Below are 115343 nucleotides of genomic sequence, written 5' to 3' on the forward strand. Positions count from 1 at the left end.
GCCTGCGGCCCGGGCGTCGGCGAAGGCAGACTGGCTGTCTGTCGAGGCGGCGCCCGGGCCGCAGGCGAGCTGACACTGCGGCCCCAACATATGGATTCTAAAGGACGGGGTGATGTCCAGAAGGCTCGCGGTGCGTGCCGCGCGGCTTGGCAAGGCGGCCAGCCTTCCCTGTGCCACGCAACACGCACCGCGAGCCTTCTGGACATCATGCCGCCTACGTTGAATAGATCAGAGCATCCCTGACCCCATAGGCTCTTGCGGCTGCGATGAGCGCAGGGGTGAATGCGGAGATGTTCGCCGACGCGGTCCATGGGCGGCAAGGCAGCGGCTTCATGACTTCGTAAAACAGTGCAAATAGGTGACGTAAGGCGCTGAACCAGCGATTTGGCTTGACGCCACGACGGGCAGGCGGTAAACAGCAACGCACAACTGTCCGCCAAATGAGCGGGCAGTGGGTGGGCATCTTTTGCACGATTCTTTTCGTCCACATAGAGCCGACTGCCCTGCGCGGTCGGCTTTGTGTCTTACCTGAGCCTGGGGCGGGTCGCAGGGGGGTGTGTGAACTTGAACATAAGTGGAAATGGCCTGGCCGGTCTGAAGGTCATGGTGATCGACGATTCCAAAACCATCCGTCGTACGGCGGAGACCTTGCTGAAGAAAGAAGGTTGCGACGTACTCACGGCGGTCGATGGTTTCGAAGCGCTGGCCAAAATCTCAGACCAGAAGCCAGCCATCATCTTCGTGGACATCATGATGCCGCGCCTCGATGGTTATCAGACCTGCGCGCTCATCAAGAACAACCCACAATTCCGGTCCACGCCGGTGATCATGCTTAGTTCGAAAGACGGCCTGTTCGACAAGGCGCGTGGTCGCATCGTGGGCGCCGAACAATATCTGACCAAGCCGTTCACCCGAGACGAGCTGCTTGGTGCCATCCATCGTCATGTCAGCACGGTGTAAGACCGGCGACTACAGGGTCTGAGGGGGGCCTGTGGCCAATATTCTCATCATCGACGACTCGCCGACGGACGTGCGCGTGTTCACCACGCTGCTCGAACGTGCGGGACACAAGGTCGATTCCGTCGGCAATGCCGAAGAGGGCATCGAGCGCGTGCGCGCCGAGTTGCCTTCCTTGGTCATCATGGACGTGATCATGCCCGGCATGAACGGTTTCCAGGCCACGCGTACGCTTACGCGCGACCCGGTCACCAAGGATGTGCCGATCGTGATGATCACCACCAAGTCGATGGAGACCGACCGCGTATGGGGTCTTCGCCAGGGTGCCCGCGCCTTCATCACCAAGCCGGTGAACGAGAAGGAATTGCTGGCATGCATCAACGATCTGCTGCCCAATGCGGCTTGAGGCGACGATGAATCAGGCGATCGCCCTCACTCCGTTTGAAATCCTGGCCCGCTACGAGCGCCTGTCGCTGGTGCACGCCTCCGACACGCCGGAAAAGCTGGAGGCCCCGGGCCTGTGGCGCGGCATCGGCTATCGCGTGGGCAGCCGCCTGTTCGTCAGCGGCATCGACGAGATCAGCGAGTTGCTGGCCGTGCCGGTACTCACGTCCGTGCCCGGCACGCAGTCGTGGCTGCTTGGCGTGGCCAACGTGCGCGGCAACCTGGTGCCGGTGATCGACCTGGGCCGCTTCCTGTTCGGCGAGCGCACCCTCCATTCGGAGCGCAGCCGCCTGCTGGTGGTGCGCCAGGGTGCGGGCAACGTCGCCTTGCTGGTGGACGAAGTCTTCGGCCAGCGCACCGTGGACGCGGAGCAGCGCAGTTCGGCAGAACGTGAAGACGACCCGCGCCTGGCGCGGTTCGTCGAAGATCGTGTGGGAGAACCTCGGCTGGCAATATTCAGCATGGGACGTTTGGTGCGTGCACCGGACTTCCGTCAGGCCGCCGCCTGACGCGATAGCCGGAGTAGAGGTAGGACCGGTGCCGGGTGCGGCCGGGTGAGCGGTTTTCGGGGGCAACGTCCCAACCAGCGCCGGTATCTCCGGCGTGGTGTACACGGGTGAGGTGAACGAACATGAGCACTACAGGGGGCGTCGGCAAGGAACGGGGCTATACCGGCCTCATCGTCTTGCTGTTGGTCGCGATCGGTTTTGCGGCGCTGGATTTCTTCATGCTCAACGCGAAGAACAGCGAAGACCGCCAAGCCATTGCGCTGACGACACAGATCCAGGTGCTGTCGCAGCAGACGGCGAAATATGCCCTGGAGGCGTCCGACGGTAATGTGGACTCCTTCAAGGAACTGGAAACCAACCGCAACGCCATCGATTCGGCGGTGCAGCGGTTGAACAAGGGCGACACCAAGAGCGGCATGCAGGCGTATGCCGACAACAGCGCCACACCCGCCGGCCGCGCGGTGACCGCGCTGAGCAACGCGTGGAAGCAGCTGGACGCCGACATCGGCAAGATCCTCTCCAACAAGGCCCTGGTGCTCGACTCCGCCCAGCGCGCCGGCACCCTGGCGCGCGAACTGCCCCTGCTCAACTCGAGCATGGAGCAGGTGGTGAACATCCTGCAGCAGCGCGGCGGCAGCGCCGAGCAGACCTACACCTCCGCCCGTCAGATGCTGCTGGCCGACCGCATGATCCGCCGAGTGCAGGAAGTGCTGCAGGGTGGCGATGCCTCCCAGCCGGCGGCCGACGGTCTGGCTCGCGACGGTCAGCTCTACGGCAGCGTGCTCAAGGGTCTGCTCGAAGGCAACACCGAAGTCGGCGTGCGCTCCATGGGCGACGCCAACGCACGCAAGATCCTCACCGAGATGCAGTCCAAGTGGGGCGAGGTGCAGGACCCGGTCAGCAAGCTGGTCAGCGCGGCGGGCAACCTCACCGACGTGAAGCGCGCCGGCAACCAGGCCTCGCTGGATTCGCAGAACGTGCTGCTGCGCGCGAACGAACTCGCCGACCAGATCGGCAAACTGCCGTTGCGTCGCTTGTTCCCGAACGTGTGGTGGGGCGTGCTCGGCGCGATCGGTGCGGTGGCCTTCGCCCTCGTGCTCGTCGTGACCCTCGTGCGCGACCAGCGCCGCCGCTTCCAGGACTCCACCGAACTCAACCAGCGTAACCAGGAGGCCATCATGCGCCTGCTGGACGAAATGGGTTCGCTCGCCGAAGGTGACCTGACGGTCAAGACCACGGTGACGGAAGACATCACCGGCGCCATCGCCGACTCGGTGAACTACGCCATCGACGAGCTGCGCACCCTGGTGACTACCATCAACGAGACCTCCGAGCAGGTGTCGTCGTCCGCCCAGGAAACGCAGACCACCGCGCGCCACCTGGCCGACGCGGCGCAGAGCCAGGCGGCCCGCATCAGCACGGCGACCTCGGCGATCAACCAGATCGCCAGCTCGATGGATAACGTGTCCAAGGATTCCGCCGAATCGGCCGACGTGGCCGAGCGCTCGGTGAAAATCGCTTCGCACGGCGCCGAAGTGGTGCGCGAGACGATCTCGGGCATGGACTCCATCCGCGACCAGATCCAGGAAACGTCCAAGCGCATCAAGCGCCTGGGTGAGTCGTCGCAAGAGATCGGCTCCATCGTGGAACTGATCAACGACATTGCCGAGCAGACCAACATCCTCGCCTTGAACGCGGCCATCCAGGCGGCCTCGGCCGGTGAGGCAGGCCGCGGTTTCGCGGTGGTGGCGGACGAAGTGCAGCGACTCGCCGAACGTTCGGCGAGCGCGACCAAGCGAATCGAAACGCTGGTGCAGGCGATTCAGTCCGACACCAACGAAGCGGTGAACTCGATGGAGCAGACCACCGCGGAAGTGGTGGCCGGTGCCCGCAAGGCGGAAGACGCCGGCAGCGCGCTGGGCGACATCGAGCGCGTGTCGCATGACTTGTCCGCGCTGATTCAAAACATCTCCACCGCGGCGCGTCAGCAGTCGGTGGCGGCGACGGACATCTCGCAGTCGATGAACGCGATTCAGGAAATCACTTCGCAGACCTCGCAGGGCGCGAGCCAGACGGCCGACTCGATCGGTTACCTGGCGCAGCTGGCCAGCGATCTGCGTCGTTCAGTAGCGCACTTCAAGCTGCCCGGTTAAGAGAGTCGGGCAGCTTGTTGAAACAACGATGTGAACCTGCTCGATGCCATCTCGATGCCATGGGGCGGGTTCAATGACAGGGGGGCAACCTCGACGGTTGCGTGACGCACGTTGCGTGGCCGCTGAGATAGGCGCATGAGACTTCAAGACCACATCGATTTCACCACCCTGCAGTGGGTCAAGCCCGAGCTCGACGAGACTCTGGCGATGGCCCGCGAGGCGCTGGAGTCCTACGTCGACAACCCGGGCAACCGCGCGGTCATGCGCAAGTGCGCCGACAGCCTGCATCAAGTGCAGGGCACCCTGCGCATGGTCGAGCTGTATGGGGCCGCGCTGGTCGCCGAGGAGATGGAAACACTCGCCATCTCCCTGCTCGAGGACCACGTCGCCCAGCGCGAGGATGCCTATGCCGCGATGATGCGCGGCCTGATGCAGCTGCCCGATTACCTGGAGCGTCTGTCCAGCGGGCATCGCGACGTGCCGGTGGTGTTGCTGCCGCTGCTCAACGACTTGCGCGCCAGTCGCGGCCAGCAGGCGCTGCACGAATCCGCGCTGTTCTCGCCCAATCTCGAAGTCGTGCTGCCCGACAACGCGCCGGCCGCGATGAACGCGGACGAGGCCGAGCGTCAGCATGGCCAGATCGCCGAGCTGCGTCTGCGCTTCCAGCAACAACTGTTGGCATGGTTCCGTGGCCAGTCGCCGGAACAGCAGCTTGCCGCCATGGGGCAGACCCTCGACGGCATCGCCGCGCGCTGCCATAGCGTGCCCGGCCGCCGTTTGTGGTGGATCGCCGCCGGTGTGCTGGAAGGCCTGCAGCAGGGTGTATTGAAGAGTCAGGCGGGCGAAGTGCGCCAGCTGATCGGCAAGGTCGATCGCAGCATCCGCCACCTGATCGAACACGGCGAATCCAGCATGCGTGGCGGCGACGCCGACGAACTGGCGCGCAAGCTGCTCTACGTGGTCGCACAGTCCAAGCAGCGTAGCCCGCGCATGGTGCAACTGGGCCAGACCTACGGCCTCGATGCGCTACTGCCCGGTGCCGGCGAACTGGAGCATGCACGCGGCTCCATGTCCGGCCACAACCGCGCCTTGCTCGACTCCGTGTCGAAGGCGCTCAAGGACGATCTGCTGCGCGTGAAAGAAGCGCTGGATCTGTTCCTGCGCCAGAGCGACTCCGATCCGGCGCAGCTCACCCAACAAACGGAAGTGCTGGAGCGCGTCGGCGACACGCTCGGCATGCTGGCGCTCGGCGTGCCGCGCCGCGTGGTCAACGAACAGCGCCGCGTGCTGGACGAAGTCGCCAATCGCATGCGCGCGCCCGACGAAGATCTGCTGCTCGACGTGGCCGGTGCGCTGCTCTACGTCGAAGCCTCGCTGGACGATCACATCGAAAGCCTGGGTGCCGACGAGGGCTACGTCAGCGAAGCGCCCGCCAGCATGATGCCGCGTAGCGAGGCCCGCCACATCCTCGCCACGCTGATGCAGGAGGCGACCGCCAACACCGGCAAGGTGAAGGACGCCATCGTCGCCTTCGTCGAATCCGGCTGGCAGCACCAGGAGCTGATCGACGCCCCCGGCCACATGGACGAAGTGGCCGGCGCACTGCGCATGCTCACCGCACCGCGTCCCGCCGAGCTGGCCGAAGGCATCGGCCGTTTCATCGGCAACGAACTGCTCAGCGACCGCCGCGTGCCGACCAGCTCGCAGATGGATCACCTGGCCGATGCGCTGGCCGCGCTGGAGTACTACCTGGAAGCCGCACGCGAACATCGCGGCGGGCTGGAACATATCCTCGACGTCGCCGAGCACAGCCTCAATACGCTCGGCTACTGGCCGCCACCGCCAGCGCGCACCGTGCTGGCGAGCGATGAAGCCGCCGCGCCCGCGCCGGCCGCCGCCCCGTTCATGGCCCACGAGTTCGCCGGTGAGCTGGAACTCACGGACACCGTCAGCCTAGCCGCCGGCCCCGACCTGAGCAGCCTGGTGGTCGGCGAAAGCGTTACGCCGACGCCGTTCGCGCACGATCTGGGCGGGCTGCGCCTGGTCAGCACCGAGCACGTCACGCCGCAGACCAGCAGCGACGAAGGCGACTGGATCGAAGTCGAAGAGGAGATCGTCGAGCAAGTGCCGGTCAGCGGTGCCTCTGGTGCCGATGCGGGCTTCGAGCTCAGTGCGGAAGGTATCGACGACGACATCCGCGAGATCTTCCTCGAAGAAATGCAGGAAGAGATCGACAACCTGCGCACCGCCCAGCAAGCGTGGCTGGCCGATCCGCAGCAGATCGCGGCGCTGACCCCGATTCGCCGCTCCTTCCACACGCTCAAGGGCTCCGGCCGCCTGGTGGGCGCCTCGATGCTGGGTGAGTACGCGTGGAAGATCGAGAACATGCTTAACCGCGTGCTCGATCAATCCATCGCGCCGAACGAGAACGTGCAGGCGCTGATCGGTCAAGCCATCGAAGCGCTGCCGCCGTTGCGCGCCGCGCTGATGGGCGAGGGCATGCCCAGCGTGCCGCTGGCCGCCATCATGGAAACGGCCGATCGCCTGTCGGCCGGCCAAGAGAACGCCAGCATCGCCGATCACGCGCCGGCCGCGACCGAAACCGTACGTCGTATCGTGAAGCGCCGCGTGCCGCGTCTGGACGCCGCCGTCGACGCGATCCCCGCCGCCAGCCTGGCCTCGATCGAGACCTCGCCGGCACCGGTCGTGGCGCCCGTGCTCGAAACGATCGCCGAACCGGTGATGCCGCCGGTGGACCCGGTGCTGCTGGAAATCCTGCGCAGCGAAGTCGCCCAATACCTGCAGACCATCCGTCACGCGATCAACCGCGTGCATGGCGAACTGCGCGTGGACGACGGCCTGCTGCGCGCCGTGCATACCCTGCACGGCGCCATCGCCATGGTCGATATTGCGTTGCTGACCCAGCTGCTGTCGCCGCTGGAAAGCCTGCTCAAGCGTCTGCGCGCGGCGGGCGAGCCGCTCTCCGTGGAGGGCGTGAGCCTGCTCGGCAAGAGCGCCGATGCGGTCGACCACATCATGACCCAGTTCGACGTCGAGCATCCGGTGCTGCCGGATCTCGATGCATTGATCCAGCGCATCGTCGAGCTGCGCGACGGCCAGCCCGAGCCGCAAGTAGCGCACGTGGTGTTCGAAGCTTACGCCGACGACCTGTCGCACGCCGAGGCCGTGGCGGACCAAGGCGCGCTGGCCGCGGCACTCGATGCCGCCATGCCCGTGGCTGTCGCCGACCACGCACCGGCCGACCACGCACCCGCCGAACCGGCCGCCGCCGCGTCCTCGCACAGCGAGGTCCCTGCGGACGAATTCACGGCGGAACTGATGGCCGTGCTAGGCGAGTTCGACGCGGAGGCCGGCGTGCCGGACACGCTCGATGTCGACCACGAAGCCTTGCAAGATTCCGTGGCCGCCACACCTGCCGCACCCGCCCCACAAGAGAGCGAGGACGACTTCGCTGCGCTATACGCCGATCTGCTCGACGAGCCGGTTGAATCGGTCGAGCCGGTCGTCGAGCACGAGGCGCCAGCGGTTGAAACCGCAGAGCCTGAAGTTGCAGAGCCCGACGTCGTAGAGCCCGACGTCGTAGAGCTTGAAGTTGCAGAGCCCGAGGTCGCGGCGCTTGAAGTCGCTGCGCCCGAAGTTGCACTGCCAGAAATCGCAGCACCCGAAATCGCAGCGCCTCAAATCGCAGAGCCCGAAGTTGCAGAGCTTGAAATCGCTTCGCCCGAAGTCGCAGAGCCCGAAATCGCTGAGCTTGAAATCGCAGAGCCCGAAGTCGCAGAGCCCGAAGTCGCAGAGCCCGAAATCGCAGAGCATCGCGAAGACGCCACGCCGTTCGTCACAGCGCCTCACGATGCGGATGCATTCATCGAATTCGCAGCTTTCGAAGCACCGCTGGCGCCGCTCGACACCGAGACGCTGCACCACGTCGAAACGCCAGCGGACGTGCCTGCACCGGTAGCACACGAACTGCATGCCGCGCCGGTCGAAGAAGCCCCTGCGCACTCCGCGCCGGTTGAATCTGCGCCGGTGGAATCCGAACACGTGGCGACCGATTTGGCCGAGCACGAGCCCGAACCGGCGCACAGCGAGTACGCGGCCACCTGGACCAACAGCACGATCGATCCCGATCTGCTGGAAATCTTCATCGAAGAAGCGCGCGAGATTCTCGATCACTCCGACAGCGCCCTGGCGCAATGGCGTGCCGAGCCGACCGAACTCGAACACATGGCGAGCGTGCAGCGCGATCTGCACACGCTCAAGGGCGGTGCGCGTATCGCCGGCATGGTGCCGGTGGGCGATCTCACCCACGCCATCGAAACCCTGCTGGAAAGCCCGGTGGGCCGCGACCCGGCACGCGTCGGCGATTTGATCGGCGCGCTGGAATCCGGCTTCGACCAACTCCACGTGCTGGTGCAGCGCGTATCGCAAGGCCGCGGCATCGAATACCCGCAGGCCATGATCGACCGCTTCCTCGGCATGGCCGGCGAAACGAGGGGCACCGAAGGGCAGCACGCACCGGCCGCCCTGGCCGAGCCGATCGATCTGCCCGAACTGCTGCCGGAAGAGGGCCAGCAGGACGACACGCGCGCGCCGCAGGAACAGATCCGCGTTCGCGCCGAACTGCTCGACACGCTCGTCAACCATGCCGGCGAGGTAGCGATCTACCGTTCGCGCCTCGAACAGCAGGTGGCGGGCTACCGCTTCAACCTGGTCGAGCTGGACACGACCGTGCAGCGTCTGCGCAGCCAGCTGCGCATGATGGAAATCGAAACCGAAGCGCAGATCATCGCGCGCTTCCAGCGCGAGCATCGCGAAGCCGGCTTGTCGGTGTTCGACCCGCTCGAGCTGGACCGTTACTCGCAGCTGCAGCAGTACTCGCGTGCCCTGGCCGAGTCGGTGTCCGACCTTGTGTCGATTCAGAGCATGCTGGACGACCTGACGCGCCAGGCGGAAACCCTGCTGCTCCAGCAGTCGCGCGTCAGCTCCGAACTGCAAGACGGCTTGCTGCGCACGCGCATGCTGCCGTTCGACACCATGGTGCCCAACCTTCGCCGCACCTTGCGCCAGGCCGCGCAAGAGCAGGGCAAGGGTGCCCAGTTGTTCGTGGAAGGCGCCCACGGCGAAATGGACCGCAACCTGCTCGACCGCATCAAGGCGCCGTTCGAGCACATGCTGCGCAATGCAGTGGCCCACGGCATCGAGTCGCCGGAAGAACGCCGCCTGGCGGGCAAGCCGGAAGAAGGCTCGGTGCGCATCCGCGTGGCGCGCGAAGCCACCGAGGTGGTGGTGCGCGTCACCGACGACGGCCGTGGCCTGGACCGCGAGGCCGTGCGCAAGCGCGGCATCGAGCGTGGCCTGATTCGTGCCGACGCCAGGCCTAGCGACGACCAGCTGCTTGCCCTGATCACCCAGCCCGGCTTCTCCACCGCCAGCAGCATCACCCAGCTGGCCGGCCGCGGTGTAGGCATGGACGTGGTCGCCAACGAGATCAAGCAGCTCGGCGGCTCGCTCGCTATCGAATCGCAACAAGGCCAAGGCACCACGTTTGTGCTGCGCCTGCCGTTCACGCTCGCCGTGACCCAGGCCATCCTGGTGCGCATCGGCGAAGCGACCTTCGCTATCCCAATGACCTCGGTGCAGGGCGTGGCGCGCATCAGCCCGTCCGAACTCGCCGAGCGCCTGGCCGACCCGGAGCCCTCGTTCCAATACGGTGGCGAGCAGTACGGCATTCACGACCTGGCCGAATTGCTTGGCATCCAGCCGGGCCATCCAGGCGACGAACAGCTACCGCTGTTGCTGACCCGTGCCGGCGACCTGCGTGCCGCGATTCGCATCGACGCCGTGATCGGCTCGCGCGAAATCGTGGTGAAGTCGGTCGGCCCGCAGATCAGCTCGGTGCCGGGCATCCTCGGCGCCACCATCATGGGTGATGGCTCGGTGCTGATCATTCTCGATCTCGCCCCGCTGGTGCGTCACGGCATCGTGCGCCGCCAGGAGCGCCTCGCCGAAGGCCTCAGCGCCGTGCAGGCGCCGGTGGTGGAAGAAGTGCGCGTACGGCCGCTGGTCATGGTGGTCGACGACTCCATCACCATGCGCAAAGTCACCGGCCGCGTGCTGGAGCGCCACGAGTACGAAGTCAGCACCGCGAAGGACGGCGTGGATGCGGTGGAGAAACTCCACGATCGCGTGCCGGACCTGATGCTGCTCGACATCGAGATGCCTCGCATGGACGGTTTCGAACTCGCCACGCACATGAAGGCGGACCCGCGCCTGCGCGGCGTGCCGATCATCATGATCACCTCGCGTACCGGCGACAAACACCGCCAGCGCGCGTTCGACATCGGCGTGGATCGCTACCTGGGCAAGCCGTATCAGGAAGCCGAACTGCTGATGCAGATCAGCGAGGTGCTGGAACAACGCGCCATGCAAGATCAGACCACGGAGTCGGCCCATGGCTGAATCGGCACCGGCAGTCGCACTGCTGTTTGATGATGCGGAGCTGGGTGCCCACTTGCGCGAAGCCTTGCGCGAGCGCGGAGCACGGATCGTCCACGAAGGCACGCTTGCCACGCTGAGCCGCGACGTGCTGCTCGGCGCCGGTGCGCAAGTCGTCGTAGTGAACCTGGACGACGATGCCGACGATGCCATGGATCACCTGTACGAGGTGATCGACGGCAACCACCCGCGCGTGGTGTTCAACGACGCGCAGGCCAGCCGCAAACTCGGCGGCTGGGACCGCGCCCGCTGGGCACGTCACCTCGCCGTGAAAGTGCTCGCCGAGGGCGACATCGACCCGCCGCGCCCACTCAACGCACCAACCTTCGCTCCCCCCGAACCCGCAGCCGTAGGAGCGCACTCTGTGCGCGAAAACCCTGCGGAGCAGGGTTCGGTTGTGCCCGATCTCCCTCAGAACGACATCAACGCACCAACCGCCTCCACGCCACCTGTAGGAGCGCACCCTGTGCGCGAAAACCCTACGGAGCAAGATTCCCTAACGGTTGATCGCCCACAAGGTGGGCTCCTACCCACAGAGCCCGAGCCCACACCCCCATCCGAAGCTCTGCTGGCATCAGCCCACGACCACGCCATCGAAGAATCCGAAACCCTCGCGGCCGAACTGGAAGCCCTGCTTGCCGCCGCCGAAGGTGCGCCCGCCGACGACGAATTCGGCGGCGGTCTGAACTACGCCATCGGCGAGACCCCGCCGGCACTGCACGACGGCCATTTCGGTCCCGACAACCTCATGACGCAGGGACCGGCGCCGATACCGCCGGTGCCGGCCAGCGGCGACCCACGCCCAGCTTTTCAGCTCGACCACATGGCGCTGACGCCGCTGGACGAAGAGTTCCTGTCGCAGGTGGACATCCCCATCACCGTAGAAAAAGTGCCGGCCGCGCAAGCGCTGCACAGCGGCTGGGCGCTGGTCGACGACGACGACGCGCCGACGGCGGAGACTCACCCGGTCGAGAAGAACTTCGGCATCGAGAAAGTGAGCGCGGCAGACTACCTCGCGCCGGAAGGCGGCAGCCAGGAGGAGTCGATCATCCACGCTGGCATGAGCCTGGAGCTGGTCTCGATGGAGGAAGCCATCGCGCCGCAAAATTTCGAACACGGCCATGAAATGCAGCTCGGCGAACTGGAGTCCGCGCTCGGGCGCGTGCTGCTGCTCGGCGCCGCCAACGACAGCACCGATTCGGTCTGCGCCTTTCTGGCCGCGTTGCCGGCCAACCTGCGCATGACCGTCTTGCACACCCAGCACCAGGGCACCACCACGGTCGAAGCACTGGCCGAACGTTTGGCCGCCCATTCGGCGCTGCCCGTGCGCATCGCCAATCACGGCATGCGCGCCCGCACCGGCGAAGTACTGCTGGTGCCCGCCAGCCGGCAAGTGCGCCTGCTGCGCGATGGCAGCGTCGAATCCGAAGCGATCGAACCGTCGTCGTTCCAGAACCCGTCCATCGACGCCAGCTTCACCGCCGCCGCCAACGTCTTCGGCCGCGACGCTGTGGCCATTGTCTTCGCCGGCAATGCCACCGACGCGGTGGCAGGCGCACAGGCTGTGCATGACCGCGGCGGCAGGGTGTGGGTGGAACACGCTGAAGGCGATCACTACGCCGACATGGTGCATGGCGTCGAGGCTGAGCGCTTAGACGGTTTTTCAGGCACGCCAATCGAATTGGCGGCACGTTTGGTTGAGGAATTCAGGGTGGAGGCACAGCGATGAGCGAGCAACCGTTACCGCGCGAAATTCGCTGCGTACTCGTGCCAGTAGGCAACCTGCGCCTGCTGCTACCCAACGCCACCGTGGCCGAAGTCATCACCCAGCCCACACCTGAGCCAGTGGAAAACGCACCGGCTTGGTTACTCGGCCGCATCGCCTGGCGCGGCTGGCGCGTGCCGCTCGTGTCCTTCACCAAACTCGCCGGCGCGGAAGAGGGCGATGCCGCACTCAGCGTCCGCGTCGCCGTACTCAAGGCCCTCACCGGCCATCCCAAACTCCCGTTCGTCGCCGTGGTCACGCAGGGCTTCCCCCGCCTCACCACCCTCAACGCCGAACTCATCATCCCCACCCACGACGGCACGCCGCTGCCGCCGGGCGTCAAAGCCGAAGTGCTGGTGCGCGATGACGTGGCGGTGATTCCGGATTTGGAAGGGATTGAGGAGCAGTTGGTGGAGTTGCTCGATCTCGCGAGCTAAACGTCACGGCGCATCCGCAACGTTGTCGTAGGTTGGGGTGAGCGTAAGCAAACCCCAGCGTTCATCACGCTGCGAGCGAAATCGCCGTGAGCTACGAAGCCGGCGAAGACTGCAACAAGCATCTCGGAAAAGCGGGGGGGTAGTTAGTTTTGCTTAACTATCCTCGCCCCGCTTTCCCGTGGTTATATTTTTAGGATAAGGCGTTTATGGATATGCGGTTGATACGCTTCGCGGCATTATTCTTGATTGGGGTGGTGTTTTCATTTGTGGCGTTGGGGGTGCGTGCTGGGCATGCGCCCATCATTTTCTACAATGTACCCAATTGGTACAGCGGCGGATGGGATCAAATTAGGTACAAAACACCTTATGACGCATTTGCTATTGAGTGGAATATCCATGCGCCCTACTGTGCTAATGGAAATTTAGCTTGGAGGCTAACCGATGTTCGGGTATTTCATGCCGAAGGATATGAGGATGGTGCCTTGTATGACGCAGGCATGGATACTTATAACTATGATTCCTGTAGCTTTTTTGGGCATTCGTCATCTGTGGCAGATGCTAGGAGGTTTGCCAACTGTGGCAATCCCAATAGCAGCACCTACTCTCCGGACGAATATCCCGGCAGTCGATGCCCGGATTTAGCCATTGATCCCAATAAAGGACGAGGGTTTCCCGATTGCCCGTGTAAGCTTAAGGGTGACCCGGTCAACCCATCGACCGGCAATAAATTCGAGGTCGACGAGGTTTATCGGGGTGTTGGTAGCTTCCCTGTCGACTTCAAGCTGGCCTACAACAACGCCTACGCAAACTCCCCCGTGCTGGCGCCCAATCAGCTCTTCTTTGGTGCGCGCCGCAATCACAGCTATCAGATGAGCATTACGCTGGCGAGCAACAGCGTTCTTACCTCGGCGTATGTGCTGCGCCCGGATGGCAAACTGTATGGCTTCGACAGGCAGGGCAACAACTGGGTCGGCGATCCGGATGTTTCGGACCGGCTGGCGGCGACCTACGATACGACTGGCGCCGTCACCAGCTGGGTGTACACCACCGCGGACGGACAACAGGAGCAATACAACGCCGCAGGGCGACTGGCGTCGATTCAGCGCCGCGATGGCCAGGCGCAAGTCCTGACCTATGACGCGAACGGCCGGCTCTCATCGATCGCCGATCCGCAGGGCCGAAGCCTCCTGTTCTTCTACGACGCGAACGGGCGCGCCCAGCGCCTGCAAGACCCCAGCGGCGGAAGCTATCAGTTCGCCTATGACGCCAGCGGCAACCTGACGGACATCACCTTCCCCGATACGCACGTCAAGCACTTCATTTACGGCGAGAACGACGGCACCACCAACCTGGCCGGCCCGTACGACCAGACCGGCGTCGTGGATGAGGCCAACACGCGCATCGGTACGACGCGCTATGCCAGGTCAGGCGCCGTGACGGCGACGTTGGGGCCGAACGGTGTGGATACCACCAGCTTTAGCTATGCCATCAATGCCGCCGCTTCGGGGGATACCTACACGGTCACCGATGCGCTTGGCGCGGCCGAGACCACCTCGGTCATCTACATGTACGGCATCAGTAAGCCGGTGGCCGTGAGTAAGACGTGTGCCGGCTGCCAAACCCAAACCACGTCGTATGCCTACGATGCCAATGGTCGGCTTTCCTCGACGACCGATGCGAATGGGCGCGTCACCGCCACGACCTTCGATGCCAATGGCTTGTTGACGCACGCCGTGGAGGCGCAGGGAACAACCGAACAGCGCACCAGCGATACCGTTTGGGATACGTCGCTGCGACTGCCTTTGCAGCGGGACACGAAGGACGCCCAAGGCGTAGTCATGGCCCGGACGGGTTGGGTCTACAACGCCAACGGCCAGCCGCTCGCCCGTTGCGACATCGATCCAGCGCTGGCCGGCAGCTACGCCTGCGCCGCCACCGGCACGGTTCCCACCGGCGTCCGCCGCTGGACGTACACCTATTGCGCCGCCATCGACAGTACCCAGTGCCCGCTGGTCGGCCTGCTGCTGAGCACCACCGGCCCACGCACCGACCTCGCCAGCACGACGAGCTACAGCTACTACCTCAGCTCCGACGAATCCGGTTGCGGCATCACCGGCGGGGCCTGCCACCGCGCGGGCGATCTCTACCAAGTCACCGACGCCCTCGGCCACGTGACCACGCTGGTGGCGTACGACAAGAGCGGCCGGGTGGTGCGCCAGAAAGACAGCAACGGCGTTCTCACCGACCTGACCTATCACTCGCGTGGCTGGCTGCTCACCCGCACCGTACGCGCCAACGCCGACGGTTCCACCTCGGCGAACGATGCGGTGACGCAGATCGGCTACACACCGTACGGCGCGGTCGCCTCGATCACCGACCCTGACGGCGTGATCGTCAGCACCACCTACGACGCGGCGCATCGCCTGACCCGCCTCACTGATGCTCTTGGCAACTACGTGCAGTACACGCTGGACGCCGCCGGCAACAAGACGGCCGAGCAGGTGTATGACAGCGGCGGCACCCTGCGTAAGAGCCTGTCGCGCAGCTACAACACCCTGGGTCAACTCACCGGCCTCACCGACGGCCTGAGCCACACCGTCTTCAACGCCAGCTTCACCGACAGCTACGACGCCAACGGCAACCTGGTGCACAGCGCCGACGCGCTGGGCATCCAGCGCAAGCAAGGCTACGACGGTCTCAACCGCCTGGTCAGCACGCTGGACAACTACAACGGCACCGACAGCGCCACCCAGAACACCCAGAGCGTGTTCGCCTACGACGCGCGCGACCAGCTGCTGGGCGTGGGTGATCCGGACGGCCTCAACACCACCTACGACTACGACGGCCTGAGCAACCCCAAGGCCGTGCACAGCCCGGATACCGGCACCACGGCGTACGTGGTCGATGCCGCCGGCAACCGCGCGCAGCAGACCGACGCCAAGGGCAATGTCAGCACGTCCAGCTACGACGCGCTCAACCGCCGCCTCGCCACCACCTACACCGACCCCACGCTCAACGTCAGCTACACCTACGACGAGGCCAACAGTGTCACCGGGTGCAGCAGTTCGTCTCCGGTCGGCCGCCTGACGCGGGTGACCGAGAACGCCGTGACCACCGTGTTCTGCTACGACGCGCGCGGCAATGTCATTCAGAAGCGCCAGGTGCAGTCCACGCAGACCGACGTGACCCAGTACAGCTACACCCTGGGGGATCGCCTGAGCAGCGTCATCGCGCCGAGCACCACCACCACGCAGTACACGCGCGATGGCGCCGGGCGGGTCACCACCGTGACGGTCACCCCGCCAGGCACGGCGGCCGGCACGGCCGTCAGCGGCATCACCTATCTGCCGTTCGGTCCGATCGCCAGCTACACCCTGGGCAACGGCCAGACCGTCACGCGCAGCTACGACGCCAACTACGCGCTGACCGACGTCGTCAGCCCGGCGCTCAACCTGCACTTCGCCCGCGACGCGATGGGTAACCCCACCGCGTTGGGTAATGCCCCTGGCGCCAACCCCGCCACCGAGAGCTACAGCTACGACCCGTTGTACCGCCTCACCGGCGTCAACAACGCCAGTGGTGCCGCGATCGAGGCGTACACCTACAGCAAGACCGGGGATCGGTTGAGCAAGACCGCCAGCGGCTTGGCCACCGGCACGTACGGCTACCAGAGCGGCACGCACTGGCTGACCAGTATCGGTAGTGGTGCGCGCAGCTATGACGCCAATGGCAACACCACCGGCAGTGCGGCGGGTGGCGACACCTGGGGCTATGGCTACAACGGCCGCAACCGGATGACGGTGGTGCAGCGCAATGGGCAGACCGTCGCTACCTACAGCTACAACGCGCTGGGGCAGCGCATCGGCAAGAGCGTGACGTTCCCGCAGGTGGTCAGTCAGCGGTTTGCGTATGACGAGAGTAGCCAGCTGATTGGCGAGTACGGCACCACCAATCGCGACTACATCTGGTTGGGTGATCTGCCGGTGGCGGTGGTCGACACCGCAGGCACCACCAGCACGGTGAGTTATGTGCATGCGGATGGGCTCAATACGCCGCGTGCGATCACGGATGCGACGGGTGCCGCCATCTGGCAGTGGAGCTACCAGGGCAATCCGTTTGGCGAGCAGCAACCGACAAGCAGCAGCGGCTACGTCTTCAATCCACGTTTCCCGGGGCAGTACTTCGACGTCGAATCTGGGCTGTTGAATTGGGGCTTCAGGAGCTACGAAGCGGCGGCTGGTCGTTCACCACAGAGCGACCCAACCGGGCTCGGCGGTGGGCTGAGCACCTACGCGTACGTTGCAAATACCCCTCTGAATGGCATAGACCCCCTTGGACTCGCTTGCAACGTTAGAGGATGCTGGAACACTCCACAGGAGACGGCGTTTGCGGCTGCCGGAGACTATCGCTCCTATTACCGAGCGGCATGTGCTGGTCACGATCCATACGCCTGCCGAGCCGGCGAAGTGGCTGCGAACGCGAATGTGCCCGGCATTAGAGGTCCATTGACGCACATCACAAATTACAAGCTAGAGCGCTCGATTCGTGAACATTTACCCCCTATGCCGTGCGACCTTTCCCAAGCCCTTGTTGACGAAGCGATGGATGGGATTCGACAGGATCTTGCAATAGCACGGGTGGATAGCCTTAGAAGGGCAACCGAGGACAATCCGCTGATGGTGAAGAAAGGGCTTATTAGCCGCTTTCACCATCGCGTTTTTGCAAGACACGGCGCTTCCGAAGACGTTTTCGGGGGAGATACATGGGACAAAATTCACGGGGCGGCAATCTCCGAGTTCTTCGGCGACCGGTACGAATGGTGCGACGCGCCTGCATGCACACAATAAGGAGCCTTAAGATGAAGAAAATATTCGTAGGCTACGCCTTGCTCATAGCGACGGCTTGTTCCGCAGCTGAAAACCACCATCTGGAAGGTGCATCAAGCAATTTTTGCGTGCCTGCTGGAAGCACCATTGCCGACGTGCCATGGGTGCCCGAGGACAAGCCTGGTACCCCGGAAGGCTTCGCATTTGCGGGGTGTTGGAGAGCTTCCGGCCACGCCGAGGTTGGCTGTGAAATGCCTAAATCGGTCCTTGATGGAAGCGTCCAGCCAAGATCGACGTTCAGATCGGAAAAGTGGCGTGATCTGGGAAAGGGGACGCTTTATAAGATGGTCGCTTTATCTCCTCATGCGGAGATAAAGGCTGTCGCCAACGGCACGATGGTCGTTGTGCAAGATCAAAAGCTATGGCGCGATTGGTACATTTGGACCAAAGCAAAACCTCTGAAGGACAAAGACGCCCCCCGCCTGGAAGACGATGATGTTGTGTTGGTAGGGTGTCACAGCGACAAGGTCGCCACGACTAGCGTTGCAAATATGCGAGAGACCGTGATGTGCGAACGATACGTGCTGGCTGCGGATTACGTCTTGGAGTACTCGTTCGAATCTGACAAACGAATACCGTTGGACGTGAAAGCCCTTGATGCGGCCGTCATGTCCACGCTTGATCATTGGCGTTGCAAGCGGTCTCGCTAACTACAAGGGCTACTCACCCGCCGTTACGCCGTTGTCTGCCAGCCTGGCAACTGAGAAAGGGGCCAGAGACATTTTCTACGCAGAAAGGGCCAGAGACATTTTCTGGCCTAGAGCGAGTTCGCAGATAAATGTCTCTGACCCCTTATTTAGCTCCGTGCAGGGACGCATTGCCCCTCGTCACGAAGGTCCCGCCAAACACCGCCGAAGCGAATCGACTAGCAACCCATTCGCATGGGGACGTTCGCCGTAGCTGCGAGCGTGCTCATCCTTATTTCCCACAAGGCGCCATGTGGGCGCTCGCCTGCGCTTAAACATCTCCGACTTTCAAATTTTGACTGGGCAAGCGATGAACCAGCTTAGGGATCGTATGAGCAATAAGTTCAAGACTGGGCCGGCTCAGCATGTGGATTCTCTTTACCGTGCGGTCGTAGGGGGCATGGCCATTCTGACGCTCTGCGTTGTCGGGCTATGGCCATGGCAAGTCGCTCGGGCCTCATCCAACCCTGAGGTCGATCAATGGATGGCGACCTGCGTTGGCTATTACGCGGGCACAACAAAAGAGATTTACCAAAACAGCGAATATTGGCCGTTCGTGCGATGCCAGGTGGATACGAATACGCACGCCGTGGAAGGTGTCGTGACGTGCGGCCCACCGAACTGGACGTGCGCGCCGGGGCGGCAGCGGGTCGACGCGACTTGGAGTTTCGAGGGAGACGCGCCACCGAGCAATCCTTGCACGGCGTCCAACGCGGGGAATGGGTGCGCAATCGGCTATTACGTATTGGCTTTGAGCAATAACGCGGATAGCGGCGACTGCCACTGCCATGAGGGGCGTGTTGCGACGGCGCATCCCATCGAAGTGGGGTCGGGCAACATGTCCGAGCACGCTCTCGACTTCGCCGATGGCAATGGACGTTTGCGCTTCGAGCGCTACTACAACAGCAACCCGCGCAATCCGAATAACGGCAGCCTCGGGTGGAAAGACGGGTACACCGCCAGACATATCTACTCGATTGACCAAGGTACTAAGACTGCCGTGCCACGGCCCGGTGTGGCAGCTGCTACCGTATCGTCCGCTGCCTATGCGTCCGCCGCTGCTGCCTGTGTCAGCGGGGTAGCCGATCTCGCCTCGGGCTTCGGCGGGGCTTCCGGGAACCCCGCGTTTGCTGGCATGACTGGCACGTACGTGGGCAACGGACAGTGCCAACTCTCCAACGGCACCGTCATTCCGGTGTTCAACACGAATGGTGCATTGGCGTATTCATCGCCTGTCACGGATGCCAGTGCGGGCTTCTCTGCGTTTCGCCCGGACGGAAGCAGCTATTTCTTCAGCTGCTTCAACGGCACTTGTACGGCGATTGGGCAGAGTCAAGTGTCGTTGATGGTCAGCAGCAGTGGCTACACGCTCACGGTCGAAAACGGAGATATCGAAACGTACGATCTCAACGGAGCCCTGGTGAGCATCGTCAGTCGGGACGGGTATACGCAAAGGCTTACCTACACCAGAAGCGGAGTCCTCTACTCGCTCAATTCCGTGATTGACAGCTTCGGGCGCACGCTCACGTTCGGCTACAACACCAACAGCCTGCTAAGCCAGCTCACACTGCCCGACGGAAAGACCGTGCAATACGGCTACGACACGAGCGGCCATCTCACCGGGGTGACCTACGCGGACGGCAGGACAATCGGCTACCAGTACAGCAACACAAATTTCCCACAGGCGCTGACCGCCTGGGTCGACGAAAGCAACGCCACGTACGCCACGTGGAGCTACGACACCACCACCGGCATGGCGATCACCAGTGCGCTGGCCGGCAACGTCGACACCAGCACGCTGAGCTACAACGGCAACGCGACTACACTGACCGATAACCTCGGTACGCAGCGCATCTACAACTACCAGAGCGTCGCTGGCGGCACGCGCTTAGTATCGGTCAGCGGTCCTGTGTGTCGTGATTGCATGGGTCAGAGCATGACCTACGACGCCAACGGCTTTCTGAAGTCGTCACAGGACTGGAATGGCGTGACGACCCATTACACCTATGACGCTAAGGGGCTGCTGCAACAGCGTGTCGACGGCGTTGGCAATGCGGCTCAACGCACTACAAACATCACCTGGAATGCCGCCCTGCGCGTACCGCTGACACGCACCGTCAACGATGCCAGTAGCCAGCTAGTGGCCAGTTCCGGCTGGGTCTACAACAGTGCGGGTCAGACACTGGCTCGCTGTGAGATCGATACGTCGGTAGCTAGCGGCTACACCTGCGCCGCCACGGGTACGACGCCGGCCGGCGTGCGCCGCTGGACCTACACCTACTGCACCGCCGTCGACAGCACTCAATGCCCGATCATCGGCTTGCTGCTCAGCGTCACCGGTCCGCGCACCGATCTGGCCCAAACAGCCACCTACAGCTACTACCTGACCAGCAGTGCGGTGAGTTGCGGCACGCCCGGCGCAGCCTGCTACCAAGCCGGCGACCTGCACACCGTCACCGACGCGCTCGGCCACGTCACCACCATCGCTTCCTACGATGGCGCCGGGCGCATCACTCGTACTACCGATGCCAACGGCGTCAACACCGATCTCACCTACACGCCACGCGGCTGGCTGGCCTCGCGCAGCGTCGGTGGCGCCACCACGAACTTCACCTATACGCCCTACGGCGCGGTGGCTTCGATCACCGATCCCGACAACGTCACCACCAGCACCACCTACGATGCCGCGCACCGCCTGACCCGCGTCTCCGATGCCCTGGGCAACTACGTGCAGTACACGCTCGACGCCGCCGGCAACAAGACCGCCGCGCAGGTGTATGACAGCGGCGGCACCCTGCGTAAGAGCCTGTCGCGCAGCTACAACACCCTGGGCCAACTCACCGGTCTCACCGACGGCCTGAGCCACACCGTCTTCAACGCCAGCTTCACCGACAGCTACGACGCCAACGGCAACCTGGTCCACAGCGCCGACGCGCTGGGCATCCAGCGCAAGCAAGGCTACGACGGCCTCAACCGGCTGATCAGCACGCTGGACAACTACAACGGCACCGACAGCGCCACCCAGAACACCCAGAGCGTGTTCGCCTACGACGCGCGCGACCAGCTGCTGGGCGTGGGTGATCCGGACGGCCTCAACACCACCTACGACTACGACGGCCTGAGCAACCCCAAGGCCGTGCACAGCCCGGATACCGGCACCACGGCGTACGTGGTCGATGCCGCCGGCAACCGCGCGCAGCAGACCGACGCCAAGGGCAATGTCAGCACGTCCAGCTACGACGCGCTCAACCGCCGCCTCGCCACCACCTACACCGACCCCACGCTCAACGTCAGTTACAGCTACGACGAGGCCAACAGTGTCACCGGGTGCAGCAGTTCGTCTCCGCTCGGCCGCCTGACCCGAGTGATCGAGAACGCCGTGACCACCGTGTTCTGCTACGACGCGCGTGGCAATGTCATCCAGAAGCGCCAAGTGCAGTCCACACAGACCGACGTGACCCAGTACAGCTACACCTTGGGAGATCGCCTGAGCAGCGTCATTGCGCCGAGCACGACCGCCACGCAGTACACGCGGGATGGCGCCGGGCGGATCACCACCGTGACGGTCACCCCGCCAGGCACGGCGGCCGGCACGGTGGTCAGCGGCATCACCTATCTCCCGTTCGGCCCCATTGCCAGCTACACCCTGGGCAACGGCCAGACCGTCACGCGCAGCTACGACGCCAACTACGCGCTGACCGACGTCGTGAGTCCCGCGCTCAATCTGCACTTCGCCCGCGATGCGATGGGTAACCCGACGGCGCTGGGCAATGCCCCTGGCGCCAATCCTGCCATCGAGAGCTACAGCTACGATCCGCTGTACCGGCTCACCGGTGTCAACAACGCCAGTGGTGCCGCGATCGAGGCGTACACCTACAGCAAGACCGGCGACCGCCTGAGCAAGACCGCCAGCGGCTTGGCCACCGGCAGCTACGGCTACCAGAGCGGCACCCACTGGCTCACCAGCATCGGCAGCAGTGCGCGCACCTATGACGCCAACGGCAACACCACCGGCAGCGCAACGGGGGGCGACACCTATGGCTATGGCTACAACGGCCGCAACCGGATGACGGTGGTGCAACGCAACGGTCAGACCGTGGCCACCTACAGCTACAACGCGCTGGGGCAGCGCATCGCTAAGACCGTGACGTTCCCGCAGGCGGTTAGTCAGCGCTTTGCGTATGACGAAGCCAGCCGGCTGATCGGGGAGTACGGCACGGTCAATCGCGACTACATCTGGTTGGATGATCTGCCGGTGGCGGTGGTCGACACCACAGGCATCACCAGCACGGTGAGCTATGTGCATGCCGATGGGCTGAATACGCCACGGGCCATTACGGATGCGACGGGGGCCGCCATCTGGCAGTGGGCTTATCAAGGCAACCCGTTTGGTGAACAGCAGCCCACGTCAAGCACCGGCTACACCTTCAATCTGCGGTTCCCGGGGCAGTACTTCGATGCGGAAAGCGGGTTGCTGCACAACGGCTACCGCGACTACGAAGCGGCACGCGGCGGCTATGGACAGGCCGACCCGATGGGGCCTGCGGGAGGTCCCAACCCCTACAGCTACGTAAGCAACAGTCCCTTGAACCGATTCGATGCACTCGGCCTTGCAGATGTCTATATATGGAAGTACCGCGGCAGCGTCGGCGAAGACAAGGGATGGGGTCATGCATCGCTGGACGCGGACGGAGGCAGGGTTCATATAAGTTGGTGGCCGCAAGCAGACGGGCGCGATTTTCTTATCCCTGGCATACCGATCTATGAGGTGCCAGCAAATACAGACCAAACATTAGCCCGCGACAGAGAGCTTGAAGATCATAAGCCGGATATGGTCATTCATTTGGACAATCTTGATGAGGCCGCCATCGCCAGTTGGTGGGCCGACTTCAAGAAGACGCACAAATGGAAGACTCTCTCTCAAAACTGTTCTACTACAGTCGCGCAGGCCTTGCGTGCTGGCGGTGCGGACAAGCATGTCATCGGATACCCCAAGCCCATGGTTTGGAATCCTGAAGATGTTGTTCGGTATGCAACTGCGATACAGCAGGCAGGACAAGGGCAGGTTTACTACACCCCTGGTACCCCCGGAATTCACGAGTGGTGATGATTTATGTCAATCGCGCCCCATAACGAAGGAATGAAAATCTCATGAGATACGCCACTTTTGTGATCATGGCTCTCTCTCTCGCAGGATGTGGAAGCCATTCAACCATGACGGCAGACAATGCATCGCAAAAGCAAGATGCTGTGGGCAGTTGTACCGAGATGAAGACCGAACAAGCAAACGAGATCCTTGCAAAGGTCAAGAATCTCCAGCTTGGCGATACTCGGGAGAGTGTAATCAGTTCCCTGGGCCGTCCCTCGTTGGAGTTGAATGACAAAGCCAAGGAGTCGGATCGCGTCATTGGTTACACGCTTAGCTACTTCCTGAAGAAGTGTGGCTCGACGTCGACGTCAGACGAGAACGATCGAATAGTCAGGCTTTCCTTTGGCGTGGACGGCAGGCTTCGCCTGATTGAGGGAATCAATATTCCCTCCGTAGAGACAAGATCTATCGCGCCATAGCATTGAGGGTGGAAATCGGGGTCAGGTTCACTTCCTGAGCGAGATAAATGAGCCTGGTCCCGTTGTGTCCCGTGACCAACACGCAGTATCCCGATACGCCGGCTTGCTAAAAATCGCATCATCCACCGCGTTGCCGAGCCTGTGAACCGACCAATCGCAAGAAGCCTAGGGGGGGCTGAAATGGAACTCCTTCGGAGCACGTGGTTCGTGCTCTTCATCTTTGTGCGCAGCGTCTTCTCCGCGTCAGTCACCAGCGGCCCTCGCGCTCGGATGCGAGCCAGTCTGCTGGCTGTGATGGTCCTCTTGGCCCTGTGCGTGCCTACGAGTAAGACATGGGCTGATCAAGCGTGGTCAACCGGTGTGCCCACGAATGGTTACGCTTGGAATCCACCTTTCTTTCCAAGTGTTGGTGGTGCCATCGCCTTAAATGCTGCCCAGGCATATAGGGATTTTCCCTGGGCTTGTGCGGGCAACTACCCCAAGCTGGCTCTCGTATCTTCCTCGGTGGTGTCTGGAGGTGTCGTCCAACATTATTATGGGGTGAGCGGTGATGGTAACTGTTTAAGAGGTATTAGCGGGTTAGTCTGCAATACCGGTTACCACCTGGATTTAGCCAACGAGGCTTGCGTATCCGCCGGCTACTACGTTGCCAAGGGCCCCTTGCCCACCCAGGGTGGTTGCCAGTGCAGCGGCAATGCAAAGACGGGCATTGTGGCTACGGGCGAGCCCATTCTCCCTGGCAGTGGTGATGAGTATCAGGCAGAAGCGGATTACGAGTCGGGAAATGGGCTTCTGAAGTTGGTTCGCAGCTATAACAGCGTCGACCCTACCAATAGCGACTTGGGTCCAGGCTGGCGCCATAACTTCACGGGGCGACGCATCGTTCCCATTGAAAGTGCGCTGCCAGTGCCGCCTGCGCAGGTTCAATACGTCTCAAATATCTATAGCAACCCCAGTGATGCTTGTGTGCAAGGGTTGGGTCAAATAGCGGCGAGCGACCCGACTTTGTCTGGCGTCTCGGTCAGCGGATATAACGCAAGCACCAACGCATGTCAGCTCTCTAATGGTCAATCTGTCGCGGTCTACAGCGCAGATCCCAATGCTGCGTGGCAGACCGGTGTGTCGATAGTTACCAAAGGGGTTGCTGTACAACGGCCTGACGGCAGCCTTTATGCGTTCAACTGTACGGCCGGCGTATGCACCACGAACAGCGATGTGCCCATCAAGCTGACCGCCTCATCAACCGGTTACGTGCTGACTGCCGAGGATGATTCGGTCGAGACCTACGATATCAATGGGGTGCCGCAATCCATCACCTACCGTGGTGGTTATGCGCAGACACTGAATTACAGCAACGGTCTGCTGGCTACTGTGACGGACAGCTATGGTCGGAGCTTGTCTTTCACTTACAGTGGCGGGAGTAATCCGCTGTTGCAGAGCGTAACAACACCAGACGGGATCATTCAGTACAGCTACGACAATCTTTATAACCTGGCTAAAGTTACTTATCCGACAAGTCCGGCTACCTATAAGCAATATCAATACACCGATGCAAATCATCCAAGCGCTTTGACAGGCGTCATCGATGAAAACTTGCAAAAGTTTGCGGCTATCGCGTATGACGCAACGAGCGGCTTCGCCACGGCAAGCGCATTTGGAGGGCTCGCCTCCGCTGGCGGACTTGGTGTTTCGGCAGCATCTGTCAACTACCAGGACCCTGCTAACCCCATTGTCACTGATGCCTTGGGGACAGTTCGTACTTATCATTTTGTCACGGTCAACGGGCGGCAGAAGATCAGTACGATTAGTGGTCCCGTGTGTCGAGACTGTGGTGCTGAAGCTAGCACTACCTATGATTCGGTCGGCTACTTGCAGGGCAGTACAGACTGGAACGGTGTTACCACTGCCTATGCGTACGATGATGCGCGGGGGTTAGAGACCCAGCGCGTCGATGCCAGAGGGACCTCGGCCCAACGAACGGTTGATACGATCTGGGACACGAGGTTTCGCCTACCAGATCAGCGCCGTGTGACGGGCGCAGCGGGAGGCTCGGTCGCATTGATTCAATGGGTTTACTCCTCGATGGGCCAAACCCTGGCCCGTTGCGAAATCGACCCCGCGCTGGCCAGCAGCTACACCTGTGCCCCCACGGGTGTAGTCCCGGCGGGCGTCCGCCGCTGGACCTACACCTACTGCACCGCCGTCGACAGCACCCAGTGCCCGATCATTGGCCTGCTGCTCAGCGTCACCGGTCCGCGCACCGACCTGACCCAAACGGCCACTTACAGCTACTACCTGAGCAGCAGTGCGGTGAGTTGCGGTACGCCTGGTGCGGCCTGCTACCAAGCAGGCGACCTGCACACTGTCACCGACGCGCTGGGTCACGTCACCACCATCGCCTCCTACGATGGCGCCGGGCGCATCACCCGCCTCACCGACACCAACTGCGTCAACACCGACCTGACCTACACGCCGCGCGGCTGGCTGGCCTCGCGCAGCGTCGGTGGCGCCATCATGCGCTTCACCTATACGCCCTACGGCGCGGTAGCCTCGATCACCGATCCCGACAACGTCACCGTCAGCACCACCTACGACGCGGCGCATCGCTTGACTCGCGTCACCGATGCCCTGGGCAACTACATCCAGTACACGCTCGATGCCGCCGGCAACAAAACCGCCGAGCAGGTGTATGACAGCAGCGGCACCCTGCGTAAGAGCCTGTCGCGCACCTACAACACGCTGGGCCAACTCACCGGCCTCACCGACGGCCTGAGCCACACCGTCTTCAACGCCAGCTTCACCGACAGCTACGACGCCAACGGCAACCTGGTCCACACCGCCGATGCGCTGGGCATCCAACGCAAGCAGGGCTACGACGGTCTCAACCGGCTGGTCAGCACGCTGGACAACTACAGCGGCACCGACAGCGCCACCCAGAACACCCAGAGCGTGTTCGCCTACGACGCGCGCGACCAGCTGCTGGGCGTGGGCGATCCGGATGGCCTCAACACCACCTACGATTACGACGGTCTGAGCAACCCCAAGGCCGTGCACAGCCCGGACACCGGCACCACGGCGTACGTCGTCGATGCCGTCGGCAACCGCACGCAGCAGACCGACGCCAAGGGCAATGTCAGCACGTCCAGCTACGACGCGCTCAACCGCCGCCTCGCCACCACCTACACCGACCCCACGCTCAACGTCAGCTACACCTACGACGAGGCCAACAGCGTCACTGGGTGCAGCAGTTCGTCTCCGGTCGGCCGCCTGACCCGAGTGATCGAGAACGCCGTGACCACCGTGTTCTGCTACGACGCGCGTGGCAACGTCATCCAGAAGCGCCAAGCGCAGGCCACACAGACCGACGTGACCCAGTACAGCTACACCTTGGGCGATCGTCTCGGCAGCGTGATCGCGCCGAGCACGACCGCCACGCAGTACACGCGCGATGGCGCCGGGCGAATCACCACCGTGACAGTCACCCCGCCGGGTACCTCGGCCGGCACGGCCGTCAGCGGCATCACCTATCTCCCGTTCGGTCCGATTGCGAGCTACACCCTGGGCAACGGCCAGACCGTCACCCGCAGCTACGACGCCAACTACGTGCTGACTGACGTCACCAGCCCGGCGCTCAATCTGCACTTCGCTAGGGATGCGATGGGCAACCCGACGGCGTTGGGCAGTGCCCCCGGCGCCAACCCCGCCACCGAGAGCTACGGCTACGACCCGTTGTACCGCCTCACCGGCGTCAACAACGCCAGTGGCGCCGCGATCGAGGCGTACACCTACAGCAAGACCGGGGATCGGTTGAGCAAGACCGCCAGCGGCTTGGCCACCGGCACGTACGGCTACCAGAGCGGCACGCACTGGCTCACCAGCATCGGCACCAGTGCGCGCAGCTACGATGCCAACGGCAACACCACCGGCAGCGCGGCGGGTGGCGATACCTGGGGCTACGGCTACAACGGCCGCAACCGGATGACGGTGGTGCAGCGCAACGGGCAGACCGTCGCCAGCTACAGCTACAACGCGCTGGGGCAGCGCATCGCCAAGAGCGTGACGTTCCCGCAGGCGGTCAGTCAGCGGTTTGCGTACGACGAGAGCAGTCAGCTGATTGGCGAATACGGGTCGGCTAGTCGCGACTACATCTGGCTCGATAACGTGCCAGTGGCGGTGGTCGACACCACAGGCACCACCAGCACGGTGAGTTATGTGCATGCGGATGGGCTCAATACGCCGCGTGCGATCACGGATGCTACCGGTGCTGTGATCTGGCAGTGGGCCTATCAGGGCAATCCGTTTGGGGAGCAGCAGCCGACGTCCAGCAACGGCTACACCTTCAATCTGCGCTTCCCGGGGCAGTACTACGACCTGGAAAGCGGACAGTACTACAACCAGCAGCGTGACTATGATCCGTTCACGGGGCGGTATCGGCAGAGCGATCCGATCGGGCAACGGGGTGGTCGGAACACCTATGCCTATGTTGACTCTGATCCGCTCGGTGGCGTTGACCCCCTTGGTCTAAGGAAAGTTATTCTTTTCGGACCTAATGATTCGATACTTCTGCAGCGAGCCAAAGAATACAAAGACGACCCTGGAAAGTGCTTGGTCTATTCTCACGGGAATCCGAGTTTCATCTATGACTCCAGGGATGGCACAACAAAGAAGTTGGGTGATGCCAAGGAAATTGTTGATCTTCTGAAGTCAGAGGGGTGCACCGGTGATATGCCCGTCGTTCTTTACTCTTGTCGAACAGGAATGGGTGATAACACCATTGCAGAAGATATAAGCAAAACCAAAGCATTTCCGAGTGTCACGGCACCTACTAGCTACACGTGGTACAACCAAGCTCCGGCATCTAATGGTCCAACCCAGATCTTCGGGAAAAAGTTCGATGGTTCAGGAAAGGCGGAGATGGATACAAGTGATCCAGGAACAATGAGGACCTTTCCATGATAATTTTGCGAGCACGCAACGCGGTTTGGTACGGAATAACTTTAAGTCTATTTTCTTGTCTTTTGTTTGGTTGCACTGTGTCCGCCTCTCAAGTTGAGGTGGCGCCTACGCCTGGAGAGCGCTTCTTTATCAGCCAGACTGAACTTCCCATCGTTGAAGAGCGGGCTGCGCGAGGTGATGTTAAATCTATTAATCAACTGGTTGACTATTACATGCTCTACCGAGGGGATGATCAGCAAGGGATTTCGTGGCTTGAGCGTCTTGGTGATGCCGGAGATGTGAAGGCAAGAAAGGATGTCATGACCTACTATCACAGACATCCTTCAGAGGGCAATGCGAGACACGTAAAAGAGCTTATTTCACGTTGGGGTCTTTGAGGGGAAAAAGGGGTCAGAGACATTTTCTAGAGAAAGGGGTCAGAGACATTTTCTATGCAGAAAGGGCCAGAGACATTTTCTGGCCTGGATCGAGTTCGCAGATAAATGTCTCTGACCCCTTATTTACTGCCTTATTTACTGACCCCTTATTTGGATGATGGTCGACTTGCATCCGCCCCACTGTGGAAGCAAGAAAAGATGTACCAGGGCAGGATCTCTAAGCTCGTGACAGATATCAGGAGCTTTGAAAACGAATTGGCGAAATGTCGCGCACAGCACGGCGAGGATTAGGTGGTGCGGTCTATTGATATCAAGAAAATTAAAGAGGCCACCAACAGGATTCTTGATCAGCTGTTGGCTGATGGCATAGAGACGATCCCGCTGAGCAATCAAATGTACTTGGCTGTTTCTAGTACAGAAAAATACGATATGGATAACGTGCCGGAACAACTCGTTGTCGGAGACCTATTCGACGACCTGGAGTTCAGTGAGTCCATACTTCAAAGCGACGAACGTGCAGCGGTGTATTCCTTGACGGAAATTTCGCCTCTGCTCGCGTATGTAGGCGAAGTGGTGGCTAACTGACCTCCAGGTCATAAGGTTCGGTAGAAGCGGTGACGACTATGCCTCTGCGGACATTTGCGAGAGATGTAGAGCGAGTTGTATTGGTTGCAGAAGCGGTGTCCGGCGGCCATGACAAAGCGGTCGAGGGGCTATCAACCACTCGCCATATTTGACGGCAAAGCCCCGCTGCAGCTGATCGCCGACGGTCGCGCCGGCGCTGTGATCGGTCAGAAAAGGAGTCAGAGACATTTTCTGACATGCGGCGATGTGATGTGCTGGCAGCCAGTCGATGAGCAAAGATCAATGTCTCTGACCCCTTATTTCGCTGGGGTTGAGCTAGGAGCCGGGGTAACGGCTGGTACGGGTACAGTTATGGAAAGCAGTTTGACTTCCTGCGGGTGTGGCAACCAATGAAGAACGCATATCGCATTATCAAGTTTGTGTTCGCCGCGAACGCCATGGCCTTTTTAGGAATGCTCATTGCTTTCCTAATCGTTCTATTTCTTCAAGGTCATGGTGCGGCGGAAAGGGTGTGGACTGGTCCGTACTTCTATTTACTTTGCTGGCCACTATCGTTGTTCATCTGCGTCAAGTTTCTGAAAACATGAGCAACTAAATCGTGGTCAGGTTCACCCTCTGTGCGGGATAAGTGAACCTGGCCCGTTTTGCATGGCAACCATGTTGGGGTTTGCTGATGCTCACCACCAACCTACGTCGCATAGAAGAGCTTCGAGGCGAGGTTGGCCCTCGCTCAAAACAACCCGTCAAATTTTGAAGCCCATCGTTGCCTGCACAGCCTGCTTCCACCCCGCGTAAAGCTCTTCGCGGCGGGTCTCGGGCATAGCGGGTTCGAAGCGGCGATCAACTGCCCAATGGCGCGCGATGTCTTCGCGGCTGGACCAGAAGCCCGTCGCAAGGCCGGCCAGATAAGCAGCACCCAACGCCGTGGTCTCGGCCACCTTCGGTCGCAGCACGGGCACGTTGAGAATGTCGCTCTGAAACTGCCCCAGGAAACCGTTTGCGATGGCCCCGCCGTCGGCGCGCAACTCCTTCAGCGTCAAGCCGGCATCGCTTTCCATGGCGGCGAGCACATCGCGCGTTTGGTATGCCATCGATTCCACCGCGGCGCGAATGAAATGTTCCTTGCTGGTGCCGCGCGAAAGGCCGAACACGGCGCCGCGCACATCGCTGCGCCAGTACGGTGCGCCGAGTCCGACGAAAGCGGGCACTACGTAGACGCCTTCGTTGGATTGGGCGCGCTCTGCGTATTCCTCGGAGTCGCTCGCCCTGCCCAGCATGCGCAGGCCGTCACGCAACCATTGGATGACGGAGCCGGCTACGAAGATGGAGCCTTCCAGCGCGTACTCCACCTTGCCGTCCACGCCCCAGGCGATGGTGGTGAGCAGGCCGTTGTTGGAGGCGACCGCCTTATCGCCGGTGTTCATCAGCATGAAGCAGCCGGTGCCATAGGTGTTCTTCGCCATGCCGGGCTCGAAGCAGGCTTGGCCGAACAAGGCCGCCTGTTGGTCACCGGCCACACCGGCGATCGGCACTTCATGGCCGAAGAAATGCTGGCCCAGGGTGTTGCCGTAGATCTCGCTGCATGAGCGCACCTCGGGCAGCATGGCGCGCGGCACGTCGAGCATTTGCAGCAGATCATCATCCCAGCGACGCTCGTGGATGTTGTACATCAAGGTGCGCGAGGCATTGGTGTAATCCGTGACATGTGCCTTGCCGCCAGTGAGGTTCCATATCAGCCAGGTGTCGATGGTGCCGAACAGAAGTTCGCCGCGCTTGGCGCGCTCGCGTGCACCTTCGACGCGATCGAGGATCCATTTCACCTTGGTGCCGGAGAAATACGCATCGATCAGCAGGCCGGTCTTTGCACGCACCATCTTGTCGTAACCGGCTGCGATGAGTTCATCACAAATCTCGCGCGTTTGGCGCGATTGCCACACGATCGCGTTATAGATCGGCTGGCCGGTCGCTTTGTCCCACACCACCGCGGTCTCGCGCTGATTGGTGATGCCGATGCCGGCGATCGCGCGCGCATCGACTTGTGCGTTGTTCATCACCTCGGTAATGGTGGTGAGTACGCTGGTCATGATCTCGCGCGGGTTGTGCTCCACCCAGCCCGGTTGCGGAAAGATCTGCCCGAACTCGCGCTGCGCGGTGCCGACAATGCTGCCGGCACGATCGAACAGGATCGCACGCGAGCTGGTCGTGCCCTGGTCGATAGCCAGGATGTATGTCTTGTCCATGAAACAACTCCTGTTCAAACAGTTGGGTCAGCTACCACGCGCTTCGGCGCATCGACCGGTTGCGATTGCAGCGCACGGTTGCGTGCAGGCAAGAACGGATACACCAACCATTGATAGGCAGCAGCACCGATCACGCCACCGATCAGCGGACCGACGATGGGTATCCACCAGTAGTTGTCCGGTGCCGGCAACGCGGAAGAACCCCAGCCAGCGAAATAAGCGAACAGGCGCGGCCCGAAGTCGCGCGCGGGATTGATGGCCCAGGCTTCGAGATAACCCATGGATGCGCCGATGGTGGCCACCAGCAAACCAATCATCAGCGCGCCCGAATTGGCGCCCGGCGCCATTTCGTTGTGCTGCTCGGTGATGGCGAAGATGCCCAATAGCAGGAACGCGGTGAGCACGACCTGGTCGAGCAGCGCATGCATCGGCGTAATCGCCAAGCCGGGATGGGTGAAGAACACGCCCGCCGCGCCGCCGGCTTCGCGGGTGAGCTGATGCACTTGGTTGTAGTGATCAATCACCGGCGAAAACAGCAGGTATACGACGGCCGCACCGAGGAACGCACCTATCACTTGCGCGATGCAGTAGGGAATCACCTTCTTCCACGGAAACCCACGAAACAGCGCCAACGACAGCGTGACGGCCGGATTGGCGTGTGTACCGGAGACCGATCCAGTCACGTAGATGGCAAGGGTCACCGCCAGGCCCCAGGCGATGCACACGCCCCAATACGCATTCGCGTAAGGACTTGGGTCATACAACACGTACATGCACGCGACCGAGTCGCCCAAGGCGAGGATGATGAAGGTGGCGAGCGCTTCTGAAATCAGCTCGCCGATATCTTGCCGGCTCATGGCTGTGTCTCCGGCAGCTGTGTATCCGGGATTCGCACGGCGATGAACTGGCGGACTGCGTGGTACGACATGGTTCTCCTCCCTCGGTGACGATGTTGGCGTTGCTCTTGCTTTGCTCTCTCAGGCAGGAGCGCTTTCAAGCGGTGAGGCGCGGCGTGGCGGCGCGTCGGCGAGATAAGCGGTCAAGCGATCCACTTGTTCTGGCTGGAGTCGCAAGCCGAGCTTGCTACGACGCCAAAGGATGTCGGTGGCATCCACCGCCCATTCCAGTGCACGCAGGTAATCCACTTCGGCCTGATACAGATCCGCACCGAAATGTTCGCCCAGGTCTCGCAGCGAATGAGCTTGTCCAAGAATGCGTGTGGTGCGGCTGCCGTAGCTGTGCACCAAGCGCCACGCCATCGTCTCGGGCAACCACGGGTGCGCTGCTTGCAACTCCCGCTGCAAGGCGCTCATGTCCCGCCGTTCGCCACCAGGTAGCGGATGGTCTTTGGATGTCCATGCCTCCGATGCATCCGGAAACACCGGCGCAAGACGATCCATCGCTTCCTCCGCCAGCTTGCGGTAGGTGGTCAGCTTGCCGCCGAAGACGTTGAGTAGCGGCGCGGCATGCTCATCGAGTTCGAGCAGGTAATCGCGCGTGACTTCCGAAGCGTTGCCGGCTTCATCGTCCAGCAGCGGGCGTACGCCGCTATAGCTCCACACCACGTCGGTCGGTGCAATGCTGCGCTTGAAGTAGCGATTCGCCGCGTCGCACAGATAGCGCGTTTCTTCGTCGCTGATGTGTGGCGCGGACGGATCATCGTGGTAGTCCAGGTCGGTCGTGCCGATCAAGGTGAAGTCGTGTTCGTAGGGAATCGCAAACACGATACGGCGATCAGGTTGCTGGAAGATGTACGCGTAGGGATGCTCGAACAGCCGCGGCACCACGATATGGCTGCCCTTGACCAGGCGCAGCGCATGATCGTGCGCTACCTTGGCAACCTCATCGAGGAACTGCACTGCCCACGGACCGGTGGCGTTGACCAGGGCCTTGGCGCGGATGGTCGACAGCTCGCCACGCGCCGATTCCAGTTGCGCGGTCCAGCCATCCGCATCGCGGCTCGCACTCACACAACGCGTGTGCGTGAAGATCGTCGCGCCGCGCTCCATCGCATCCATCGCATTGAGCACCACCAGGCGCGCATCCTGCACCCAGGCATCGGAGTAGACGAAGCCGATATGAAACTCGTCGCGCAGGGGGAGTCCCGATTTGTGCCGTTTCAAGGAGACACGCCGCGACTTCGGCAAGGTACGCCGGCCGCGCCCGAGGTTGTCGTAGAGAAACAAGCCCAATCGGATCATCCAGGCCGGTCGCAGATGCGACTGGTGCGGCAGCACGAAACGCAGCGGCCAGATGATGTGAGGCGCGGCGTGCAGCAACACTTCGCGCTCGGCCAGGGCCTTGCCCACCAGGGCGAATTCGTACTGCTCCAGATAACGCAGGCCGCCGTGGATCAGCTTGGTACTGGCGCTGGAGGTATGCGCGGCCAGGTCGTCACGCTCGCACAGGCACACCGACAAGCCCCGTCCGGCGGCGTCCCGCGCAATGCCGACGCCGTTGATGCCGCCGCCGACTACCAGTAAATCGAACTGCTCAGTCATCGCTCATCCCGTGGACTGGCTCTTCGAAATCGCGGTCAGGTTCACTTTCTGTGCGGGATAAGTGAGCCGGGCCCCGTTTCGTGCGTTTCGTGCAAACTGGCGACCGGCATTTCGCTGAACCTGGCGCTGTTGTGCTCTGCGGCGTTGATTCATCGGAGGTGGTCAATGGATTTACGGATGAAGTCTCGGCGCTTGCCAGCGGCGTATGTCGTTTGGGCTTTATGCGCCATGCTGAGCGGATCTCCAATCATTGCCAATGCAGCGGATGTATGGCTTGCCGCGGTCGATCCGGTGGTGCGCGAGGCTCGCCAATGGGACTCGGGGGGCGGACTATATGGATCTGTTCCAGCTCGACGCGCCTTGGCCTACTGTGGCCAAGCGGACCCGCGTTTTCAAGATCGGACCGGGTTTCGCCGCGCAAGGGCGCAAGGAGGACCTGAAGAGGCTCTTCGCCGATCGAGGCCGAGCTTCAGGGCGCGCTTCGATGGGAGCGAACAGCTGCGTGGCAGGCCCGCGCTGATTCCTCCGCTGCGTTAGCTATGACACTCGGTTGTTGCGGGGATCGCCGGAACGCGTTCGCGCGGGTGTCTGTCAATTCGGAGCAGGCGAACGACTTTGAACTGTAGGAGCCCACCCTGTGGGCGAATGCACTTTCTGACACCGCCGTAAAATGGCGTTCGCGCACACGGTGCGCCCCTATAGTGGCGAGGACATGCTCATGATCTCGAACATTTTCACCGATCTTCCCGACGCAAGCGCCGAGGAGCGCATCACCGAATTGCTCTCCCGTCCGGGCATCAGGATCGAGCAGATCGTCTCGCTTGGTCAGGCCAGCCCGCCGGGGTTCTGGTACGACCAGCCGCAGGGCGAATGGGTGATGGTGGTGAAGGGTGGGGCGAGGTTGAGGTTCGAGGACGAGCCCGTTGCGCTTCACCTTCGAGCGGGTGACTTCGTGGATATTCCGCCGCACCGCCGGCATCGTGTGGAGTGGATCGACCCCTCTCAGCCCACGGTGTGGCTTGCGGTGCACTACAGCGCATAAAGGCTAGTTTCTTGCGAAGTTGCGCCCCCCATCGCTCTCTCCGGAAGAGAGAGGGATGGGTGATGCTCTCAATCAATCTAGATTTTCAGGGCTTTTCCAGCCGCATCGAGAGATGCACCGACTCGGTCCACTTGATGCTTCCGGTATTCTTGCCCACCGGAGAGATCTCGCCCGTATAGTCCCAGTGGTCGCGCTGAGGCGATGTGACCAGGCCGAGATAATGCAGTGACGGATCCTTCTTGATAGCGTCGTACAACTGCTGATCCAACTTGATTTCCATGTCGCGGCTCATCTTGTCCGAGTCATTGGGGTCGCCGTGTGCATCGACCTCTGGGCGTGAACCCAGCGTGGGCAGCATGTCCAAATCCAGTTTGAACTCGCGCTGGCCGGGCTCTCCGTCGATCTTGTCCAACAAGGAAGCTTGCGCCAACTCCTCACTTTGCACGACGGCGCCATTGCTCATGGTGGCGGCAACCGGGGCTTTACCGGCGAGCTTGGCATGCAAGCGGATCGACACTTCATCGCCCGCTCCGAGTCGAGACCGTTTGATGGAAACTTCTGGATACTCGGTGATCGAACCGCTGAAGGCCGACTCTTCATGGCTTTTGACAATGCCATTGCCGTCCGGATCGTCGAGATCCATGTGCCCCTTTTCGGTCGCCGTGGCATGGATGTGCGGACTTGCCGGATCCACCACGTTGAATTGCATGCTGCCGTCGGCAAGATCGGGGGCGATGGTAACGAGCTCCGAGAAGCTGCCTTCGGCCGTCAGCTCAACGTCCTTGGAAAGTTTCATCTTGGAGGCAGTGGTTCCGGAATCGTCCTGGCTGACGTGCCTGACGAATTTGAATTCCCCCACCAGGCGCATTTTCTTCTCGGCCGGTTGCTCCTGACTGGTGGATGCAACTGTGCCGCCTTGCTCGGTCTTGCTGCTGCAGCCAGCCAACGCGATGGACAATGCCAGAAGACCCGCCGTGCCCAGCGCGGCGACTTGTAATGGCTTCATAGAATGATCATTCCCTGCAGCAAGAAAACGAACGCGCACTTCAACCTCTCCATAGTTGGCTGGAGCCGCGCATTCTAGCCAAGTGAATACTGGGAAGGCATGCCGTATGCCCCAGTACTTTCAGCACATTCCAGCGCATAGGCGCGATCAGAAATTCGCGTCGAACCATGCCTCTCGGGCAATTTGTGAAGGATTGAAAAGCATCCGTATTGGAAATCAAACTGCTGGACGGCTTGTCCGTCAGGTCGGCGAAGACAGGCTCTTAAGCACTCTCCAACCTGAAATAAGCAACCTGCTCTCCCAGCCGATTCGCCTGTTCCAACATATCGCGGCTGGCGGCGGCGGCTTCTTCCACCAGTGCCGCGTTCTGCTGGGTGACGTTGTCCATCTGGGTCACCGCATGGCTCACTTGATCGATGCCGCTGGATTGTTCCTGGCTGGCGGCGGCGATGTCCGCCACGATGTCGGTGACCTTTTGCACGCTGCCGACGATCTGCGCCAGCGTTTTGCCGGAGCGGTCCACCAGTTCGGTGCCGGTGCGTACTTTCTCCACGCTGTCGCCGATCAGCGCCTTGATCTCTTTCGCCGCCGTCGCCGAACGCTGCGCGAGGTTGCGTACTTCGGTGGCGACTACCGCGAAGCCACGGCCTTGTTCGCCCGCGCGCGCTGCTTCCACCGCTGCGTTCAAGGCCAGCAGATTGGTCTGGAAGGCGATCTCATCGATCACGCCGATGATGTCTTCGATCTTGCGGCTGGCGTTACTGATTTCATCCATCGCCACCACCGCCTGCGAAACCACCTCGCCGCCTTTCTCCGCATGCGTGCGCGCGTCGCGCGCCAGCAGATTGGCTTTGTCGGCGTTCTCGGCGTTCTGTTTCACGGTGGAGGTCATTTCCTCCATCGACGCGGCGGTTTCTTCCAGGCTTGATGCCTGTTCTTGCGTGCGCTGGCTGAGGTCGTCATTGCCTTGCGACAGCTGTTGCGCGGAACGGCTGACGGAGCCGGACGCCGCGCGGATTTCCGTCACGATATCCGACAGTCTCGCCGTCATGCCGGCCAGCGTTGCCAACACCGAACGGTCGCCATCGCTATGTGTCAGGCGCAGGGCGAGATCGCCATCGGCCACGCGCGCCACCAGCTCGCGCAGATCCGCCGGTTCGGCGCCCAGCTCACGGGCCACGCTGCGCAAGATAAAAAACGCGCCCAAGCCCAGCGACAGCAAGACCGCCAAGCCGAACAGGGCATTGATCGCGAGGCCGCTGCGAATGCCGGCGCGTGAATCCTGCAAATGGGTCTCCACGTCATGATGCGCGGCCTTCAATTCGGCGGCGACCAGATCGTCCAGGTTCTTTTGCGCGGCCTGCATCGTCGCCAGTGAAGCGGGGACATCACCTTGCTGCTTGCCGAGCATGGTCTTGGCGGCGGAAAGCGCGGCCTGGTGATAGTTCTGGTAGGCCGCGCGCAATTTGTCCACGGCGGCATGTTTGCCGGACAAGGACGCGAGCGGCGCCAGCGTATGCTCGGCGTTTTCGGCAATCGCCGCGACGTCATCGAGTCGCGACGCATCGCCTTCGGCCGCCGCGCCCTGCACGGTCTGCGTGGTCTGCGCGGCCAGGTTCTGGAAGCGCGAGACGCCTTCCAGGTAGGGGTAATCGACCGACTCCAGCGCGGTCATCTGCGATGACGTCGCCGCGCCCTTATAGAAGCTGGCGGTCCACCCGGCGGCGAACAAGACCAGGGTGATGGTGGGCAACATCAAAATTCGTGTCTTGAACTTCATCGATCCATCCGGACAGGCATCAAACCAAGCGCGCGACCCGAAGGTCGCGCGCTTATCGGTTACGGCAAGGTAAGCACCACTTTCACCGTGGCATCGACGGCGGAGGCATCGATGTAGCCCACGGCGGTGTTGCCCGAGGCGACCGCTTTCTTCACCTCGGCATCGCTGCTCGCTTCCTTCGGCGGCAGGGCCTTGCCGCTGAAGATCAGGCGCGACCACACCGCCTTCACCTGGCTGGCCGATTTGTCCGCGAGCTTCTGATAGAACTGCTCGCGCACCGCGCTGGATTCCGGCTGGTCGAACAGCTTGGCGCTGCCGCCGCCCGGAAACGCGGTGGATTTGCCCAGATACAGGTCGGCGACCTGGTCCTTGCTCATCTTCGCCGCATCGCTCTTGGCCGAAACGATCACCGCCACGCCAGCGAAAGCGGGTGCAACCGCAAGGGTGAGGGCCGTCACGGCGACCCACTTCATCATCGTGCGAATCATGGCGCCTCCTCAGTACACGAAATCGACCACGGCGGAATACACGTTCACCGCGTGACCGTTATAGCTGGGCGAGACGTTGCCGAAATTGCCGCCATTGGCGGAGGGCAGTACGTGATCGATCTGCGCCTTGATGTCGATGTTCTTGTATACGTCCCAGCGCACGCCCGCCGAGGTGGTGTGCTGCGAAGACGAGCCGGTCAGTGCGGCTACGCCCGCCGACAACGGCAGCAGCGGCCCGATCGGCGGCACGTTGTAGTTGTTGCGTTGGCTGGGCTTGTTGTAGCCGGCATAGGTCACATACGGCGTCCACGTGCCGAAGTGATAACCGAGGGTGCCGTACCAGCCCTTGTCGCGGCCCAGGAAGCTGGACGAACGCAGCGAACCGTATTCCGCGGTGGCGAGAATATTGTGCGCATCGTAGGTGCCGCCGAAGCTGGTGAAGGTGGTGCGCTTGTTGTGCGCCACCAGCGATTGCGAGATCGAGGCGAAGCCGGCGAACTGCAGACCGGCGAGTAGCGGATTGACGGCCGGCGAGTTGTAATCCACATGCGCCGTGCTGGCACCGCCGCGGAAATGGAAATCGCCGATGTCATACGTGACATAGCCGCCGTACAACTGATTCACGCGCAGACGCGCGGCAGCCTGCGTGCTGTTCGGCAGATCGGAGGTGGCATGGCCGCCCAGCACCTGCACCGACAACGTGCCCGGACCTAGCGCATGCGTCCAGGTGACGTCGGCGCCGTCGAAATAATCGAGCGCCGCCAAGTCATACACTTCCAGCGGAGCGCGCAGCCACGGGTTGGAATAACCCACATAGCGATAATCGGAGACCAGATAAGCCGGCCAGCCCAGGCGGCCGACGCGCAAGCTCACGCCATCCACCGGCTTGTAACGCACGAAGGCCCACTCCAGTTTCGGCCGGAAATCGCCCTTGGCATTCTGCTGCGCCAGCCCTTGCACGGTGGCGCTGAGCTGATCATTGAGGCTGAGGTCGAACTGCGCGCCAAGACGCGAATCGACGCGCCCGGAGCCCGAGGTAGTGGCGCCCTTCAACTGGCCTGGATTGTGGAAGGTGAGGTCATCAGTATTGGTTTGCACGTAGCCGGCCGTACCGAAGCCGGAGAAGCGATAGCTGATGCCGTCATCGGCGAACGCGGCCTGCGAGATGGCCAGCGCGAGAAGAGCAGGTGCCACAAGGCCCCGCCGAACACGAAAACGCATGCGTAAAATCCTTCAAACTACACGGAGCCAGTTCCGTGTTGGACTTATCGGCAAGCGTTTTGAAATCTTAAATTGACGTGAAGAAGTGGCTGGGCGCGGAAAGTGGGTAGTTAGTTGCGCTTAATTAGCTCCGTCCGCTTTTCGCCATGCATTCCGCCGCATGTCGGCCACCCGTTACGGCGCTACAGTGTAACCTATGGTTGGCATGATGTGATCTATGGATTACATTTCGCCCATGGTCGAGATACTGCAAAGCGAAACGTTTCGCCGTTGGTATAGCGGGTTGAAGGATCAACAGGCAGCGATGCGGATCAACGCTCGCATCCGTCGCCTTTCGCTCGGCAACCCGGGCGATGTGAAACTGGTAGGCAAGGGCGTCAGCGAGCTGCGTATCGACTACGGCCCCGGGTATCGGGTGTCCTCATGCAGCGCGGCCCGGTCGTAGTTGTGCTGCTGGCAGGTGGCGATAAGCGTACACAGTCGGCAGACATTGATCGCGCGCTGACGATTGCCGCCGAGTGGAAGGAGGATTGATCATGGCAGAGAAGTTCACTCGATGGGACGCCGCCGACCAGCTGGTCACCGCGGCTGATCAGGCGGCCTATTTGGATGCATGCCTGGAAGAAGATCCGGGCGACGGCAGCTTGGTGCGTGCCGCGCTTGGCGACATTGCGCGCGCCCGTGGCATGAGCCAGTTGGCCCGTGACACCGGAATCTCGCGCGAGGGCCTCTACCGTGCGCTGTCGGCCGAAGGCAATCCAGAATTCACCACCATCATGCGCGTGATTCGTGCGCTGGGTCTGACGCTGCACGCGGCCTAACAGCGACCGGCGGGAATACCTCAGAGTTAGGTTCACTTTCTGCGCAGAATAAGTGAGCCTAGCCCCCTAGCTGCCCACAAGACACCAGGACCTGAGCATGACTGAAGAACCAAGGCCGCCACTGCCGCCATTCGACGCCGAGACCGCGGTGCGTAAAGTGCGCATGGCGGAGGACGCGTGGAACACGCGTAATCCCGAACGGGTGTCGCTCGCGTACACGGCCGATAGCGTTTGGCGCAACCGCGCCGAATTCCTGTCTGGTCGCGATGCCATCGTCCAGTTCCTCACCCGCAAGTGGCATCGGGAGCTGGACTATCGGTTGATCAAAGAGCTGTGGGCATTCCATGGCAATCGGATCGCCGTCCGTTTCGCCTACGAGTGGCGTGACGATTCAGGCCAATGGTTTCGCTCGTACGGCAACGAGAACTGGGCGTTCGACGCGCATGGATTCATGCAGCAGCGCATCGCAAGCATCAACGACTTGCCCATTCGCGAGAACGAGCGGAAGTATCACTGGCCGCTGGGGCGGCGCCCTGACGATCATCCAGGGCTTTCCGAGCTTGGTTTGTGATCGGGTGCATTTCTGAGTAGTGCCAAATCTCAGCTAGGCGCTGCTGTGTCTCCTCCCCTTGCTTGTCCCACGGGGACTCCTTTCGGTCGCAAGTGAGGTCGGGAGGGAGGCTCGCGAAAACCCCACCCGAAGCGCTTTCTCAAGTACCCACCCCTCCCCAGCCCTCCCCTGCAAGCAGAGGAGGGAGCCTAGAGCTCGCGTAGCTCAGATTCGACGTCAATCAGGTGTGTTTGGGCACGCCCTATTCACGCACCATCGCCCAGCATGCGCGAGGTCACCTTGTCGATACCCGCATGCGCAACAACCTAGCCGCGACTCGGCATCGTGTCGGTGGCGGGCATTCATGGGGGCCATGTGTGATGCTCAAGCTCTTGGCCGTGGTTCGTGGTTTCGTTTGCGCCTGTGGCTTCGTATGGCTGTGGGCGTGGGTGGTGACCTCTGTGCGTCCGCTGGATGCGCGTTTGGGGCTGGACCTTCCGGTCTGGTTGCAGGTGCCCGGCCTTCTCCTCGCCATCGTCGGCGCCGTCATCGATTTATGGTGCGTCGGCGCGTTTGCACTGGTCGGGCAGGGTACGCCTGCGCCCTTCGATGCGCCGCGGGAATTCGTAGGGGTTGGTCTCTACCGCTACGTGCGCAATCCGATGTATCTGGGGGCCATCGCCGTTATTTCCGGTGCCGGACTGATGCTGCGTTCCCCTTCGGCGGTGGCCGTGGCCGGCTTATTCGCCCTGCTTGCGCACGCGTTCGCGCTGCTCCACGAGGAGCCGGCGCTGGAGCGGCGCTTTGGCGAGAGCTACCGGCGCTACAAGGCATCCGTCAATCGCTGGCTGCCACGCCGCCCGCGGCGCGCTGTTTAATCCGGCTAAATCGGTCAGGCATTCCGACGCAAGACACAAGAAGACCACACCTAAGTACGGATGCGTGTTTGCACGCGGTATAAGACGGCATCCGGGCCTGAAGCGTAGACTGATCAACGAGCCAAAGGCGCCACCACTTCACGTGGCCGTGTCGTCGGCGCTTGTAAAGGTGGGCAGCGATGATCAGATCCTCCATTGAGGACACGCTGAGCGAAGGCTCTTATCTGCAATACGTCTGCCGGCGGCAGCGACCGGCGATACGCACGCTGTTGCTCGCCGGCACCGTCGCGCTGGCGCTGACCATGTTGCTGGGCGACACCACCAGCCCCGCGATCACGCCGCTTTGGATACGCAGCGTGCCGCTGGCGGTGTTGGTCGTACTGACGTGGGTGGTGTGGCGAACCGAGAATGACATCACCTTGCAGCTCGCCACGCTGGGCCACGTCGTGGTGTTGCTGGCGGGCCTGTTGTTCGACAACGCCTCGCGTCCGCATGGGCTCCTCAACGCGGCGCCCGCGGTGATCATCGTGGCGATCGCCTCCTCCATGCTGTGGATGCGCACGACGTATTTCATCATCGGCGGCGTGATCAATGTCACGGCGATGGCCATGGTGCTCGGGCACAGCCAGACGCCTGCGTGGATCCGCCCCGGTCTCATGTTCTACATGGCTTTGTCGATCGGTACTGGCGCCGTGCTGTATCTGGTCAACAGCCGGTTGCACTGGCACAACTTCGAATTGGAACTGCGGCTCAACCGCAGCGCCACCGTCGACGAGCTCACCGGCCTGGCCAACCGGCGCCGCGTATTGCAGTTGGCGCGTCGCCTGTTTGCGCGCTGCCGTGTCGACCAGCAGCCTTTCAGCGTGCTCTACATCGACGCCGACCGCTTCAAGGAAATCAACGATCGCCACGGTCACGACCGCGGCGACCAGGTGCTGCGCCATCTTGCCGGCATCATCGAACGTACCGTGCGCCCTGCCGACCTGGTCGGCCGCCTTGGCGGCGAGGAATTCATTGCCGTGCTGCCTGGCGTGGGGTTGGCCGAGGCTGCCGCCATCGCCGAACGCATACGCAGTGCAACCGTTGCGTCACCGCTGCAGGAACTACCCGTCACCGTCAGCATCGGCGTTGCGACCAGCCACGATTATGAGGATTTCCGAATGGTCCTCAACGCTGCTGATGCCTGCGTGTTGCAGGCCAAGCGCAAAGGCCGCAATCGGGTGCAATTGCCGGAGGAGTGAAAGTCGAGAGAGACAAAGCAGAGGGTAGCGGACGCTTCTCACTTGCCGCACGCCTTGCTCCGTGAAAGCATGCCGCCGTTACACTTCGGCCAACTCCGTGTGGTCGGATGTAGCAGCTCAGAAATCAACCATGCCAAAGGCGGATCCACGTGCCATACGTCAACGTTCAAATTACCAAGGGCGCCACACGCGAGCAGAAGGCTCTGATCGTGAAGGACGTTACGGATTCCTTGGTTCGGGTGCTCGGCAAGAAGCCGGAGCACACGCATGTCGTCATCCAGGAGATCGAAGAGCAGGACTGGGGTTACGCCGGTCTGCTTACGGATGATTGGAAGAAACAAACTCAAGCGTAGGTCTGCGAAGCCAAACCAGTGATTCGCCCCGGGCCAGGTCGTACGACCTGGTTGGTTGCCTCGGTTGTCGACACCAGGCATGCCGCCTTCTCCCTAAGTCACGAAAGTTATGCCCTTACTCTTTTCCTACGGCACCCTGCAGCAAGAAGAAGTCCAGTTATCCACTTTTGGAAGGCTCCTGTGTGGCGAACAAGACGATCTCGTCGGGTTCGAGCAATCCATGTTGCTTATCGAAGATCCCGATGTCGTGGCAACGAGCGGCAAGACACATCATCCGATCGTGAAGTTCAACGGAAGGGCGACCAGTCGCGTCCAGGGCACCGTGTTCGAGATCACCGATGCGGAACTCGCCAGGGCGGATGAGTACGAAGTCGAAGCCTATAAACGTGTACTCGCGAAGCTCGCCTCAGACAGGTCGGCGTGGGTGTACGTCGACGCGCGTTTTGCGCTTGCGGGCTCGTAGCCTCTCGGGTAAAAAATTCAGCGTGCTCCAGGCCGAGGGGTAGTGGCCGTGCAAGAAAAAAGCCGCCGGGTTCACCGGCGGCTTCTCCTTTCTTGGGAACCTCGAAGCCATCGCTTAGAAGTCGTATGACACCGCCATGCGGGCGTAACGCGGCGATTCGAAGTACACACCCCGGTTGTAGGTGTTGGACACGGTGTACTGCGAGCTTTCGTACGTTGCCTCGTTCTGTACCGCCTTGCGCTCGTTCAGTACGTTGAACACAGCGAGGCTGAAGGCCAGCTTGTGGTCCGCAAACGCCGGACGGTATTCCACATTGAGGTCCAGCTTCTTGGTCCACGACATGCGGCCGTTGCTGCCGATCGGGCTGATCTTGCCAGCGCAGGAGTGGTAGGACGAACCATAGCTGGACGGGTCGGCTTCGTTCGCACCGAAGTAGCCCATGCAAGCCTTTGGCGCACCCGAGACAACGCGCAGTGCACCCGACACCATCCATTCCGGCGAGACCTGGTAGCTGCCGCTGGCCTTGATCTGGTGCGTGCGGTCATTCGACAGCACGCCGTTGCTGCCCACCATCAGCGCGGCGAAGTCCCAATCCTGCGTCTTGGAGATGTCGTCCTGGCCGATGGTCGAAAGCACCTGGCCTTCGGTGTTGCCGTAACTGCGCGAGAACGTGTAGTCCACGCGACCCTGCCATTTGCCATCGAAGGGGTGCTCCAGGAACAGGTCGAGCGCGTAGTACTTACGCTTGGCACCTTTCTGGTCGAAGCCGAAGTCCTTCATGCTCATTTGCACCGAGGTGTAGCCACCGCCGGTGACGTTGGACAACAGGAAGGTGTTGGTGCGGCCCGGGTTGAACAGCAAGCAGCTGGACGGGAAGTTGACCTTGGCCGGATCGATGCCCATGGCCTGCGCCTTGGCACCGACTGAATTGAAGTCGCAGACGTCGTCGATGGCGGACTCCAGCTTGCGCACCGTCACTTTGGCGCCGGTGACCCACTGCGGACCCAGAGTCTTGCTGAAACCAAGGATGGCCTCGTCCTGGTATTCCGCCTTCAGGCCTTTCGCTGCCACCGTCTTGGGGTCCGGAACTTTGCCGGTCTCGCCGTCGCCCGACACCGGGCCCGGGCCGAACGGCTTCAAGCCGGTCGGCGAGCCGGTCGCGTCGATACCCGTGTAAGTGAAGTACTCGTTCGTATAGGTCGACGGAGAGGCGCCGCGGATCGCCACGCTATTGGGAAGCGCAAGGAAATAGCGGCCTAGATTGCCGAATACCTTGAGCGTGGAGTCGCCGTACACGTCCCAGCTGAAGCCCAGACGCGGCGCCCACTGGTTCTTGTTCGTGACATAGGCCTGACCGGCGCTGTTGAGGTTGGTGAACTTGTCGTCGCGGATACCCAGGCTGAGCAGCAGGTGATCGTTAACCTGCCAGCGGTCTTCCAGGTACTGCGCTTTCTGGTCCACCTGCATGCTGGTGGAAGTGCTGAAGATCAACTTGGACACGTAGTAGCCGCGACCGCCTGGGGCGCCCACGCCGTTGGTCGGGTCCAGCGGCACGTCCGGCCTGCCGGCATGGCCGTAGTACCACGCATAGCCCGGGCCACCCATGGCCTGGCCTTCGTGGTGCGCGATGAAGTGCATGTTGTCGATGCCGGCGGTCAGCTGGTGACTGCCCAGCTTGTATTCGACGTCCAGGCGCAGGCCATGCGTGCGGTCGTGCGCATCCGGCGAGGTGATCGAATAGGTGCTGACACCGTCTCTGATCGGCGTGCCGCCGGTGATCAACGGGTCCTGTCGATTCACACTGCCGAGATACGGCAGCGTCGTGCTCAAACCCGGAGTCACCGAGTAATCCACCGCATGGTTCTGGCCGTAGGTGGCCGACACCGTCAGGTCATCCGTGATGTAGCCCGTGTACTTGGCGATGTAGATATCGCTGCCGGTCTTATGGCTGGTGTCATAGCCTGAGACCGCGCCTTGCGTATCGGTGGCGTAGTTGTAGGCGTAGCGCACACCGCTGTAATGGGTCTTGTTCGAGATCGTGGTCAGCTCAAGGATGTTGGAATCGGTGATGTTCCAGTCCAGCTTGGCGTAGTACTTGGGTCTCGAATACTTGTATTCGGTATTGGCTACGTTGCTCGCGTCGACTGCCGCGGTGGACTTGCCTTCCTGGCGGTCGGCTTCCGCAGCGATGAACATAAACAGCCTGTCCTTGATCAGCGGACCGCCGACGTAGGCGCTGTAAGTGGTGTTCCAGCTGGTGTTGTCCTTGCGCCTGCGGTAAATCGTGCCGGGCAAGGTCGGATCGGTATAGCTGTACCCCGTGGGCAGGGTCTGTGACGGGTAGTAGATGTTCTCGGGATCGCTGGCCAGAAACCGCGGCGCCCAAGTCATCTGTCCGCCGAAATGCCATTCGTTGCTGCCGCGCTTGCCGACCTGGCTGATCACGCCACCGTCGGAACGGCCGTACATGGCGCTATAGCCACCGGTGTAGACCTCCTGCTGGTCGATGACGCCGTAGGGCAGGCCAATACCGCCGAGGTTCTTCAGCGGGTCGCTCGCATTGAAGCCGTTGATGTAATAGGCGTTCTCGGCCACCGACGAACCACCGAACGAGACCACCGACGACCCCGTCCCCTGGCCGCTGAAATAACCGCTGCCGCTGACCACGCCGGGAGCGAGCAGGGCGATGGCCTCGGCGCTGCGCGCCAGCGGTAGCCTGGCTAGCTGTTGGGCGGTGACCACCATGCGCGAGTCCACCTGGGACACGTCGATCGCCGGCAATGAGCTTGCCGTTACGGTCACGGCCGAGAGCGACGAGGCATTGGCAGCGGCGGCAAAACTGACTTCCGTACCCGCGTTGACGGTCAGGCCGACATCCTTGCGGATGTCGACTGTCGCACCGTTCTTCTGCAGGGTGACGGTATAGCTGCCTAGCGGCAGGTTGGTGATGCGATAGCGGCCGGTAGCGTCGACCGGCACTTGGCGCGTCAGGCCAGTGGGGCCTGCGACGGTCACGGTGTCGCCCGGCTCGGCCTGGCCGAAGATCGAACCCGTGGTGGACTGTGCGTAGGCGGTGGTGCCGGTCAAGCTCATCATCAGGGCGAGCACGAGACTAGAGCGCCGCGGCAGTTGGCCGCGACTTATCAGACGAAAATTCATTGAATCCCCCATCAGCCCATGGTTTGGGCCGCACTAAGCCATGCCGCCGGCACTAGGTCCGGCTGGCGCATAACCATCAAGAAATCTCGCCGATGTCCCATTCCCGTCCCACCGGGAATTCCTCCGACGAGCGCTAGGTCGTTTTCGCGGCAGCCCTCCCCTGAAGGCTTGGGTCAGTTAGTCCCTTACTAACCGGACCCAGCCAAGAAAACGAAACTAAACGTAAGAGAGCGATCGCGGCTCTGTCAACTAAAAGTTAAATTACTATTGAAACTATTCTGGCGCGGGGGGGCGTTGCCGAAATGAAAGCTCCAAACGTGGGGAAATCTCAGCCTCCGACCCGTTAACCTGGGCTTGGATATGGACAAGGAAACGTCATGCAGCGATTCGCTCGATGGCCCCGCATTTTTTGCACACTCTTGATACAAGTCGGGCTGCTCATCAGTCCGATCGGTAAGGCTGCCAGCAACACGGCATCGGCACCCGTGATGTTGGCGAATGTCTATCACGAGGGTGTCGAACTCGATGAGTATTGGGTCAGCGAAAAATATGATGGTGTGCGCGGCTACTGGGACGGCGAGAAGCTTCTTACGCGCAGCGGCGCGACGATCCATCCGCCTGCGTGGTTTACCGCGCACTGGCCTAAGACACCGATGGATGGTGAGCTTTGGGCCGGGCGCGGGAAGTTCGAGGTCGCATCAGCCACCATTCGCCAGGAGCCCGCTGACGATACGGCGTGGCGGCGTATTCGCTTTATGGTGTTCGATCTGCCGGCGCATCCCGGGACATTCGACGAACGCATTCCGGCGCTCAATCTGCTGATGACTCAGCTGGACGTTCCATGGGTGCAAGCGGTGAAGCAATACAAGGTTGCCGACGATGCCGCGCTGAAGGCGCAACTCAATCGAGTGATTAAAAACGGCGGTGAAGGCTTGATATTGCATCGCGGGGCATCGTTGTACCGCGCCATCCGCAGCGACGATTTGCTGAAATTCAAACCGTATGAAGACACCGAGGCTCGCGTTGTTGCGCATTTGCCCGGCAAGGGAAAGTACACCGGCATGATGGGCGCGCTGTTGGTGGAGATGCCTGATGGAACGCGGTTCCGTCTTGGCACCGGATTTACCGATGAACAGCGTCGTCATCCGCCGGCAGTTGGGAGCCAGGTGACCTATCGGTATCGCGGAACGACATCGACCGGTAAGCCGCGTTTTGCGAGTTTCTTGCGGGTTCGAGAGTAAGTGTCTCCCGGCAGAGCCGGGGGCATTAGAAATGCGAGCCGCTCGAGGCGAATGAATAGTCAGTAGGTGGGTGGCTAGATGTCGCCATGCAGAGCTTGCAGCGCCGCCAATGCAGCAAGGCCCGCCGTTTCTGTGCGCAGGATGCGCGGACCCAGGCGCAGGCCTTCGAAGCCGGCGGCGCTGAGCGCTGCGGTGTCTCGCTCGCCCAGGCCGCCCTCGGGGCCGACGACCAAGATGCCGGCGGCGGCGTCAAAACGCAGATGGCGTGCCTGCACGGTGCCCTCTGGCAACAGAGCCAGTCGTAGTGCACCGTTGCTGTCCAGTCCACGCAGCCACGATTCCAGTGGTTGCGCCGGTGTCACTTCAGGCACGCGAGCGCGTCCGCTTTGTTCGCAAGCGCTGGCAGCGACGGCGCGCCAGTGCGCAAGACGTTTCTCGGCGCGACTCGCATCGAGTTTCACTTCGGAGCGTTCGGTGAGCAGGGGCACGATGCGGGCGACGCTTAGCTCGGTGGCCTTCTGCACGATCAGGTCCATCTTTTCGCCGCGGGCGACGCCCTGGGCGAGCGTAAGGCGCAGGGGCGATTCGTTATCGACCGGCTGGGCGGATTGCACGTGCACGCTCACCTCGCGCTTGCCCACGGCGGTAAGGGTGGCTGGGTAGTCGTGGCCGTCGCCGTTGAACAGGGTCAATTCGTCGCCCACGACCATGCGCAGCACGCGTGCAACGTGCTCGCCGGCCTGGCTCGGCAGGTTCAGTTCCGTGCCGGAGGCGAGTGGTTGATCAACGTAGATACGGATGATGCGCATGGCGGTTCAGCGGCTCTGCAAAAACGTTCAGGAAAGGCAGTGAGGATAGCCGAGGCGGTGGCGAAGCTGAATTTTTGCGAGATGTCCGGGCGCTGGCCGTTGCCGGGATGGCGCATCAGGCGCAGCATGATGAATGCCTGCCCCCACGGCATCTCATGAGGTTCGATGTCATGTTCAAGCCAGTCATTGTTGCCACCACATTGATGGTGGCGCTCGGTAGCGCCAGCGCTTTTGCACAGAGCACGCCGACCGATGCACGCACGCACGCGGTCGAAGGCCTGGAGACCAGTTCTTATACGCCCGCGCCCGGTAACGCCAAGGTCGACAACAAGTCAGCCGTCAAGGCGGATGACCGCAACTGCCTTCGCGAGACGGGCAGCATGATCAAGGCGAAGAAAGGGAAGTGTTTGCCGGTCGCTGGGCGGGTTTACTCCAAGGACGATTTGGATCGTACCGGTGAGCGGAATCTTGGGCCGGCGCTGGAGAAGCTTGATCCGAGTATTTCTACGCGCGGGCATTGAGAGCGGAGCGTTGTCGCAAGAGCTTTACCCCTCCCCAGCCCTCCCCTGCAAGCAAGGGAGGGAGCAGGTCGTCGCTAGCTCTTAGCTCCTCCCCTTGCTTGCAGGGGGAGGCTGGGAGGGGGTAAGCCCTTGCGACACCCTTCACGCTCTCATGAGTCTCAGTCAGCCACAGCACGCTCGATACCGGCGATAGCAACATCCACCAGCAGATCGATCTCTTGCTCCGTGACCACATAGGGCGGCATGAAGTAGATGACGTTACCCAGCGGCCGCAGCACCGCGCCGTTTTCCAGGCCATGCAGGTAGACGCGCAATCCGCGACGCTCTTCGGCGGCAAAGGGTTGGCGTGTGGTTTTGTCGCGCACCAGTTCCACCGCAGCGATCATGCCGGTCTGTCGCACGTCGGCGACATGCGGATGATCGCGTAGGGGCGCGAGCCGTGTCGCGAGGTGAGCCGCAAGTTTGCGGTTGCGTTCCAGCACCGGTTCTTCGCGGAAGATCTGCAAGGTGGCCAGGGCGGCGCGGCAGGCCAGCGGGTTGCCGGTGTAGCTGTGTGAATGCAGAAAGGCCTTGCCCGCGTTGTATTCGGCGTAGAACGCCTCGTAGACGGATGCGGTGGTGAGCACCGCCGACAAGGGCAGGAAGCCGCCGGTGAGTCCTTTCGACAGGCACATGAAGTCGGGCGAGACGTTGGCCTGTTCGCAAGCGAACAGCGTGCCGGTGCGGCCAAACCCCACGGCGATCTCGTCGGCGATGAAATGCACCTGGTACTCGTCGCATAACGCACGCAGGCCGGTGAGGTAGGCCGGGTGGAACATGCGCATGCCGCCGGCGCATTGCACCAACGGTTCCACGATCACCGCGCAGGTTTCGTGGGCGTGGCGTTCCAGCAGTGCACGCAGTTCGCCCAATCGACGTTGCGCGCAGGCTTCGGGGCTTTCGCCGGGCTCGGCTTCGTAGGTGTCGGGGCAGGGCGCGAGAATGGGAGTGAGCAGCAGCGGCGCATAGGTTTTGCGGTAGAGCGCGACATCGCTCACCGAGAGCGCGCCCAGGGTTTCGCCGTGGTAGCTACCGGTGAGTGCGATGAAGCGGGTCTTTTCGCCGTGGCCCTGGTTGAGCCAGTAGTGGAAGCTCATCTTCAGCGCCACTTCGATGGCCGCTGAGCCGTTGTCGGCCAGGAAGACACGGTCCAGCCCAGCCGGCGTGACCTGCACCAGTTGCTCGGCCAGTTCGATGGCCGGCTCGTGGGTGAAGCCGGCGAAGATCACATGCTCCAGCGTGTCCAGCTGCTGCTTCAGCGCGGCGCCGATGCGCGGATTGGCATGGCCGAACAGGTTGGTCCACCACGAGCTGATGCCGTCCAGGTAGCGGCGGCCATCGGCGTCGATCAGCCAGGCGCCTTCGCCACGCACGATGGGCAACATCGGCACCGTGCCGGCGTGGTCGTGCATCTGGGTGCAGGGGTGCCACAGGTGGCGTAGATCGCGCGCGGCGAGGGCGCGGTTGCGGCTTTCGTTGGGGGTCATCCGGTTATGATCGTTGTTTGGCGCCTGGCTGCTCAAGCCCGTCCATCCCTTAAGGAGTCCCCCCGTTTGAACCGGTCGCGCGCCGTATTGGCCTTTGTCGCCCTGCTGTTGCTTGCCGCCTTGCTGGTCGCATTTCTACCGGCGCGCTGGGTCAAGCCGCAGCTGGAAGCGCGGCTGCACGGCCTGCGGCTGGAAGGGGTAAGCGGGACCTTGTGGCAGGGCCATGCCGACAAGTTGTTGGCCGTCCACGGCGACGATCTGGGCCGGCTGGACTGGCAGCTTTCGCGGCGCGCCTTGCTGGGCGACACCCAGCTTGGCCTGGCACTGGTCGGGCCGGCGGGGCATTTCAGCGGGCAGATGCGGAAACTCGACGCGCAGCGTGTGGAGTGGAGTCAGCTGCATGTCGAAAGCGACCTGGTTGCGCTCACTGAACGCTTCTTGCCACAGGGCACCCGCCTGCGCGGCACGTTGGCGATCGACGGCGGCCGTGCGGTGCTGCAGGGCCGCTGGCCGGTGGAACTCGACGCCCAGGCGCATTGGAATGGCGCGCAACTGCTGGGTCAGGATCGCACGCTTGATTTCGGTAACCTGCAGTTGCAGGCGAGCGGCGAGGGCGGTGTGGTCCAAGGCAGCTTGCAGGACGACGGGAACGGACCGCTGCAGCTCGCCGGCCAGTTCGACCTTAGCCCGCTGGGCTGGCACTACGACATCAAGGCCAAACCCCGCCAGCCCGATCCCGCCCTGAGCCAATGGCTTGCCGGTTTCGGTCCCATGGGCGCGGACGGCACCATGCATCTAAAACGCAGGGGCGGCATCGCTGCCGGCTCGTCTAAAGAACGTCCCTCCAAAGAACATCCCTCCAAAGAGCATCCATGATGGGGAATCCATGAGTTCGCTGAATCTTTCAGTGGCTTTGCATGCGGCACGCGAAGCGGCGGAAGCCGCCGGTGAAGTGATCCGTCATTACTGGCGGCGCGGTGTCGAGGTGGAGCTGAAAAGCGACGCCACGCCTGTCACGGTCGCCGATCGCGAGGCCGAGCTGGCGATTCGCAAGGTGCTGCATGAGGCGCTGCCCGAGGCGGCGATCTTCGGCGAAGAGTTCGGCCACGATGGCGGCACGCAGAACTTGCTGTGGCTGGTCGATCCGCTCGACGGCACCAAGAGCTTCGTGCGGCGTACGCCGTTCTTCTCCACCCAGATCGCCCTGATGCACAACGGCGAGTTGGTGCTGGGCGTGTCGAGCGCGCCGGTCTACGGCGAAACCCTGTGGGCCAGCGCCGGTGGCGGCACTTGGTTCGAGGGCGAGCGCATGCATGTGGCGGCTACCGAGGCGATGGCGCAGGCGTCGATCTCCACCGGCAACATCAAATCGCTTACCCGCGATGCTCGTTGGGACGAACTGGGCGCCCTGATTCGCGACAGCAACCGCATCCGCGGCTATGGCGACTTCTGTCATTACCACCTGCTGGCGCGCGGTGGTCTGGATCTGGTGATCGAGTCGGACGTCAACATTCTCGACGTGGCGGCCCTGGCTGTGATCGTGCGCGAGGCGGGCGGCGTGTTCACCGATTTGGACGGCCAGCCGCTCACCTTGGACTCCCAAAGCGTACTGGCTGGCGCACCCGCGCTACATGCCCAGGCTCTGGCCCGCTTGCGCGCTAGAATGGCGTGATGCGCAAACCACCGATCATCCATGCCACCCGCGACGTGCACGACAGCCATTTCCTGCGTGTCGAGCAGCTCGATCTGGAGTTCTCCAACGGCGAACGCCGCACCTACGAACGCTTGAAAGGCGGCGGCTTGGGCGCGGTGATCATCGTACCCATGCTGGACCACGAAACCGTACTGCTGGTGCGCGAGTACGGTGCGGGTGTGGGCCGCTACGAACTGAGTCTGCCCAAAGGGCGGCTGGATCAGGACGAAACGGCCGAGCAGGGCGCGGATCGCGAATTGAAGGAAGAGATCGGCTACGGCGCGCGCCAGTTGAAGATCCTGCATAACCTGTCGCTGTCGCCTTCGTACATGACGCATATGGCGCATGTGGTGCTGGCGCAGGATCTCTATCCCGAGCGCCTGGAAGGCGATGAGCCGGAAGAGTTGGAAGTAGTGCCTTGGAAGCTGGCCGATCTGCACGAGCTGATCGCCCGCGACGACGTGACTGAAGGGCGTTCCATCGCCGCCTTGTTCATGGCTCGCGAATACCTTGCCGGCCGCTTCAAGCCGGCATGAGCGACTTGCCTATCTCGCCGCTGCTGCAACAGATCAGCGCCATGGCGCGCGAAGCGGCCGAGGCGATTCTTGAGGTTTATAGCCAGGACTTCGACGTGCAGCGCAAGGCGGACCACTCGCCGGTGACGGCGGCCGACCTCGCTGCACAGCGCGTCATCGTGGCTGGCCTGGCGCAGCTCGACGAGTCGCTGCCTGTGCTTTCCGAAGAGTCGCGCGTCGCGCCCTGGGCGCAGCGCCGGGAATGGTCGCGTTACTGGCTGGTCGATCCGCTCGATGGCACACGCGAATTCATCAAGCGCAACGGCGAGTTCAGCGTCAATATCGCGCTGATCGACCGGCACGAACCCGTGCTTGGCGTGGTGCTGGCGCCGGTCACCGGCGACTTGTACGCCGCCGAACGCGGTGCCGGCGCATGGCTTCAGGCAGGCGCATCGGCTGTCTGGGCGCGCATCGCCACGCGGCCGCTCGCCAACCCGCCGGTGGTGGCGGGCAGCCGCTCGCACGGCAGCTATGGCGCCGCCTTGCTGCAAGAGCTATTGGGCGACGGCTATCTCGAATCACCGCTGGGTTCCTCGCTCAAGTTCTGCCTGCTGGCGCGCGGCGACGCGGATATTTATCTGCGTCGTGGTGCCACCAGCGAATGGGATACCGCCGCGGCGCAATGCGTACTCGAAGCCGCGGGTGGTGCGGTGCTCGATCTTGCTGGCCGACCTTTGCGCTACAACCGCCACGATTCGCTGATCAATCCCGAATTCCTCGCCGTAGGCGACATGGACATCGATTGGGCAGCGCGCTTGCAGGCGGCCGAGATAGAACCTCATGACTGACATCACCAAACATAGCCTCGACGATCTGCTTGCCATCATGACCCGCTTGCGCGATCCGCAGCGTGGTTGCCCGTGGGATGTGCAGCAGGATTTCGCCACCATCGCGCCGTACACCATCGAGGAAGCCTACGAAGTGGCCGACGCGATCGACCGCAAGGATTGGCACGACCTGCGTGACGAGTTGGGCGATCTGCTGCTGCAGGTGGTGTTCCATGCGCAGATGGCGAAGGAGGCGGGTTTGTTCGACTTCGCCGATGTGGCGCACGCCATCAGCGACAAGATGATCCGTCGCCACCCGCATGTGTTCGGCGACGTGAGCTATGACGATGTCGAAGCGCAGAAAGAAGCGTGGGAAGCCATCAAAGCCGAAGAGCATGCCGCCAAAGGCGAGCAGCGTGACGACAGCGCGCTGGCCGGCGTTTCACGCGGCCTGCCGGAGTGGAAGCGTGCATTGAAGCTGCAGCAACGCGCGGCCAAAGTCGGTTTCGACTGGCCCGATGCGCAACCGGTGTTGGACAAGCTCGCTGAGGAAGTCGAAGAAGTTCGCGTCGAATTCGCCACGGGCGCCGATCCGGCGCGTTTGCAGGACGAAATTGGCGATGTGTTGTTCGTGGTGGTGAACCTGGCGAGGCATGCGGGCGTGGATTTCTCGCAGGCATTGCGTCATGCGAATGCGAAGTTCGAACGGCGCTTCCGTGAGATGGAGGCTATCGCGGCTGGCGAGGGCACACCCTTGCCCGAGCGGAGCCTGGATGACCAGGAAGCGCTGTGGCAACAAGCGAAGCGCCGCGAAACAGCGGCCGGCTAGCGCGGCGCGCAGCCTCGGTAGGAGCCCACCCTGTGGGCGACAAACCGGCAGGACTGCCGGTTTGCACGGCGAAGCCGCCCGATAGGGCCGCGCTCTGCTTCATATGCCGCTGCTGCCACCTGGTTTTCGCGCACAGGGTGCGCTCCTACTCGCGCCTGGCCTGCCGCCGAGACAAAGAAGGCGCGAGGTCTGGGGTCCTCGCGCCTTGAAGTTCCATCACGCTGCCTGGGCCCACAGCGCCTGCTGTGACTCCCTTCTCGTTATCTGAATATGTGAGTCGTCGATCCAGGGGCGTTCCGACTCACAACGCCCTTGTCGAATGGCGGTTGACCCGCGCTGTCGGGCTTGCAACCTTTTGCGCACGGCCTGCATCACAGCCTTGACCGTTCATCAGGAGCTTCACCATGCGCCATCTGTTTCTTGCCACCCTGCTGCTGGCTCCGCTCGTTGCGCAGGCTCATGACGACTGCAAGTACCAGGCGCCGCGCAATCTTCAGCTCGACCTTGCGGGCGTGAAGTCGCTACAGATCGATCTGCGCAGCCACGAGCTGCACCTCAGCGGCGACCCCAGTGCCAAGGGTGGCGAGCTCACTGGCCGCGCCTGCGCCTCCGATCAGAAGCTGCTGGACGACCTGGTGGTCACCCAGCGCCGCGAAGGGGACACGCTGATCGTCGAAGCCGGTGGCAAAGGCCACATCATGTTCAACCTGATGGGGCGCTCCTACACGAACCTGGAGCTCAACCTGAAGGTGCCGGCCAGCTTGCCGGTAACGCTCAATGTCGGTTCGGGTGATGCATGGGCCGCAGGCCTGCAGCGTCTGGACGCCCATGTCGGCTCGGGCGACCTGCATGTCAACAAGATCGCCGGGCCGCTCTCGGCGAGTGTCGGTTCGGGCGACCTCGACGCCAGCGAGATCGGCAGCCTCGATCTCGGCGCGGTCGGCTCGGGCGATTTCAAGGCGCAGGACATCAAGGGAGACGTCCGTGTCGGCAGTATCGGATCGGGTGATGTCGCGCTGTCGCGCGTTGGTGGCAATGTGCGCGCCGATACCCTGGGTTCCGGCGATCTCAACGTGCGTGAAGTGGCTGGCGATCTCAGCCTCGGTGCCAAGGGCAGTGGCGATGTGAGCCACTCCGGCGTGCGCGGCAAGGTCAACGTGCCGCGCGATAACGACTGACCGATCAACTCAGCCAGCGCCACACCAGATAGGTGATTGGCGCGCACACCAGCAGGAACGGAATCGATACGAGGTGGAACAGCCGCAAACCCTGCGGCTGTTTCGCCAGGCGCAGCGCGATGAGGTTGGCCAACGAACCGATCGCCACGCCGAAGCCGCCTACGTTCGCCGCGACGGTAAGTGCGATCGCGTCCGGCGTGTGTTCCATCAGCAGTACGGTGGCGGGCACGTTGCTGATCAGCTGCGACGCCACGATGCCGCTGACATAGAGATTCATCGGCTGATTGAAATCGATCAGGTCCAGCCCGCGTTTCATCAGCGGCAGCTCGGCTACATGTCCTAGGCCAAGGAAGATGGCGGCGAATGTCGCCAGCAGCAGCCAGTCGACGCGGGCCAGCAAGCGCCAGTCCAGCAGCGCGAACGGCAGCAGCAACAACGCGGCGCCCAGTAGCGCGTGGCCGTGTTCCATCATCAGCACCATCATCAGCAGCGCCACGATGGAGAGGATGGCTTGCGTCGCGGACACCGGATGTCCGTCGATCTGCTCCGCGTGAAGCGTCACGCGATCCTTCGGCAGCCAGCACCAGGTGAGCAGCGCGACCAGCGCGAACATGGTGGCTGCGACCGGCAGCATCGCGGCGACGAATTTCACGAAGGGCAGCTGCACGTACTGCCATAGCAGCAGGTTCTGCGGGTTGCCGATGGGGCTGAGGGTGGAGCCCGCATTTACCGCCAGCGCTTCCAGAATCACCATGCGCAGCACGGGCAGGTTGGAGATGCCGCCGATGGCGACGGTCATCGGCACGATCAGGAACAGGCTGACGTCATTGGTCAGCACCATCGACAACAACGCGGTGATCGTCACCAATAGCAGGCCGATCACCCGTTGCGAATGCGCGCGAGCTACCAGCGCACCGGCCATGTGCTGCACCAGACCGCTGTCGCGGATGCCCTGGATCGCGACCAGCAGACCAAGCAGACCGGCCAGCGTCGGCCCTTGCAGCCAGCGCTGGTGATCGGAGAGCGGGCGGGGATCGATCACCGCCAGCAGCACAGCCAGTAGCGCGAAGGCGAGCAGCAGCCACTCGTTCTTGAGGTGCTGTCGCCAACTCGCGCGGTGGTTCACCACTCGGTGAGCCCTTCGAGTTCGTAGAGCTTTTTCCAGCTGGGACGTGCGCGCACCAGCTCGGCCAGGCGCTTCAGCGCGGGCCATTCCGTGACCGGGCGCGGCATGTTGCGCGACCAGCGCATCAGCATGGTCAGCAAGAGATCGGCGCCGGAGAACTCCGCGCCCAGCAGATAGGGACCGTTGGTGGCCAGATGCGCCTCGAGGTGGTCCCACACGCTTTCGATCTTGCGTTGCAGGGCGGTGCGTATTTCCGGCAGGTGCTCTTCGTTGCCAAGCTCCGCGGGGTAGAACCACTGGCGATAGGTCGACATCAAGGTGTTGCTCAGATAGACCACCCATTGCAGCCACTGCTCGCGTTCGGGTGCGCCCACCGGCGGAATCAGCTTCGCCTTGGGGTGACGCTCAGCCAGCATCATCAGCAGCGCCGCCGATTCGATGCGCGGATGGCCGTCGATTACCAACGTCGGCACCTGTCCGATGGGATTGAGCTTGAGATAGGTGGGGTCGCGCTGAGCCTTGCTTTCGAAGTCGACCAGTTCGAGTTGGTAAGGCGCGCCGATTTCGAGCAGGGCCAGGTGGACAACCATGCTGGCGGTGCCGGGGGAGTAGTAAAGGGTGTACATGGGCGCCTTCAGTGAGCGGTGAGGCGCCGATCTTAATATTTGTCGCGAGAATGCATGTTCACTGGGCGCCTGCGGGTGGGTCATCCTTCCCGCAGCAATCGCATCGGCGATGTCCGCGTCACCTTTCGGGTACCGGCCAGCCCCAGCAACATCACCACCGTGGCAGCGCCGAGCGCGGACAGCACCAGCGGCCCCAACGGCGGCACGAAGCCTTCGATGTGGAACACCGCGCGTCCCAGCCACCACCCGGTGCCGGCGGCACCGAAGGCGGCGGTCAGGCCAGCCACCAGACCGAGCAAGGCGAACTCACAGGCGGCTGCAGCGCGTAGCTGCGCGCGGCGCGCCCCCAGCGTGCGCAGCAGGGCGGCTTCATGGCGGCGCTCGGCGGCACTGGCGGCGAGGGCGGCGGCCAGCACCAGGGCGCCAGCCAGCAGGCTGAAGCCCAGCACCCAGCGCACGGCATGGCTGACGCGGTCGACGATTTCGCGCACGCGATCGAGCAAGGCGTCGACGTCGATCAGGCTGAGATTGCTGTAGTCGCGCGACAGCTTGGCCAGCGATTCGGTATGCCCGCGCGGCACGTAGAAACTGGCGATCCAGGTATGCGGCAGCTCGCTGGCGTGGGCGGGGTCCAGCAGCAGGAAGAAGTTGACGCGGAACGAACTCCAGTCCACCTGCCGGATGCTGCCCACCTTGGCGTCGATGGTGCCTTCGCCGACGCTGAAGCTCATGGTGTCGCCCACCTTCAGCGCAAACATGTCGCGCCACATGGTGTCGATGGAGATCTCCGGCTGAGCCGGCTGCGGACCCGGCCAGGTGCCGGCGATGACCTGGTTGGAGGGCGGCAGGTCGCTGGCCCAGGACAGGCGTAGCTGGCGGTCGGCCCAGTCCTTGGCGCGCTCGTCCTTGAAACTGAGCTGGCCGATCGGATGGCCGTTGATCGCCATCAGCTTGCCCACGGCCAGCGGTAGCATGTTGAGTTGCTGGCCGCCGATGCTGGCCAGCGACTGCTCGAAGCCGGGCCGCTGGTCGTCCTGCAGGTTCAGCACGAACCAGTTCGGTGTGTCGGCGGGGAGTTCGCGTCGCCAGCCTTCCAGCAAGGCCGGTGCGACGATCGCCAGCAGCAAGAGGGCGACCAGGCCGAGGCTGAGCGCCGTGGCCTGCAGCAGGCTCATGCCGCGCCGACGGGCCAGGGCGGCTAAGCCTAAGCGCAGCGCAGGATGCGCCCCCGGGGCGACATGGCGCGCTACCCACAGCATCACGGCCGCCAGCAGCGCGGCCACCGCGGCGACGCCGACCAGGCTGACAGCGAGGATGCCGGCCATGCGTGCCGATCCGCTTTGGCTCCAGATCAGCACCAGGGCGACTGCCACCGGGATCAGATACAGCGCATCGAAGCGCCGCACGCGGCGCGCCATGCTTTCACGAAATACGGCGACGGGCGGCACTTCGGCCAGACGCGCCAGCGGCGGCAACGCAAAGCCGACCAACACCGCCACGCCCATGGCCGCGGCGGCGAACGCCGGCCCTAGCGGCAGCGCCACCGGCACGCTGGTGAACAAGGTGCTGGCAAAGGCCCAGGCGGCCTGAGCGATGCCGAGCGCGATCAGCATGCCGAGCAGTGATGCGGGCAGGGCCAGCGCACCCAGCGTACCGAGCAGCAAGCCGAGTACGCGTCGGCGCGGCGTGCCGAGTGCGCGTAACAGAGCGACTTCGTTGGTCTTGCGTCGCGCGTAGCGCTGCGCGGCCAGCGCAATGGCGACGCCGGCCAGCAACGCGGACAGCAGGGCCGTGAGCCGCAGGAAAGCGCTGGCACGATCGAAGGCCGAGCGCATGCGCTCCTGTGTCTGTTCGGGGGTGATCAGTTCGGCGCCTTGCGGCAACGCCTGCGTTTGCACCCAGGTCCGCCAGCGGCTCACCTCGGCGGGACCACCAGCGACCAGCAAGCGATGGCGCGCCCGGCTGCCCGTGCCGAGCAGGCCGGCCTGTTCGGCGTCCGCGAGATTCATGATGGCGCGCGGCGCCAGCGCGAACAGTTCGCCGCCATCCGGCTGGCGCAGCAGTTCGGCGGCGATGAGCAGGTCGCGACCACCGAGCTGCACGTGATCGCCGGCTTTCAGTGCGAGCGCCACCAAGGCGCGATGATCGAGATACACCTCGCCCGGCGCCGGGCCGTGGCCGATGACATCGCCTTGCGACGCACGGCGCAGCTCCAGCTTGCCGCGCAGCGGATAGGCCGCATCGCTGGCCTGTACATCCAGCAGCTGGCTCTGCTCGTGCGCGAACGCCACGCTGGGAAAGCCGGCGCCGTGTGAGATGGCTAGGCCGCGCTGGTGCGCCTGTGCTGCATAGTCCGCCGGCAGTTGCTGCGGCGAGGCGATGCCGAGATCACCGCCGATCAACTCCGCCGCATTGGCCAGCATGCCGCGCTCGATGCGCGTGGCCAGGGTTGCGACCACGCCGAGCGCGACCACCGCCAGCGTCATGGAAGCCGCCAGGGTGCGCAATTCCGGTAGATGCCATTCGCGGCGCAGGCTGCGCAGGGCGAGGCGCAGCAGCCTCATATGGTCAACTCCGCAGCGCCACGGGTGACGACGCGACCTTCGTGCAGCTCCACGCGGCGGGCGCAGCGCTCTGCCAGTAGGGGATCGTGCGTGACCAGCACCAGGGTGGTGCGGTGATCGTGGTTCAGCGCGAACAGCAGGTCGCTCACATGATGACCGGTGCGCTGATCGAGGTTGCCGGTCGGCTCGTCCGCGAACAGCAGGCGCGGCCCATGCACGAAGGCGCGGGCGATCGCCACGCGTTGCTGCTCGCCACCGGAGAGTTGCGCTGGGTAGTGGCGTCGGCGTGGCGTCAGGCCGACAGCATCCAGTGCGGCGCGTGCGCGGCTGCGAGCGTCGTCGCTGCCTTCCAGCTCCAGCGGCAACATCACGTTTTCTTCCGCTGTCAGCGCGGGGAGCAGGTGAAACGATTGGAAGACGAAGCCGACCAGGCGCCGGCGCAGATCGGCGCGCGCCTCCTCGTCCATCTGCTCCAGCGCATGGTTGTCCAACGCGATATGCCCGCTGCTGGGCGTATCCAGCCCGGCCAGCAGGCCCAGCAGCGTGGTCTTGCCGGAGCCGGAGGCGCCGACGATGGCAAAGCTCTCGCCAGTCTGCACCTGCAGAGTCACGCCGCGCAGAATGTCCAGCTGCCCCTCGGGGCCGCGCACCGACTTGCTAACATCGCGTGCATCAAGAAGAACATTACCGACCACCGCGGGAGAAGAGTCACTCATGCGTCGTATCCTTGGGCTGCTGCTGTTGTTGTGTTGCATGGGCGCCACGCAGGCTGCGCCATCGAAGGTCGTGCTGGTCTTGGGCGACTCGCTGTCCGCTGCGCACAACATTGCGACGGAACAAGGCTGGGTGCACCTGCTGGAAGTACGTCTAGGCGAGATGGAGCCGGGTTGGACGGCGATCAATGCCAGCATCAGCGGCGAAACCTCGCTCAGCGGCCGCAATCGTCTGCCGGCGCTGCTCGCAAAGTACAAGCCGGGCGTGGTGGTGATCGAACTGGGCGCCAACGACGGCTTGCGCGGCCTGCCGCTGCCGGCCCTGCGCGACAACCTGGCCAGCATGATCGATGCCGCGCAGCATGCCGGCGCCAGGGTGCTGCTACTGGGCATCGAGCTGCCGGTGAACTACGGCCCGCAGTACCGCGACGGCCTGCGAGCGGTTTATGCGGAACTCGCCAAGCAAAAGCGTACGGGGCTGGTGCCGTTCCTGCTGGATGGGGTCGCCCTCGATCCCACGCTGATGCAGGACGATGGCCTGCATCCCAGGGCGGCGGGGGAGCCCCGGGTGTTGGATAACGTGTGGGGTGGCCTGCGGCCGTTGCTGCGGGTGAAGGATGGGGCGCCCTAAGAGTCTCGCGCCGCGAAACCGTCATCCGGCCTTTGCCGGAATGACGACCATGTGGCAGTTCCTGCGCCTGTATGGGCCGTGGTGAAGGCGTCTTCACATACTCCTCACCCCGCACACAGTTAGCCTTCACTTATGTGAAGATCAGCCGCGGAGGTAGGGATGAGTTCACGTGACGAACAATCCGGTCTGATTTTGCTGGTGGAAGACAACCGCCAGATCGCCGAGATGGTGGGTGAATTCCTGGAGCGCCGGGGTTACTCGGTCGACTACGCTGCTGATGGTGTCAGCGGTTTGCACCTGGCTGTTTCCAACAGCTACGACGTAGTCGTGCTCGATCTGATGTTGCCCGGCATGGATGGCCTGGAGGCCTGCCGCAAGCTGCGCAAGGAGGCAAAGAAATCCACCCCGGTGCTGATGCTGACGGCGCGCGACACGCTGGACGACAAGCTGGTCGGCCTGGAAGCTGGTGCCGACGATTACCTGGTGAAACCGTTCGAAGTGCGCGAGCTGGAAGCGCGGCTGCGCGCGTTGATCCGGCGGGACCGCCGTCAGGTGTCCACCGAAATACTCACGGTGGGCGATATGACGCTGGATACCGCCACGCTGCGGTTGGTGCGCAGCGGGCAGGAGCTTACGGTGTCGCCGATCGGTCTCAAGCTGCTGGCGATCCTGATGCGCGAATCGCCGCGTGTGGTGAGCCGGCGCGACATCGAGCGCGAGATCTGGGGCGACACGTTGCCGGACTCGGACACCTTGCGCTCGCATCTCTATAACCTGCGCCGCGTGATCGACAAACCGTTCGATCGGCAGCTGCTGCATACCATCCACTCTGCAGGCTATCGCCTGGCCGATCTCGAATCGGAAGTGGCTTCCGCCACCTGACCGACGCGAGATGCCGTCATGAAGTAACGATGATTTCCCGGTTTTTTTCGACAGCGACGGATGCGTTTCGCCGCGGCGCTTTCCATCGCCGCATGGCATGGATTTTCGGGCTGCAACTGGTGGCCATGGTGGCGGCATGCCTGTTGGGCATCTACGACATCGCGCCGCTGAGCCTGGTGTTGCCGCTCGTCGCAGCGATCAGCGTGCTTACCTGGCTCGCCGCGAGGCGACAGTGGAAACAAGTGCGCCGTTTGGCCAAGGCGGTGAAGACCTGGGACGAACGCAGGCCAGACCTGGGCGATTGGCAACCCGGCCAGTTGTCGCGTCGCACCGATGCCGACGTGGCCGTGCTGGCGGAAGTCCTGTACGGCTTCGCGAGCCGCATCGCCGGCTACAACGAGCGCGAGCGCAACTTCACCCGCGACGCCAGTCATGAACTGCGCAGCCCGCTCACAGTGATCAAGATGTCCGCTGACATGCTGGCCGATGAGCCGGCGCTGGGCGAGTTTGGTCAGCGCTCAGTGCAACGGATCAAGCGCGCCACGCGTGAAATGGAAGCGCTGGTCGAGGCCTTGCTGATTCTTGCGCGCGAATCCGACAAAGGTCTCACCGAAGAGGATTTCATTGTCAACGAAGTGCTGGCGTGTGAGCTGCACGACGCCCGCGAGTTGCTGGAGGGGCGGCCGATCACTTTGCAATTGGATGAGCCTGCGCGCTTCGCCCTGCATGGATCGCCGCGGGTCTTCTCCGTGCTGTGCTGGCAGCTGATTCGCAACGCCTGCCAGCAGGCCGAGCAGGGCACCATCGTGGTCACGGTGCTGCCTGGTGCAGTGACGGTGACCAATCGCATCGATGCCAGTGCCGACAAGGCTGACCGTCACGGGTTTGAGCTGGCGATTGCGCAGCGCATCAGCGAGCGCTTCGCGTGGCCGTTGGAGTTGCAGACGCGCGATGGACGTCAACACATTGCGCGCATCCGCTTCCCGCAACCCCTTCCCGCGAACATGTAGGAGCGCACCCTGTGCGCGACCGAGGCCGCGCACAGGGTGCGCTCCTACAAAGCTAAAGCTTCAAGCCGCCTGCAGTTTCGGCGACACGGTGAAATCGCAGCCGGTTTTCGCCTTCACTTCATCCACGGTCACGCCTTCCTGCAGTTCGATCAGGGTCAGGCCCTGGCCCTTGGCGACTTCGAACACGCACAGGTCGGTGATGATCAGGTCCACCACCTGCTTGCCGGTAAGCGGGAGGTCGCACTGATCCTTGATCTTCGGCGAGCCGTCCTTCGCGTTGTGCTCCATCAGCACCACCACACGCTTCACGCCGCTGACCAGGTCCATCGCGCCGCCCGGGCCCTTCACCATCTTGCCGGGCACCATCCAGTTAGCGAGGTCGCCGTGGCACGACACTTCCAGGCCACCAAGAATCGACAGGTCGATATGGCCGCCGCGGATCATCGCGAACGAATCGGCGCTGGAGAAGAAGCTGGAGCCGGGCAGGGTGGTGATGGTCTGCTTGCCGGCGTTGATCAGGTCCGGGTCGACGTTGGTGTCGTCCGGGAACGGGCCGATGCCGAGCAGGCCGTTCTCCGACTGCAGGGTCACGTCGATGCCGTCCGGAATGTAGTTGGCCACCAGGGTCGGGATGCCGATGCCGAGGTTGACGTAGAAGCCGTCCTGCAGCTCTTTCGCGGCGCGCTGCGCCATGGCGGTGCGGATCGGGCTTTCCTTGCCGGTGTTGGCGCCGGCAACCGTGCGGAACTCGATGCGTTTCTCGTACGACGGCCCCTGGATGATGCGATCGACATAGATGCCCGGCACGTGAATCTGGTCCGGTGCCAGTGCGCCGACTTCGACCAATTCTTCCACCTCAGCCACGCAGATCTTGCCGCAGGTGGCGATCATTGGATTGAAGTTGCGTGCGGTCTTGCGGAACACCAGGTTGCCAAGGCGATCGCCCTTCCACGCCTTCACGATGGAGACGTCGGCGTGGATGGCTTCCTCCAGCACGTATTCCTTGCCGTCGAATAGCTTGGTTTCCTTGCCCTCGGCCAGCTTGGTGCCGAACGCGGTGCGCGTGTAGAAGCCCGGGATGCCTGCACCGCCAGCACGCAGTTTTTCGGCCAGCGTACCCTGCGGTACCAGGTGAAGCTCCAGCTCACCGGCCAGCACCTGGCGCTCGAATTCCTTGTTCTCGCCTACGTAAGAGGCGTACACGCGCTTCACCTGGCGCGTCTTCAGCAGCGGGCCCATGCCGAAATCGTCCACGCCGGCATTGTTGCCGACGATGGTCAGCCCCTTGGTGCCCGCCGCGAGCAGCGCGGCGATCAGGCTTTCGGGAATGCCGCAGAGGCCGAAGCCGCCAGCAGCGAGGGTCATGTCGTCGAACAGCAGACCGTCCAGCGCCTGTGCCGCGTTTGCATAAACCTTGTCCATTGCGATGCCTTCTTGCAGGGAGAACCAGCTGCCTAGGATACGACGGATTGGTGACGGCTCATGCTGTACCAAGGTCGCAATGGCTGGCTATTGGCCCGCAAGGGAAGGTCTGCCTTCCCGTTATCGGGTGAATGCGGCGTCCCAGGCACCTATCCGGCGCGGCGGCACGCCTTCAAAAATCCTGCTGACGCGTCCGGCGAGCCCTGAGCACAGCGATGGGATGATTCCAAAGTCGTTCCTTCGACCGGTAGAGCCAATTGACGAGCGGCCATAGGGTAGATTGGTGGATGGCGATGAGCTCGCGGTCGAGTTGGGAGTTTACGTTCATCAGTGTCACGCCGCGCTGTCGTTCTTCTTCCAGTAGGGCCTCGGCTTGCTCTGCGCGTTGTTGGTGCTCGAACAACGCGGTCTCGGTATGGGCGATTTGTTGCTGTAGTGCCGCGCTGTGCTGTCGTTCTTCTTCCAGCAGGACTTCGGCTTGCTCTACGTCTTGCCGATGCTGGTCGAGACCTTGCTGGACACGTTCGGAATGTTGGCTCTGCTCGGACCATGCCTGGCCAAGTCTGGCGATTTCCCGCCGTCCCTCGGTGAGCGCAAGTTCCAATTGCGCAACGCGCGCACAGGCCGCCGCCGACTCGGCCTGCGCCGCCGCTGTTGCCTGGGCCATCGCGATCGGAATGCGGGACTTGATCACGTCCGCGATCTGCCTGAGGTAACGGCTTGCCGAGCGCAAGTGCGCCTGTTTAGGCAACGAGAGGTCGAGAGGCTCGGCCAGCACTTCGGCATAGACGTTCAGGAGCTGGTCGATGGCGGTATCGATCCCTGCCTCGGCTCTCACGCGCTTCGACACTTCACGGGCCTGCGCCGCATCGTAGCGATCTATCTCCGCGCCGATCTCCTCCACGCTAAGCGGATTGCGCAAGCAGCGAATGCCGAAATTCAGCCTACGCAACGTTTCGTAGTTGGAGGGCGTCACCATTTCGCCGAGTCCGGCGGCGTCGCATACGATAAGCGCCGTTCCGCAGGCCAGGGATTCGAGCGCGCATCGTGCCTTTGCGAACACGATGTCATATTGACCCAGTACACGCTCCGGGTGAACTTCGGGGTGCCCAGACGTGCCACCTATCACGTCGAGCTCAATGCCGCGTTCGGCACAGGCCTGGCGCAAGCTGGTAAGGCCCGGGCCCTCGCCGACATAGTTGCTGAACACCAATGCCCGCCTCGCCTTGGCGGGAAGCTCGGCCCGCAGTGCAAACCGGCGAAGATCGACGAAATTGCGGATGATCCGGATACGTTCGGGCGCAATGCCCTGTGTGTGCTGTAGGCGTTCGAGGCAAAGATCGTCGACCGCGACGTAGCGTCGTATGGTGGGAAACTCCGTTGCCATCTCTTCCCATGGAATCCATCCGTGGCAAAAATAGACGGCGGGCGTGTCAGGAAAATGCAGCATCGCCGCCATTGCATCCAGATGGTGATGCCCGTGGATGATGTCGGGGGCCACGGCGAGAGAAGCGAGGTCGTCGATCACCGGGACTGTCGCGGCACGCAGTTCTTCCGCCACTTCGCCGAGCACGCTGCTATAGGCGATGGGCTGATGGCCGCGCTTGAGTAATGCCAGTGCGACATCGCGCACGTACAGCTCCGAACCCGCCCGGCCGGCCAGCGTGTTGTTGGTAATCAAGATACGCATGGTTCGCCTCCGTTGGCGTCTGCCATAGCTTTGGCGTGGTGTTTGCGGAGCCCGTTTGCCAATGGCAGTACATGTTGGCGGAAGCGGATGACGAACTGATATCGTCCTGCCGCGACCTGCTTTTCACCATAGACTTCGTAATGCGGCTGTTTGCCACCGAAGCGGCGCTCCCAATGAGGTTCGCCAGCGGCTGTTGCGAACAGGTGCTCACACGAGAACGCCGCTTCACCGTATGTGCGGAACGTGTCTTCAACCTCTTGCTGAAGCACGGCTCCGGCCTTGGTGGCATAAGCGCGTATCGCATCCATTTTATGTTTGAACTGGTCTGCTTCGAGCACGATCTGGATTTGCTCTCCGTCCATGTCGTCACCCAGCGAACTTGGATCGCCCATCAGCGGGATGATGTAGTGCTGGGTCTGGTGCATCTGCCGGGTGTTGGCGATCTCGACGGCCGCGCGCGTCAGCACTTCGCACAGGTCATGTGTGGGGTTGTAGCCCTCGACAGCGTCGCTAACCACGATCTCCACCCGCTGCTCCACGATGAGCTGCGCAAGCCGTTCGCACAGCGCTTCAAAAGGCGCGCCATCCTGGGAAAGCATATGCTGGTAGATCTGCCGATCGGTCATGTCGCCGAAGACCGGGCCAATTCGCGCACCGGTTTCGGCCAGAACGGCGCGTGTCTGTTCGGTTCGTGGAATTTCGTCACTGCCGGAGCCGTCGGTGAGCACGCAGACCAAGGGCTTGGTCCGGGCCACCCAGCCCAGAATGCGCAATTCGTGGCCCGGGTGGCCAATCACCAGCAGCGCGCGCGCGGCGGGCTCATGCTCCTTGCGCATCATGGGGTTCTGATCTCCAGGGTGTTCGGTAGATATATCTGTGTCCAGAATTTGGCCTTCGCGCTGCGCATTACTTCAAATACATGCGCGATTTCCACTATGTCGAAGAAGACCGCGTGGTGGTGCGCTTCGATCGGTTTGGTAAGTGAGACTCGCAGACTGTACTTGCCATCCGTCAGGGGTAGCCGGGTGCGGTAGACGATCTCCGCTTGCTGCCCCGGCTGCAAGGACAGCAGCTCCCGTTCCTGCATTAGAAAATCTGCGCCGATGACGGCGACGCGGTTCTTGTCGCAAATTTTGTAGTTGACCGACAGCGTGCTGGCTCGGACGGCCTGGACGATGATCCGGATGGTGGCATGCTGGTCGAACATGGCCATGCTGATCGGCTGCCCCTCGTCATTGAGCATCTCCGCGTACATGATCCGTGCATCGCCTGTTCCAGAGCGGCCGAGGGCAGCGATCTTCGCGAACTGAAGGAACTTCGCACTGGTGGTTTCCGGCACGCCTGTTGTGCCCTCATCGCCGGGAGCGTCCGATGTGGCTGCATGAGCGGAAGTTGCCAGGATCGTATGATTGCTCGCCGTCTGCACATCGCGGATGTAGCGGGCGGTGACCTCCGGTGCGGCGCCCATGGTGAGTATCCTTCCACGCTCCAGGTAGATCGCGCGCTGGCAAAGCGAGCTGACCGCTGAGGTATCGTGGCTGACGAAAAGGATGGTGGTTCCCCGTTCCTGCATCTGCCTCAGCGCGAGCATGCATTTCGCCTGGAACCCCGCATCGCCCACCGCCAGCGCTTCGTCGATGATCAATATCTCGGGTTCTACTGAGATCGCGACGGCGAAGGCGAGCCGCACATACATGCCGGAAGAATAGGTCTTGACCGGCTGCTCCACGAAGTCTCCGATGTCCGCGAAGGCAGTGATCTGGTCGTACTTGTGTTTGACCTCGGAACCGGTGAGCCCCAGTAGGGTTGCTGACAGGTGAATGTTTTCGCGGCCGCTGAATTCGGGATTGAATCCGGCGCCAAGTTCGAGCAGGGCGGAGATCCTGCCCCTGGTGTGTACGCTTCCTCCCGTGGGCGACACAGTGCCGGCAATGATCTGCAGCAGGGTGCTCTTCCCCGAGCCGTTGAGGCCGATGATGCCTACGGTTTCACCGCGGTAGATCTCGAAGGAGAGATCATCGAGCGCGTCGAAGTTTCGGTAGAGCTGTCTGCGCTTGCCCCATAACCCCTGCAGCAGGCGATCCTGCGGGCGCTCGTAGATGCGGTATGTCTTCGAAAGGCCGGAGACGCTGATCGCCAGGCCGGTGTCGTCGGTCGCGTTCATCGCTGTTGCTCGAACAGATGCACAAGCTGGGTGATATGGTCGACCGTGCCCGTGGCCAGTTCGGGATACATCGGAAGCGCGAGCACTTCCTGCGCCAGCCCTTCGCAATGTGGCAATGGCTTCTGCCCGCGGTATGCCGCCATAGCCGGCTGCAGATGGCACGGGATGGGGTAGAACACCGCGGTAGCGACGCCATGCTCTGTCAGGAACGCCCGGAGTGCGTCACGCCGTGGGTGCCTGATGACGAACTGGTGATACACCGGTGTCGCCTGATCGAAGTTCGAGGGCCAGCGGCACCTCGTGCCCTGTAATCCGGACTGATACCTCGCCGCAAGCAGTCTTCGGCGCTCGTTCCAGCCGTCTAGAAAACGCATTTTTGCGCGCAGTATGGCTGCCTGTATTTCATCGAGCCGGCTGTTGCAGCCGATGTCATGATGCTCGTAGCGGCTCGTCCGGCCGTGATTGCGCAGGCGGCGAAGTCGCTCGGCGATGGACCGGTCGTGGCAGGCGATGGCGCCGCCGTCGCCATAGGCGCCAAGGTTCTTGGTCGGATAGAAGCTGAAAGCGGCAGTGTCCCCGAATGAGCCGACGCGTCGGTCCGCGTATGTCGCGCCAGCGGCCTGAGCCGCGTCCTCTATCAGGAATAGGTCATGCTTCTTGCACCAGTCCTGGATGGGGGCAAGGTTCGCGGGCTCGCCGAACAGGTGTACGACGATCACGGCTTTAGTGCGTTCACTCATCGCCGCGGACAGGCTGTCCACGTCGATGTTGTACTGGCCGGCTGCGCAGTCGACGAACTTCGGTGTGGCGCCAGCCAGGCTGACCGCTTCGGCAGTTGCGAAAAAGGTAAAGCTCGGAACGATGACCTCGTCGCCCGGGCCTATGCCCAGGACCTTCAGGGACAGCATCAGAGCATCGGTACCGGAATTGACGCTGACAACGTGAGGCACGCTCAGGTAGGCGGCGAATTCACGCTCAAGAGACTCGGCTTCCGTACCGTTCACGAATGCGCTGCTTTCGAGCACGCGTCGCACGGCTTCATCGACTTCGCTGCGCAGTTGTTGGTACTGCGCGCTCAGGTCGAGCAGGGGGACGATCATGATGCCTGGCCCAGAATCCGCTCCTGGATCTTCCGCGCCAGATCCAGCGCGGCATAGCCATGCTCGGGAGTGACATGCGGTGTCGCGCGCTGCTGCGATGCCCTGACAAAGGACGCGAGCTGCAGGCTCAGCGTGTCGGCGGGGATGCCCAGTGGCGGCATGGGCAAGTCCTGGGTGTACGAAGCGGCGGACCGAGTGCGATAAGCCTCGCGTCGGAGGAAGTCCATGGCCCACGTTTCGCCCGTATCCAGCTCGGCGAACATACGACGATCATTGATAGCGACGGTAGCTCCCCAATGTGAAGTGAGGCGTGCGACGCATCCGTTGCCGAAATGGAGCTCGACGCATGCACTGTCGATCGCGGTCATGCCCAGGCTGCCGCCTGTAGCGTGGAAGCGGACAACATGGGAGGTGACGCCGAACAAGATCAAATCCAGGTCGTGGATCATCAAATCCATCACGACATTGAGCCAGTCTCCACGCGGTGGCCGTTGGGTCGTGCGAACCATGTCGATCGTCCGCGCCCGCGGCAATAGGCTGGGGCCGAGAGCAAAGGCGGGATTGAAACGCTCGATGTGGCCGATCTGCAGCACGCGGCGGTGTCTTGCAGCGAGCCTGCAGAGTTCTTTGGCCTGCCTTGGCGTCTCGGCAATGGGCTTTTCCAGCAAGACATCGAGCCCACGCTGCAGAAGGCGCTTCGTCAGTTTGTAGTGGGTGCCTACCGGTGTGGCGACGGATACGGTCTGGACCGAGTCTGGCAGCTCGTCGACATGGTCCAGTCGGGGAACGCCGAGCCATTCCGCCAGGGGGGCGGTCGCAGGATCGGGATCCACCACTGCTATCAATTCGCATTCCGGCAGGCGCGCATAGGCTTGTGCGTGCAGACTGCCGAAATAGCCTATGCCTACGACGGCGACGCCCATGCGAGGTGGGGGGGGGGAAGCCGGCCCCGCTATTGCCACGTTCTCGGTACAAACCTCCATCGATTACCCCATGAATGCAAATGCTGACTCGAGATTCGGGATAGGTGTCTTGGGGGCTGTGAAGCCTTGGTATTCCCGTTGTAGAAAGCCGTACGACGTAAGGTGGCCCACTTCAGCCCGCCGCTTTGCAGAGCAACACCCAGATGAGGCGAATGACCGCAGGTTCGCGTGGGAAGTGCGTTACCAGGCGAAGTCCTCCGGGGCCGCACTCGTTGCGTCCGACTCGACGCATGATTGTTCCCCCTCGCTCGTCGCAGTTGCGCGGCGAAGGGCATAGACTACTTCGTCCCGGTCCAGGTGGGCTACCGGGAAATTAGGGGCAATGATACCGGCCTACGTCACATTGCCGAGAATGGGGGCGTTCGCCGTACCCTCGTGCCGGCAAAAGACGTCGGAAGGGGACGAAAGCGCTCTTGAAGGGGCTGCGTCAGATTTCCGGAGTCGAATCCATCCAAAGGTTTCCGTGGCTGCTTAAGGGGGCTGCGGCGTTTCTTTACCACTGAAGGGGAAGTCCCATGAAACGTTTTCTGAAGTTGCTTTTGGCAAGTTGCGTAATAGCTCTAGCATTCAGTGCGGTGGCCCAGGCCCAGGCAACGCGGACCTGGACCTCCGGGGTCGGCGATGATGCCAATCCATGTAGCCGTACCGCTCCCTGCAAGACATTCGCGGGGGCGTTTTCAAAGACGGCCGTGGGGGGGGAGATCTCGGTGCTCGATCCGGGCGGATTCGGTGCAGTGACCATCACCCATGGACTCATGATCAACGGTGGTGGCGAACTGGCGAGCGTGTTGGTTTCCGGCGGCACTGCCGTCGTTGTCAATGCCGGACCCTCGGATACCGTGATCCTGCGCAATCTGGAGTTCAACGGCCTTGGCGTCGGACTGAATGGCGTCGGCATCATGTTCACTGGCGGTGGCACCCTGATTATTGACCACTGCACCTTTCAGGGTTTTACCCAAAGCGCGGTCGATATCGCTCTGACTGGAAGCGGTAGCGTGGTGATCCGGGACTCGACGATCATCGGTGGCGCCACTGGTGTGAAGGTCGAGAGCACCGCTACAGGCGTTGTCGCTTCACTCAAGAACGTTGCCATCCAGGGCACTGGGACCGCGCTCGATGCAAAGGCCGGCATCCTCGAGGCCACGAACTCGATGTTCCAACGGAATACCTCATACGGCGCCCTGGCTGAAGGCGGCACGATCAACCTGGAAAGCAGTTACTTCTCCGGGAACGGCGTAGCCGTGCAGGCCCAGACGGGATCTTCCGTCCGCATCTCGAACGTAGACATGTTCAACAACGCAGGCGGTATCGTTGCCAACGGAACGGTAAATTCGGCCGGCAACAACCGAAAGATTGGCAATACCGTGCCGGGAGCCCCCAGCGGGACCATCGCGGTGCAGTAGCGGAGGCGCCCATCAACGATGTCGCTATCGAGCCCGCCGGGTCAGCCCGGCGGGCTTTTGTTTTGAGGGTGTTCGTATAGGAGCGTTGAGCCATTCCACCGCCTCCGTCATGGAGCGGCGTTCAACGCTTGACGCATTTCGTTTACGCGTGTAATTGTTATTGCACTTACACGCGTAAACGGTGTGCCATGTCGATCAGTGAAGCCGAAGCGGTGGTGATGGAGGTGTTGTGGCGGCAGGCGCCGCGCAGCGCCGAAGAGATTCTGGCTGAGGTCGGCCCGCAGCAGGATTGGCAGGAGGGCACGGTGAAGTCCCTGCTCAACCGCCTGCTCAAGAAAAAGGCGGTGAAGGCCGAGCGTGACGGGCGGCGCTATCTCTACACCCCCAAGCTCACCCGCGAGCAATACGTATCGCAGGAGAGCAAGGGGCTACTTGATCGTCTGTTCGGCGGCCGCGTCGCGCCGCTGGTCGCCCACTTCTCTGAGCAGCGCAAGCTTAGTCACAAGGACATCGTCGAGCTGAAGAAGCTGCTGGAGGAGCTGGACGATGAGCAGCCCTGAGTTGATAGCGCGTCTGTGGATGTTGCAGCTGGCATTCACCGTGGCGACCCTGGTCGTCGTTTTGCTGCGCCGGCCATGCCGCCGCCTGCTGGGGGCGGAGCGCAGCTTTCAGCTGTGGCTGCTGCCGCCGCTTGCAATGCTTGTCAGTCAGCTTCCACATCCGTTCGCCTCGTCGCCTGCGGTGTTGCCGGCATTCGTGCTCACCATTACGACGGCCGGCGGCGTGTTTCCAGCGGCAGCAAAGCGGTCGATGGACTTCGATTGGCGTGCCGCGATCGTGCTGACATGGGTGGTGGGCGTAATCATCGTAGGGGTGATTGCTTCGCTTGCTCAGCTGCGTTATCGGCGGCAACTGAAAGGTGCTGTTCCGGTCGGATTGTCCATGCGCTGGCTGGTGTGGCGTGCCAGGAGTCCTGAAGTTGGGCCTGCGTTGGTCGGTGCCTGGCGACCTCGCATTGTCCTGCCATCGGACTTCGATGTGCGCTATGACGCGCAAGAACGGATGTTGATCCTCGCCCATGAGGCGGCGCATGCGCGCCGGCGTGATGGACTGTGGTCGCTGTGCGCTCTGATCGTGGTGGCCATGTGCTGGGCACATGCGCTGGTGTGGTGGGCTTTGCGCCTGCTTCGCCAAGACCAGGAGCTGGCCTGCGATGCGGCCGTCATGCGCGATCACCGTGATCGTCGCCACCCTTATGCCCTTGCGATGTTGAAAACCCAGCCGACGGCCTGTGTGCTGCCGGTGGGGTGCACGTGGTCCCCCCGCCATCCACTCACGGAGCGTATCGCCATGTTGAAATTGTCCCTGCCTGGTCCTGTTCGGCGTCGCACTGGCGTCATCGCCAGTTTCGTCTTGAGCATGGCTGTTTCGGGTGTTGTGTATGCCGTCAGCGCGCCGTCCGTCCCCGAATCTACGGCGACGAAAAGTGCGCATGCAGCGGCTGTGGTCAACGACGTTTCCGCAACGCGGGAGTATCAGCTCGACATGAAGGTTGAGGTGGAAACGGAGGATGCCGGCCAACGTCACGCCAAACGGACCGCGTTGGCGCTTTGCATGGCGCCTGGCCAGGACGCAACCATGAGCGTGCGTGATTGGAATGTGGATGCCACGGTTACACCGAGTGACGGTGGTCAAGTGCGCGTCGCCTTGGCGCTTCGTCGTTCCAATGGAGTGCTTTTGGCGCAATCTCATCTGCATGGGTCGCTTGACGAGACATTACGTAGCCATGGTGATGGCGAAGGCGCGGATGGGGCGTATCGATATGCCTTCGAAATTATCCCAAGGGCAGGATGCCCGGCGCGTGCTGCGGCCGGCGCGGCCAAGCAGGAATCCTGAGTTGGGTGTGGGCGGTGGCGCGGGTCCGCGCAAGATCGTATCGACGGCACGAAAGCAATCTTGGCCCCGCAGCTATACTCATTGGCGTCATCGTGAGGAGTATCGTCATGAAGTTGCGCCGCCTGCTTATTGCCCTTGCCGCTATGGGGATTGCCACCATGAGCCATGCCGCGACACCCGTACTGGTGATCCACGGCGGCGCCGGCGTAATCAAGCGCGAGATGAGTCCGGCCAAGGAGAAGGCGGTGCGTGCCGCGCTTACCCAGGCCCTGCAGAACGGCTATGCGCAGCTCAAGGCGGGCAAGCCGGCGCTAGATGCGGTGACGGCGGCGATCACCGTGCTGGAAGACGATCCGAACTTCAATGCCGGCAAGGGCGCGGTGTTCACGCATGACGGCAAGAACGAACTGGATGCCGCGATCATGGATGGTTTCACGCTGAAGGCCGGCGCGATCGCGGGCGTGCATCGCGTGAAGAACCCGATCTTGCTGGCGCGTGCGGTGATGGATAAGTCATCGCACGTGATGTTGGTGGGCGATGGCGCCGAGGCATTCGCGAAGGATGTGGGCATCGAGCTGGTCGATCCGTCGTACTTCCGTACCGAAGAACGCTGGCAGCAGCTGCAAAAGGCGCTGAAGGAAGACGCCGGGCGCAAGCCGCATGCGGATGTCGAAACAGCCAAGCATTTCGGCACGGTGGGCGCGGTGGCGCTGGATGCACAGGGACGCCTGGCGGCCGGCACCTCCACCGGCGGTATGACGGATAAGCGTTGGGGCCGCGTGGGCGATTCGCCGATCATCGGTGCAGGCACCTACGCCAATAGCGGTTGCGCCGTCTCCGGCACCGGTTGGGGCGAGTACTACATTCGCACCGTGGCTGCGCACGAGATCTGCATGCGCGTGACCCTGATGCGCGTGCCGCTAAAGCGCGCGGCCGCCGAAGTGATCAATCAGGAAATCCCTTCGATGGGCGGCAATGGCGGTGCCATCGCGCTTGATGCGAGCGGCAACGTGTCGATGCCGTTCAATACCGACGGCATGTATCGCGGCTGGATGGGTGTGGACGGCGTGGCTCACGTCGCGCTGTACGGCGACGAGGACGACGGCACCGGCGATCCGCTGCCCGCCTCCGCGGCGAGCACGGCGCCATAACGACCTCGTTGTAGGAGCGCACGCTGTGCGCGAAAAGGGGCGGAATGCCCCCCTTCGCGCACAGCGTGCGCTCCTACAGGATCGACTTCAGCTTGCTGGGTGTCAGTTCACCGCTCATGCCGAGGTGTGAGCCGTCGGCGCGGATGATCAGGGTGCGGGGCGTTTCGCCGCCCCAGTTCGGATCGATCAAGTAGTTGATGCGTTCGGGTGTCGCGTCGGCATAGGCGCGAGCTGGCCAGGCATCCATGCCGGCAGCATGCAGGCGTTTGGCGATAACCTCGCGCTGATCGATGCTGTCGGTGGCGATGGTTACCAGTTCAAGCTGCTGTGGATGCGCTTGCTGCAACTTGGCCAAGGCTTGCAAGTTGGATTCGCAATAAGCGCAGTCCAGCGCCCAGATCGCCAGCACGCGCACGCCGTGCGAGGGTGGCTTGAGCAGGGTGGCGATATCTTCGGCGCGCAGCGCGGTGGGCGATGCCGCCTGCGCCAGTACCGGCAGGGTCAGGACCAGCAGAAACAAGATCCGCTTCATCACAGAGCCTCCGTGGGAATCAGTCGAAAGCCTGCCGCCGTATTCCAGGCGACGAAGGCGCGGCCCTGCCACAGCAACAGTTGTGGCGACGCGACCGCCCCCGATGTATTGGCAATCTGTCGCGCCTCGTCGAAATGCTCGCCGCCATCCTGCGAGCTACGCACCATCAACTCGTAACCGTGCGCGCCCACCTGATTCCACACCACCCATACCTGGCGGTCGTTCACGGCGATGTCTGCGTGGCTGGCGCCTGGGCCCGCGATGGCCAGTGCATGTTTTGGAGCGTGGCCTGGATCAAGCTGGCCGTACCAAAGGGTGGGTTTGTCCTTTGCTTCGTACCACACTGCATGGCGCACGCCGTCGCTGGCGATGGCGAGGCCAGGACCGTGATGCGGGCAGCCGGCGAGATGCCATTCGCTGAAGGTGGCGCGCTGCGCTTCGTTCGGACGGCCATCCGCGTGAAGTACGGCATAGGCGTGGTCGCGGATGTTGTCACCATAGATGGCGCGGAAGAAGGCGCCGATCTCACCTTGCGGCGTGCGTGCCATGGCGATGCGGCAGCATTCGCAACTCTGGTCGGCCAGCTTCTGCTCCGGCGCAAAGCTGATGCCGGCATCGCTGGAAACGCTGGTATAGATCGCGGCGCCGAGGTAAGGCTTGCCTTTCGCATTCGCTGCTTCGAGGTTGCGCTTGTCGATCCAGGCCATCGCGATGCGGCCCTGGCCATCCACGGCCATGGCGTCGAAGCGGTGGGTGATTTCCGCGCGGTCGTGATGCACGGTAAGCGGCGCGGAAAAGTGTGCGCCGCCATCGGTCGAGCGAGCGAAGCGTACGAAGCCGGTCCACGGTTTGGCGCGCGGCTGCGACCAGCTTACGTACAGCTCACCCTGCTTGCCGAAGGCGATCTTTGGACGATTCTCGCCTTCGGCATAGATGGGTTCGGCGGTGGCGTTGACCATCACAGGTGCGCTTAGCGTGCGACCGAAGTCATCCGAATGACGCAGCCTCACGTGCCCGTCTGCGGCATCGACCAGCCATAGCCGCCCCTTGCCATCGATGGCGGCGCTGGCACCCAGCTCAGGGGCCTTGGACTTGGTCATGCCTTCGTGTCCTTCGTGAGCCAGCAGGGCGGGGGCGATCAGGCTGAGCAGGATGGCAATGAATTTGCGCATGGCATGGTCCGTGAGTGATGTCAGTAGTCCCAGCGCACTTCGCCGAACCAGGTGCGGCCGGCGTAAGGATGGTAGGCCCAGTAGTGCTCGTTGGTGAGATTGTCGACGCCTATGGAGGCCGTCCATTGCGGTGCAAACTTCCAACGCAGCTTGGCGTCGGCCACGGTGAAGCGGCTCACGGCGCCGTAGGTGTTCACGAAGTCGCTGTTATCCAGCGTGCCGTACTGGCGGCCGGAATGACGAACCGCGAGCGAGGCATTCCAGTTCGGCGTGAAGCGGTAGTCGGCGACCAGCGTGGCGCGCGCCTTTGGGATACGTGGGAACCACCTGCCATTGGCCAGCGGGTATTGGCGGTTGCTGAGGGTCTTGGCGTTGTTGAAGGCCACGCTGGCTTGAAGGTTGAGACCTTGTGTCCAGACATCCGTGAGCGTGATCTCGCCCTCGACACCGCGCATGCGCACCTTCTCCACATTCTGGATATTGGTGACGGTGGGGGTGACGGTGATGTCGGTCTGCGAGTAGAGCGAATCAGCGATGCGGTCCTGGAATACCGACACGCGCCAGTGGCCGTTGGCCAGATGTCGGATCAACGTCAGATCGGTAGACCAGTCGCGTTCGGGTCGCAGGTTCGGGTTGTTGTTGACGATGGCGTTGGCGGAGATGCTGCCCTGGAACAGCTCGTTTACCGTGGGATAGCGCACCGCTTTGCCGCTGGCCAGTCGCAGCTGCCAGTCGTCGGCGAAATCCCAGCTCAGTGCGGCCTTGGGTGAGAAGTCGGTGCGTTGGCGATCGGCATAACGCAAGGTGGTGTTGGTGTTGGCGCGCAGGCCATCATAGGCGCGCCATTGTTCCCAGCGCCCGCCAAGGGTGAGCGCCCAGGCCGGTGCGAAACTCCACACGTCTTCCAGATACGCCGCATAAGTGCGCGTGCGTCCGCCGAATGCACTCTGCTGCGAACCGTCTGCATCACCGCGCCAGTCGCTGGCGTTGCGCACGCGCGAATTGAGGACGTAGCGATCGCCGTGCACGCCGGCATAGAGCATATGCTGATCGCTGATGGGGCCGGAGCTGCGCAAGTCCAGCGTCTCCCAGCCGGAGCCGCCCATGTCGGCCACGGTGCCGGGGCCACCTAGGTCAGCAACAGGGGGTGTGAGGCTGGCGGTATGTTGCTGTGAATGTTGGAAATCGTACTTGCTCGCCACCGCAGTCCAGTGCCAGCCGTTATCGAGGCGGCCGTTGAGCTCGGCACCATAGAGCACATGCGTTTCGCGCATGGAAGTCGGTGCAAGACCGCTGGCCGGCAGCGCCCAGGTTTGACCGAAGGCGTCGATCACGCCGGTATAGATCGGTTGCCCATGGGCATCGCGGAGCAGGCTGCGAGTGCGATCTTCGGCATGGTTGTGCCACCAGCCGAGCGTGAACAGCGCGGCGACATGATCGGTGACGTCGACGCCGACTTTCAGCTTGGCCTGGGTCTGCTCGGTGTGCTCGATGGTGTTGGCGCCGTAGATCAGGCGCGACGTGCCATTAGGGTTGCGATCCAGGGTGGCGCCCTGCACGGGCACAGTGAGATGGGGATCGCCGCCCGCCTTGGCGGTGGCGTACTGCATCGGCTGGCCGTTGTTGCCCAGCTTGTTGAGCGCGAGCATCCAGCTCCAGCGACCCTGCTTGTTGCCCAGCGTGGCAGCGATGTTGCGGCCGTTGTATCGGCCGCTGCTGCCGTAGCGGTCGCTGAAGTCCTGGCTCATGAATTGCGCGCTGGCACTGGCGATGAATGTCTCCGGCAGACGCGTATGGATCAACACCGTGTTGCCCATCGAGTTGCCCGGATACAGTGCGGAATAGGGGCCGTAGAGCACGTCGACGGCGCCGATCTCTTCCGGTGCCACCATGCCCCAGCGTGGCGCGCCGTCCCAGCCATTGGTCATCAAGTTGGAGAGCAGCAGGCCATCGGCGTAGACCAGGCTGCGCGCGCTTTGCAGCGTGCCGGCGTTGCGACCGCTGATGACGGCGTTGGGATCGCCGATGTAGCGCTTGCGCACCTGGATATTGGGTGCGTACTTCAGCGCATCCGAGCTGTCGGTGATGTTGTGTTTCTGCAGTTGCTCGCGCGTGACGTGTATTTGCACGGCCGGTGTTTCCGTCACGTGCGTGTCGCTGGCATGGACCTGCACCGCGTCCAGCGTGGTCGATTGTTGCGGGTCAGCGGCGAAAGCGGGAGTGGCGAAGCTGCTGGCGATGGCGAGCGCCAGCATGCATGGGCGGTGCGGAGAGCTGTTCAAAGGCATACCCTGGACCGTGGTCAAGGGTTGGCAGGATAGCGGCGTCCCCGCAGCGGAAAAGATGGCGCGTTGTCGCAGCGAGAGCGCGACTGTCGCGCATCAGTCTTCGCTGTCGGGCCTCTCGCGTACCGGGTGCTTGCTCAGCTTGCGCTGCAGGGTGCGGCGATGCATGCCGAGTCGGCGGGCGGTCTCGGAGATGTTGCCATCGCACTCGGTGAGCACGCGCTGGATGTGTTCCCACTCCAGGCGGCGCAAAGCCAGTGGTGCTTCCGGGGCATCCAGCACATCATCGTCACCAGCGGCGCTGTCGCCATCGAGCAAAGCACGCACGACGGCATCCGCATCCACCGGCTTGGCGAGGTAATCGTGTGCGCCGCGCTTGATCGCTTCCACGGCGGTGGCGATCGAGGCGTAGCCAGTGAGCAAGAGCACACGCATGTCGGGAACGAGCGACTGCAATTCGGGAATAAGCCGCAGACCGTTTTCATCGCCCAGCTTCAAATCCAGCACGCAGTAGCGTGGGTGATGGCGGCGGGTGAGCGCACGCGCCTCGTCGGCGTTGCTGGCGGTGATCACTTCGAAACCGCGTGAGCTCAGTGCGCGCGCCAGGACGCGGGCGAAGGTGGCGTCGTCGTCGACGATGAGCAAGGGTTGGGCGGGCTGATCGGTCATTGAAGCGGCTCCACGTGATGCTTGGCGCCTATTGTCACCGGATACGTGATCAGGGGCGAGCATTCGTGCTCACCGCTGCACAGGGGCGACGATCAAGAGCGGTAGCGGGACCCGCCTCTCTTGATCTTGCTCAGCTCTCGGCTTTTGCGCCTATCACAGCCAACGGCAGGCGCAGGCGCATCTCTGCGCCGTCTACGGTGTTGCTTGCGGTGAGTTCGCCGTTGAGGCGTTCGGCGGTGGCTTCGGCCAGGGCCAGGCCGATGCCTAGGCCGGTTTGTTTGTGGGATTGGCCGAGCATGGCGAGTTCGCCGGTGGCGATGAAGCCGGGGCCGTGATCGCGCACGACCAGTTCCAGCCATCCGCCGTCGCGGTGCGCGGTGAGGGCCACCGCTTGGGAGTGGTTTTGCGCGGAGGCATCAACGGCGTTGTTGAGCAGGTTGAGCAAGGCATGTCGCAAGCCGGGCGGCGTACGTAGCATGGTGCGTGCGGCGTCTTCGTCGAGTTGCAGTTCCAGTTCCGCTTCCGGCCGCAGCAGCTGGAAGCGCTCGAGGCAGCCGTGAATGAAGTTGGCGAGGCTGAGTTGTTCGGGCTCCTGCGAGAGCTGCGCTTTGCCGAAGGCGACCATTTCGCGAAGGATGGTGCGGCAACGCTCGACCTGATCTTCGAGCAGCTGCAGGTCTTCGCGCAGGTTGGCATCACCCGCGTGTTCGCGGCGCAGCTCGGGTAGCAAGGTGCGCATGGTGGACAGTGGTGTGTTCAGTTCGTGCGCCGCACCGGCCGCTTGGGTGGCGATGGCGAGGATGCCTTCGTCGCGCAGCGCGCGCTCGCGCACACGCTGCACTTCCAATTGCTGCAGCCGCACCGAGCGCGCGAGCCGGTTGATGAAGAAGCCGAGCAGCAGGGCGGTGATGACGAAGTTCACACCCATGCCGGCGACGTGCAGTGAAAATCCGCTCGGGGTGTGTTGGATCATGGGTAGCGGGAGCGGCACGTACCAACGCAGCAGCACCACGTAGGCCACACCTGCGAGGGCGGCCACTTCCAGGATGGCCGGAACCGATAGCGCTGCCGCGCTCAGTGCGATCGGCACCAACAGCAAAGTGATGAAGGGATTGCTGGCGCCGCCGGTGAAGTGCAACAGGTAACCAAGCACCAGCGTGTCGGCGGCGACATGCACGATGGTTTCCCATTCGCGCACCGGCCAGGGCTGACTCAACCGCCAGGCGGCGAACATCGCGAACACGGCGAGCAGGCCGATGCCGACCAGCAAGGGCAGCAGCGGGATATTCAGTTTCATCCACAGCGCACAAACCAGTACGGCGACGCTTTGTCCTGCGATGGCGCAGATGCGCAGCCAGGCCAGGGTGCGGGTCAGCGCGGTGGGGCCGATGCGGTATTGCCAGAGGCGGTTGCTCATGGGCGGATTCTACGGCGACTGCCAGCGATGCAAGGCAGGGGGCTGACGCCTGCGCTATCCGATCTCGGATTTCTGCCGTTGGCATGGCGGGAACGGGCGCCGGTGTGCCAGCGATGCCTGTGGCATCATTACCGGTTGGTTGCCGGCTTGTTGCGGAATGTTTCGCGCACCCCGGCTGATTCTGGCTCTACGCCGCAGCCTCTGCGGCTCACCGATCACGGACTTCCCTATGGCTGCCAGCGGCATTCGCGGACCCAAGCAAATCTGGAACGCTTTCAAATGGTCGATGAAGGGCTTGCGTGCCGGTTGGCAGCACGAGGCCTCGTTTCGGCTGGAAGCCTGCCTCGCGGTGGTGTTGGTGCCGCTGGGTCTGTGGCTGGGCAACGGAGCGCTGGAGAAGATCGCATTGGTGCTGCCGGCCGTATTGGTGCTGTCGGCTGAGCTGCTGAATTCCGCGGTGGAGGCGGTGGTGGACAAGGTCAGCCCGGAGTTCCACGAGCTGGCCGGTCGCGCCAAGGATATGGGCTCGGCTGCGGTGTTCCTGCTGCTGGTGATGGTGATGCTGAGCTGGGGTCTGATCCTCGGTCCGCGCTGGCTCTGAAAAGGCGACTCGTTGTAGGCCAGCCCCTTGTAGGAGCCCACCCTGTGGGCGACCTGACAATCAGCGCCCATCCACACGCCTCATCGCGCACAGGGTGCGCTCCTACCTACGCGAGCTGAACGCCACATTGCGTCGGCTGGGGAGGGGTGCTGCAATGGCGGCTCCACCGGATCGGAGCACATTCATGAAATTCCTTCGCGTACTCGCGCTGCTGTTGATCGTTGCCGGTCTCTCCGGTTGTGGTTACAACGCGATGCAGCGCCAGGACGAAGCCGTCAAGGCCGCCTGGTCGGAAGTGATCAACCAGTACCAGCGCCGCGCTGATCTGGTACCCAACCTGGTCAATACGGTGAAGGGCTACGCGCAGCACGAAGAGAAGGTGCTGACGGAAGTCACCAACGCCCGCGCCAAGGTCGGAACCATGCAGCTGTCGCCGGATGCGCTGAACGATCCGCAGAAGCTGCAGCAGTTCCAGCAGGCGCAAGGTCAGCTGTCCAGCGCACTGTCGCGCCTGATGGTGGTCAGCGAGAACTATCCGCAGCTGAAGGCCGACGGCCTGTTCCAGAATCTGCAGGCGCAGCTGGAAGGCACCGAGAACCGCATCACGGTGGCGCGCAATCGCTACGTGCAGTCGGTGCAGGCATACAACTCGATGATCCGTACCTTCCCGAACAATCTCACGGCCAAGATCTTCGGTTATCAGGTCAAGCCAAACTTCACGGTGGAGAACGAGAAGGCTATCTCTACTGCGCCGACCGTCGATTTTGGCGGCAACGCGAGCCCGGCCCCGGCCGCGACGCATTGATATGACCCGGCGCCTGTTGCGGCTGCCGTTCCTCCTGATCGCCCTGCTGCTTCTCGCAGCAGGGCCCTCCCTGGCGCATGCGGACGCAGCGCCGCCCAAGCTCAGCCGTCACGTCACCGATCTCACCGGCACGCTGACGGCGCAACAGATCGATCAACTGGACGCCCAACTGGTCGCGCTGGAAAAGGGCAAGGGTGCGCAGCTGGTGGTGCTGATGGTGGGCACCACGCAGCCGCAAGATCTGGAAGGCTATTCGCTGGCCGTGGCCGAGGCCAACAAGGTCGGGCGTAAGGGCACCGATGACGGCTTGTTGTTGCTTATCGCCAAAGACGACCGGCGTGTGCGCATCGAAGTCGGTTACGGCCTGGAAGGTGCGATTCCCGATGCGGCCACCGCGCGCATCACCCGCGAGTACATCGCTCCCAAGTTTCGCGCCAACGATTACTACGGCGGTATCAGCGATGCCGTAGGCGCGTTGACTCAGCTGATCAACGGCGAAGCTTTGCCGCCGCCGGTGGAAGGCGAGCATCGCGAGCGCAGCGGTCTGGGCTTCCAGGATGTGTTGCTGATTGGCGTGTTTATCGCCTTCATCCTGCGCGGGGTGTTCGGGCGATCCGCCATCTGGCTCCGCACGCCGCTCGGCGCAGCGATCACCGGTGGCCTACTGTGGCTATTGGCCGCCACTGCGGGAGCCGCAGTGCTGGGTGTGCTGATTGGCGGTGTACTCATGTTGCTGCCAGCGGGCGCCGGGCGCTCTATTGGCGGCGGCGGTTGGGGTGGCTTCGGTGGCTGGGGCGGTGGCGGCTTCGGCGGTGGTGGTTTGGGGGGCGGTGGTGGTGGCGGCTTCAGCGGAGGCGGCGGCAGTTTCGGTGGCGGCGGTTCTTCGGGGAGCTGGTGAGATGGGACGTGGGCAACGCTTCTTCACCAATGTCTTCCGCGGCTGGTTTCAGCTGCGCCGCAGTTTTCCGACCTCATTACTCGACGAGATGACGCATGCCATCCGGGAAGGCGAGCGCCTGCACAAGGGTGAGGTCTGCTTTGCCATCGAATCGCGGCTGGCGCCGCTGGCCGTGTTGGAAGGGTTGGACGCACACCGCCGTGCTGAGCAGGTATTCACCCAATGGCGCGTGTGGGATACCGAGCACAACAGCGGTGTGCTGTTCTACGTGCTGATGGCCGAGCGCCGCATTGAGATCGTGGCCGACCGCGGCATCGCTCGCGAGGTAGCTACGGCGGAATGGGATGCCATCTGCACACGGATGCGCGACCGCTTTGCACAGGGCGCATGGCGGGAAGGCTGTCTGGAAGGCATCGCCTCCGCCCATGCGTTGCTGACGCGGCACTTCCCCGGCAACGACAAGGATCAGCCGGACGAGCTTCCGGATCGCCCAGTGTTGCTTTGAGGCTCCGTGTAGGAGCGCACCCTGTGCGCGATCCAGCGTATCCGAACGCCGCCTTCGTCGGGTTTCGTGCACAGGGTGCGCTCCTACAGGAGACGCTGTGCCTGTTGCGAATGGGATAAAAAAATGGCGGGCCAATGGCCCGCCACCTTGTCTTGCATGGTGCGATCGATCAGAACTTCTGGTTGTAACGCACGTACCAGAAGCGGCCGATGTCGTACGACGGGTTGCCCACGAAGCTGCTGTTGCCGCTCGAGTTGCTCGACGCGGTGTAGAAGATCGGGGACTTGCGGTCGAACACGTTGTTGGCGCCCACCGAGATGGTGCCGTTCCACGGGGCCGTCCAGCGCACCGACAGGTCGTTGAAGGCGATGCCGCCAACCTGACGCTTCGGCGTGATGCCGACGCCCGGCGAGACGTAGTTCGGCAGGCCACACTCCGCGCCGCCGGTCAGGTCGTACGAGCAGTCTTCCTTCAGGCCGGAGTAGTAACGCACGCCCCAGGTGGCACCGAAGTCGCCATAGGTCCAGTCCAGGTTGGCGTTGCTACGGATGCGCCAGGTCGAGTACTGACCGGCGTTGTAGGAGATCACGCCGTTGGAGAGGGTTGCGTTGTCCTTGCTGACGTAGTTGGTGTCCAGGTTGACCTTGAACTGGCCGAACGACAGCTTCGGCAGACGGTAGGTCACGTTGAAATCGTAACCTTCGGTTTCCCGATGACCGCGATTGGCCAAGGTATGCGTCAGGTTGATGACCTGGCCATTGGCGTCACGCGAGAACATGCCACAGGAAGCCTGGATATTCCGCAGGTAGCAGTCGTTCAGCACGTCGTTGGAGGTGACGCTGGTGATGATGTTCTTGATACGGATGTTGTACCAATCCAGCGAGAGATTCAGGCCGTCGACGTAGCTCGGGCTATACACAAAGCCGAGCGTCTTGCTGAGCGAGGTTTCGGGCTTCAGCTTATTGTTGGAGCCAGAGAGGAACGCGCTGTTGGACTGCGAGTCAGTCGAATCTACCGGCTTGCCCGAGGCATCGGTTTGACGGAAGTTAGCCCCCAGGCCGGCCGCACGGCACGCCGCGATCGCGTTGGCGTTGCCGCTGGCCACGGCACCAAAGGTGGCGTCGCAGGGATCGGTGTAGTTGTCGAACGTCTGTGACTGACCGCCATACAGATCGTTGATGGTCGGTGAGCGGAAACCCTCCGAGATACTGCCGCGTACCATCAGGTCGTCGATCGGCTTCCACTGGATGCCGAACTTGCTGTTGGTGGTGCTACCGAAGGTGCTGTACTTGGAGTAGCGGCTGGCCAGGTCGACCGACAGCAGCTTCGCACCCGGGAGGTCAGCCAGCACGGGGATGTTCAACTCCGCGTAGGCTTCCTTGGTGTTGTACTTGCCCGACGAGGACGCGGAGGCCAGGTCGGTGGAGTTGCCGGTCTGCGAGAACGCATCCGGCCGGTTGTAACCGGCCTCGCGACGGTATTCCAGTCCAGCAGCGAACTGCACGAGGCCGGCAGGCAACTGCATCACATCGCCACCGATGTTGGCGGCCAGTCCGTTGGTCTGGGTGCCATAGGTGCCGTTGGTGTTGACGCCGAGGTAGTCACGCATCTCCGGCGTCAGACCGCCCCAACCCGACAGGATGTTCACCGGCGTGCAGCCGGCGATCACCGCGCCCGGACGGCCGCACTTGACCACGCCGTCGCTGTCCTTGAAGGACGGGCCCAGCGCCTTGGTGAGATTCAGCAGGTTGTAGTTGCCGGTGCCGAAGACGTCGCCGTGGTTCTTGTTGAAGAAGCCGCTGACATCCCAGTTGAAGTTGCGCTCACCTATCTGGAAAACACCGTCGAGACCGGCGCCGACGCGGTAGGTCTTCAGCGTGTTCTTGGTCATGCGCGGCGTTTCGACGCCGCGGCGCAGGAACTGGACATCCTGCGGGGCGTTGTAACCCTGCTCGCTACCCAGCGGGTTGTAGTAGCTGTCCTTGTCCAGCGACAGACCCGTGGTGCCGGTACCGAGCGGATAGCCGGCGATCTGGATGTTCGCCGTACGCTCGGTGTAGGCCGTGTCGACGTGGGCGCTGACGTTGTCGGTGATGGCGTAGGTGGCCTTGCCGAACAGCGATTTACGCTTCGCGCCGTTGATCAGCATCATCTGCGGGTCGGCGTTGAAGTTGTCGACGCTGCGGTCGTAGGCGTGATAGTCGCCGAGCTTGGTCGGATCACCGCCCGGGTTGAGCTTGAGGCCATTGCCAGAGGGATCGTTGAGGATCAGGCCGCCTGGACCAAAGGACGATAGGCCGTCGGTCGGATGGCGCGGGCCATTCGGGTAGCGCGAGAAGTCGCGATCGTTCGCCCAGACCGGATCGTCCTTGGCATAGCTGCCACTGAATACGTAGGACAGCTTGCCAAGCTTGTTGCCCCAGGTGAAATCGTACTGCTGCTTGGTACCATCGCCCTGGCCGAACTGGCCGTAGTAGACATTGGCGTCGCCGCCCTTGATGTCGGTGCGGGTGATGATGTTGATCACGCCGGCGATCGCGTCGGAGCCGTAGATGGCCGAGGCACCGTCCTTCAATACATCGATGCGCTCGATGATCGAGGAGGGGATCGTGTCCAGGTCGGTGAAGCCATCGGCATTGGTGCCCCAGCGGCGGCCGTCGACCAGCACCAGCGTGCGGGCAGCGCCCAGGCCACGCAGCTCAACGGTAGCGCTGCCGGCATAGGTGTTCGATGTGAGCGAAGCGGAGCGGCTATAGCCCGGCGAGCCGGAAGCGGTGATACGGGAAAGGATGTCGCCGACGCTGACATAGCCCTGCTTCAGGATTTCCTGGCGACTCAGGGTGAAGACCGGCTGGGCGGTCTCGACGTCCACGCTGCGAATGCGCGAGCCGGTGACGGTGATGGTGTCCAGAGCCTTGGCTTTGGACTGGTCGGCGGCCGGGGCCGGAGTGGCGTCCTGCGCTGCGACTGAGAAGGTGTGCAGCATGAGCGCCGCTGCGATGGCCGTGGCCAGCAGTGTCTTTTGCTTCATTGTTTTGAAAACTCCGAACAAAAAATAGCCAGCCGCCAGCGCAGGCGCTGGTCATCTGGATATCTGGGATGGCACGCCTCGCTGGGGAAGCTCGCGTGCCCTGGCATCGCCGAAGCCTGTGGGAGAGGGCGATGTGAGCCCGAAGTTAAAACAACGTGACAGTTACGTGCAAGCTTGGTTTCACGTCAGGTTTGTGACTATGAGCAGTGCGCGGGCTGGTCGCTGCCAACAGAAAGGGCGCCGAAGCGCCCTTCTGAAGCCGTTCTCGTAAGGGTTGGGACAGCTATTCAGCCGCCGCTCCCGGCCTTGTTCCCGATGTGTTTATCGAGGAAAGCCTGCAGGGTGTTAAGAAACTCGATGTTGTTCTTTTCGGTGTAGAAGCCATGGCCTTCGCCTGGCTTGGACAGCCACTCGTAAGGCTTGTGGGCGGCTTCCAGGGCAGCGCGCATCGCCTTGGCCTGGGCAAACGGGGCGCGTTGGTCGGCCTCGCCATGTACCAGCAAGACGGGTACGTCGATCTTGTCGGCCAGTTTCGTCGGCGAGTTGGCGGCCAGATCGGCATCGTCCTTGCCGATCGCGGTACGCAAATAGCTGCGACCGCTCTTGCGGGCCTGGATGTCGCCCTTGTTGTACATCATGTCCAGGTCGTAGATGCCGGCATAGCCGACCGCACACTTGAACATGCCGGGGGCGCGAATCACCGACATCATCGCGGAGTAACCGCCGAAGCTTCCGCCGAAGACGCAGATGCGCGACGGGTCGGCATACTGCTCGGCGATGGCCCACTTCACGCCATCGATCAGGTCTTGCTGGATGCGTGTGCCCCATTTCAGATAGCCGGCCTTCTCAAAGCCGTAGCCGCGTCCACCTGAGGCGCGATAGTTGACCTGCAGCACCAGATAGCCGCGATTGGCCAGGAACTGGGCGTGATTGTCGTAGTACCAGGTGTCTTGGATGCCATGTGGGCCGCCGTGAGGCAACAACACCATCGGCAGATTGCTTTCCTTTGCACCCTTGGGGAGAGTGAGGATCGCCTCCAGCTCCATGCCGTCACTGGCCTTGAAGCGCACAGGGCGGCGCTCGGCCATCTTGGACGGGTCGATCCAGGGCATCGCTGCAAACAGCCTGCTCGCCTTGTTGGTGTGCGTGTCGAACAAAGCATAGATGCCCGGCTCACGGTCGCTACGTATGCTGAACAGCAGTTGGCTGCCGTCGTCGCTGAAATTGATGAAGTCGACGATCTTTCCCGGGAATTGCTGGCTCAACGCCATGTGCAGCTTGGCGGCTGGCAGGTCGGAATTGATATAGGTGAACTTGGGGATGCCCGTCGCCAATGCGGTTGCAAAGGGTTGCCGCGGCACTGGCGTCCATTGGATATGGGCTACGCTACCGAAGTCGCCCTTGCTGAGCATGCGCCGGTTGCCGCCAGTCTCGTCCTGCTCGATGAGGGACGCCGGGCCGGTATCTGCACTGTACTCGGCATAGATGCGCTGGTGGTCGGGGGTGAAATAGACCGGCGCGAAGGTCATGCCTACCTGGCTGCCGGTGAGCTTGGCCCACTGGTTGCCTTCGCGGTGGTAGACCACGTAGTCAAAGTCACTGTTACGGCCATAGGCAAAATGCGCCTTGCCGTCGGCGCCCACCATGAAGCCCATGCCGCCGACGCCGATATCGCCGATCAGTTGCCGCGTGCTCTTCTGCGCATCCACGTCGTACAGCATGCTCGTGTCTTCGCTGCCCCATGAGTAGGCGCGCATGTAGAAATGGCCGTTGGCTGGCTCAGGCATGCCCGATACGTAGCCATGTCCTCGATCTGAGCCGCGTGTTCCGGCGCGCGTACCGTATTTGCCGGCGTCGAATCCGTAGAGGTAATCCTGGTTCTTGCCATCCACGTCCGTGGCCAGGATCTCGCCGGTAAGGAAGGGTTTGTCGATCGAGCCGAACTGCTTGCCCTTTTCAACCACCAGGCGAGTCGGGCTGGTCCAGACGATGCCGGCCGGCAATTCGTACTTGGGCATGAGCAGCGTCTCGACGGGCCGGCTCATATCAGTCACCGCAAAGATTTTCAGCGCATGATTGTCGCCATCGTCGGTATCCACGCGCACGGCCACGTACTTGCCGTCCGGTGACAACCTGGGCATCGAGACTTGTGGGTGCCGTGCAAAATCCTCGACCGGTATGAGGTCGGCCGCGCAGGCCGCGGCGGGCAATAGCAGACAGGCTGCGGACAACGCTGTCCGCATCAGACGGTGTGACATGTATTTCCCCCTGAAACACGCCCCTCCTTGCGCTACCGGTCCATCGGGGCATCGCGGTCCGGTGAACGGCTGCGGCGCGCGACGATTCCCTGTCGCCCCACATTTCTCCGTCACTCCCCAGCAACGAAGGATGGGCCATCCGGCGGCGAGTGTAGCGATGGTGTGAAGGGAACGGGAAGGGGGCTGCATCCTCGGGCACGGCCGGGCCGGATACACTGTGTCTTTGCCGCCAAGCTCGTTGCCCATGTCGCTGCCTTACACCGTAGACATTCAGCCGGTCGCCTTCAGCCTCGGTCCGATCCACGTCCATTGGTACGGACTGATGTACCTCGGGGGATTTCTCGGGGCATGGCTGCTGGCGGAGTACCGCCGCCGCCAGGGGCGCTTGCCGGTGACGCGCGACGCGGTGGGTGACCTGGTTTTCTACGCCATGATGGGTGTGATCGTCGGCGGACGCGTCGGTTACATGCTGTTCTACACCGACATTCGCTGGATCTGGACCGATCCGCTGGCGCTGTTCCGGGTGTGGGACGGTGGCATGAGTTTCCATGGTGGCTTGCTCGGCGTGCTGGCAGCGGGTTTGTGGTGGTCGCGCCGGTATCAGGTGCATTTCTTCGACACGGTGGATTTCGTGGCGCCGATGGTGCCGATCGGGTTGGGTCTGGGCCGCTTGGGCAACTTCATCAACGGCGAGCTGTGGGGCAAGCCGAGCGACGTGGCGTGGGCGATGATCTTCCCCAACGCACCGGACCGTTTGCCGCGCCATCCTTCGCAGCTGTACGAAATGCTGTTGGAGGGCGTGGTGATGTTCACCGTGCTGTGGCTGGTGTCGTTGAAGCCGCGGCCGCGTTACCTCATCTCCGGCCTGTTCGCCCTGATGTACGGCTGCTTCCGTTTTGCGGTGGAATTTGTGCGTCTGCCGGATCCGCAGCTGGGCTACCTGGCGTTCGGCTGGTTGACCATGGGGCAGATTCTTTCGCTGCCCTTGGTCGTGGTCGGCCTGGTGCTGCTGGCGCTGTCGCGCAAGGCGCCGACCCTGCGCCCGTATACCGTCGCGTTGCCGGCGAAGGAGTAAGCGATGCGTGCCTATCTCGATCTGCTACGCCACGTGCTGGAGCATGGCACCGTCAAAGCCGACCGTACCGGCACCGGCACGCGCAGCGTGTTCGGCTGGCAGATGCGTTTCGACCTGGCGCAAGGTTTTCCGCTGGTCACCACCAAGAAACTGCATCTGAAATCCATCGTCCACGAGCTGATCTGGTTCCTGCGCGGCGATACCAATATCGCCTATCTCAAGGAACACGGCGTCAGCATCTGGGATGAGTGGGCCGACGCGCATGGCAACTTGGGTCCGGTCTACGGCCAACAGTGGCGTGCGTGGCCGACCGCTGACGGCGGTGTGGTCGATCAGATTCGCTGGGTGGTGGATGAGATCCGGCGCAACCCGGATTCGCGCCGTCTGATTGTCAGTGCGTGGAACGTCGGCGAGTTGTCGAAGATGGCGCTGATGCCATGCCACACGATGTTTCAGTTCTACGTGGCTAACGGCAAGCTGAGCTGCCAGCTGTACCAGCGCTCGGGCGATATCTTCCTCGGCGTGCCGTTCAACATCGCCAGCTATGCGCTGCTGACCCACATGGTGGCGCAAGTCTGCGGGCTGGGCGTCGGCGATTTCGTGCATACGCTGGGCGACGCGCACCTGTACAGCAACCACGTGGAGCAGGCGCGGCTACAGCTGACGCGCGAGCCTCGGCCCTTGCCGAGGCTGCAGTTGAATCCCGATGTGCGTGCGCTGGAGGATTTCCGCTTCGAGGATGTCGCCATCGTCGATTACACGCCGCATCCGGCCATCAAGGCGCCGGTGGCGGTTTAGTCCGGAAGCGATCGCCGCCCCGTGGGAGAGGGGGGGCTGAGCAACCAGGCGTCCGGACGACTTTCCCGATAAGTGAACCGATCGCGCTGATTCCGCCATCCATGAAGGACTCCATGGCGAGCGGAATCCCATCATCGCCCCGGCGACGTTCCTCGGTAGAATGTCCTGTTAGCGTCGCGGCTGGTTGGCTGGGCCGCTGTGCACTGATTGTCACTATGCCGGTCGTAACTCTGGAGATTTCATGGCTATTTCGCTGGTTGCCGCGCTCGACGAGAACTTTGCCATTGGCCGCAAGGGCCAGTTGCCCTGGCATTTGCCGGACGACCTTCGTTGGTTCAAGCAACTCACTCTCGGCAAGTACGTACTGATGGGCTACAACACCGCGGTGTCGGTGGGGCGCGCCCTGCCTGACCGGACCAACCTGGTGCTCACGCGCAAACATGAGGCGCCGTTCCCGGGCCAGATCACCGTGCGTTCGATCGACGAAGGCGTGGCTCGCGCCGGTGGCACCGGGCTGATGGTGATCGGCGGCGGCGAGGTCTACGCGGAGGCACTGCCGAAAGCGCGCCGGCTCTATCTCACCTGGGTGAATGCCGCGGTCGATGGCGCGGATACGTTCTTCCCGGGCGTGCATTTCAGCGATTGGACTGAAGTGTCCCGTGTCCATCACAAGAAGGACAGCGACCACGCCTACGACTTCGACATGGTCGAGTACATCCGCAGCGCTTGAGCGTGCTGCAAGCTCCCCAACCGATCCATGTGATGGCCGGCGTCATGGTCGATGCCGTGGGTCGTGTGCTGCTCGCGCAGCGTCCGCCGGGCAAGCACTTGGCAGGCCTTTGGGAGTTCCCTGGCGGCAAGATCGAACCGAGCGAGCCGCCAGCGTCGGCGTTGATCCGTGAGCTGTGTGAGGAACTGGGCGTGCTGGCCGAAGTGGCCGAGCCTTTGATCCGGGTGCCTTGGCAGTACGACGGTCGCCGCCTGCTGCTCGATGCCTGGATGGTGCGCGGTTGGGAGGGTGAACCGGTATCGCTCGAGGGGCAGGCGCTGCAATGGTGCCTGCCTTCGGCGATCGATCCGGCGATTCTGGCACCGGCGGATCGCCCCATTCTGCAGGCACTGCGCCTGCCGGTTCGTTATCCGATCACACCGGTCGACCTTCCGCCCGAAGCGTTCGAGGCTTGCGCCTGCATGTTGCGCGAGGCGCTGGTGCGTGGCGAGCGGTTGCTTCAGTTGCGTTTGCCCTTATGGCCATTGCGGTTGGTCCAAAAGCTGGCGGCTGAGTTGCTGCCTTTCGCACGGCAGCGTGAGGCGGCGATCTTGCTCAACGACGATATCGAGGGGGCTCGGGAGCTTGGCCACGGTATCGGCGTGCAGCTCAAGGCATCGCAACTGACGGCCATGGAAGAGCGCCCTCTGCCGTTGGATCAGCTCGTGGGTGCTAGCTGCCATGACGCGGCGGAACTAGCGCGAGCCTCCATACTGCGTGCCGACTTCGCCACGCTGTCGCCGATTGCCGCGACGGCCACCCATCCGGACGCGGTGCCGCTAGGCTGGGCGACGTTCCAGCATCTGGTTGAGACGGCAGCTTTGCCGGTCTATGCGTTGGGAGGCATGGGCGCCATCGACGTGACCCGCGCAAGATCGATGGGCGGGCAGGGCGTGGCCGGAATCCGTAGTTTCTGGCTGCCTGAAACGTGATCGTTTGGGGTCTGGAGGCGCTACGCCTGCTCCCGGTTCAATTCGCGGCGGCCAGCGCCAGGTAGCGGGTATGCAGTGCCGCGACTATCGTGTCCAGAGCCGCCTCGTCACCGTGGTTTTCGATCACGTCGTCCGCCAGTGCCAGCCGTTGGGCGCGGATGGCTTGCCGCTCGATCATGCGTTGGGCTAGCGCCGTATCAATGCCGTCGCGCCGCATTAGCCGTTCGAGCTGGGCGGCTTCAGGGGCATCCACCACCAGGATGCGGTTCACCCAGCGATAGTGCGCGATGTTTTCCGCGAGCAGCGGGATGGCCAGTAGGCAGTAGGGGCCGTGGTCGGCCTCGACACGTTCGTGGAGCCAGGCGCGCACGCGGGGATGGGTGATGGACTCCAGCGTGCGCCGAGCTGGCTCGTCCGCAAAAATGCGGCGACGCATGTGGGCGCGATCTAGCTGACCCTGATCGTCCAGCACTTCGGGGCCGAAAGCATCGACGATGGCTTCCAGTCCTTCGCTGCCGGGCTTCACTACCTCGCGTGCTGCCACATCGGCATCGTAGACAGCGATGCCGAGTGCCTCAAAGCGGCGCGTCACCGCACTCTTGCCGGCAGCCACGCCGCCAGTCAGGGCCACCACATAATTGCTGCGCCGCGCCGTCATCGCAGGCCAGTGACCTGCATATAGCCCTGCAGCAACCAGTCACCGGCGACGAACCACACCCAGCCGGCCACCGCGATGAACGGGCCAAACGGCATTGGAACTTCCCGCTGATGCCTGCGCAGCAAAATCAGCGCACCGCCAAGCAAGGCACCCACCAGCGAGGACAGCAGCACGATCGGGAGCAGCGCGCTCGGCCCCATCCATGCGCCCAGTGCCGCTAGCAATTTGAAGTCGCCGTAGCCCATACCCTCTTTGCCCGTGAGCAGCTTGAACAGCCAGTACACACTCCACAGGCTCAAGTAGCCAATGGCGGCGCCAATGATGGCCGAGGAGGGCAGCACGAACATCGGCAAAACGCTGAGCAGCAGGCCAATCCACAACAAGGGAAAGGTGAGCTGGTCAGGCAAGTACTGGGTGCGGAAATCGATGCCGGAGAGCGCGACCAGCATCCAGGTGAACACCAGGCCGGCCAGCGCAGGCCAGGTCGGGCCGAACTTCCACACGATCACGGCGCTCAATAGGCCACTCAGCAGTTCCACCAAGGGGTACTGGATGGAAATCGGCGCCTTGCAGTAACGGCAACGCCCGCGCAGCAGTAGCCAGCCGAACAGCGGGATATTGTCCAGCGCCGACAGGGGGTGCTTGCAATGCGGGCAATGCGACGGCTCGCGAACGATGCCGGGAGGTAGCGCTGTTTCCTCGGCCTCCAGCTCCAGTACGTCCCGCGCCTCCTGCCGCCACATGGCCGTCATCCGCTCCGGCAGGCGCAGGATCACCACATTCAAAAAACTGCCGACCAGCAGGCCCAGCACGCCTGCCACGGTGATCCAGGCCCAGAGAGGTAGCTCAAGCATGCGCGGTCTCGAAAGCTATAAAAAAAGCCCCCCTCCCATAGGGAGAGGGGCTTGGGAAAACGAGCTTACACTGTGCCGGCGAGCTTGAAGATCGGCAGGTATAGCGACACCACCATGCCACCCACCAACACACCGAGGATCACCATGATCAACGGTTCGAGCAGGGTGGAGAGGGTATCGACGGCGTTGTTGACCTCTTCCTCGTAGAACTCGGCCACCTTGAACAGCATGCTGTCCAGGGCACCAGATTCTTCGCCGATGGCGGTCATCTGCACCACCATGTTCGGAAATAGGCCGGTCTGGCGCATGGCTAGTTGCAGCTGGTGGCCGACCGAGACATCCTCGCGCATCTGTAGGACAGCTTCACTGTACACAATGCTGCCGGTAGCGCCGGCAACGGCTTCCAGCGCTTCCACCAATGGCACGCCTGCGCGGAATGTGACGCCCAGGGTGCGAGCGAAGCGGGCGATGGCTGATTGGCGGAGGATGTTGCCCATCACCGGTAGCTTCAGCATGACGCGGTCGAGGAAATGCGCGACCTTGGTGGAGCGCTTTTTGGCGGCTATGAGCGCGACAATGCTACCGATGATCAAGCCGATCACCAGCCACCAATAGTGCTGCATGAACTCCGAGGCACTGATAACAATCTGCGTCGGCGCGGGCAGCTCGGCACCAGCATCCTTGAAGGTCTGCGCAAACACCGGTACTACGAACAGCAGCAGGACCATGCTGACCAGCAAGGCCACCACCAACACCATCACCGGATAGAACAGGGCCTTCTTGATCTTGCTCTTGATGCCCTCCATCCGCTCTTTGTAGGTCGCCACGGTGTCCAGCACAGTGTCGAGCACACCGGCCGATTCGCCGGCATGCACCAGGTTGCGGTAGAGCTCGTCGAATTGCACCGGGTATTTCGCCAGCGCTTCGTGTAGCGCAGAGCCGCCCTCGATGCCCTGTTTTACATCGACCAGTATGTTCTTGAAGCGGACGTTCTTTTGACCATCGGCGATGATCTCGAAGGACTGCACCATCGGTACGCCAGAAGCCATCATGGTGGCGATCTGGCGACTGAAGATCGCCACATCGCGCGGCTTGACCGTGCTGCCGCTGGCGCCGAACAGCGGCTTGGACCGCTCACGCACGGTCTGCGGGTTCATGCCCTGGCGGCGCAGTTCGGCCTTGACGAGGGAGGCGTTCTTCGCCGGCATCTCGCCCTTCATGCGCTTGCCGCGCTTGTCCAGTGCCACCCAATCGTAGGTGGTCATCTGGCTGACGGTGGCACGCTCGGCACCGCGAGTACGCGCGTCTTTGGCAATTGCCGTTACTGTGGCCATGTGCGAATTCCCCTTCAGGCGGTCCGGCGTTATCAGGGCGCCGGACGGCAGATTTTCTGCAGCATACGTCAATTTCTCCGAGCCATTCCGTGCCACGGGACGCAACTCGAGTGCTACGGGCGTCCCGATCCGACCGGCTGGCCTCTCTTAGTCCTTGGTCACGCGATCGATCTCCGCGAGGCTGGTCACACCATTCTTTACCTTCAGTAAGGCGGAGGCGCGCAGATCGTTCACCCCCGCCCTGCGGGCTACCTCGGCGATCTGCAGCGCATTGCCGCCCTGCAGCACGATCTTTTGGATGTCCTCGAGCATAGGCATCACTTGATAGATGCCCACGCGCCCCTTGTACCCCTCGTTACAGTTATCGCAACCCACCGCCTCGTAGACGGTCAGCCCAGCATCGATCTCTTCCTGAGTGAAGCCAGCGGCCAGCAGCGTTTGAGGCGGCAGGTCCATGGGCTTCTTGCAGTCGTGCAGGCGACGGGCCAGACGCTGGGCGATCACCAGGGTTACCGAGGAGGTGATGTTGTAAGGCGCGATGCCCATGTTCATCAGGCGTGAGATCGTCTGCGGCGCGTCGTTCGTGTGCAGGGTGGACAGCACCATATGGCCGGTCTGGGCGGCCTTGATGGCGATCTCGGCCGTTTCCAGGTCGCGGATTTCGCCGACCATGATCACGTCCGGATCTTGGCGCAGGAACGAGCGCAGTGCGGCAGCAAAGGTCATGCCGCGCTTTACGTTCTGTTGCACCTGGTTGATGCCCTCGACGCGGATTTCCACGGGGTCTTCGACCGTGGAAATATTGCGCTCGGCGGTGTTGAGGATATTCAGCCCGGTGTACAGCGAGACCGTCTTACCTGAGCCGGTGGGGCCGGTAACCAGCACCATGCCGTAGGGTTTGTGGATGGCCTCCAGGTAAAGCTGCTTCTGGATTTCCTCGTAACCCAGCTTGTCGATACCCATCTTGGCGGAGGAGCCGTCCAGGATACGCAGCACGATCTTCTCGCCGAACAAGGTGGGCAGCGTGCTGACGCGGAAGTCCACAGCCCGGCTCTTGGACAGATTCAGCTTGATGCGACCATCCTGGGGCACGCGACGTTCCGCAATGTCCAGGCCGGACATCACCTTGAGGCGGGACGAGATGCGGGCCGCCAGTTTCATCGGCGGGCTGGCTATCGCGCGCAGCATGCCGTCCATGCGAAGGCGTACGCGATACTGGGTTTCGAATGGTTCGAAATGGATATCTGATGCGCCACGTTTAATCGCGTCGACCAGGATCTTGTTGACGAACTTCACCACGGGGGCATCGTCGTTGGCGTTGGCGTCGATACCGGTGGTGTCGGCATCGTCATCGCCCACTTCCAGCGCCAATTCGTCGAGGTCGCCACCACCCATGTCCGGCACGGCGTTGCTCATGGTGTTGAGCACGCTTTCGATCACCCGGTACAGTTGGGCGCGCTCCACCAGGATCGGTTCCACCATGCAATTGGAGTGGAACTTGATCTCGTCCAGTGCGTGCGACTGCATGGGGTCGGCAATGCCCACGAACAGCCGCTTGCCTCGCCTGAACAGCGGCAGCGCGTGATGTTTGTTGATCAGCGCTTCGCTGATGAGGTTCACCGGCATGCTGGCGGGCAGGATCGAAGACACATCCATGGCCGGCATGCCGAATTCAGCCGAAGCGACCTGGGTCAGACGGGCGCTGTCGACCAGGCTGTTGTCCAGTAGCCATGCTGCCAGCGTGGTCTTGTGGTTGGCAGAATCCACCACTGCCTTGCGCACGTCCGCCTCGGGTAGAACCCCGTCCGATACCAGTCGACGGGCCATACCTGACAAACCCGCAAGTGACTGTTGCATTTGCGTCGACATAACCAAAATTCACCCAGCCCCCTGATTGGTGGGGAATTTACTCCAGATAGCGTGGGAGGTCACCCGTCGTGGTCGGCCGGGTGTGAGCCAGGTGACGGTGTGCTCAGTTTCCAATGGGGGGGGGCAGGGCCTCGACCTGATTCAATATCCGGCCCTTTCAGCTAGGTAGGGGTGAATCTCGAGACGGCTTCCTGTTGAGATTATTTCGTCAAATCCGCCACAACAGCGCCAAACCATGGCGCGCTATCATCTCCCGTCAATCTCGGGGGAGTAGCTTTGAAACGCCTAAGTATCATCTTGCCTGCCAAGAACGAAGCGGCTGCACTAATGGCTCTGCTGCCCCGTCTGCGTGACGCCCAGCCGGAGGCAGAGATCATCGTGGTTGATGACGGCTCCACCGACAGTACGCGGGATATCTGCGCGTCCTTGGGCGTGCGATGCCTATCTTCACCCTATTCGATGGGCAATGGCGCAGCCATCAAGCGTGGTGCGCGAGCAGCTAGCGGCGACACCCTGATATTCATGGATGGCGATGGACAGCACGATCCGGCGGACATTGCGCGGTTATTGGAGAAGTTGGAGCAAGGTTACGACATGGTCGTTGGCGCGCGTGATTGGGGTAGTCAGGCTGGCGTTGGGCGAGGCGTGGCCAACACCGTTTACAACTGGCTTGCCACCTGCATGACTGGTCACGAGGTTGCTGATCTCACTTCTGGTTTTCGGGCGGTGCGCGCAGACAAATTCCGCGAGTTCCTGCACTTGCTACCGAATGGGTTCTCATATCCGACCACCAGCACCATGGCTTTCTTTCGCAGTGCTTACCCGGTGGCCTACCTCCCAATCAAGGCCTCGCAGCGCGTGGGCAAGAGTCACATCAAGCCGATTCGTGATGGGATCCGGTTCTTGCTCATCATTTTCAAGATCGCCACGCTGTACTCGCCGTTGAAGCTGTTTGTGCCGGCCAGCGCGTTGTTCTTCCTGCTTGGCTGTGCGAATTATGCATGGACGTTTGCTCATGGAGGGCGCCTGACCAACATGAGCACGCTGCTATGGAGTGCAGCGGTCATTGTGTTCCTTATTGGCTTGATCTCTGAGCAGATCACTGCGCTGACCTATCGCCGCGATGCCTGAGCGTCGGGATCCGCGTCCATGGGCGTTGCTGGTGACACGCAACTTTCCCCCGCTTGTTGGTGGAATGGAGCGACTCAATCGGAAACTGCTGGAGGCCTTGCAGCCAGCATGGCGCATGGCATTGTGTGGGCCCGACGGGTGCGAAGGGTTTGTTGCGCCGTCGGTGCTGGTCCGGCAAAGCCACGTCAAGTCGCTGCCACTGTTTCTGACTCACGCGCTGTGGCAAGCACTTGCGTTGGCGTTGCAGTACAAGCCCCAGGTGGTCGTGGCGGGCAGCGGTCTTACAGCGCCTATCGCATGGCTGGTTGCGCGCTGCTGTGGTGCCAAGGCCATCGTCTACCTTCACGGACTCGATGTCATTGCTCCAAACTTCATTTATCAGGCGTTGTGGCTCCCCTTCATTCGGCGATGCGATCTCGCACTGGTAAACAGCTTGAACACGGCGGAGCTGGCCAAGGGGGCGCGCATCGTGCCGGAGCGGCTACGGGTGCTGAATCCGGGTACGGACATTCCGGACCTGGATGCTGCCGCGGGTACGAAGTTTCGCCGCAGCAATGCTCTTGGCCAGCGGCCGGTATTGCTCTCAGTGGGCCGCTTGACGCAGCGTAAGGGATTGGCCCCTTTTGTTCGGCACGCTATGCCGGCCATCTTGGCGCGTCATCCCGATGCGCTGCTGCTGATCATCGGTGCCGAGGCGCGTCAGGCGCTCCACGCGCAGGCAGGTTCTCAGCAGGAGCGCATCCTCGCGGCGGCTCGCGAAGTAGGGGTCGAATCCAGCCTCCGATTCCTTGGGAACTGCGACGAGGATACGCTCGGAGCAGCATACCAGGCGGCCAATGTGCATGTCTTCCCCGTACTCGATCAGCCCGGCGACGTAGAGGGTTTCGGGATGGTCGCCCTGGAAGCGGCGGCACATGGGTTGCCCACTGTGGCATTCAACGTCGGTGGTGTGCCTGACGCGGTCCTGGATGGGCAAACGGGCGACCTTATCGGCAGCGGGGACTATGTGTCGATGAGCGATGCCATTGCCCGAAGGCTGGGTCAGACTCACGACCCGACCACCGTGGTGACGTGTCGCAACTTTGCGGCAGGAAAGTCCTGGTCGATTTTTGGTGAGCGTTTGCGTCAAATGCTGACAGAGCGGATGGTCGATTAACCATGAATACTCCGGTTGCCGGTGAATCCACTACAAGAGAGGAAGCGTCGCGACAGCCGCACGCTGTGCTGGATCTCCCGTCGCGTCAGCTGAAAGGCCTAAAGATTGAGCGGCTTCTCGGCCTCGAGTCTCGTCCACAGCCCATTCGAATGCTTGAGGTGGGTACAGGGTCGGGTGGCATCGCGTATTACTTCGGTAGGCATGCAAAGCTCCGCTGTGAGGTCGACGCGGTCGATGTGGTCGATAACAGACTGGTCGAGGATGGCTATCGTTTCCAGCGCGTGCAGGGCACGCGACTGCCATTCGCCGATGGGTCCTTCGATGTCGTGCTGACTAACCATGTCATCGAACACGTCGGTGAAGAGCGGGAGCAGCGCGCGCATCTCGCAGAGATACATCGCGTACTGCGCCCGGACGGTGTGGGCTACCTCGCCGTGCCCAATCGCTGGATGCTGGTGGAGCCGCACTACAAACTCGCCTTTCTCAGCTGGTTGCCGCGCAGATGGCGAACGCCGTACCTGCGCGCCATGAAGAAGGGACGTGATTACGATTGCGAGCCCTTGCAGATGCTCCAGCTTGAGTCCCTTCTTGATGATGCCGGTTTTCGATTCAGTAACCTATGTATCGAGGCTGCGCGAGCAACACTGGATATCGAAAAAAAAGGCTCAGTGCTTGCCGGCGTGCTAAGGCGCATGCCGGATAGGGTCATTGCGCCTTTTCGATGCCTCATCCCTACGCTCATCTATCGCATCGAGCGATCTGCGTGTGTCAACAGGTAGTCCAGTCGCTCGGCAAGAGTCGTCCAGCCTGCGGTCAATCCATAGTCCGCTCTCGGTGATGCGATCAGATCAAGCATGCGCTGCGCTAGGGCATCGGCGTCGCCCACGGGGGCGAGATGTTCTTTCCGCCCGTCCAGCATCCATCGCACCGGGTCAGTTGCCGTCGCGGCTACCGGAACGCCGCAGGCCATCGCTTCGCACAACTTGGCGGGATAGCTGTATCGGCCAAAATTGGTGTCTGCAGTGATAACACAGGCTATATCGAGTGCGTTGATCAACACAGGAAGCTGGTCGTCTGGAATGTAGCCTAGGGCAATGACTCCTGGCTCTTTAAGTGCATATTCCGGGGGGCGTCCACTAAGGACCAACTGCAGGTTCTTCTGCACGGAGCGGGCGCGTCTGAATGCCTCGATAAGTAGGCCGGAGCCCCGATTGGTGGCCCAGCTGCCGATATAACCCGCTAGAGTCGCATGGCTGGGCAAGGCCAGGCGTTCTCTGCACTGCATCCTGTCCAGCGGAACAAATTCTGGATCTGCGGCCATAGGGAGTACTTCCACCGGATGCCCATTGCGGCGATGCGATTGCAGAAGTCGTGCGAGCTGCGGTCCCGCAGCTGTAACGAGGTCGGCCGAACGTACCGCGCGGCGCCACATCCAATGCAATGGCAGATTCCATTGCATATAGGCTTCGAAGTTGTCATATGCATCTATGGCGAGGTGGGCGCGTGTGCGCTCGGCCAGATGACCTGCCAGCCAGCCACAATACGTGTCGGAGAAGCCAACGACCCAGTTGGGCTTGAATGTTTCAGCTTCATGTTTGGCGGTCTGAAGAAGTCGATACGGGCCTAGTGTGCGAAAGTCATGGCTGATCCAATCGATCCCCTCGAAATGCCTGCGTAGAGACGGGAGTCGATGGTGACTGCACAGCAGAACCTGTACCTCGTGTCCTCGCGCAGCCAATACTTTCGGCAGATGAAAGAAGCGTCCGTAGGGGCGTTCGATCAGATCGCGCTGCTGGGGGTGTCTTTTGCAGACAAAGAGAATTCTCATCAGCGACCCGTGCCATCGCGAAGGAGATTGATGAGATGCGAGGCTGAGCGCCGGAAATCGTAATGTACAGCGGCTTTGCGCGCGCCTTCACTAAACGTTGTGTAGTCCGTCATGAGATTTTGGCATGCTTCAAGCAGCGTTTCGGTGCGGTGTGATCGCACCTGGATGCCTGCATGATGGAGCGAGACTGGATTGAGTCCGACAAAGTCCGATGCGATCACGGGCAAGGCGGCAGCAAAATAATTGAACATCTTGCCTGCCGGCGAGCTCAAGTAATTGAAGTCACTACTGTGGCGATCGAGTTCGTAGAGGCAGAGCCCGATGTCAAAGTTGGAAAGGAAAGTGAGGATGGAGCTCTCAGGCACATAGTGCTTGCTGATGATGATGCGGCCAGCATTGACGAGGTCTTGGTATTGCTCTCGAATAATGGCCAGCCCCTGCTCGGTGTGAATTCCCTGTAGGGTCAGCGTGGCTTCTGGCCATGCCCTGATTAACTCCAGCATGGCCACGAGACCGTGCAGTGGCATGATGTGGCCTAGGTATACGAGACGTGGACTGCTACGGTCGATGGCATGATGCGTTGACGCGATGGGTGATATGGGTGCATCCGGCGCATTCTGGACATAGAAGACCGGGAGCTTTGAGGCGATTGCCTTACCGAACTGATACTCCAGTCGCTCTGGGCTCTGAATCGTGATTGAAAGTGCGTGCTTGCCAACTAGACGTTGGAGAATCGGATGCCAGCCGATTTCAAGGGAAAGAAAGTGAAATGGCTTGCCCAACAGTTTTGCCGCCATAGCGCCATCAGCATCTATCGCAATGACCTGAGTCGAGTTGCCGATGTCCTTTCGCGCCGAATGTGCAAGGGCCAGAGTGCGAAACAGTCGATAGCAGCCAGTCTTTTTTAATAGTTGAGCCAGTAGGCCAGGCACTTTGATGCGATGGAATCGTGCTGGATCGAGAATGCCGTTGTCGACACGCCCTGTATCCAATACGTGAGCGTGTACGGTGAAATATTTCGAGAGCAGATCGGCTAGGCGAAGTAGTGTGGGTGAATAAGCAGCCCAGTCATCCGGAAATAGAATTAGCACATTGGGTCTCGACCCAGAATGCTGGGAATGGATATGGTGAGACATTGCCTCAGGTGCGTCTAGCAAGATAGCAGGCGTTCCAGGTTGCTTCATTGAGAGGTTTTCCGCTCAACCATTCCTCATCCAATATAAGCTCGAACCCGGTCTTTTCGCAGGCATCAATGACATCATTGCGGAACAGGTAGCGCAAATGGTGCGTTTCCTCAATTAGATGCCATTCGGTTGTGGGTGGCTGTCTCGTGAAGAATCGATACCGTACATCGACCGTTTGATGCTCAGGGTCATGTTTCGGTTGTGCAATGCGCACGATGTCCATTGATTCGGCCCTCAAGTCCCGAACTCTGGTGTCTGGTCCACTGGCTCTAACCGCAGGTCCGTGCCAGCTGTCGAACAGAAACAAGCCCCCCTTGGGAAGATGGGCCGCGGCTGTGGAGAACGCGTCAATCAATGCCCGTGGTGTCGCCATGTAGTTCAGTACATGGAAACAAGCGATGACCGCGTCAAACAGAAGGGCTCCCCGATAACGGGTGGCATCGGCTGTCAGGAACGAAACACCTTCCAAATGATGTCGAGAGAGTCGCTCATTAGCCAGCGTAACCATGTCATGACTGGCATCGATCCCGACAACGTGTCGGCTTGCGCGAGCGAGCTCGATGGCATGCCGGCCCGTGCCCGAGCCGAGCTCAAGCAGGTGTTTGCAATCGTGCGAGTGCATGTCCAGCAGCTTAATGACATAGGTGGCTTCTGCCGCATAGTCTTTATCGGCATAGACCGTATCGTAAAAGCGAGCGAGGTTGCCGAAGATACTCATGAAAATTCGTCCAGCAGGATCTCGCAGACGCGATCCTGCTCGGCATCGGTCAGTCCCATGCCGCTCGGTATATAGAATCCCTGGCTGTAGAGCTGCTCTGCCACTGGGTAGGACTCATTATCGAATAGCCCTAGCCGACGAAGTACAGGTTGTTGATGCATCGGGCAGAAGAATGGACGAGTTCCCACTCCCCTGGAGGCTAGCCTACGCATAGCTTCCTCGGCACTGATGCCGGCTTCCTTGTCCAGCACAAGGCCAAATACCCAGTAGACGTTATCTGCGTACTCAGTACGAGCCATAGGGAGCTGTACCTTCGGCAAGGTGGAGAGTGCTGTGGTGTAGCGTGCTCCAAGACGACGCTTGTGGGCCAGGAAGTTGTCCAAGCGCTCAAGCTGTGCAACACCAATCGCAGCCTGCATATTGGTCATGCGAAGGTTCCAGCCCAGCCGTTCGTGCACAAAGCGCTTATGGGGCTGGAAGCAGAGGTTGCGCAGGCTGCGGCAATCATCAGCGAGCTGCTCGCTATTGGTGAGGATCATGCCGCCCTCGCCCGTGGTGACATGCTTGTTTGGATAGAAACTGAAGGTACTGATGTCACCAAAACTACCGCACGGTCGGCCCTTGTACGTCTGGCCATGCATTTCCGCGGCATCCTCTATAACCTTCAGGTCATACCGGCGAGCAATGTCGAGAACTGGATCCAAGTCGACCGGTAGACCATAGATGTGTACGACCATGATGGCCTTCGTACGAGGCGTGATCTTTCTTTCAATTTGGCCGACATCCATGTTCCAAGTGGTGCGGTCGCTGTCCACGAGAACCGGTACGCCACCCGCGCGAACGATCTGGTTAACGCAGGAGATGATGGTGAACGCCGGGACGATGACCTCGTCGCCGGGACCGATGCCAAGCGCTTCGATAGCTGCGTCAATGGCAGCCGTGCCGTTACAGACGGCGACACCGTGCCGACGATTGACCCTGGATGCGAATTGCTCCTCGAATTGCTTGATGAACGGTCCTTCAGAGGAAATCCATCCGGTCTCGATGCATTCAAGTAAATATTTCTTCTCATTGCCGTCGAGCAAGGGCGTGTTGACCGGAATCATGCGGCACCGTTCTTCAATTTGATTTGTTCTGTGGGAATGGCGTCGAATCGAGTCTTATCATGGTCACCGGCATAGGGTCCTTGCTTCACCTCGATGATTTCGGTGGGTTCGAGCATCTCAAAGCCGTGACCGCCGTAGGCAAGAAGAATCACGTCTCCAGCTTCGAGAATGGTGCTCTCTAAGTAATCCTTGGTGTCGGAGTAGAAATCCACGCGCAATCGTCCGCTGCGGATCAGCAATACTTCTTTGGTGTACTGTACCTCTCGTCGAACGGCATTGTGAACGTGCGGGGGAATGACATAGCCCGCGGGACGGTTCATGTATCCGATCTGTTGCGAGTAAGTGCCAGGCGTAAAGAACTCAATGCCTTCCTTGTGATAGGAGCGACGAATGATTATGGCAAGCTCTTTCTCATTGCAGAAAATACGCTCGATCATGATAAGTTCTTCAATGGGTAGATTGTTGTGTCATTGATTGTCGAGGTCGGTATGTGACGTATATGGCAATGGCTTGTGCCTTGATTAACATAGTGATGAGCACGCGGCGCAATTTCCGTCCCGGCGACTCATGGGCGACATCATCCAGGAAGTCGCGCATGATGCGCGCACACACGTCGTTGTGCGCAACGGGGACTGTGTGGATGCCATCGTACGACGATGTAACCGATGTTGAGTAGACGTCCGAGATCGCGGCGTGGGTGCCGGACCCATCGTTGCCGATATTTTCGACATACGATTGGCCGGGGTGAAGCGTCAGGCGGTTAGCAAGAAACAGACTGGCATGCCAGTTGGATGCCCAGGACTGGTTCCTCCCTTTGGCGCGTTTGACCAGGTGAACCAATGAATGGTGGCCATTGACGTCGAGATAGGCGGCAAGCTGCCGGCTCGCAACCAGGTCGTGGACTAAGCCGCGGGTGTCCGCGCGATAGAGTAGCCAGCGATCCGCCCAGGTTGCCCATCCCCAACAATCCCCTCCGCGAAGGAAGAAATAGTCCGGAAATCCATCTGCACTCGGGCTATAGGCATGTATGCAACCAACCTGGCGTAGGTCCTGGTAGGTGTTGAGGGCGTCATTCATGTAAGCAAGGAAGTGCCGCGAGACCAGGATGTCGTCCTCTACCACAATGACGCGCCCCGTATGGCCGATCACGCGAGACACGCCTTGGGTGATCGAGTGATACAAGCCCTGATTTGAGGGGGACGCATGTACAGACACGGAGCGGAAGCCTTCGGTTGCGTGAGCGAGGCGAAGTACCTCATCTACAGCAGGTTGCTCCAATGCGTGACGTGCCCCGTCAACGAAGATATGAAGATCTGTCTCAGCGGCCTCTGGATTGGCGCTGAGCGCGGCAAGGGTGCGCGCTGTGTGTTGCGGGCGATTGAACGCGAAGTAGGCGATGGGGGCATATTGGGTCATAGACCGAGCACGTTATGGTCGCGATAGAAGATCGAGGTGCAGCCGGGATGTTTGCTCACCGGCTGCGGGCCATGCAGGGGAAGCATGCGATAACCCATGCTGCGGAGGTGCTCGATGCCTGGTACGTACTCCTCCCGCTGTGCATCGTCCAGAATGATCACGCCGCCTGAACCTAGGAGGTCGGTAGCTGCTTCGAGGCATTCATTTCGATATAGCCCATCAACGATCACTACATCATACGGGCCGCTGCCATGGGCTGATCCTACATAGCTGGCAACCGTATCATCGGCGGCCCGCAGGATGCGTGCGCTGCATTGTGCAGCTACCTGGGACGCCCAGGTCGACGAGTGTTCGACTGCAGTGACTTCGCGAACGCGTTGGCTCCACCACAGCGTTCCCATGCCGGCGCCAAATTCGAGCACTCGCCAGCTGGCGCGAACGCGATCTGACAATAGAGCGATCGCTGGGTAAGTGAACCACGGTATAGGGTGGCCGGCCTTATCGGTGGCAAGGCCGGCTGCACGGGTTGTAATCCAGCCTATCTGATCCAAATAGCCCGATGTCGCGGCCTCGATACGGGCTAGCTGGCGCTTCAATGGGATTCGTATGTTCACCGTAGACCTCGCAGGCCCGGGAGCATGGCCCGGGTTTTCATCTTGAACAACATCCGTGTCTCGGCATGACCAAGGTCGGCCAAATACGTGGAAAGGAATTGCGCCACCAGAGTCGCCAACGCGGCACCTGAAATTCCAAGGTGCGGGATGAGCGCCAAGTTGAGAGCGACGTTGGCAATGGCGCCAACAAGCGTGCGTCGCAGCGCGTGTCCTGTGCAGCGCTCCAAGACCAACCATGTGGAACTAAGTACACCAAGCGCTACGAATGGCGCGGCAAGCACCTGAATGCGGAAGGCCTGTGCAGCTTCGGTGAAGGGCGTGCCGTAGAGCATGACGACGATAGGTTCAGCAAGTAGAAAAAGGATGAGTGCGCCGGCAAGGTGAAGGTAAAACACATGGCGCATCAACGTTTCCAGCGTGCGATCGCGTATGGCCGGACTCTCGACAGATTGCCGGGTTAGCGTCGGAAGCGCGGCGCGCAAAAGAAGCGCCGGAAGTATTAGAGGAACCTCAGAAAGCGTGACGACAGCGGAATATAAGCCAAGCTGCCGCGAGTCCAGCATGCCGGCAATCATGAACTGGTCGATACGCATATAAATGAACACGGCGATGCCCGCCATCAGCAAAGGCATGCTGTCCAATAATAGGGACTTGGCTTCTGAAATCCACACGGGGACGGCGATTCGTTTTCCAAAAACGTTCCCCTCGGTCGATGCTATAAGCAGGGTCGAGCGAAGCGACCACTCCGCGACCAATATCCACGCGAACGTCGAGATGCTAGCTCCCAGCAGTACGAAGACAATGCGGGCGATGGCGGCGACAGGTGAAAGCATGATGGCCACTTGAGCGATCCGCTTGCTGCGGTCACAGGCGATCAATTGCCATTCCGCGAGATCACCCACCTGCGCCAGAGGGAGCAGGCTTAGCACTATCAGCAATCCGGAAATGCCGAAGCTGTTTGCAGCAGGCACGTACGAAGCGAGAAGGACGATGGTTGAGCCGATGATGGCGCCACCCATCCGTAAGCGACGGAGCGTGGGGATGATCGACCCATTCGGCTTATTGCCGTCCAGCGCCAACTCGCGTGTAGCGATATGTTCGAGGCCCAGCGAAGCCGCTGTGGCCACAAATGTGGCGGAGGCGATGGCGAGCGAAAGTTGGCCAAAGGCTGAGGGTCCGAGATGTCGAGCGATGGCTAGCGACGCTGCCATGCTGGCGATCCCCTGCACGATCTTGGCAGTGGCCAGCCAGCCGGCCTGCTGAAGAATGCGGGAAGCGAACACCTCGCGGATCGCGTTCTGCCCCTGGCGCAGCGTCGACGTGATGACCTTCATTGGGAATGTGTAGACCCCGCACTTGCAGTAGTGTCGCTCTCAAGCCATTGTCGATAGGTTTGCATGAGGCCGTCCCGTAGATTCGTTTGCGCCCGATAACCAAGCGAGTGCAGGCGTTGGCTGTCCAAATATTTTCTTGGTGTGCCATCTGGCTTGCTGGTATCAAATGTCAATTGACCCGCAAAACCGACAACCTGGGCAATTTCGTGGGCTAGATCCAGAATGCTGGTTTCCATGCCGGACCCTATATTGATAGGCGCGAGATCGCTGTACTCGCGCATCAAGGTGAGCGCGGCATCCGCCAGGTCGTCCGAGTACATGAGTTCGCGCAGCGGTTTGCCACTGCCCCAGATGGCGACCTCGGTTGCGCCACTTATTTTTGCTTCGTGAATGCGCCGGATGAGCGCTGGGACGACATGCGAGTTCTCAGGGTGGAAGTTGTCGCCGGGACCGTAGAGGTTGGTCGGCATGCCCACGATGGCATCGAATCCGTATTGCCGTCGGTAGGCCTGACACATTTCAAGACCGGCGATCTTGGCGATGGCGTAGGGCTCGTTGGTCGGCTCAAGTGGCCCGGTAAGCAGATATTCCTCTTTGATCGGCTGGGGGCAATCGCGCGGGTAGATACAGGACGACCCGAGGAACAGCAACTTGCGTACTCCATGCTTCCAGGCGCTGTGAATGACATGGGTCTGGATCGCGAGATTGTCCCGAATGAACTCGGCCGGGAACGTACGGTTGGCATGGATGCCGCCGACCTTGGCGGCTGCCATGAAGACGTATTCCGGCTTCTCGTCGGCAAAAAACTGTTCGACCTGAAGTTGATCGGTCAGGTCCAACTCCTGGTGTGTGCGCAGCAGCAAATGGTCGGCCCCCTCAGCACGGAGGCGACGTACGATGGCTGAGCCTACGAGGCCGCGATAGCCGGAAACATGGATGCGGGCGTGTATATCCATCTGGCTTATTCGTGATGGTTGGGAGAACGATAGCCGGCGCTTTTGACCATCGCATCGCGGTGGGCGAGCTGAAGATCGGATTGCATCATTTCACGCACGAGCTGGGCGAAACTGATGGAGGGTTGCCAACCCAACTGAGCGCTGGCCTTGCTGGCGTCGCCGAGTAACGTATCCACCTCGGCAGAGCGGAAGTACCGTGGATCGATGGCGACGACGCGCTGACCTACCTTTGCCATTGAATCAGTAGATGCCTTTTGCACCACACCGTGTTCTTCGGCTCCATGGCCTCGCCATTCAATGGCTATGCCTATTTCTGCAGCTGCCTCGTTCACGAAGTCGCGTACGGAGTGCTGAATACCTGTGGCGATGACGTAGTCCTCCGGTTGGGCTTGCTGGAGCATCAACCATTGCGCCTCGACATAGTCGCGGGCATGTCCCCAGTCGCGCCTCGCATCCAGATTGCCGAGATACAAGCAATCCTGTAACCCGAGGTGGATGCGGGCAAGAGCGCGTGTGATCTTCCGTGTAACAAACGTCTCACCACGCAAAGGGGATTCGTGGTTGAACAGGATGCCGTTGCAGGCGTACATATTGTACGCCTCGCGATAGTTCACCGTGATCCAGTAGGCGTACAGCTTGGCGACGCCGTAGGGTGAGCGAGGGTAAAATGGCGTCGTTTCGCGCTGTGGAGTCTCTTGCACAAGACCGTAAAGTTCCGACGTCGATGCTTGGTAGAAGCGGGTCTTACGCTCTAATCCGAGAATTCGAATTGCTTCGAGTAGACGCAACGTGCCGATGGCGTCGGCGTTTGCCGTGTATTCTGGCGTTTCGAAGGATACCTGTACATGGCTTTGCGCGCCGAGATTGTATATCTCGTCTGGCTGAATCTGCTGAATGATACGGATCAAATTGGTGGCATCTGTCAGGTCGCCGTAATGCAGAAAAAAACGTCGACCAGATTCGTGCGGATCCTGATACAGGTGATCAATACGATCCGTATTGAAGGATGATGCGCGGCGTTTGATGCCGTGCACCTCATAGCCCTTCTTCAAAAGGAGCTCCGCCAGATAGGCTCCGTCCTGGCCAGTGATCCCGGAAATTAGTGCCCGTTTCATGTGTGGTTCCATGGAATTGAATTTGCCATCTGATGTTTAACAGTATCTGCTGTCATTGCAGGGCCGCCAGGGCGCGCCATTCAGCTGGGTCACTATTCAATTTTCGGCAACATTCTTTGTCTTCACTGCTTCCTGCCTCCGGGGTCTCTTCCGAATGCCCTCAAGTGGCTTGCATGCGAGCCGGGATGGCACGGGTGGCGGGCTCGAGGGTCTCGATGTTTCGTCGCGCCAATCCCTTCACTTATAGGTCATCGTTAGTCAGCCGCTGGCTACTGGAGGTCTCATCGGCGTGCCGTTTGCGTTCGTCACGACTACCGGGACCACCGATATAGAGGCGTGTCACGGGGCGAGGGTTCTGTGAAAACAGTTTGCTGCTGAGGATGGCAAGATTCGCCGTGTTTCTGATTGCTTTGAGATTGGAGGTATGTGGCCCGTTATCGCTGATATGGGTAGCGCATCGCTATGGTCTCGAAGAGAGTTTGTCCATTTCGGCAATGGTCTCATCGAGTGACCCGCCGATATTCAGGGTGCGCAAACGATCCAGCGAGTGTCTTGCCTCGGTAGTGTCCCCGTTCGAGACCAACATTTTTATCTTTGTGACCTGATAGGCCGATTCAGAAGGCTGTGCTTGAACCGCCTCCTCAATCATATGTAATCCAAGTGAGTGATCGTCAAGCACATTCCAGGCGTAGTCGCCATACATGGCGAGGAGCCGCGCGGTCGGGTTGGGATGAGAGAGTGCAGCCATGAAGGCTTCTATCATCCGATCCGTAGGAAGTTCGCAGTGGTGGTCACGCGCGCACTGGGTGAGGGCACCCAACGAGCTCTCATCCTGTATGCCCGGCTTGTGAGACTTCAATTTAGCGATCATGGAGTCCCACCATGCATCTGAAAGTGGCAAATGCATGCGCGAGTTCATAAAGATCAGCGCTTGCTCTGGCAGGATTGACGATTGAGGTAGGCCGGCAGCAGCCTCCAAGGGGGGGTAGGCCAGCTTCGTGAAGGGCGAAGCTGGGTCGTAGTGGGAGTAAACGATATAGGTACGACCCAATTCGTACTGCGCGCGGGGTGATTGCGGAGCACGGGCGGCTAACTCCTCGGCAAGTCTCAATGGATTTCCCCATGCTTGCGCGGTCATCGCGGTGAGGACAGTCCAGCTGAGTAAAAGCCCGGCCATCAAGACGTAGCGAGGTAGGGCAAATCCAATAGGTCGATGACCGTCAATGGCTGATTCTGGCGGTGTGTGAGATGGCACAAGTGTTGGAATGAGTGCCAGTAGCAGTCCAAAACTGGCGAAATAGTTGCGATGCTCATAAATGAGTTCGAGCGGGAGGACGGTCGCTGTCAGAAGATGGCAACCCAGGTACAAGGCAATCCCAAGCGCTACAAGAGGCTGGCGGTTGCGTGACCATAGTGCGAGTGCAATCAGCCATCCCAGCACAAGCAGGCTCAGCAGAGTCGTCCATGGCGATAGCAGGCTTGTCGAGATCAGGAAATCATCGTGATAGAACGACAGCGCCGACGGCGTTGGTAGCAGCGTCCAACCGATATAGTCGATGACGACACGGCACTCACTGAGTAATCTTGTGCCGAGGGAGAAATCGCGAGAAGCCCATGTTTCTGGTCGCATGATGCCGGGAAGAAGCCAAGCCATGCCTATAGCCAATGGGAGAGCAAGGATTAGCAGGAATAGCGCAATGAGACCTTTGTCTTTCTTTTCTGGCAACGCGCGGAATTTCAGCACTATCCATTCAATCAGAACCGCATAGAGGGGTAGCATCACGGCGGTTTCCTTGGCTAATAGGCCAATGCCGGTTGGAACGACAAGGCTAACCAAGCACAATGTCCGGCCCGTGATATTCCTGGCGCGCGATTCTTGCCCCGGATTCGCAGTGATGGTCGCGTCGCCAAGCATGTGACGCCGGCCAACGAGGTACCCAATCAATCCAAGGAGCACAAACAGGTTTGCCAGGCTTTCCATGCGCTGAACGACGTACAGTACAGGGGTGAGGTTGATCGGTAGCAGGAGCCAAGCACCTGCGATCAGAGCAGCTAGCATGCCCTGACGGCGAGTGGGGTTGTTGATGCCATCGACTCCTATCGCGGCTACTGCAAGCAGCATGCGAGCGAGCAGGAAGACAAGCAATCCGTTGAGCAGATGGATCGCAAGGTTGGTTAGCTTCATCCAATAGGGATTGAGGCCAGTCGTTAAATAATTGATAGCGAAACTTAGCGAGGCAAGAGGGCGCTTGAAGTCGCTGGCGGGCGATGAGAGGGCTGCGCGCACCAATGAAGGCACATTCGCGGTGCTGGGGTGTACGCCAGGGTTGTCGACAATGTTCGGGTAGTCGTCAAATAGGTAGGTGCCAGAGAGGCCGGGCCAGTACAGCGTAGTCGTCGCCACAAAGGCGGCGATCAGTACCCACCATCCGCTGCTACTTGAATATCGTTCTTGACTCATCGATGGGTTAAGTGGTCTGACCGTTCGTCTGCGAGTAGTGTATTACGTAGTCGCGCCAACTCTCGATCCCAGTATTGCTGCCGATCTAGCACCCAGGCGTGGATCCGTGGCATGCCGAAGCCTGGTGGGTCCTCGCGTTGTCGTTCCGCCTGGTAGTAATCGAGATGAGCAATGCCTTGGGCAGGATAGCCGGCTGAGCCCAGCAAGGCTGCTTGCTGAAGCGCGAGGGAAATGCGCACTTGTTGGTCGAGCGCGTGATTGAATTTCTCCAACGCTGCCTCGGGTTGCCCTTCCGCTAGCGCAATGCGGCCCCATAAGAAGTCAAGATCCTGAACGCGGCCGGGGATGTCAGTGAGTTGCGGATTTGATTGAGCGGCGTTCAGCAACTTGCCGATCGTTGCCAGGTTGAGTTCCGGGCAGGGTGGGGTGGGGCTCTGGTCGAGTGCTCGCCCAAACCAATTGGTAAGCAAGATGCCGGTGTCACGAGTGGTTTGCAGGGCGCGCACGGCCGAATTCAGCGTTGACGTATCCAAATGGCCCGCCTGGCAGCGCGCAGCTACCAGATTGAGAGCGAGTTGTACCTCGTCGGGTGACTTGTTCAGTTCGCCTTGCAGCCGTGTTGCTGCCCGATCGGGTTGACCAGCAGCCAGTTCCGCCTGTGCGGCATAGGCCTGTGAGCGAGCGGAATCGGGATTGATCCGTGCCCATAGCAGTGCCTGATCGTGCATGTTGCCCCATAGCTCGGCGCGTGCATGCGTCATCATCAGCAGAGCAAGCAAGAGCCCTGTCGCGAATATAGCCTTGAGTGCATCAAGTGAATATCGGCGAATATTCAAACCGTTAAGGGCGGCGCCTGAGCGGGTAACGCTGGAGTCAAGCGGTACGCCGCACAGCCAGAGGGCGAAAGGCCAGAACAGCAGCATGGCCGGCAGGTAGTTGCGGTGTTCGAAATACAACTCGAGGGCGACGGTGGACGACTCCAGCGCCTGGCCCGCGAAGAAAAATAGCACCGCTAGCGCTATGGATGGCCATCGGCGACGGAATCGGTAGGCGCCAGCGAGTAATGCAGACATGGCAAGAACGGCAGGGAGTGTGGTGGCGGGAGACCACAGTGAGACTGACACTCGGACTTGATCGTTGAATAGCCCGGAAGTGAATGGGTGCGGAAGCCAAAGTAGCCTCAGGTATTCCATCAGCACTCGAGGCTCTGTCAGCAGGCGCTGGCCGAGAGTCCAGGGGCGTGCCGCAGAGATGCCATGAATGAAACCGTTCCAGCCCACGTAGAGCAGGTAGCTAGCTACCAAAAGGCTTGGCGCACCAGCGAGTAGATACATCGAAATGCGATAGACCTGCCTGGATTTCCGGTTCGGAAAATCAGTCAAGGAAGGCAGTGTGCTGTCGATGACAAGGGCAAGCAATGGCAACAAAATGCCGTTCGCCTTGCTCAGCATGCTGAGAAGCGTCCCGCCTGCAAGCCCCAAAGCCATCCAGGCCAATCCGCTCGGAATGCGTCCTCGATGCAGGAGTGTTCGGCCACGTAGCCACACAAGCAAGCCGGCAAGTGTGAATGTCGCGCAAAGCATTGCTTCTCGCTGGACGATGTAGAGCGTGGTCGACACCAACAATGGGTGCAGGAGCCAAAAGGCGCTACCTAGGACAGCAGCGAGATCGGCGCGCCACCGTGGCGTTTCGTTTGTCGATATCTGCCGCAGCTCGCGACCTATTTGTCGCAGCAACAGCGCAATCAAAACGGCGTTTAACAGATGCAGGATCAGGCTTG

At 61.8% G+C, this 115343-nt stretch carries 90 protein-coding genes and 2 pseudogenes (1 of these 92 running past the window's edge); 49 read left to right on the plus strand and 43 right to left on the minus strand.

Translation table 11 applies throughout. The annotated features are described in order from the left end of the window. Positions 1-603: 603 nt before the first annotated feature. The 15 genes and pseudogenes from pilG to OUZ45_RS09325 all read left to right on the plus strand — a co-directional run bounded on the left by pilG (position 604) and on the right by OUZ45_RS09325 (position 29839). Positions 604-960 carry a twitching motility response regulator PilG gene (pilG, locus tag OUZ45_RS09260; protein ID WP_199535991.1) on the plus strand — a complete coding sequence of 119 codons (357 nt, stop codon included), beginning with the start codon at positions 604-606 and terminating at the stop codon, positions 958-960. Between the two features lie 31 nt (positions 961-991). Further along, a complete protein-coding gene (locus tag OUZ45_RS09265) occupies positions 992-1363 on the plus strand; it encodes a response regulator (RefSeq protein WP_266169703.1) in 372 nt (123 codons plus the stop codon). Positions 1364-1370: 7 nt separating this feature from the next. Continuing rightward, complete coding sequence (locus OUZ45_RS09270) at positions 1371-1910, plus strand: chemotaxis protein CheW (protein WP_266169704.1); 540 nt, start codon at positions 1371-1373, stop codon at positions 1908-1910. Between the two features lie 122 nt (positions 1911-2032). Next, on the plus strand, positions 2033-4063 hold the full coding sequence (locus OUZ45_RS09275; protein ID WP_266169705.1) for a methyl-accepting chemotaxis protein: 2031 nt from the start codon (positions 2033-2035) through the stop codon (positions 4061-4063). 135 nt (positions 4064-4198) lie between these two features. Continuing rightward, complete coding sequence (locus tag OUZ45_RS09280; RefSeq protein ID WP_266169706.1) at positions 4199-10543, plus strand: Hpt domain-containing protein; 6345 nt, start codon at positions 4199-4201, stop codon at positions 10541-10543. Continuing rightward, positions 10536-12308 (plus strand): chemotaxis protein CheB, encoded by a 1773-nt coding sequence (locus OUZ45_RS09285; RefSeq protein WP_266169707.1) that lies wholly within the window; start codon positions 10536-10538, stop codon positions 12306-12308. Before OUZ45_RS09280 ends, OUZ45_RS09285 begins: the two co-directional genes overlap by 8 nt. Next, complete coding sequence (locus OUZ45_RS09290) at positions 12305-12781, plus strand: chemotaxis protein CheW (protein ID WP_266169710.1); 477 nt, start codon at positions 12305-12307, stop codon at positions 12779-12781. The genes OUZ45_RS09285 and OUZ45_RS09290 overlap by 4 nt, the downstream gene beginning before the upstream one ends. A gap of 497 nt (positions 12782-13278) precedes the next feature. After that, a complete protein-coding gene (locus OUZ45_RS09295; protein WP_266169712.1) occupies positions 13279-17628 on the plus strand; it encodes an RHS repeat-associated core domain-containing protein in 4350 nt (1449 codons plus the stop codon). An 11-nt stretch (positions 17629-17639) separates the two neighbouring features. Further along, on the plus strand, positions 17640-18317 hold the full coding sequence (locus OUZ45_RS09300; RefSeq protein ID WP_266169714.1) for a hypothetical protein: 678 nt from the start codon (positions 17640-17642) through the stop codon (positions 18315-18317). A gap of 874 nt (positions 18318-19191) precedes the next feature. Then, entirely contained in the window at positions 19192-23460 is a 4269-nt protein-coding gene (locus OUZ45_RS09305; RefSeq protein WP_266169716.1) for an RHS repeat domain-containing protein, read from the plus strand. Positions 23461-23504: 44 nt separating this feature from the next. Beyond that, positions 23505-23921 carry a hypothetical protein gene (locus OUZ45_RS09310; RefSeq protein ID WP_266169718.1) on the plus strand — a complete coding sequence of 139 codons (417 nt, stop codon included), beginning with the start codon at positions 23505-23507 and terminating at the stop codon, positions 23919-23921. A gap of 294 nt (positions 23922-24215) precedes the next feature. Continuing rightward, positions 24216-24779 (plus strand): annotated as a pseudogene (locus tag OUZ45_RS20835) (hypothetical protein); the annotation flags it as partial. 1200 nt (positions 24780-25979) lie between these two features. After that, positions 25980-28877: an RHS repeat-associated core domain-containing protein gene (locus OUZ45_RS09315; RefSeq protein ID WP_266169719.1), complete on the plus strand. Its 2898-nt coding sequence runs from the start codon at positions 25980-25982 to the stop codon at positions 28875-28877. Continuing rightward, positions 28874-29254 (plus strand): hypothetical protein, encoded by a 381-nt coding sequence (locus tag OUZ45_RS09320; RefSeq protein WP_266169722.1) that lies wholly within the window; start codon positions 28874-28876, stop codon positions 29252-29254. The genes OUZ45_RS09315 and OUZ45_RS09320 overlap by 4 nt, the downstream gene beginning before the upstream one ends. Before the next feature lie 294 nt (positions 29255-29548). Continuing rightward, positions 29549-29839 carry a hypothetical protein gene (locus tag OUZ45_RS09325; RefSeq protein ID WP_266169724.1) on the plus strand — a complete coding sequence of 97 codons (291 nt, stop codon included), beginning with the start codon at positions 29549-29551 and terminating at the stop codon, positions 29837-29839. Between the two features lie 743 nt (positions 29840-30582). On the opposite strand, the gene glpK is transcribed toward OUZ45_RS09325, so the two are convergent. The 3 genes from glpK to glpD form a co-directional block, all read right to left on the minus strand. Beyond that, on the minus strand, positions 30583-32079 hold the full coding sequence (gene glpK / locus OUZ45_RS09330; protein ID WP_266169726.1) for a glycerol kinase GlpK: 1497 nt from the start codon (positions 32077-32079) through the stop codon (positions 30583-30585). A 14-nt stretch (positions 32080-32093) separates the two neighbouring features. Continuing rightward, on the minus strand, positions 32094-32936 hold the full coding sequence (locus OUZ45_RS09335) for an MIP/aquaporin family protein (RefSeq protein WP_266169729.1): 843 nt from the start codon (positions 32934-32936) through the stop codon (positions 32094-32096). 120 nt (positions 32937-33056) lie between these two features. Continuing rightward, the gene (gene glpD, locus OUZ45_RS09340; protein ID WP_266169731.1) at positions 33057-34580 is read right to left on the minus strand and encodes a glycerol-3-phosphate dehydrogenase; all 1524 of its coding nucleotides are present in this window, start codon (positions 34578-34580) and stop codon (positions 33057-33059) included. A gap of 718 nt (positions 34581-35298) precedes the next feature. Here glpD and OUZ45_RS09345 point away from each other — a divergent pair. Next, on the plus strand, positions 35299-35622 hold the full coding sequence (locus tag OUZ45_RS09345; protein ID WP_266169732.1) for a cupin domain-containing protein: 324 nt from the start codon (positions 35299-35301) through the stop codon (positions 35620-35622). Between the two features lie 85 nt (positions 35623-35707). Here the strand turns inward: OUZ45_RS09345 and OUZ45_RS09350 are convergent, their stop codons facing one another. The 4 genes from OUZ45_RS09350 to OUZ45_RS09365 all read right to left on the minus strand — a co-directional run bounded on the left by OUZ45_RS09350 (position 35708) and on the right by OUZ45_RS09365 (position 40117). Beyond that, the gene (locus OUZ45_RS09350) at positions 35708-36628 is read right to left on the minus strand and encodes a hypothetical protein (protein WP_266169733.1); all 921 of its coding nucleotides are present in this window, start codon (positions 36626-36628) and stop codon (positions 35708-35710) included. Between the two features lie 262 nt (positions 36629-36890). Next, the gene (locus tag OUZ45_RS20765; protein WP_323137538.1) at positions 36891-38408 is read right to left on the minus strand and encodes a methyl-accepting chemotaxis protein; all 1518 of its coding nucleotides are present in this window, start codon (positions 38406-38408) and stop codon (positions 36891-36893) included. Between the two features lie 59 nt (positions 38409-38467). Then, positions 38468-38896: a type 2 periplasmic-binding domain-containing protein gene (locus OUZ45_RS09360; protein WP_266169735.1), complete on the minus strand. Its 429-nt coding sequence runs from the start codon at positions 38894-38896 to the stop codon at positions 38468-38470. A gap of 9 nt (positions 38897-38905) precedes the next feature. Then, on the minus strand, positions 38906-40117 hold the full coding sequence (locus OUZ45_RS09365) for a porin family protein (RefSeq protein ID WP_266169737.1): 1212 nt from the start codon (positions 40115-40117) through the stop codon (positions 38906-38908). A 235-nt stretch (positions 40118-40352) separates the two neighbouring features. Here OUZ45_RS09365 and OUZ45_RS09370 point away from each other — a divergent pair. The 7 genes and pseudogenes from OUZ45_RS09370 (at position 40353) to OUZ45_RS09400 (ending at position 44423) form a co-directional block, all read left to right on the plus strand. After that, positions 40353-40651: pseudogene (locus OUZ45_RS09370) on the plus strand (type II toxin-antitoxin system RelE/ParE family toxin). A gap of 2 nt (positions 40652-40653) precedes the next feature. Further along, positions 40654-40938: an addiction module antidote protein gene (locus OUZ45_RS09375; RefSeq protein ID WP_266169738.1), complete on the plus strand. Its 285-nt coding sequence runs from the start codon at positions 40654-40656 to the stop codon at positions 40936-40938. A 97-nt stretch (positions 40939-41035) separates the two neighbouring features. After that, positions 41036-41509: a nuclear transport factor 2 family protein gene (locus OUZ45_RS09380; RefSeq protein WP_266169740.1), complete on the plus strand. Its 474-nt coding sequence runs from the start codon at positions 41036-41038 to the stop codon at positions 41507-41509. Positions 41510-41868: 359 nt separating this feature from the next. After that, on the plus strand, positions 41869-42366 hold the full coding sequence (locus tag OUZ45_RS09385) for a methyltransferase family protein (RefSeq protein WP_266169742.1): 498 nt from the start codon (positions 41869-41871) through the stop codon (positions 42364-42366). Between the two features lie 179 nt (positions 42367-42545). Beyond that, the gene (locus OUZ45_RS09390) at positions 42546-43607 is read left to right on the plus strand and encodes a GGDEF domain-containing protein (protein ID WP_266169745.1); all 1062 of its coding nucleotides are present in this window, start codon (positions 42546-42548) and stop codon (positions 43605-43607) included. Positions 43608-43756: 149 nt separating this feature from the next. Further along, on the plus strand, positions 43757-43960 hold the full coding sequence (locus OUZ45_RS09395) for a tautomerase family protein (RefSeq protein ID WP_323137540.1): 204 nt from the start codon (positions 43757-43759) through the stop codon (positions 43958-43960). Positions 43961-44069: 109 nt separating this feature from the next. Further along, entirely contained in the window at positions 44070-44423 is a 354-nt protein-coding gene (locus OUZ45_RS09400; protein WP_266169747.1) for a gamma-glutamylcyclotransferase family protein, read from the plus strand. A gap of 114 nt (positions 44424-44537) precedes the next feature. Here the strand turns inward: OUZ45_RS09400 and OUZ45_RS09405 are convergent, their stop codons facing one another. Then, the gene (locus tag OUZ45_RS09405; RefSeq protein WP_266169748.1) at positions 44538-47582 is read right to left on the minus strand and encodes a TonB-dependent receptor domain-containing protein; all 3045 of its coding nucleotides are present in this window, start codon (positions 47580-47582) and stop codon (positions 44538-44540) included. Between the two features lie 377 nt (positions 47583-47959). Here OUZ45_RS09405 and OUZ45_RS09410 point away from each other — a divergent pair, with 377 nt between their 5' ends. After that, positions 47960-48823, plus strand: coding sequence for a DNA ligase (locus OUZ45_RS09410; RefSeq protein WP_266169749.1), 864 nt, complete (start codon positions 47960-47962; stop codon positions 48821-48823). 74 nt (positions 48824-48897) lie between these two features. On the opposite strand, the gene OUZ45_RS09415 is transcribed toward OUZ45_RS09410, so the two are convergent. Then, positions 48898-49632 (minus strand): 16S rRNA (uracil(1498)-N(3))-methyltransferase, encoded by a 735-nt coding sequence (locus OUZ45_RS09415; RefSeq protein ID WP_266169750.1) that lies wholly within the window; start codon positions 49630-49632, stop codon positions 48898-48900. A 170-nt stretch (positions 49633-49802) separates the two neighbouring features. On the opposite strand from OUZ45_RS09415, the gene OUZ45_RS09420 reads away from it, so the two are divergent. Then, positions 49803-50153, plus strand: coding sequence for a hypothetical protein (locus OUZ45_RS09420; RefSeq protein WP_266169753.1), 351 nt, complete (start codon positions 49803-49805; stop codon positions 50151-50153). 158 nt (positions 50154-50311) lie between these two features. Here OUZ45_RS09420 and OUZ45_RS09425 read toward each other — a convergent pair whose 3' ends face one another. After that, positions 50312-51679 carry an adenosylmethionine--8-amino-7-oxononanoate transaminase gene (locus OUZ45_RS09425; protein WP_266169755.1) on the minus strand — a complete coding sequence of 456 codons (1368 nt, stop codon included), beginning with the start codon at positions 51677-51679 and terminating at the stop codon, positions 50312-50314. 66 nt (positions 51680-51745) lie between these two features. Between OUZ45_RS09425 and OUZ45_RS09430 the strand changes: the two genes are divergently transcribed. The 6 genes from OUZ45_RS09430 (at position 51746) to OUZ45_RS09455 (ending at position 56721) form a co-directional block, all read left to right on the plus strand. Further along, complete coding sequence (locus OUZ45_RS09430; protein WP_266169756.1) at positions 51746-52555, plus strand: type II secretion system protein N; 810 nt, start codon at positions 51746-51748, stop codon at positions 52553-52555. A gap of 10 nt (positions 52556-52565) precedes the next feature. Next, positions 52566-53351, plus strand: coding sequence for an inositol monophosphatase family protein (locus OUZ45_RS09435; RefSeq protein WP_266169757.1), 786 nt, complete (start codon positions 52566-52568; stop codon positions 53349-53351). Further along, positions 53351-53908, plus strand: coding sequence for an ADP compounds hydrolase NudE (gene nudE, locus OUZ45_RS09440; protein ID WP_266169758.1), 558 nt, complete (start codon positions 53351-53353; stop codon positions 53906-53908). The genes OUZ45_RS09435 and nudE overlap by 1 nt, the downstream gene beginning before the upstream one ends. After that, a complete protein-coding gene (cysQ, locus tag OUZ45_RS09445; RefSeq protein WP_266169759.1) occupies positions 53905-54735 on the plus strand; it encodes a 3'(2'),5'-bisphosphate nucleotidase CysQ in 831 nt (276 codons plus the stop codon). The genes nudE and cysQ overlap by 4 nt, the downstream gene beginning before the upstream one ends. Beyond that, positions 54728-55543, plus strand: a complete 816-nt coding sequence (gene mazG / locus OUZ45_RS09450) for a nucleoside triphosphate pyrophosphohydrolase (protein ID WP_266169760.1) — start codon at positions 54728-54730, stop codon at positions 55541-55543. The genes cysQ and mazG overlap by 8 nt, the downstream gene beginning before the upstream one ends. Before the next feature lie 404 nt (positions 55544-55947). Further along, a complete protein-coding gene (locus OUZ45_RS09455) occupies positions 55948-56721 on the plus strand; it encodes a DUF4097 family beta strand repeat-containing protein (protein ID WP_266169761.1) in 774 nt (257 codons plus the stop codon). A 4-nt stretch (positions 56722-56725) separates the two neighbouring features. Here the strand turns inward: OUZ45_RS09455 and OUZ45_RS09460 are convergent, their stop codons facing one another. The 4 genes from OUZ45_RS09460 to OUZ45_RS09475 form a co-directional block, all read right to left on the minus strand. After that, entirely contained in the window at positions 56726-57847 is a 1122-nt protein-coding gene (locus OUZ45_RS09460) for an SLC13 family permease (protein ID WP_266169762.1), read from the minus strand. Beyond that, complete coding sequence (locus tag OUZ45_RS09465) at positions 57844-58473, minus strand: glutathione S-transferase family protein (RefSeq protein WP_266169764.1); 630 nt, start codon at positions 58471-58473, stop codon at positions 57844-57846. Before OUZ45_RS09465 ends, OUZ45_RS09460 begins: the two co-directional genes overlap by 4 nt. An 80-nt stretch (positions 58474-58553) precedes the next feature. Next, positions 58554-61037, minus strand: coding sequence for an ABC transporter permease (locus tag OUZ45_RS09470; RefSeq protein WP_266169765.1), 2484 nt, complete (start codon positions 61035-61037; stop codon positions 58554-58556). Beyond that, positions 61034-61753 (minus strand): ABC transporter ATP-binding protein, encoded by a 720-nt coding sequence (locus OUZ45_RS09475; protein WP_266169766.1) that lies wholly within the window; start codon positions 61751-61753, stop codon positions 61034-61036. The genes OUZ45_RS09470 and OUZ45_RS09475 overlap by 4 nt, the downstream gene beginning before the upstream one ends. On the opposite strand from OUZ45_RS09475, the gene OUZ45_RS09480 reads away from it, so the two are divergent. The 3 genes from OUZ45_RS09480 (at position 61752) to OUZ45_RS09490 (ending at position 64273) form a co-directional block, all read left to right on the plus strand. After that, the gene (locus tag OUZ45_RS09480; protein WP_266169768.1) at positions 61752-62381 is read left to right on the plus strand and encodes an arylesterase; all 630 of its coding nucleotides are present in this window, start codon (positions 61752-61754) and stop codon (positions 62379-62381) included. The two genes, OUZ45_RS09475 and OUZ45_RS09480, sit on opposite strands and share 2 nt — an antisense overlap. Positions 62382-62540: 159 nt before the next feature. Beyond that, on the plus strand, positions 62541-63263 hold the full coding sequence (locus tag OUZ45_RS09485) for a response regulator transcription factor (protein WP_266169770.1): 723 nt from the start codon (positions 62541-62543) through the stop codon (positions 63261-63263). Between the two features lie 29 nt (positions 63264-63292). Next, positions 63293-64273, plus strand: coding sequence for a sensor histidine kinase (locus OUZ45_RS09490; protein WP_266169771.1), 981 nt, complete (start codon positions 63293-63295; stop codon positions 64271-64273). Positions 64274-64333: 60 nt separating this feature from the next. Here the strand turns inward: OUZ45_RS09490 and OUZ45_RS20770 are convergent, their stop codons facing one another. From OUZ45_RS20770 to OUZ45_RS09525, 6 genes are all read right to left on the minus strand, one after another. Next, positions 64334-65695 carry a 3-oxoacid CoA-transferase gene (locus OUZ45_RS20770; RefSeq protein WP_323137541.1) on the minus strand — a complete coding sequence of 454 codons (1362 nt, stop codon included), beginning with the start codon at positions 65693-65695 and terminating at the stop codon, positions 64334-64336. A 172-nt stretch (positions 65696-65867) separates the two neighbouring features. Next, complete coding sequence (locus tag OUZ45_RS09505) at positions 65868-67385, minus strand: glycosyltransferase family 4 protein (protein ID WP_266169772.1); 1518 nt, start codon at positions 67383-67385, stop codon at positions 65868-65870. Further along, positions 67373-68224, minus strand: a complete 852-nt coding sequence (locus OUZ45_RS09510; RefSeq protein WP_266169774.1) for a PIG-L deacetylase family protein — start codon at positions 68222-68224, stop codon at positions 67373-67375. Before OUZ45_RS09510 ends, OUZ45_RS09505 begins: the two co-directional genes overlap by 13 nt. Continuing rightward, positions 68221-69549, minus strand: a complete 1329-nt coding sequence (locus OUZ45_RS09515; protein WP_266169776.1) for an ABC transporter ATP-binding protein — start codon at positions 69547-69549, stop codon at positions 68221-68223. The genes OUZ45_RS09510 and OUZ45_RS09515 overlap by 4 nt, the downstream gene beginning before the upstream one ends. Next, a complete protein-coding gene (locus OUZ45_RS09520) occupies positions 69546-70649 on the minus strand; it encodes a DegT/DnrJ/EryC1/StrS family aminotransferase (protein ID WP_266169778.1) in 1104 nt (367 codons plus the stop codon). Before OUZ45_RS09520 ends, OUZ45_RS09515 begins: the two co-directional genes overlap by 4 nt. Further along, positions 70646-71572 carry a Gfo/Idh/MocA family protein gene (locus OUZ45_RS09525; RefSeq protein WP_266169780.1) on the minus strand — a complete coding sequence of 309 codons (927 nt, stop codon included), beginning with the start codon at positions 71570-71572 and terminating at the stop codon, positions 70646-70648. Before OUZ45_RS09525 ends, OUZ45_RS09520 begins: the two co-directional genes overlap by 4 nt. Before the next feature lie 575 nt (positions 71573-72147). Between OUZ45_RS09525 and OUZ45_RS09530 the strand changes: the two genes are divergently transcribed. From OUZ45_RS09530 to OUZ45_RS09545, 4 genes are all read left to right on the plus strand, one after another. Continuing rightward, positions 72148-73035: a right-handed parallel beta-helix repeat-containing protein gene (locus tag OUZ45_RS09530; RefSeq protein WP_266169782.1), complete on the plus strand. Its 888-nt coding sequence runs from the start codon at positions 72148-72150 to the stop codon at positions 73033-73035. 188 nt (positions 73036-73223) lie between these two features. After that, entirely contained in the window at positions 73224-73595 is a 372-nt protein-coding gene (locus OUZ45_RS09535) for a BlaI/MecI/CopY family transcriptional regulator (RefSeq protein WP_266169784.1), read from the plus strand. Continuing rightward, a complete protein-coding gene (locus tag OUZ45_RS09540) occupies positions 73582-74931 on the plus strand; it encodes a M56 family metallopeptidase (protein ID WP_266169785.1) in 1350 nt (449 codons plus the stop codon). Before OUZ45_RS09535 ends, OUZ45_RS09540 begins: the two co-directional genes overlap by 14 nt. Before the next feature lie 107 nt (positions 74932-75038). After that, positions 75039-76082, plus strand: coding sequence for an isoaspartyl peptidase/L-asparaginase family protein (locus OUZ45_RS09545; protein ID WP_266169787.1), 1044 nt, complete (start codon positions 75039-75041; stop codon positions 76080-76082). A gap of 73 nt (positions 76083-76155) precedes the next feature. Here the strand turns inward: OUZ45_RS09545 and OUZ45_RS09550 are convergent, their stop codons facing one another. From OUZ45_RS09550 to OUZ45_RS09570, 5 genes are all read right to left on the minus strand, one after another. Continuing rightward, the gene (locus OUZ45_RS09550) at positions 76156-76614 is read right to left on the minus strand and encodes a thioredoxin domain-containing protein (RefSeq protein ID WP_266169788.1); all 459 of its coding nucleotides are present in this window, start codon (positions 76612-76614) and stop codon (positions 76156-76158) included. Further along, on the minus strand, positions 76614-77786 hold the full coding sequence (locus OUZ45_RS09555; RefSeq protein ID WP_266169790.1) for a sialidase family protein: 1173 nt from the start codon (positions 77784-77786) through the stop codon (positions 76614-76616). Before OUZ45_RS09555 ends, OUZ45_RS09550 begins: the two co-directional genes overlap by 1 nt. A 20-nt stretch (positions 77787-77806) precedes the next feature. Then, a complete protein-coding gene (locus OUZ45_RS09560; protein WP_266169792.1) occupies positions 77807-80074 on the minus strand; it encodes a TonB-dependent receptor in 2268 nt (755 codons plus the stop codon). Between the two features lie 93 nt (positions 80075-80167). Continuing rightward, the gene (locus OUZ45_RS09565; protein ID WP_266169793.1) at positions 80168-80740 is read right to left on the minus strand and encodes a response regulator transcription factor; all 573 of its coding nucleotides are present in this window, start codon (positions 80738-80740) and stop codon (positions 80168-80170) included. A 130-nt stretch (positions 80741-80870) separates the two neighbouring features. Then, positions 80871-82157 carry an ATP-binding protein gene (locus OUZ45_RS09570; RefSeq protein ID WP_266169795.1) on the minus strand — a complete coding sequence of 429 codons (1287 nt, stop codon included), beginning with the start codon at positions 82155-82157 and terminating at the stop codon, positions 80871-80873. Between the two features lie 229 nt (positions 82158-82386). On the opposite strand from OUZ45_RS09570, the gene OUZ45_RS09575 reads away from it, so the two are divergent. The 4 genes from OUZ45_RS09575 to OUZ45_RS09590 all read left to right on the plus strand — a co-directional run bounded on the left by OUZ45_RS09575 (position 82387) and on the right by OUZ45_RS09590 (position 84966). Beyond that, on the plus strand, positions 82387-82758 hold the full coding sequence (locus OUZ45_RS09575; RefSeq protein ID WP_266169797.1) for a diacylglycerol kinase: 372 nt from the start codon (positions 82387-82389) through the stop codon (positions 82756-82758). Positions 82759-82942: 184 nt separating this feature from the next. Further along, positions 82943-83563, plus strand: coding sequence for a LemA family protein (locus OUZ45_RS09580; protein ID WP_266169799.1), 621 nt, complete (start codon positions 82943-82945; stop codon positions 83561-83563). Position 83564: 1 nt separating this feature from the next. Beyond that, on the plus strand, positions 83565-84461 hold the full coding sequence (locus OUZ45_RS09585; protein ID WP_266169801.1) for a TPM domain-containing protein: 897 nt from the start codon (positions 83565-83567) through the stop codon (positions 84459-84461). 1 nt (position 84462) lies between these two features. Continuing rightward, positions 84463-84966 (plus strand): TPM domain-containing protein, encoded by a 504-nt coding sequence (locus OUZ45_RS09590; RefSeq protein WP_266169803.1) that lies wholly within the window; start codon positions 84463-84465, stop codon positions 84964-84966. Between the two features lie 169 nt (positions 84967-85135). On the opposite strand, the gene OUZ45_RS09595 is transcribed toward OUZ45_RS09590, so the two are convergent. Next, a complete protein-coding gene (locus tag OUZ45_RS09595) occupies positions 85136-87997 on the minus strand; it encodes a TonB-dependent receptor plug domain-containing protein (RefSeq protein WP_266169805.1) in 2862 nt (953 codons plus the stop codon). Between the two features lie 287 nt (positions 87998-88284). Further along, on the minus strand, positions 88285-90255 hold the full coding sequence (locus OUZ45_RS09600) for an alpha/beta hydrolase family protein (RefSeq protein WP_266169807.1): 1971 nt from the start codon (positions 90253-90255) through the stop codon (positions 88285-88287). A gap of 244 nt (positions 90256-90499) precedes the next feature. Here OUZ45_RS09600 and lgt point away from each other — a divergent pair, with 244 nt between their 5' ends. From lgt to OUZ45_RS09620, 4 genes are all read left to right on the plus strand, one after another. Continuing rightward, positions 90500-91330 (plus strand): prolipoprotein diacylglyceryl transferase, encoded by an 831-nt coding sequence (gene lgt / locus OUZ45_RS09605; RefSeq protein WP_266169808.1) that lies wholly within the window; start codon positions 90500-90502, stop codon positions 91328-91330. 3 nt (positions 91331-91333) lie between these two features. Next, positions 91334-92128 carry a thymidylate synthase gene (locus OUZ45_RS09610; protein WP_266169809.1) on the plus strand — a complete coding sequence of 265 codons (795 nt, stop codon included), beginning with the start codon at positions 91334-91336 and terminating at the stop codon, positions 92126-92128. A gap of 241 nt (positions 92129-92369) precedes the next feature. Beyond that, positions 92370-92858 (plus strand): dihydrofolate reductase, encoded by a 489-nt coding sequence (locus tag OUZ45_RS09615; RefSeq protein WP_266169810.1) that lies wholly within the window; start codon positions 92370-92372, stop codon positions 92856-92858. A 2-nt stretch (positions 92859-92860) separates the two neighbouring features. Continuing rightward, positions 92861-93829: a Nudix family hydrolase gene (locus OUZ45_RS09620; protein WP_266169811.1), complete on the plus strand. Its 969-nt coding sequence runs from the start codon at positions 92861-92863 to the stop codon at positions 93827-93829. A gap of 37 nt (positions 93830-93866) precedes the next feature. Here OUZ45_RS09620 and coaE read toward each other — a convergent pair whose 3' ends face one another. The 4 genes from coaE to pilB all read right to left on the minus strand — a co-directional run bounded on the left by coaE (position 93867) and on the right by pilB (position 98544). Then, positions 93867-94487, minus strand: coding sequence for a dephospho-CoA kinase (coaE, locus tag OUZ45_RS09625; protein ID WP_266169812.1), 621 nt, complete (start codon positions 94485-94487; stop codon positions 93867-93869). Then, positions 94484-95341 carry a prepilin peptidase gene (locus OUZ45_RS09630; RefSeq protein WP_266169814.1) on the minus strand — a complete coding sequence of 286 codons (858 nt, stop codon included), beginning with the start codon at positions 95339-95341 and terminating at the stop codon, positions 94484-94486. Before OUZ45_RS09630 ends, coaE begins: the two co-directional genes overlap by 4 nt. A gap of 65 nt (positions 95342-95406) precedes the next feature. Next, positions 95407-96675 carry a type II secretion system F family protein gene (locus OUZ45_RS09635; RefSeq protein ID WP_323137542.1) on the minus strand — a complete coding sequence of 423 codons (1269 nt, stop codon included), beginning with the start codon at positions 96673-96675 and terminating at the stop codon, positions 95407-95409. Between the two features lie 147 nt (positions 96676-96822). Further along, positions 96823-98544, minus strand: coding sequence for a type IV-A pilus assembly ATPase PilB (gene pilB, locus OUZ45_RS09640; RefSeq protein ID WP_266169815.1), 1722 nt, complete (start codon positions 98542-98544; stop codon positions 96823-96825). A gap of 276 nt (positions 98545-98820) precedes the next feature. Here pilB and OUZ45_RS09645 point away from each other — a divergent pair, with 276 nt between their 5' ends. The 3 genes from OUZ45_RS09645 to OUZ45_RS09655 are packed head-to-tail and all read left to right on the plus strand — an operon-like array spanning position 98821 to position 101610. After that, positions 98821-99675, plus strand: a complete 855-nt coding sequence (locus OUZ45_RS09645) for a glycosyltransferase family 2 protein (RefSeq protein WP_266169816.1) — start codon at positions 98821-98823, stop codon at positions 99673-99675. Between the two features lie 31 nt (positions 99676-99706). After that, positions 99707-100831 carry a glycosyltransferase family 4 protein gene (locus OUZ45_RS09650; RefSeq protein ID WP_266169817.1) on the plus strand — a complete coding sequence of 375 codons (1125 nt, stop codon included), beginning with the start codon at positions 99707-99709 and terminating at the stop codon, positions 100829-100831. A 2-nt stretch (positions 100832-100833) separates the two neighbouring features. Then, the gene (locus OUZ45_RS09655) at positions 100834-101610 is read left to right on the plus strand and encodes a class I SAM-dependent methyltransferase (RefSeq protein ID WP_266169818.1); all 777 of its coding nucleotides are present in this window, start codon (positions 100834-100836) and stop codon (positions 101608-101610) included. Here the strand turns inward: OUZ45_RS09655 and OUZ45_RS09660 are convergent. The 12 genes from OUZ45_RS09660 to OUZ45_RS09715 all read right to left on the minus strand — a co-directional run. Next, positions 101574-102659, minus strand: a complete 1086-nt coding sequence (locus OUZ45_RS09660; RefSeq protein ID WP_266169819.1) for a glycosyltransferase family 4 protein — start codon at positions 102657-102659, stop codon at positions 101574-101576. The genes OUZ45_RS09655 and OUZ45_RS09660 overlap by 37 nt on opposite strands. Then, a complete protein-coding gene (locus OUZ45_RS09665; protein ID WP_266169820.1) occupies positions 102659-103750 on the minus strand; it encodes a glycosyltransferase family protein in 1092 nt (363 codons plus the stop codon). Before OUZ45_RS09665 ends, OUZ45_RS09660 begins: the two co-directional genes overlap by 1 nt. 49 nt (positions 103751-103799) lie before the next feature. Next, positions 103800-104561 (minus strand): class I SAM-dependent DNA methyltransferase, encoded by a 762-nt coding sequence (locus tag OUZ45_RS09670; RefSeq protein WP_266169821.1) that lies wholly within the window; start codon positions 104559-104561, stop codon positions 103800-103802. After that, on the minus strand, positions 104558-105667 hold the full coding sequence (locus tag OUZ45_RS09675) for a DegT/DnrJ/EryC1/StrS family aminotransferase (protein ID WP_266169822.1): 1110 nt from the start codon (positions 105665-105667) through the stop codon (positions 104558-104560). The genes OUZ45_RS09670 and OUZ45_RS09675 overlap by 4 nt, the downstream gene beginning before the upstream one ends. Continuing rightward, positions 105664-106104, minus strand: coding sequence for a cupin domain-containing protein (locus tag OUZ45_RS09680; protein ID WP_266169823.1), 441 nt, complete (start codon positions 106102-106104; stop codon positions 105664-105666). Before OUZ45_RS09680 ends, OUZ45_RS09675 begins: the two co-directional genes overlap by 4 nt. A gap of 10 nt (positions 106105-106114) precedes the next feature. Beyond that, complete coding sequence (locus tag OUZ45_RS09685; RefSeq protein WP_266169824.1) at positions 106115-107083, minus strand: hypothetical protein; 969 nt, start codon at positions 107081-107083, stop codon at positions 106115-106117. After that, the gene (locus OUZ45_RS09690) at positions 107080-107679 is read right to left on the minus strand and encodes an O-methyltransferase (RefSeq protein WP_266169825.1); all 600 of its coding nucleotides are present in this window, start codon (positions 107677-107679) and stop codon (positions 107080-107082) included. Before OUZ45_RS09690 ends, OUZ45_RS09685 begins: the two co-directional genes overlap by 4 nt. Positions 107680-107693: 14 nt before the next feature. Next, complete coding sequence (locus tag OUZ45_RS09695; protein ID WP_266169826.1) at positions 107694-109031, minus strand: flippase; 1338 nt, start codon at positions 109029-109031, stop codon at positions 107694-107696. Next, on the minus strand, positions 109028-109987 hold the full coding sequence (locus tag OUZ45_RS09700; RefSeq protein WP_266169827.1) for a GDP-L-fucose synthase family protein: 960 nt from the start codon (positions 109985-109987) through the stop codon (positions 109028-109030). The genes OUZ45_RS09695 and OUZ45_RS09700 overlap by 4 nt, the downstream gene beginning before the upstream one ends. Positions 109988-109992: 5 nt before the next feature. Next, entirely contained in the window at positions 109993-111102 is a 1110-nt protein-coding gene (gmd, locus tag OUZ45_RS09705) for a GDP-mannose 4,6-dehydratase (protein WP_266169828.1), read from the minus strand. Positions 111103-111562: 460 nt separating this feature from the next. After that, positions 111563-113563 (minus strand): hypothetical protein, encoded by a 2001-nt coding sequence (locus tag OUZ45_RS09710; RefSeq protein WP_266169829.1) that lies wholly within the window; start codon positions 113561-113563, stop codon positions 111563-111565. Next, positions 113560-115343: the 3' portion of a tetratricopeptide repeat protein gene (locus OUZ45_RS09715; protein ID WP_266169830.1), read on the minus strand. 274 nt of this gene lie beyond the right edge of the window; only the last 1784 of its 2058 coding nucleotides appear in the window; the start codon falls outside the window, past its right edge; its stop codon occupies positions 113560-113562. Before OUZ45_RS09715 ends, OUZ45_RS09710 begins: the two co-directional genes overlap by 4 nt.

It is taken from the genome of Dyella subtropica, assembly GCF_026283965.1.
Lineage (GTDB): Bacteria > Pseudomonadota > Gammaproteobacteria > Xanthomonadales > Rhodanobacteraceae > Dyella_D > Dyella_D subtropica.

What these genes read in the sequence shown, in the direction of transcription:
- OUZ45_RS09335 (WP_266169729.1), bottom strand. Translation starts at nt 32,936, where the DNA reads ATGAGCCGGCAAGATATCGGCGAGCTGATTTCAGAAGCGCTCGCCACC.
- OUZ45_RS09290 (WP_266169710.1), top strand. Translation starts at nt 12,305, where the DNA reads ATGAGCGAGCAACCGTTACCGCGCGAAATTCGCTGCGTACTCGTGCCA.
- OUZ45_RS09480 (WP_266169768.1), top strand. Translation starts at nt 61,752, where the DNA reads ATGCGTCGTATCCTTGGGCTGCTGCTGTTGTTGTGTTGCATGGGCGCC.
- OUZ45_RS09400 (WP_266169747.1), top strand. Translation starts at nt 44,070, where the DNA reads ATGCCCTTACTCTTTTCCTACGGCACCCTGCAGCAAGAAGAAGTCCAG.
- gmd (WP_266169828.1), bottom strand. Translation starts at nt 111,102, where the DNA reads ATGAAACGGGCACTAATTTCCGGGATCACTGGCCAGGACGGAGCCTAT.
- OUZ45_RS09530 (WP_266169782.1), top strand. Translation starts at nt 72,148, where the DNA reads ATGAAACGTTTTCTGAAGTTGCTTTTGGCAAGTTGCGTAATAGCTCTA.
- OUZ45_RS09550 (WP_266169788.1), bottom strand. Translation starts at nt 76,614, where the DNA reads ATGAAGCGGATCTTGTTTCTGCTGGTCCTGACCCTGCCGGTACTGGCG.
- OUZ45_RS09515 (WP_266169776.1), bottom strand. Translation starts at nt 69,549, where the DNA reads ATGAACGCGACCGACGACACCGGCCTGGCGATCAGCGTCTCCGGCCTT.
- OUZ45_RS09610 (WP_266169809.1), top strand. Translation starts at nt 91,334, where the DNA reads ATGCGTGCCTATCTCGATCTGCTACGCCACGTGCTGGAGCATGGCACC.
- OUZ45_RS09555 (WP_266169790.1), bottom strand. Translation starts at nt 77,786, where the DNA reads ATGCGCAAATTCATTGCCATCCTGCTCAGCCTGATCGCCCCCGCCCTG.
- OUZ45_RS09590 (WP_266169803.1), top strand. Translation starts at nt 84,463, where the DNA reads ATGGGACGTGGGCAACGCTTCTTCACCAATGTCTTCCGCGGCTGGTTT.
- OUZ45_RS09310 (WP_266169718.1), top strand. Translation starts at nt 23,505, where the DNA reads ATGAGATACGCCACTTTTGTGATCATGGCTCTCTCTCTCGCAGGATGT.
- OUZ45_RS20770 (WP_323137541.1), bottom strand. Translation starts at nt 65,695, where the DNA reads ATGGACAAGGTTTATGCAAACGCGGCACAGGCGCTGGACGGTCTGCTG.
- OUZ45_RS09520 (WP_266169778.1), bottom strand. Translation starts at nt 70,649, where the DNA reads ATGATCGTCCCCCTGCTCGACCTGAGCGCGCAGTACCAACAACTGCGC.
- coaE (WP_266169812.1), bottom strand. Translation starts at nt 94,487, where the DNA reads ATGACGGCGCGGCGCAGCAATTATGTGGTGGCCCTGACTGGCGGCGTG.
- OUZ45_RS09565 (WP_266169793.1), bottom strand. Translation starts at nt 80,740, where the DNA reads ATGACCGATCAGCCCGCCCAACCCTTGCTCATCGTCGACGACGACGCC.
- OUZ45_RS09505 (WP_266169772.1), bottom strand. Translation starts at nt 67,385, where the DNA reads ATGCGTATCTTGATTACCAACAACACGCTGGCCGGCCGGGCGGGTTCG.
- OUZ45_RS09660 (WP_266169819.1), bottom strand. Translation starts at nt 102,659, where the DNA reads ATGAGAATTCTCTTTGTCTGCAAAAGACACCCCCAGCAGCGCGATCTG.
- OUZ45_RS09600 (WP_266169807.1), bottom strand. Translation starts at nt 90,255, where the DNA reads ATGTCACACCGTCTGATGCGGACAGCGTTGTCCGCAGCCTGTCTGCTA.
- OUZ45_RS09435 (WP_266169757.1), top strand. Translation starts at nt 52,566, where the DNA reads ATGAGTTCGCTGAATCTTTCAGTGGCTTTGCATGCGGCACGCGAAGCG.
- OUZ45_RS09360 (WP_266169735.1), bottom strand. Translation starts at nt 38,896, where the DNA reads ATGATTCGCACGATGATGAAGTGGGTCGCCGTGACGGCCCTCACCCTT.
- OUZ45_RS09375 (WP_266169738.1), top strand. Translation starts at nt 40,654, where the DNA reads ATGGCAGAGAAGTTCACTCGATGGGACGCCGCCGACCAGCTGGTCACC.
- pilG (WP_199535991.1), top strand. Translation starts at nt 604, where the DNA reads ATGGTGATCGACGATTCCAAAACCATCCGTCGTACGGCGGAGACCTTG.
- OUZ45_RS09275 (WP_266169705.1), top strand. Translation starts at nt 2,033, where the DNA reads ATGAGCACTACAGGGGGCGTCGGCAAGGAACGGGGCTATACCGGCCTC.
- OUZ45_RS09390 (WP_266169745.1), top strand. Translation starts at nt 42,546, where the DNA reads ATGATCAGATCCTCCATTGAGGACACGCTGAGCGAAGGCTCTTATCTG.
- lgt (WP_266169808.1), top strand. Translation starts at nt 90,500, where the DNA reads ATGTCGCTGCCTTACACCGTAGACATTCAGCCGGTCGCCTTCAGCCTC.
- OUZ45_RS09405 (WP_266169748.1), bottom strand. Translation starts at nt 47,582, where the DNA reads ATGAATTTTCGTCTGATAAGTCGCGGCCAACTGCCGCGGCGCTCTAGT.
- OUZ45_RS09535 (WP_266169784.1), top strand. Translation starts at nt 73,224, where the DNA reads ATGTCGATCAGTGAAGCCGAAGCGGTGGTGATGGAGGTGTTGTGGCGG.
- OUZ45_RS09510 (WP_266169774.1), bottom strand. Translation starts at nt 68,224, where the DNA reads ATGATGCGCAAGGAGCATGAGCCCGCCGCGCGCGCGCTGCTGGTGATT.
- OUZ45_RS09655 (WP_266169818.1), top strand. Translation starts at nt 100,834, where the DNA reads ATGAATACTCCGGTTGCCGGTGAATCCACTACAAGAGAGGAAGCGTCG.
- OUZ45_RS09710 (WP_266169829.1), bottom strand. Translation starts at nt 113,563, where the DNA reads ATGAGTCAAGAACGATATTCAAGTAGCAGCGGATGGTGGGTACTGATC.
- OUZ45_RS09585 (WP_266169801.1), top strand. Translation starts at nt 83,565, where the DNA reads ATGACCCGGCGCCTGTTGCGGCTGCCGTTCCTCCTGATCGCCCTGCTG.
- OUZ45_RS09270 (WP_266169704.1), top strand. Translation starts at nt 1,371, where the DNA reads ATGAATCAGGCGATCGCCCTCACTCCGTTTGAAATCCTGGCCCGCTAC.
- OUZ45_RS09700 (WP_266169827.1), bottom strand. Translation starts at nt 109,987, where the DNA reads ATGGATATACACGCCCGCATCCATGTTTCCGGCTATCGCGGCCTCGTA.
- OUZ45_RS09345 (WP_266169732.1), top strand. Translation starts at nt 35,299, where the DNA reads ATGATCTCGAACATTTTCACCGATCTTCCCGACGCAAGCGCCGAGGAG.
- OUZ45_RS09630 (WP_266169814.1), bottom strand. Translation starts at nt 95,341, where the DNA reads ATGCTTGAGCTACCTCTCTGGGCCTGGATCACCGTGGCAGGCGTGCTG.
- OUZ45_RS09695 (WP_266169826.1), bottom strand. Translation starts at nt 109,031, where the DNA reads ATGAAGGTCATCACGTCGACGCTGCGCCAGGGGCAGAACGCGATCCGC.
- OUZ45_RS09485 (WP_266169770.1), top strand. Translation starts at nt 62,541, where the DNA reads ATGAGTTCACGTGACGAACAATCCGGTCTGATTTTGCTGGTGGAAGAC.
- OUZ45_RS09685 (WP_266169824.1), bottom strand. Translation starts at nt 107,083, where the DNA reads ATGACCCAATATGCCCCCATCGCCTACTTCGCGTTCAATCGCCCGCAA.
- pilB (WP_266169815.1), bottom strand. Translation starts at nt 98,544, where the DNA reads ATGTCGACGCAAATGCAACAGTCACTTGCGGGTTTGTCAGGTATGGCC.
- OUZ45_RS09420 (WP_266169753.1), top strand. Translation starts at nt 49,803, where the DNA reads ATGTTCAAGCCAGTCATTGTTGCCACCACATTGATGGTGGCGCTCGGT.
- OUZ45_RS09470 (WP_266169765.1), bottom strand. Translation starts at nt 61,037, where the DNA reads ATGAGGCTGCTGCGCCTCGCCCTGCGCAGCCTGCGCCGCGAATGGCAT.
- OUZ45_RS09560 (WP_266169792.1), bottom strand. Translation starts at nt 80,074, where the DNA reads ATGCCTTTGAACAGCTCTCCGCACCGCCCATGCATGCTGGCGCTCGCC.
- OUZ45_RS09475 (WP_266169766.1), bottom strand. Translation starts at nt 61,753, where the DNA reads ATGAGTGACTCTTCTCCCGCGGTGGTCGGTAATGTTCTTCTTGATGCA.
- OUZ45_RS09490 (WP_266169771.1), top strand. Translation starts at nt 63,293, where the DNA reads ATGATTTCCCGGTTTTTTTCGACAGCGACGGATGCGTTTCGCCGCGGC.
- OUZ45_RS09465 (WP_266169764.1), bottom strand. Translation starts at nt 58,473, where the DNA reads ATGTACACCCTTTACTACTCCCCCGGCACCGCCAGCATGGTTGTCCAC.
- OUZ45_RS09670 (WP_266169821.1), bottom strand. Translation starts at nt 104,561, where the DNA reads ATGAGTATCTTCGGCAACCTCGCTCGCTTTTACGATACGGTCTATGCC.
- OUZ45_RS09320 (WP_266169722.1), top strand. Translation starts at nt 28,874, where the DNA reads ATGATAATTTTGCGAGCACGCAACGCGGTTTGGTACGGAATAACTTTA.
- OUZ45_RS09350 (WP_266169733.1), bottom strand. Translation starts at nt 36,628, where the DNA reads ATGAAGCCATTACAAGTCGCCGCGCTGGGCACGGCGGGTCTTCTGGCA.
- OUZ45_RS20765 (WP_323137538.1), bottom strand. Translation starts at nt 38,408, where the DNA reads ATGAAGTTCAAGACACGAATTTTGATGTTGCCCACCATCACCCTGGTC.
- OUZ45_RS09365 (WP_266169737.1), bottom strand. Translation starts at nt 40,117, where the DNA reads ATGCGTTTTCGTGTTCGGCGGGGCCTTGTGGCACCTGCTCTTCTCGCG.
- OUZ45_RS09285 (WP_266169707.1), top strand. Translation starts at nt 10,536, where the DNA reads ATGGCTGAATCGGCACCGGCAGTCGCACTGCTGTTTGATGATGCGGAG.
- OUZ45_RS09635 (WP_323137542.1), bottom strand. Translation starts at nt 96,675, where the DNA reads ATGGCCACAGTAACGGCAATTGCCAAAGACGCGCGTACTCGCGGTGCC.
- OUZ45_RS09595 (WP_266169805.1), bottom strand. Translation starts at nt 87,997, where the DNA reads ATGAAGCAAAAGACACTGCTGGCCACGGCCATCGCAGCGGCGCTCATG.
- OUZ45_RS09545 (WP_266169787.1), top strand. Translation starts at nt 75,039, where the DNA reads ATGAAGTTGCGCCGCCTGCTTATTGCCCTTGCCGCTATGGGGATTGCC.
- OUZ45_RS09575 (WP_266169797.1), top strand. Translation starts at nt 82,387, where the DNA reads ATGGCTGCCAGCGGCATTCGCGGACCCAAGCAAATCTGGAACGCTTTC.
- glpD (WP_266169731.1), bottom strand. Translation starts at nt 34,580, where the DNA reads ATGACTGAGCAGTTCGATTTACTGGTAGTCGGCGGCGGCATCAACGGC.
- OUZ45_RS09525 (WP_266169780.1), bottom strand. Translation starts at nt 71,572, where the DNA reads ATGGGCGTCGCCGTCGTAGGCATAGGCTATTTCGGCAGTCTGCACGCA.
- OUZ45_RS09305 (WP_266169716.1), top strand. Translation starts at nt 19,192, where the DNA reads ATGTCCGAGCACGCTCTCGACTTCGCCGATGGCAATGGACGTTTGCGC.
- OUZ45_RS09615 (WP_266169810.1), top strand. Translation starts at nt 92,370, where the DNA reads ATGGCTATTTCGCTGGTTGCCGCGCTCGACGAGAACTTTGCCATTGGC.
- glpK (WP_266169726.1), bottom strand. Translation starts at nt 32,079, where the DNA reads ATGGACAAGACATACATCCTGGCTATCGACCAGGGCACGACCAGCTCG.
- mazG (WP_266169760.1), top strand. Translation starts at nt 54,728, where the DNA reads ATGACTGACATCACCAAACATAGCCTCGACGATCTGCTTGCCATCATG.
- OUZ45_RS09580 (WP_266169799.1), top strand. Translation starts at nt 82,943, where the DNA reads ATGAAATTCCTTCGCGTACTCGCGCTGCTGTTGATCGTTGCCGGTCTC.
- OUZ45_RS09385 (WP_266169742.1), top strand. Translation starts at nt 41,869, where the DNA reads ATGCTCAAGCTCTTGGCCGTGGTTCGTGGTTTCGTTTGCGCCTGTGGC.
- OUZ45_RS09280 (WP_266169706.1), top strand. Translation starts at nt 4,199, where the DNA reads ATGAGACTTCAAGACCACATCGATTTCACCACCCTGCAGTGGGTCAAG.
- OUZ45_RS09540 (WP_266169785.1), top strand. Translation starts at nt 73,582, where the DNA reads ATGAGCAGCCCTGAGTTGATAGCGCGTCTGTGGATGTTGCAGCTGGCA.
- OUZ45_RS09410 (WP_266169749.1), top strand. Translation starts at nt 47,960, where the DNA reads ATGCAGCGATTCGCTCGATGGCCCCGCATTTTTTGCACACTCTTGATA.
- OUZ45_RS09675 (WP_266169822.1), bottom strand. Translation starts at nt 105,667, where the DNA reads ATGATTCCGGTCAACACGCCCTTGCTCGACGGCAATGAGAAGAAATAT.
- cysQ (WP_266169759.1), top strand. Translation starts at nt 53,905, where the DNA reads ATGAGCGACTTGCCTATCTCGCCGCTGCTGCAACAGATCAGCGCCATG.
- OUZ45_RS09455 (WP_266169761.1), top strand. Translation starts at nt 55,948, where the DNA reads ATGCGCCATCTGTTTCTTGCCACCCTGCTGCTGGCTCCGCTCGTTGCG.
- OUZ45_RS09425 (WP_266169755.1), bottom strand. Translation starts at nt 51,679, where the DNA reads ATGACCCCCAACGAAAGCCGCAACCGCGCCCTCGCCGCGCGCGATCTA.
- OUZ45_RS09295 (WP_266169712.1), top strand. Translation starts at nt 13,279, where the DNA reads ATGGATACTTATAACTATGATTCCTGTAGCTTTTTTGGGCATTCGTCA.
- OUZ45_RS09380 (WP_266169740.1), top strand. Translation starts at nt 41,036, where the DNA reads ATGACTGAAGAACCAAGGCCGCCACTGCCGCCATTCGACGCCGAGACC.
- OUZ45_RS09570 (WP_266169795.1), bottom strand. Translation starts at nt 82,157, where the DNA reads ATGAGCAACCGCCTCTGGCAATACCGCATCGGCCCCACCGCGCTGACC.
- OUZ45_RS09680 (WP_266169823.1), bottom strand. Translation starts at nt 106,104, where the DNA reads ATGATCGAGCGTATTTTCTGCAATGAGAAAGAGCTTGCCATAATCATT.
- nudE (WP_266169758.1), top strand. Translation starts at nt 53,351, where the DNA reads ATGCGCAAACCACCGATCATCCATGCCACCCGCGACGTGCACGACAGC.
- OUZ45_RS09300 (WP_266169714.1), top strand. Translation starts at nt 17,640, where the DNA reads ATGAAGAAAATATTCGTAGGCTACGCCTTGCTCATAGCGACGGCTTGT.
- OUZ45_RS09415 (WP_266169750.1), bottom strand. Translation starts at nt 49,632, where the DNA reads ATGCGCATCATCCGTATCTACGTTGATCAACCACTCGCCTCCGGCACG.